Annotated in this window: 106 protein-coding genes and 1 tRNA gene (2 of these 107 cut by a window edge); 56 read left to right on the plus strand and 51 right to left on the minus strand. The window is 67.7% G+C overall.

Annotation, left to right across the window (positions count from 1 at the left end; genetic code table 11):
• The 4 genes in view from VQ067_RS08430 to VQ067_RS08445 are tightly spaced (at most 53 nt apart) and all read left to right on the plus strand, a layout consistent with a single transcriptional unit that may run on beyond the window.
• Positions 1 to 879, plus strand: the 3' portion of a protein-coding gene (locus VQ067_RS08430; RefSeq protein ID WP_003091837.1) for an HlyD family secretion protein. The gene continues 93 nt to the left of window position 1, outside the view; only the last 879 of its 972 coding nucleotides appear in the window; the start codon falls outside the window, past its left edge; the stop codon is at positions 877 to 879.
• Between the two features lie 3 nt (positions 880 to 882).
• Positions 883 to 2,055 (plus strand): ABC transporter permease, encoded by a 1,173-nt coding sequence (locus VQ067_RS08435; protein ID WP_003098671.1) that lies wholly within the window; start codon positions 883 to 885, stop codon positions 2,053 to 2,055.
• Positions 2,052 to 3,185, plus strand: coding sequence for an ABC transporter permease (locus VQ067_RS08440; RefSeq protein WP_003098675.1), 1,134 nt, complete (start codon positions 2,052 to 2,054; stop codon positions 3,183 to 3,185). The genes VQ067_RS08435 and VQ067_RS08440 overlap by 4 nt, the downstream gene beginning before the upstream one ends.
• Before the next feature lie 53 nt (positions 3,186 to 3,238).
• Positions 3,239 to 3,580 (plus strand): YceK/YidQ family lipoprotein, encoded by a 342-nt coding sequence (locus tag VQ067_RS08445; protein WP_003098676.1) that lies wholly within the window; start codon positions 3,239 to 3,241, stop codon positions 3,578 to 3,580.
• A 1-nt stretch (position 3,581) separates the two neighbouring features.
• Here the strand turns inward: VQ067_RS08445 and VQ067_RS08450 are convergent, their stop codons facing one another.
• On the minus strand, positions 3,582 to 4,508 hold the full coding sequence (locus VQ067_RS08450; RefSeq protein WP_003091833.1) for a LysR family transcriptional regulator: 927 nt from the start codon (positions 4,506 to 4,508) through the stop codon (positions 3,582 to 3,584).
• A gap of 273 nt (positions 4,509 to 4,781) precedes the next feature.
• Here VQ067_RS08450 and fpr point away from each other — a divergent pair, with 273 nt between their 5' ends.
• Complete coding sequence (gene fpr / locus VQ067_RS08455; protein ID WP_003091832.1) at positions 4,782 to 5,558, plus strand: ferredoxin-NADP reductase; 777 nt, start codon at positions 4,782 to 4,784, stop codon at positions 5,556 to 5,558.
• Between the two features lie 82 nt (positions 5,559 to 5,640).
• Here the strand turns inward: fpr and VQ067_RS08460 are convergent, their stop codons facing one another.
• The 7 genes from VQ067_RS08460 to VQ067_RS08490 all read right to left on the minus strand — a co-directional run bounded on the left by VQ067_RS08460 (position 5,641) and on the right by VQ067_RS08490 (position 13,948).
• Complete coding sequence (locus tag VQ067_RS08460; protein ID WP_003091829.1) at positions 5,641 to 6,177, minus strand: nitrous oxide reductase accessory protein NosL; 537 nt, start codon at positions 6,175 to 6,177, stop codon at positions 5,641 to 5,643.
• 16 nt (positions 6,178 to 6,193) lie between these two features.
• Positions 6,194 to 7,021, minus strand: a complete 828-nt coding sequence (locus tag VQ067_RS08465; RefSeq protein ID WP_031689162.1) for an ABC transporter permease — start codon at positions 7,019 to 7,021, stop codon at positions 6,194 to 6,196.
• Positions 7,012 to 7,926 (minus strand): ABC transporter ATP-binding protein, encoded by a 915-nt coding sequence (locus tag VQ067_RS08470; RefSeq protein WP_003098683.1) that lies wholly within the window; start codon positions 7,924 to 7,926, stop codon positions 7,012 to 7,014. Before VQ067_RS08470 ends, VQ067_RS08465 begins: the two co-directional genes overlap by 10 nt.
• Positions 7,923 to 9,209 carry a nitrous oxide reductase family maturation protein NosD gene (locus VQ067_RS08475; RefSeq protein ID WP_033990752.1) on the minus strand — a complete coding sequence of 429 codons (1,287 nt, stop codon included), beginning with the start codon at positions 9,207 to 9,209 and terminating at the stop codon, positions 7,923 to 7,925. The genes VQ067_RS08470 and VQ067_RS08475 overlap by 4 nt, the downstream gene beginning before the upstream one ends.
• On the minus strand, positions 9,206 to 11,116 hold the full coding sequence (gene nosZ / locus VQ067_RS08480; protein ID WP_003138228.1) for a TAT-dependent nitrous-oxide reductase: 1,911 nt from the start codon (positions 11,114 to 11,116) through the stop codon (positions 9,206 to 9,208). The genes VQ067_RS08475 and nosZ overlap by 4 nt, the downstream gene beginning before the upstream one ends.
• A gap of 42 nt (positions 11,117 to 11,158) precedes the next feature.
• On the minus strand, positions 11,159 to 13,306 hold the full coding sequence (nosR, locus tag VQ067_RS08485; RefSeq protein ID WP_034019767.1) for a transcriptional regulator NosR: 2,148 nt from the start codon (positions 13,304 to 13,306) through the stop codon (positions 11,159 to 11,161).
• Positions 13,307 to 13,534: 228 nt separating this feature from the next.
• A complete protein-coding gene (locus tag VQ067_RS08490) occupies positions 13,535 to 13,948 on the minus strand; it encodes a VOC family protein (protein ID WP_003098688.1) in 414 nt (137 codons plus the stop codon).
• 60 nt (positions 13,949 to 14,008) lie between these two features.
• Between VQ067_RS08490 and VQ067_RS08495 the strand changes: the two genes are divergently transcribed.
• Positions 14,009 to 14,311: a putative quinol monooxygenase gene (locus VQ067_RS08495; RefSeq protein WP_003130248.1), complete on the plus strand. Its 303-nt coding sequence runs from the start codon at positions 14,009 to 14,011 to the stop codon at positions 14,309 to 14,311.
• Positions 14,312 to 14,317: 6 nt separating this feature from the next.
• Here the strand turns inward: VQ067_RS08495 and tsaA are convergent, their stop codons facing one another.
• From tsaA to amrZ, 4 genes are all read right to left on the minus strand, one after another.
• Complete coding sequence (tsaA, locus tag VQ067_RS08500; RefSeq protein ID WP_003163385.1) at positions 14,318 to 15,013, minus strand: tRNA (N6-threonylcarbamoyladenosine(37)-N6)-methyltransferase TrmO; 696 nt, start codon at positions 15,011 to 15,013, stop codon at positions 14,318 to 14,320.
• Positions 15,014 to 15,065: 52 nt separating this feature from the next.
• Entirely contained in the window at positions 15,066 to 15,836 is a 771-nt protein-coding gene (rhlG, locus tag VQ067_RS08505; protein ID WP_033990749.1) for a 3-oxoacyl-ACP reductase RhlG, read from the minus strand.
• 97 nt (positions 15,837 to 15,933) lie between these two features.
• Positions 15,934 to 16,299 (minus strand): DUF2784 domain-containing protein, encoded by a 366-nt coding sequence (locus VQ067_RS08510; protein ID WP_003091804.1) that lies wholly within the window; start codon positions 16,297 to 16,299, stop codon positions 15,934 to 15,936.
• A 153-nt stretch (positions 16,300 to 16,452) separates the two neighbouring features.
• Positions 16,453 to 16,779 carry a transcriptional regulator AmrZ gene (gene amrZ, locus VQ067_RS08515; protein ID WP_003091802.1) on the minus strand — a complete coding sequence of 109 codons (327 nt, stop codon included), beginning with the start codon at positions 16,777 to 16,779 and terminating at the stop codon, positions 16,453 to 16,455.
• A 360-nt stretch (positions 16,780 to 17,139) separates the two neighbouring features.
• Between amrZ and phnC the strand changes: the two genes are divergently transcribed.
• From phnC to phnP, 13 genes are all read left to right on the plus strand, one after another.
• Positions 17,140 to 17,976, plus strand: coding sequence for a phosphonate ABC transporter ATP-binding protein (phnC, locus tag VQ067_RS08520; RefSeq protein WP_003109291.1), 837 nt, complete (start codon positions 17,140 to 17,142; stop codon positions 17,974 to 17,976).
• A gap of 52 nt (positions 17,977 to 18,028) precedes the next feature.
• Complete coding sequence (phnD, locus tag VQ067_RS08525; protein ID WP_003091795.1) at positions 18,029 to 19,033, plus strand: phosphonate ABC transporter substrate-binding protein; 1,005 nt, start codon at positions 18,029 to 18,031, stop codon at positions 19,031 to 19,033.
• A 67-nt stretch (positions 19,034 to 19,100) separates the two neighbouring features.
• Positions 19,101 to 19,895, plus strand: a complete 795-nt coding sequence (gene phnE, locus VQ067_RS08530) for a phosphonate ABC transporter, permease protein PhnE (protein WP_003091793.1) — start codon at positions 19,101 to 19,103, stop codon at positions 19,893 to 19,895.
• Between the two features lie 20 nt (positions 19,896 to 19,915).
• On the plus strand, positions 19,916 to 20,638 hold the full coding sequence (gene phnF / locus VQ067_RS08535; RefSeq protein WP_003091792.1) for a phosphonate metabolism transcriptional regulator PhnF: 723 nt from the start codon (positions 19,916 to 19,918) through the stop codon (positions 20,636 to 20,638).
• 9 nt (positions 20,639 to 20,647) lie between these two features.
• A complete protein-coding gene (gene phnG, locus VQ067_RS08540) occupies positions 20,648 to 21,106 on the plus strand; it encodes a phosphonate C-P lyase system protein PhnG (protein WP_003091790.1) in 459 nt (152 codons plus the stop codon).
• Positions 21,106 to 21,735: a phosphonate C-P lyase system protein PhnH gene (gene phnH, locus VQ067_RS08545; protein ID WP_003138236.1), complete on the plus strand. Its 630-nt coding sequence runs from the start codon at positions 21,106 to 21,108 to the stop codon at positions 21,733 to 21,735. The genes phnG and phnH overlap by 1 nt, the downstream gene beginning before the upstream one ends.
• A complete protein-coding gene (locus VQ067_RS08550) occupies positions 21,735 to 22,835 on the plus strand; it encodes a carbon-phosphorus lyase complex subunit PhnI (RefSeq protein ID WP_003091786.1) in 1,101 nt (366 codons plus the stop codon). Before phnH ends, VQ067_RS08550 begins: the two co-directional genes overlap by 1 nt.
• The gene (locus VQ067_RS08555) at positions 22,832 to 23,716 is read left to right on the plus strand and encodes an alpha-D-ribose 1-methylphosphonate 5-phosphate C-P-lyase PhnJ (protein WP_023517859.1); all 885 of its coding nucleotides are present in this window, start codon (positions 22,832 to 22,834) and stop codon (positions 23,714 to 23,716) included. The genes VQ067_RS08550 and VQ067_RS08555 overlap by 4 nt, the downstream gene beginning before the upstream one ends.
• Positions 23,713 to 24,528: a phosphonate C-P lyase system protein PhnK gene (gene phnK / locus VQ067_RS08560; protein ID WP_003091781.1), complete on the plus strand. Its 816-nt coding sequence runs from the start codon at positions 23,713 to 23,715 to the stop codon at positions 24,526 to 24,528. Before VQ067_RS08555 ends, phnK begins: the two co-directional genes overlap by 4 nt.
• 49 nt (positions 24,529 to 24,577) lie before the next feature.
• Complete coding sequence (phnL, locus tag VQ067_RS08565; protein WP_003098702.1) at positions 24,578 to 25,294, plus strand: phosphonate C-P lyase system protein PhnL; 717 nt, start codon at positions 24,578 to 24,580, stop codon at positions 25,292 to 25,294.
• Entirely contained in the window at positions 25,284 to 26,447 is a 1,164-nt protein-coding gene (locus tag VQ067_RS08570) for an alpha-D-ribose 1-methylphosphonate 5-triphosphate diphosphatase (protein ID WP_003091776.1), read from the plus strand. Before phnL ends, VQ067_RS08570 begins: the two co-directional genes overlap by 11 nt.
• Positions 26,447 to 27,004 (plus strand): phosphonate metabolism protein/1,5-bisphosphokinase (PRPP-forming) PhnN, encoded by a 558-nt coding sequence (gene phnN / locus VQ067_RS08575; protein WP_003098703.1) that lies wholly within the window; start codon positions 26,447 to 26,449, stop codon positions 27,002 to 27,004. The genes VQ067_RS08570 and phnN overlap by 1 nt, the downstream gene beginning before the upstream one ends.
• On the plus strand, positions 26,995 to 27,765 hold the full coding sequence (gene phnP / locus VQ067_RS08580) for a phosphonate metabolism protein PhnP (RefSeq protein ID WP_003109294.1): 771 nt from the start codon (positions 26,995 to 26,997) through the stop codon (positions 27,763 to 27,765). The genes phnN and phnP overlap by 10 nt, the downstream gene beginning before the upstream one ends.
• Positions 27,766 to 27,791: 26 nt before the next feature.
• Here the strand turns inward: phnP and VQ067_RS08585 are convergent, their stop codons facing one another.
• The 4 genes from VQ067_RS08585 to VQ067_RS08600 form a co-directional block, all read right to left on the minus strand.
• Entirely contained in the window at positions 27,792 to 27,977 is a 186-nt protein-coding gene (locus VQ067_RS08585) for a PA3371 family protein (protein WP_003091768.1), read from the minus strand.
• A 51-nt stretch (positions 27,978 to 28,028) separates the two neighbouring features.
• Positions 28,029 to 28,175, minus strand: coding sequence for a hypothetical protein (locus tag VQ067_RS08590; protein ID WP_003091766.1), 147 nt, complete (start codon positions 28,173 to 28,175; stop codon positions 28,029 to 28,031).
• A gap of 88 nt (positions 28,176 to 28,263) precedes the next feature.
• Positions 28,264 to 28,542, minus strand: a complete 279-nt coding sequence (locus tag VQ067_RS08595; protein ID WP_003109295.1) for a hypothetical protein — start codon at positions 28,540 to 28,542, stop codon at positions 28,264 to 28,266.
• A gap of 192 nt (positions 28,543 to 28,734) precedes the next feature.
• The gene (locus VQ067_RS08600) at positions 28,735 to 29,253 is read right to left on the minus strand and encodes a GNAT family N-acetyltransferase (RefSeq protein ID WP_033990747.1); all 519 of its coding nucleotides are present in this window, start codon (positions 29,251 to 29,253) and stop codon (positions 28,735 to 28,737) included.
• A gap of 119 nt (positions 29,254 to 29,372) precedes the next feature.
• On the opposite strand from VQ067_RS08600, the gene VQ067_RS08605 reads away from it, so the two are divergent.
• Positions 29,373 to 29,449, plus strand: a tRNA-Arg gene (locus VQ067_RS08605).
• A 50-nt stretch (positions 29,450 to 29,499) separates the two neighbouring features.
• Here VQ067_RS08605 and VQ067_RS08610 read toward each other — a convergent pair.
• Complete coding sequence (locus VQ067_RS08610) at positions 29,500 to 29,838, minus strand: YdcA family protein (protein WP_003109297.1); 339 nt, start codon at positions 29,836 to 29,838, stop codon at positions 29,500 to 29,502.
• A 266-nt stretch (positions 29,839 to 30,104) separates the two neighbouring features.
• Between VQ067_RS08610 and VQ067_RS08615 the strand changes: the two genes are divergently transcribed.
• The 5 genes from VQ067_RS08615 to VQ067_RS08635 all read left to right on the plus strand — a co-directional run bounded on the left by VQ067_RS08615 (position 30,105) and on the right by VQ067_RS08635 (position 35,309).
• Complete coding sequence (locus VQ067_RS08615; RefSeq protein ID WP_003091756.1) at positions 30,105 to 31,145, plus strand: aliphatic amidase; 1,041 nt, start codon at positions 30,105 to 30,107, stop codon at positions 31,143 to 31,145.
• Positions 31,146 to 31,228: 83 nt separating this feature from the next.
• A complete protein-coding gene (locus tag VQ067_RS08620; protein WP_033990745.1) occupies positions 31,229 to 32,344 on the plus strand; it encodes an AAA family ATPase in 1,116 nt (371 codons plus the stop codon).
• Positions 32,345 to 32,369: 25 nt separating this feature from the next.
• A complete protein-coding gene (gene amiC, locus VQ067_RS08625; protein ID WP_033990743.1) occupies positions 32,370 to 33,527 on the plus strand; it encodes an aliphatic amidase expression-regulating protein AmiC in 1,158 nt (385 codons plus the stop codon).
• Positions 33,524 to 34,114: a transcriptional antitermination factor AmiR gene (gene amiR, locus VQ067_RS08630; protein WP_003091749.1), complete on the plus strand. Its 591-nt coding sequence runs from the start codon at positions 33,524 to 33,526 to the stop codon at positions 34,112 to 34,114. The genes amiC and amiR overlap by 4 nt, the downstream gene beginning before the upstream one ends.
• A 520-nt stretch (positions 34,115 to 34,634) precedes the next feature.
• A complete protein-coding gene (locus tag VQ067_RS08635) occupies positions 34,635 to 35,309 on the plus strand; it encodes a DUF3313 domain-containing protein (RefSeq protein ID WP_003091746.1) in 675 nt (224 codons plus the stop codon).
• 46 nt (positions 35,310 to 35,355) lie between these two features.
• Here the strand turns inward: VQ067_RS08635 and VQ067_RS08640 are convergent, their stop codons facing one another.
• Positions 35,356 to 35,703 carry a fucose-binding lectin II gene (locus tag VQ067_RS08640; RefSeq protein WP_003091745.1) on the minus strand — a complete coding sequence of 116 codons (348 nt, stop codon included), beginning with the start codon at positions 35,701 to 35,703 and terminating at the stop codon, positions 35,356 to 35,358.
• A gap of 466 nt (positions 35,704 to 36,169) precedes the next feature.
• On the opposite strand from VQ067_RS08640, the gene VQ067_RS08645 reads away from it, so the two are divergent.
• Entirely contained in the window at positions 36,170 to 37,228 is a 1,059-nt protein-coding gene (locus VQ067_RS08645; protein ID WP_003091742.1) for an HlyD family secretion protein, read from the plus strand.
• Positions 37,229 to 37,250: 22 nt separating this feature from the next.
• Positions 37,251 to 38,261 carry a DUF2955 domain-containing protein gene (locus VQ067_RS08650; protein WP_003119630.1) on the plus strand — a complete coding sequence of 337 codons (1,011 nt, stop codon included), beginning with the start codon at positions 37,251 to 37,253 and terminating at the stop codon, positions 38,259 to 38,261.
• A 4-nt stretch (positions 38,262 to 38,265) separates the two neighbouring features.
• On the opposite strand, the gene VQ067_RS08655 is transcribed toward VQ067_RS08650, so the two are convergent.
• Positions 38,266 to 39,144 carry a DMT family transporter gene (locus VQ067_RS08655; protein WP_003098734.1) on the minus strand — a complete coding sequence of 293 codons (879 nt, stop codon included), beginning with the start codon at positions 39,142 to 39,144 and terminating at the stop codon, positions 38,266 to 38,268.
• A gap of 56 nt (positions 39,145 to 39,200) precedes the next feature.
• A complete protein-coding gene (dsdA, locus tag VQ067_RS08660; RefSeq protein ID WP_033990740.1) occupies positions 39,201 to 40,547 on the minus strand; it encodes a D-serine ammonia-lyase in 1,347 nt (448 codons plus the stop codon).
• 325 nt (positions 40,548 to 40,872) lie between these two features.
• Here dsdA and VQ067_RS08665 point away from each other — a divergent pair, with 325 nt between their 5' ends.
• From VQ067_RS08665 to VQ067_RS08675, 3 genes are all read left to right on the plus strand, one after another.
• Positions 40,873 to 42,114, plus strand: a complete 1,242-nt coding sequence (locus VQ067_RS08665; RefSeq protein ID WP_003119633.1) for a glutamine synthetase family protein — start codon at positions 40,873 to 40,875, stop codon at positions 42,112 to 42,114.
• A 183-nt stretch (positions 42,115 to 42,297) separates the two neighbouring features.
• The gene (locus VQ067_RS08670; RefSeq protein ID WP_009313683.1) at positions 42,298 to 43,602 is read left to right on the plus strand and encodes an MFS transporter; all 1,305 of its coding nucleotides are present in this window, start codon (positions 42,298 to 42,300) and stop codon (positions 43,600 to 43,602) included.
• 41 nt (positions 43,603 to 43,643) lie between these two features.
• Positions 43,644 to 44,255 carry a TIGR04282 family arsenosugar biosynthesis glycosyltransferase gene (locus VQ067_RS08675; protein ID WP_003130276.1) on the plus strand — a complete coding sequence of 204 codons (612 nt, stop codon included), beginning with the start codon at positions 43,644 to 43,646 and terminating at the stop codon, positions 44,253 to 44,255.
• Positions 44,256 to 44,258: 3 nt separating this feature from the next.
• Here the strand turns inward: VQ067_RS08675 and flgZ are convergent, their stop codons facing one another.
• From flgZ to flgA, 4 genes are all read right to left on the minus strand, one after another.
• Positions 44,259 to 45,050: a flagellar brake protein FlgZ gene (flgZ, locus tag VQ067_RS08680; protein ID WP_003119635.1), complete on the minus strand. Its 792-nt coding sequence runs from the start codon at positions 45,048 to 45,050 to the stop codon at positions 44,259 to 44,261.
• 28 nt (positions 45,051 to 45,078) lie between these two features.
• On the minus strand, positions 45,079 to 45,549 hold the full coding sequence (locus tag VQ067_RS08685) for a flagella synthesis protein FlgN (RefSeq protein WP_003091733.1): 471 nt from the start codon (positions 45,547 to 45,549) through the stop codon (positions 45,079 to 45,081).
• Between the two features lie 54 nt (positions 45,550 to 45,603).
• Positions 45,604 to 45,927 carry a flagellar biosynthesis anti-sigma factor FlgM gene (gene flgM / locus VQ067_RS08690; protein WP_340080820.1) on the minus strand — a complete coding sequence of 108 codons (324 nt, stop codon included), beginning with the start codon at positions 45,925 to 45,927 and terminating at the stop codon, positions 45,604 to 45,606.
• A 144-nt stretch (positions 45,928 to 46,071) separates the two neighbouring features.
• Positions 46,072 to 46,770 carry a flagellar basal body P-ring formation chaperone FlgA gene (gene flgA / locus VQ067_RS08695; protein ID WP_074241419.1) on the minus strand — a complete coding sequence of 233 codons (699 nt, stop codon included), beginning with the start codon at positions 46,768 to 46,770 and terminating at the stop codon, positions 46,072 to 46,074.
• Positions 46,771 to 46,901: 131 nt separating this feature from the next.
• Here flgA and VQ067_RS08700 point away from each other — a divergent pair, with 131 nt between their 5' ends.
• The 10 genes from VQ067_RS08700 to VQ067_RS08745 all read left to right on the plus strand — a co-directional run bounded on the left by VQ067_RS08700 (position 46,902) and on the right by VQ067_RS08745 (position 59,012).
• Positions 46,902 to 47,834 (plus strand): chemotaxis protein CheV, encoded by a 933-nt coding sequence (locus VQ067_RS08700; RefSeq protein ID WP_003091730.1) that lies wholly within the window; start codon positions 46,902 to 46,904, stop codon positions 47,832 to 47,834.
• 76 nt (positions 47,835 to 47,910) lie between these two features.
• Positions 47,911 to 48,735 carry a protein-glutamate O-methyltransferase CheR gene (gene cheR / locus VQ067_RS08705; protein WP_003091728.1) on the plus strand — a complete coding sequence of 275 codons (825 nt, stop codon included), beginning with the start codon at positions 47,911 to 47,913 and terminating at the stop codon, positions 48,733 to 48,735.
• Positions 48,736 to 49,049: 314 nt separating this feature from the next.
• The gene (gene hsbA / locus VQ067_RS08710) at positions 49,050 to 49,355 is read left to right on the plus strand and encodes an anti-anti sigma factor HsbA (RefSeq protein ID WP_003091727.1); all 306 of its coding nucleotides are present in this window, start codon (positions 49,050 to 49,052) and stop codon (positions 49,353 to 49,355) included.
• A gap of 1 nt (position 49,356) precedes the next feature.
• A complete protein-coding gene (gene hsbR / locus VQ067_RS08715) occupies positions 49,357 to 51,072 on the plus strand; it encodes a two-component system response regulator HsbR (protein ID WP_003109304.1) in 1,716 nt (571 codons plus the stop codon).
• Positions 51,073 to 51,137: 65 nt separating this feature from the next.
• On the plus strand, positions 51,138 to 51,488 hold the full coding sequence (gene htpB / locus VQ067_RS08720) for a two-component system sensor histidine kinase HtpB (protein ID WP_003091725.1): 351 nt from the start codon (positions 51,138 to 51,140) through the stop codon (positions 51,486 to 51,488).
• Between the two features lie 83 nt (positions 51,489 to 51,571).
• The gene (recQ, locus tag VQ067_RS08725) at positions 51,572 to 53,710 is read left to right on the plus strand and encodes a DNA helicase RecQ (protein ID WP_033990736.1); all 2,139 of its coding nucleotides are present in this window, start codon (positions 51,572 to 51,574) and stop codon (positions 53,708 to 53,710) included.
• Positions 53,711 to 53,798: 88 nt separating this feature from the next.
• The gene (locus VQ067_RS08730; protein ID WP_003119637.1) at positions 53,799 to 54,968 is read left to right on the plus strand and encodes a GGDEF domain-containing protein; all 1,170 of its coding nucleotides are present in this window, start codon (positions 53,799 to 53,801) and stop codon (positions 54,966 to 54,968) included.
• A 150-nt stretch (positions 54,969 to 55,118) separates the two neighbouring features.
• The gene (locus VQ067_RS08735) at positions 55,119 to 56,135 is read left to right on the plus strand and encodes a DUF2804 domain-containing protein (protein ID WP_003109306.1); all 1,017 of its coding nucleotides are present in this window, start codon (positions 55,119 to 55,121) and stop codon (positions 56,133 to 56,135) included.
• A 117-nt stretch (positions 56,136 to 56,252) separates the two neighbouring features.
• Entirely contained in the window at positions 56,253 to 56,687 is a 435-nt protein-coding gene (locus tag VQ067_RS08740; protein ID WP_003091721.1) for a MarR family transcriptional regulator, read from the plus strand.
• A 276-nt stretch (positions 56,688 to 56,963) separates the two neighbouring features.
• Positions 56,964 to 59,012 (plus strand): FimV/HubP family polar landmark protein, encoded by a 2,049-nt coding sequence (locus VQ067_RS08745; protein WP_033990733.1) that lies wholly within the window; start codon positions 56,964 to 56,966, stop codon positions 59,010 to 59,012.
• Positions 59,013 to 59,019: 7 nt separating this feature from the next.
• Here the strand turns inward: VQ067_RS08745 and plpD are convergent, their stop codons facing one another.
• Positions 59,020 to 61,206 (minus strand): patatin-like phospholipase PlpD, encoded by a 2,187-nt coding sequence (gene plpD, locus VQ067_RS08750; RefSeq protein ID WP_003091718.1) that lies wholly within the window; start codon positions 61,204 to 61,206, stop codon positions 59,020 to 59,022.
• Positions 61,207 to 61,274: 68 nt separating this feature from the next.
• On the opposite strand from plpD, the gene VQ067_RS08755 reads away from it, so the two are divergent.
• Positions 61,275 to 61,565: a SelT/SelW/SelH family protein gene (locus VQ067_RS08755; RefSeq protein ID WP_003091717.1), complete on the plus strand. Its 291-nt coding sequence runs from the start codon at positions 61,275 to 61,277 to the stop codon at positions 61,563 to 61,565.
• Between the two features lie 95 nt (positions 61,566 to 61,660).
• A complete protein-coding gene (gene rfaD / locus VQ067_RS08760) occupies positions 61,661 to 62,653 on the plus strand; it encodes an ADP-glyceromanno-heptose 6-epimerase (RefSeq protein WP_034019771.1) in 993 nt (330 codons plus the stop codon).
• A 10-nt stretch (positions 62,654 to 62,663) separates the two neighbouring features.
• Here rfaD and VQ067_RS08765 read toward each other — a convergent pair whose 3' ends face one another.
• The 10 genes from VQ067_RS08765 to VQ067_RS08810 form a co-directional block, all read right to left on the minus strand.
• On the minus strand, positions 62,664 to 63,830 hold the full coding sequence (locus tag VQ067_RS08765) for an MFS transporter (RefSeq protein ID WP_014603947.1): 1,167 nt from the start codon (positions 63,828 to 63,830) through the stop codon (positions 62,664 to 62,666).
• Between the two features lie 91 nt (positions 63,831 to 63,921).
• Positions 63,922 to 64,674, minus strand: coding sequence for an SAM-dependent methyltransferase (locus tag VQ067_RS08770; RefSeq protein ID WP_003130295.1), 753 nt, complete (start codon positions 64,672 to 64,674; stop codon positions 63,922 to 63,924).
• 117 nt (positions 64,675 to 64,791) lie between these two features.
• Positions 64,792 to 65,031, minus strand: a complete 240-nt coding sequence (locus VQ067_RS08775) for an acyl carrier protein (RefSeq protein ID WP_003106204.1) — start codon at positions 65,029 to 65,031, stop codon at positions 64,792 to 64,794.
• Between the two features lie 13 nt (positions 65,032 to 65,044).
• Positions 65,045 to 66,037 carry a beta-ketoacyl-ACP synthase III gene (locus VQ067_RS08780; RefSeq protein WP_003130297.1) on the minus strand — a complete coding sequence of 331 codons (993 nt, stop codon included), beginning with the start codon at positions 66,035 to 66,037 and terminating at the stop codon, positions 65,045 to 65,047.
• A 3-nt stretch (positions 66,038 to 66,040) separates the two neighbouring features.
• Positions 66,041 to 66,466 carry a nuclear transport factor 2 family protein gene (locus tag VQ067_RS08785; RefSeq protein WP_003091711.1) on the minus strand — a complete coding sequence of 142 codons (426 nt, stop codon included), beginning with the start codon at positions 66,464 to 66,466 and terminating at the stop codon, positions 66,041 to 66,043.
• A complete protein-coding gene (locus VQ067_RS08790; RefSeq protein WP_003091710.1) occupies positions 66,463 to 67,719 on the minus strand; it encodes a cytochrome P450 family protein in 1,257 nt (418 codons plus the stop codon). The genes VQ067_RS08785 and VQ067_RS08790 overlap by 4 nt, the downstream gene beginning before the upstream one ends.
• Positions 67,712 to 68,626 (minus strand): SDR family NAD(P)-dependent oxidoreductase, encoded by a 915-nt coding sequence (locus VQ067_RS08795; RefSeq protein ID WP_003106196.1) that lies wholly within the window; start codon positions 68,624 to 68,626, stop codon positions 67,712 to 67,714. Before VQ067_RS08795 ends, VQ067_RS08790 begins: the two co-directional genes overlap by 8 nt.
• A 1-nt stretch (position 68,627) precedes the next feature.
• Positions 68,628 to 69,956, minus strand: a complete 1,329-nt coding sequence (locus tag VQ067_RS08800) for a condensation domain-containing protein (RefSeq protein WP_023434528.1) — start codon at positions 69,954 to 69,956, stop codon at positions 68,628 to 68,630.
• Positions 69,953 to 71,119, minus strand: coding sequence for an FAD-dependent oxidoreductase (locus VQ067_RS08805; protein ID WP_003091709.1), 1,167 nt, complete (start codon positions 71,117 to 71,119; stop codon positions 69,953 to 69,955). The genes VQ067_RS08800 and VQ067_RS08805 overlap by 4 nt, the downstream gene beginning before the upstream one ends.
• A complete protein-coding gene (locus VQ067_RS08810) occupies positions 71,116 to 78,174 on the minus strand; it encodes an amino acid adenylation domain-containing protein (RefSeq protein WP_033990729.1) in 7,059 nt (2,352 codons plus the stop codon). Before VQ067_RS08810 ends, VQ067_RS08805 begins: the two co-directional genes overlap by 4 nt.
• Positions 78,175 to 78,655: 481 nt before the next feature.
• Between VQ067_RS08810 and VQ067_RS08815 the strand changes: the two genes are divergently transcribed.
• Positions 78,656 to 79,261 (plus strand): ATP-dependent Clp protease proteolytic subunit, encoded by a 606-nt coding sequence (locus tag VQ067_RS08815; protein ID WP_003091706.1) that lies wholly within the window; start codon positions 78,656 to 78,658, stop codon positions 79,259 to 79,261.
• Positions 79,262 to 79,602: 341 nt separating this feature from the next.
• On the opposite strand, the gene VQ067_RS08820 is transcribed toward VQ067_RS08815, so the two are convergent.
• Genes VQ067_RS08820 through VQ067_RS08830 form a run of 3 tightly spaced genes read right to left on the minus strand, consistent with a single transcriptional unit; the run spans position 79,603 to position 83,150 of the window.
• On the minus strand, positions 79,603 to 80,490 hold the full coding sequence (locus tag VQ067_RS08820; RefSeq protein WP_003091705.1) for a metal-dependent hydrolase: 888 nt from the start codon (positions 80,488 to 80,490) through the stop codon (positions 79,603 to 79,605).
• A gap of 9 nt (positions 80,491 to 80,499) precedes the next feature.
• Complete coding sequence (locus VQ067_RS08825) at positions 80,500 to 82,278, minus strand: SDR family oxidoreductase (RefSeq protein ID WP_009313698.1); 1,779 nt, start codon at positions 82,276 to 82,278, stop codon at positions 80,500 to 80,502.
• The gene (locus VQ067_RS08830) at positions 82,275 to 83,150 is read right to left on the minus strand and encodes a M24 family metallopeptidase (protein WP_003138275.1); all 876 of its coding nucleotides are present in this window, start codon (positions 83,148 to 83,150) and stop codon (positions 82,275 to 82,277) included. Before VQ067_RS08830 ends, VQ067_RS08825 begins: the two co-directional genes overlap by 4 nt.
• A 311-nt stretch (positions 83,151 to 83,461) precedes the next feature.
• Here VQ067_RS08830 and VQ067_RS08835 point away from each other — a divergent pair, with 311 nt between their 5' ends.
• Positions 83,462 to 84,274, plus strand: a complete 813-nt coding sequence (locus tag VQ067_RS08835; protein ID WP_009313699.1) for a MerR family transcriptional regulator — start codon at positions 83,462 to 83,464, stop codon at positions 84,272 to 84,274.
• A gap of 7 nt (positions 84,275 to 84,281) precedes the next feature.
• On the opposite strand, the gene VQ067_RS08840 is transcribed toward VQ067_RS08835, so the two are convergent.
• Complete coding sequence (locus VQ067_RS08840; RefSeq protein WP_003138279.1) at positions 84,282 to 85,196, minus strand: LysR substrate-binding domain-containing protein; 915 nt, start codon at positions 85,194 to 85,196, stop codon at positions 84,282 to 84,284.
• A gap of 88 nt (positions 85,197 to 85,284) precedes the next feature.
• Between VQ067_RS08840 and VQ067_RS08845 the strand changes: the two genes are divergently transcribed.
• Positions 85,285 to 85,740, plus strand: coding sequence for a DMT family transporter (locus tag VQ067_RS08845; RefSeq protein ID WP_023517851.1), 456 nt, complete (start codon positions 85,285 to 85,287; stop codon positions 85,738 to 85,740).
• A 230-nt stretch (positions 85,741 to 85,970) separates the two neighbouring features.
• Entirely contained in the window at positions 85,971 to 88,049 is a 2,079-nt protein-coding gene (locus VQ067_RS08850; RefSeq protein WP_019485692.1) for a phosphocholine-specific phospholipase C, read from the plus strand.
• A gap of 57 nt (positions 88,050 to 88,106) precedes the next feature.
• On the opposite strand, the gene VQ067_RS08855 is transcribed toward VQ067_RS08850, so the two are convergent.
• The 6 genes from VQ067_RS08855 to VQ067_RS08880 all read right to left on the minus strand — a co-directional run bounded on the left by VQ067_RS08855 (position 88,107) and on the right by VQ067_RS08880 (position 92,776).
• Positions 88,107 to 88,607, minus strand: a complete 501-nt coding sequence (locus VQ067_RS08855) for a hypothetical protein (protein ID WP_003091690.1) — start codon at positions 88,605 to 88,607, stop codon at positions 88,107 to 88,109.
• A gap of 65 nt (positions 88,608 to 88,672) precedes the next feature.
• Positions 88,673 to 89,401, minus strand: coding sequence for a hypothetical protein (locus VQ067_RS08860; protein WP_003130333.1), 729 nt, complete (start codon positions 89,399 to 89,401; stop codon positions 88,673 to 88,675).
• A 123-nt stretch (positions 89,402 to 89,524) separates the two neighbouring features.
• Complete coding sequence (gene phnE / locus VQ067_RS08865; protein WP_033954826.1) at positions 89,525 to 90,295, minus strand: phosphonate ABC transporter, permease protein PhnE; 771 nt, start codon at positions 90,293 to 90,295, stop codon at positions 89,525 to 89,527.
• The gene (locus VQ067_RS08870; RefSeq protein ID WP_003091683.1) at positions 90,292 to 91,125 is read right to left on the minus strand and encodes a PhnE/PtxC family ABC transporter permease; all 834 of its coding nucleotides are present in this window, start codon (positions 91,123 to 91,125) and stop codon (positions 90,292 to 90,294) included. Before VQ067_RS08870 ends, phnE (VQ067_RS08865) begins: the two co-directional genes overlap by 4 nt.
• A complete protein-coding gene (locus VQ067_RS08875) occupies positions 91,119 to 91,922 on the minus strand; it encodes a phosphonate ABC transporter ATP-binding protein (RefSeq protein ID WP_014603945.1) in 804 nt (267 codons plus the stop codon). Before VQ067_RS08875 ends, VQ067_RS08870 begins: the two co-directional genes overlap by 7 nt.
• Positions 91,919 to 92,776 carry a putative selenate ABC transporter substrate-binding protein gene (locus tag VQ067_RS08880; RefSeq protein ID WP_003111582.1) on the minus strand — a complete coding sequence of 286 codons (858 nt, stop codon included), beginning with the start codon at positions 92,774 to 92,776 and terminating at the stop codon, positions 91,919 to 91,921. The genes VQ067_RS08875 and VQ067_RS08880 overlap by 4 nt, the downstream gene beginning before the upstream one ends.
• Before the next feature lie 148 nt (positions 92,777 to 92,924).
• Here VQ067_RS08880 and VQ067_RS08885 point away from each other — a divergent pair, with 148 nt between their 5' ends.
• Positions 92,925 to 93,815 carry an NAD(P)-dependent oxidoreductase gene (locus VQ067_RS08885; protein WP_014603944.1) on the plus strand — a complete coding sequence of 297 codons (891 nt, stop codon included), beginning with the start codon at positions 92,925 to 92,927 and terminating at the stop codon, positions 93,813 to 93,815.
• 3 nt (positions 93,816 to 93,818) lie between these two features.
• Here the strand turns inward: VQ067_RS08885 and VQ067_RS08890 are convergent, their stop codons facing one another.
• Positions 93,819 to 95,999 carry a putative bifunctional diguanylate cyclase/phosphodiesterase gene (locus tag VQ067_RS08890; protein WP_340080821.1) on the minus strand — a complete coding sequence of 727 codons (2,181 nt, stop codon included), beginning with the start codon at positions 95,997 to 95,999 and terminating at the stop codon, positions 93,819 to 93,821.
• 331 nt (positions 96,000 to 96,330) lie between these two features.
• On the opposite strand from VQ067_RS08890, the gene VQ067_RS08895 reads away from it, so the two are divergent.
• The gene (locus VQ067_RS08895) at positions 96,331 to 97,986 is read left to right on the plus strand and encodes a phosphoethanolamine transferase (RefSeq protein WP_003091675.1); all 1,656 of its coding nucleotides are present in this window, start codon (positions 96,331 to 96,333) and stop codon (positions 97,984 to 97,986) included.
• Positions 97,987 to 98,054: 68 nt separating this feature from the next.
• Here the strand turns inward: VQ067_RS08895 and VQ067_RS08900 are convergent, their stop codons facing one another.
• Complete coding sequence (locus VQ067_RS08900) at positions 98,055 to 98,510, minus strand: universal stress protein (RefSeq protein WP_003091672.1); 456 nt, start codon at positions 98,508 to 98,510, stop codon at positions 98,055 to 98,057.
• Between the two features lie 282 nt (positions 98,511 to 98,792).
• A complete protein-coding gene (rapA, locus tag VQ067_RS08905; protein ID WP_369700334.1) occupies positions 98,793 to 101,645 on the minus strand; it encodes an RNA polymerase-associated protein RapA in 2,853 nt (950 codons plus the stop codon).
• 235 nt (positions 101,646 to 101,880) lie between these two features.
• On the opposite strand from rapA, the gene VQ067_RS08910 reads away from it, so the two are divergent.
• From VQ067_RS08910 to VQ067_RS08940, 7 genes are all read left to right on the plus strand, one after another.
• Positions 101,881 to 102,189: a hypothetical protein gene (locus VQ067_RS08910; RefSeq protein WP_003091664.1), complete on the plus strand. Its 309-nt coding sequence runs from the start codon at positions 101,881 to 101,883 to the stop codon at positions 102,187 to 102,189.
• Between the two features lie 53 nt (positions 102,190 to 102,242).
• Positions 102,243 to 102,845 (plus strand): alpha-ketoglutarate-dependent dioxygenase AlkB family protein, encoded by a 603-nt coding sequence (locus VQ067_RS08915; RefSeq protein ID WP_009313707.1) that lies wholly within the window; start codon positions 102,243 to 102,245, stop codon positions 102,843 to 102,845.
• Entirely contained in the window at positions 102,842 to 103,003 is a 162-nt protein-coding gene (locus tag VQ067_RS08920; RefSeq protein ID WP_003091659.1) for a hypothetical protein, read from the plus strand. Before VQ067_RS08915 ends, VQ067_RS08920 begins: the two co-directional genes overlap by 4 nt.
• Positions 103,004 to 103,251: 248 nt before the next feature.
• The gene (gene ccoM / locus VQ067_RS08925; RefSeq protein ID WP_003091657.1) at positions 103,252 to 103,365 is read left to right on the plus strand and encodes a cytochrome c oxidase subunit CcoM; all 114 of its coding nucleotides are present in this window, start codon (positions 103,252 to 103,254) and stop codon (positions 103,363 to 103,365) included.
• Between the two features lie 207 nt (positions 103,366 to 103,572).
• Positions 103,573 to 105,567, plus strand: coding sequence for an FUSC family protein (locus VQ067_RS08930; RefSeq protein WP_031635895.1), 1,995 nt, complete (start codon positions 103,573 to 103,575; stop codon positions 105,565 to 105,567).
• Positions 105,554 to 105,757 (plus strand): DUF1656 domain-containing protein, encoded by a 204-nt coding sequence (locus VQ067_RS08935; protein ID WP_003091655.1) that lies wholly within the window; start codon positions 105,554 to 105,556, stop codon positions 105,755 to 105,757. Before VQ067_RS08930 ends, VQ067_RS08935 begins: the two co-directional genes overlap by 14 nt.
• A gap of 27 nt (positions 105,758 to 105,784) precedes the next feature.
• Positions 105,785 to 106,642, plus strand: coding sequence for an efflux RND transporter periplasmic adaptor subunit (locus tag VQ067_RS08940; RefSeq protein WP_003091654.1), 858 nt, complete (start codon positions 105,785 to 105,787; stop codon positions 106,640 to 106,642).
• Here VQ067_RS08940 and VQ067_RS08945 read toward each other — a convergent pair.
• The 3 genes from VQ067_RS08945 to VQ067_RS08955 all read right to left on the minus strand — a co-directional run bounded on the left by VQ067_RS08945 (position 106,623) and on the right by VQ067_RS08955 (position 109,366).
• Entirely contained in the window at positions 106,623 to 107,798 is a 1,176-nt protein-coding gene (locus VQ067_RS08945; RefSeq protein WP_033990727.1) for an MFS transporter, read from the minus strand. The genes VQ067_RS08940 and VQ067_RS08945 overlap by 20 nt on opposite strands.
• Before the next feature lie 150 nt (positions 107,799 to 107,948).
• Complete coding sequence (locus VQ067_RS08950; protein WP_003091647.1) at positions 107,949 to 108,419, minus strand: MaoC family dehydratase; 471 nt, start codon at positions 108,417 to 108,419, stop codon at positions 107,949 to 107,951.
• Positions 108,416 to 109,366 carry an alpha/beta hydrolase gene (locus VQ067_RS08955; RefSeq protein ID WP_003138291.1) on the minus strand — a complete coding sequence of 317 codons (951 nt, stop codon included), beginning with the start codon at positions 109,364 to 109,366 and terminating at the stop codon, positions 108,416 to 108,418. The genes VQ067_RS08950 and VQ067_RS08955 overlap by 4 nt, the downstream gene beginning before the upstream one ends.
• A 246-nt stretch (positions 109,367 to 109,612) precedes the next feature.
• Between VQ067_RS08955 and fadD2 the strand changes: the two genes are divergently transcribed.
• On the plus strand, positions 109,613 to 110,807 hold the 5' portion of the coding sequence (fadD2, locus tag VQ067_RS08960; protein WP_033990726.1) for a long-chain-fatty-acid--CoA ligase FadD2. 494 nt of this gene lie beyond the right edge of the window; the window shows 1,195 of its 1,689 coding nt (coding positions 1-1,195); its start codon is at positions 109,613 to 109,615; its stop codon lies off the right edge, out of view.

Here is a 110,807-nt window from a genome sequence, read left to right on the forward strand (position 1 = left end):
CAGGGCGAGGCGGACGCCACCAACGTCATCGTTTCCTCCAAGGCCAAGGGCCGGGTCCAGGTGCTGCACGTGCGGCGCGGCGACGAGGTGAAGCAGGGCGACCTGCTGATCAGCCTCGACAGCCCCGAGCTGGAAGCCCAGCTCGATGCCCTGCACGCGGCGCGCAACCAGGCCCAGGCGCAGCTCGACGAGTCGCTCCACGGTACCCGCGAGGAGAGCATCCGCGCGCTCAAGGCCAGCCTGGCACAGGCCGAGGCCGAGTTGCGCAACGCCGAGTCGGATTTCCAGCGCAACCAGCAGATGGTCGAGCGCGGCTTCCTCTCGCGGACCCAGTTCGACCTCTCGCGGCGTGAGCGCGATGTCGCCCGCGACCGCGTCGCCGAGGCGCGGGCCAATCTCGACGAAGGTCTCAAGGGCGACCGCGAGGAGCGCCGCCAGGCGTTGCAGGCCGCGGTGCGCCGGGCCGACGCGCAGATCGCCGAGCTACAGGCGCAGATCGACGACCTGCAGGTGCGCGCGCCGGTCAACGGCGAGGTCGGGCCGATCCCCGCCGAACAGGGCGAACTGATCAACGCCTACAGTCCGCTGCTGACGCTGGTGCGGCTGGACGACAGCTACTTCGTCTTCAACCTGCGCGAGGACATCCTGGCCAAGGTGCGCAAGGGCGACCGCATCGTCATGCAGGTGCCCGGCCTGGGCGGCGCCGAGGTCGAGACCGAGCTGCGCTACATCGCCCCGCTGGGCGATTTCTCGACCAGGCGCGCGACCCGCGCCACCGGCGATTTCGACCTGAAGACCTTCGAGACCCGCTTCTACCCGTTGCAGCCGACACCCGGCCTGCGCCCGGGCATGAGCGCGCTGTGGCGCTGGACGAACTGAGCGATGGCGTGGGCCGCGCTGAAGCGCAACGCCAGCCGTTTCGTCCAGGCGTTCAACACCGAGACGCGGATCGCCTGCCGCAGCTGGACCATCCACTGGCTCGGCTGGTGCTGGCCGCTGCTGCTGTTCGGCGTGATCAGCGGCGTCTACCAGGCCGGTACCCTGCTGGACATGCCGCTGGCGGTGATCGACAAGGACCATAGCCAACTGTCGCGCAAGTTGATCCGCGAACTCGACGCGACCTCCCACGCCCAGGTGATCACCGTTCCCGCCGGCGTCCAGGAGGGGCTCGACGCGATCCGTCGGGCCGATGCCTACGCCTTGCTCTACATCCCGCCGGACTTCGAGGCCGACGTGCTCGGCGGGCGCGCGCCGAAGGCCGAGCTGTACTACAACGCGCTGCTGTATTCGGCCGGCTATGCCGCCACCCAGGACTTCTCGGCGCTGGTCGCCAGCCTCAACGGCGAATTGCGTCCGCGCCTGGCCGCCGGGATGCCGGCGGCGCTGCCGCACCTGGCGAGCATCAGCGTGTCCTACGACAGCCTGTTCAATGCCAGCGGCAACTACATCTATTACCAGCAGTTCGCCGCCATCGTGCACCTGCTACAGCTGTTCGTGATCGTCACCATGGTCCATGTGCTGGCCCGCGAGGCGCCGGAACTGCGCGCCTCCTCGCCGCACATCCTGCGGGCCAAGGCCCTCGGCGTACGCCTGGTGGGCAAACTGGCGCCCTACACGCTGCTGTTCACCGCGCTGCTGATGCTGGAAATCTTCCTGCTGGTGGCGTTCTCCGGCGCGCGCATCAACGGCAGCCCGCTGGCGATGCTGATGATCACGCTGTTCTACGTGATTGCCGCGCAGAGCGTCGGGTTGGTGCTGTTCGTCTTCACCGCCAACCGCTTCACTGCCTATTCGCTGGTGGGCATGCTGATCGGCGTCGCCCAGACCTACTCGGGAGTGCTGATCCCGGAACTGGCGATGCCGACCCTGGCGCGGGTGATCGCCGAGGCCGAGCCGCTGACCCACACCCTGCACGGCCTGTTCGACCAGTTCCTGCGCCAGGCGCCGCCCAGTTCGGCGCTCTACACCTGCGCCAAGCTGGCGCTGTACCCGCTGATCGCCTACATGATCGCCAAGATGCGCCTGCGCAGCCGCCTGGACCTGAGCCCGATATGAAGAACTACCTGCAGATCCTCCGGGAAACCCTGAAGGCCATGCTGTCCAAGCCGATGTGGCTGATGGTCGTGGCCTCGGTGTGCATCACCTCGCTGCCGTACATGAACCACACCGCCCTCGACCTGCCGGTGGCGGTGGTCGACGAGGACCACAGCGACGTGTCGCGCGAGCTGGTCCGGCTGCTCGATTCGGCGCCGAAGGTCGCCGTGGTCGGCTACGACAGCCTGCCGCAGGCCAAGCGCGACCTGGCCTGGCGCGAGCTGTACGCGATCATCGTGATCCCGCTGAACTTCGAGAAGCGCCTGCTGCGCGGCGAGGCGCTGGTGATCCCGTACTTCGGCGATGCCACCAACCGCATGGCCAACGGCCAGATCCAGCAGGACATCTCGGCGGTCTACAGCGCGCTGACCAACCGCTACAACGCTGCCCTGCTGGAACGCGAAGGCTTCACCGCGACCCAGGCGCAGGTGGTGCTGAGCCCGCTGGTAGGGCAATTGACCGACCTGTTCAACCCCGGCATCAGCTTCGCCGCCATCGTCCTTCCGGGGTTGCTGTCGCTGATCCTGCAACACAGCCTGCTGCTCGGCTGCACCCGCGGCAACATCATGCTGCGCGGCGGCACCCCGCGCTACATGCGCCAGCCGCTGTCGACCCGCTTCGGCCGCTACAGCGCGCAACTGCTGATCTGGACCGTGCTGGCGATGCTCTTCTACGTGATCTGGCCGCACCTGCTGGGCTATCGCCAGTCGGCCTCGTTCTTCATGCTGCTGGGGATCGTCCTGCCGTTCCTGATCGCGGTGATCGCCCTCAGCGAGTTCATCGCCGAGCTGCTGCCCACCGAGGAATCGGTGTACCTGACCATGACCTTCATCACCCTGCCGCTGTTCTACATGGCCGGCTACAGCTGGCCGGAACAGGCCATGCCGGACTGGGTACGCTGGCTGGCCGACGCGATCCCCTCGACCTGGGCGATTCGCGCCATCGCCGAGATGAACCAGATGGACCTGCCGCTGCGCGAAGTCAGCGACCATGCCCTGGTGCTGCTGGGCATGGCCGCCACCTATGCGTTGCTGGGTACGCTGCTGTACCAGTACCGCAACTGGCGCTGGGACAACGTCAAGGGTTGGTGAAGCGGCGCAAGGCCGGCCATACTCGGCTGGCGTTCGCACAGGGAGATGAAGGAATGTTTCGCTCGGGGCTTTCTTTGCTGGTGCTTCTGGGGCTCGCCACGCTCGGCGGGTGCGGTTCCGTCAACACGCTGGTGCGCGACGACGCCAGCGCCGCCCACGACCTGCGCCTGAAGGCGACCGCCTGCACCAGCCTGCCGCGGGTGTACAGCGGGGTCAGCTACACCTTCTGCCGGCTCAACGTGAAGACCGGGTCGCCGGTGGCGCCGGCGCAAGCCGACGGCATCCTCGAGGTGCTGGCCCTCGACTTCGCGCTGTCCGGGGTGATCGACACCCTCGCGCTGCCCTATACCTCGTACCGCCAGTACCGCGACGGCAACCTGTCCCTGGCCAACTGAGTCAGGGAATCAGCGGCAGCACGATCTCGTCGCTGCGGCTGATCCCGGCGGTCTCGCTGCGGCACAGGTCGAGGAACTCGCGCATGGTCGCGGTCTGGTACTTCTGCTTGTGCCAGATGAAGTAGAACTGCCGGCGCAGGTCCAGGCCGGGCGTTTCCACCGGCACCAGGCTGCCGCGGCGGAAAGCGTCGCGCAGGGCCAGGCGGGAAATGCAGCCGATGCCCAGGCCGGACTCCACGGCACGCTTGATCGCCTCGGTGTGCTCCAGCTCCAGGCGGATGTTCAGCGGCCGCGGGTGATGACGCATGGCCTGGTCGAAGGTCAGGCGGGTGCCGGAGCCCTGCTCGCGGAGGATCCAGGCCTCCCGCGTCAGCCGTTCCAGGTCGGCGCCGCCCCGCCGCGCCAGCGGATGCTGGGGGGCGCAGAACACCACCAGTTCGTCCTCCATCCAGGGTTGCACCTCGATGTCCGGATGCCGGCAGTCGCCCTCGATCAGGCCCAGGTCCAGCTCGTAGTGGGCGACCTGCTGCACCACCTGGGCGGTGTTGTGCACGTGCAGGCGCACCCGGCAGTCCGGCTGGCGCTGCATGAAGGCGCCGATCAGCAGCGTGGCCAGGTAGTTGCCGATGGTCAGGGTGGCACCGAGGTCGAGGGAGCCGAAGGCGGTCTTGCCGTTGAGCAGGTTCTCGATTTCCTCGCCGCGGTCGAGCAGCGCCACCGCCTGCGGCAGCAGTTGGCGGCCGAGGGCATTGAGGGTCAGGCGCTTGCCGGCGCGGTCGAACAGCTTGCAGTCGAACTGCCGCTCCAGCTCGCCGAGCGAGGTGCTGGTCGCCGACTGCGACAGCGACAGCCCCTCGGCGGCACGGGAGACGCTCTCCTGCTGGGCCACGGCGACGAACACCTCGAGCTGGCGGAGGGTGAATTTCATCCAGGCTTCCTCGTCTAGAGCGAAAGGCCCCGCGACATTTTGCCGTTCCGTCGGCGGGGTTGGCTCGGTTATCCTTGCGCCCCGTCCGCGGGAGCGATGGGAGCCCTCGGCGGCCGGCGGCTGACCGATATCGTGTTATCCCATATCCATATTCTGGATAAGCATTATCCAGACAATTCATTTTGCGGATATTTTGGCAACCGATAAAATGCCGCGCAACTGCGTCACGTCTGCTGCTGTTGGTGTGCGCCCGCGTTTTCCTAGGAGTCTTTGATGAGCAATCTGTACACCGAGCGCGTTCTCAGCGTGCACCACTGGAACGACACCCTGTTCAGCTTCAAGACCACCCGCAACCCGGGTCTGCGCTTCAAGACCGGCCAGTTCGTGATGATCGGCCTGGAAGTCGACGGTCGTCCGCTGATGCGCGCCTACAGCATTGCCAGCCCGAACTACGAAGAGCACCTGGAGTTCTTCAGCATCAAGGTCCCAGACGGCCCGCTGACCTCGCGCCTGCAGCACCTGAAGGAAGGCGACGAGCTGATGGTCAGCCGCAAGCCGACCGGCACCCTGGTGCACGACGACCTGCTGCCCGGCAAGCACCTCTACCTGCTCAGCACCGGCACCGGCATGGCGCCCTTCCTCAGCGTGATCCAGGACCCGGAAACCTACGAGCGCTACGAGAAGGTGATCCTGGTCCACGGCGTGCGCTGGGTCAGCGAACTGGCCTACGCCGACTTCATCACCAAGGTCCTGCCGGAACACGAGTACTTCGGCGACCAGGTGAAAGAGAAGCTGATCTACTACCCGCTGGTGACCCGCGAGCCGTTCCGCAACCAGGGCCGCCAGACCGACCTGATGCGCAGCGGCAAGCTGTTCGAGGACATCGGCCTGCCGCCGATGAATCCGCAGGACGACCGTGCGATGATCTGCGGCAGCCCGAGCATGCTGGAAGAGACCAGCGCCGTGCTCGATAGCTTCGGCCTGAAGATCTCGCCGCGCATGGGCGAGCCGGGCGACTACCTGATCGAGCGCGCCTTCGTCGAGAAGTAGGCCTCCGCCGCGCCTCGTCGCGCCAGGCGAAGAAAGCCCCTGCCGTATCCGCGGCAGGGGCTTTCTGCTTTCCGGCTCCCGCTCAGTGCGCCGGGTGCCGGTGCGGGTGGTCGCCGCCCACGCCTTGCAGTACCGCCTGGTCGATCTCGTCGAAGCGCAGTACCCGGCCGCCTTCCTCGGCCGCCAGGCGCGTCGCGGCCTCTTCGTCGGCGAACGAGGCGAGGGTGGCGCCCATGCCGCCCGGCCGCTGGATGCCGACCACGTAGTAGGCGCGGGTGGCGTCGATCAGGCGGGCATCGTCGGGGTGCCGCCAGTCGGCCTGGCTCATGTCGTGGACATACAGGCGCGCCTGGCCCTGGCGGTTTTCCGGTTGCAGCCACCAGCCGAACAGTTCGGCGGTGGAGCAGAACTTGCGCACCGCGCCGGGAAGCACCGCCTCGCCCTTGGGACCGGGCATTTCCTCGATGAGCATGCCGCAGACGTGGCATTCGTCGCCGCTGGCGATCGGCACCGGGCCGAGTGCCGTGGCGTCGTCCCGCGACGCATCGCAGCCGGCCAGCAGCAGGCCGAGCAGGAGCGTGCCGAGCAGAGGGCGCAGGGGGAGGGTATGACGTTGCATGGCGGAACCTCGTGAGTCAGATGGGGCGGCGGCGGAACAGGCCGTAGGCCAGCGCCAGGGCAGCGCAGGCCCAGAGGGCCAGGGCCAGCCAGAGGGCGCTGGCGGACACCGGCAGGTCGCTGGCCAGGGGAACCACCCCGCCGGCGGCGGCTGCGTCGAAGCCGGACAGGTTGATCAGCCGGTAGAGGTCGGTCGGGTTGAGCAGCAACAGCCAGGGCAGCAGCCGCGGGCTCAGGTGACCCTGGCTGAGGACCAGGATCGCCAGCAGGGCCAGGTCGAACAGCAGGACGAAGAAGAACCACAGGCCGAGCGCCTGCCCGGCGGCGCTGGATTTCTCGCTGGCGCGGCTGCTCAGGGCGTAGGCCAGGGCGAGGAACACGCAGCCGAGCAGCAGCGAGGAACCCATGAAGCGGCCGAAGGCGCCCAGCAGGATGGCCGCCTCGACCTCCGGCACCAGCGCGAGGATCGCCAGCGCCGCGCTGCCGAAGCCGATCAGGGTGGCCAGGGCGAGGATCAGGCCGTGACCGAGGAACTTGCCGAGCAGCAACTGGCCGCGCCCCAGCGGGTAGGTCAGGAGCAGCAGCAGGGTGCCGCCTTCCTCCTCGCCGACGATGGCGTCGTAGGCCAGCAGCAGGGCGATCAGCGGCATCAGGAAGGTGGCCAGGCTGGTCAGGCTGGCGACCGTCGCCGGCACCGAGGTGAAGCCGACCTGGCCGGCCGCGGCGGCGCCGAACCAGGCGATGCCCACCGAGAGCAGGGCGAACAGCAGGCTGATCGCCAGCAGCCAGCGATTGCGCAGGCCGTCGGCCAGTTCCTTGCGGGCGATGGTCCAGACTACGGGCATGGCGTGGCTCCGGCGGGGGCGGGGGACATGTGGTGGCGATAGAGGTCCTCCAGCGACGGCGGCAGGATCTCCAGGTCGAACTCGCGCGCGGCCAGCAGCGCTTCCAGTACGCCGTCGCGCTCGGCATCGTCCAGCAGTACCTCGATGCGCTGGCCGTCCAGTCTCCGCGCCGCCAGGCCGGCCCGGTGCCAGCGTTCGAGCCACTGCGGGTTATGCGGGCTGGCCAGGCGCACGCGGGTCGGCAGAGCCGCCTTGCGGCGCAGTTCGGCGAGGCTGCCGGCCACTTGCAGGCGGCCGCCGGCGAGAATCGCGGCGCGGTCGATATGCGTCTCGACGCCGGGCAGCACATGGGAGCAGAGGACGATCCCGGTGCCCTGGCCGCGCAGGCGGTCGAGCAATTGGTAAAGCTCGACGGTGGCCAGCGGGTCGAGGCCCACCGTCGGTTCGTCGAGCAGCAGCAGGCGCGGTTCGCCGAGCAGCGCCTGGGCCAGGCCGAGGCGCTGGCGCATGCCCTTCGAGTAGGTTTTCAGGCGCCGCCTGGCGGCATGGCCGAGGCCGACCTGTTCCAGCAGGCGCGCGGCTTCGGCCGGCGCCACGCCCTTGAGGCGGGCGAAGTGGCGCAGGGTTTCCGCGCCACTGAGCTGCGGGTAGAAGGTCACGTTCTCCGGCAGGTAGCCGAGCTGGCGGCGCGCCTCCAGGCTTCTTGCATCGTGGCCGAGGACCCGCACGCGGCCTTCGCTGGGGGCCAACAGGCCGAGGACCAGCTTGATGGTGGTGGTCTTGCCGGCGCCGTTGTGGCCGAGCAGGCCGAGCACCTCGCCGGGCTCCAGGCGCAGGTCGAGCCCGCTCAGGGCGGTGAGGGCGCCGTAGCGCAGGGTCGCGCCGTCGATCTCGACCAGGCTCATGGCCTCGGCTCCGCGGCGGGCATCCGCATCAGCGGATGGCTGTCGCGCACGCCGGGCGAGCGCACCACCGGGAAGGCGCGCTGGACCCAGCGCAACAACTCGATGCTCGGGCTGTTCAACAGCAGGCGTACCTGCGGGTACAGCCAGATCAGCCGGTCGACGTTGTCGTTGGGCTCGTAGGCGACGTCGCCGAGACCGTCGTCGTCGCGGTCCCAGCCCAGGTAGTCGCTCCAGTAGTTGCCGCGGCCGTCGGCGGACCACTCCTGCTCGCGGCTGGCGACGTACTTGACCTGCTGGCGGTTGCCTATGAAGGCGTTGCCGGCGATGCGATTGTCCTCCGAGCCGGCGGTGAGGTGGATGCCCAGGGCGCTGTCGGCGAAGCTGTTGCCTTCGATGCGGTTGAACAGCGAGTTGTAGATGAACAGCGCCTTGCCCTCGGCGCCGGAAATCATCGCGTCGCCGGTGCTGCCGCTGCGCACGCCCTCGACGCGGTTGCCGGCCAGGGTCGAGTAGGTGATGTAGTTCATCAGGATGCCGTAATTCTCGTCGTCGATGGAGCGGTTGCCGGTCACGGTCAGCTTGCGGCTCTGCATCAGCGCGTAGCCGGTGCGGGTGCGCCGGGTCAGGTTGTCGGTCACCCGGCTGTTGTGGGTGAACATGTAGTGCACGCCGTAGCGCAGGTCCTCGAAGCGGTTGGCTTCGATGCTGCTGTCGTTGGAGGTGTCGATGTAGACCCCGTCGCGGGTGTGGCTGACCCGGTTGCCGCGGACCAGGGCGTCCTTCACCGCATAGAGGTGGATGCCGTTGCCGCGATCCTGGGAGCGCACGCTTTCGTCGCCCTCGATGCGGTTGTCGAGCACCTGCGCGCCCGCCGTGGCGTCGAGCCAGACGCCGAAGCCCGCGCCGCGCAGGTCGTTGCCGCGGATCACGGCGCCGCTGGCGGCCTTGCCGACGAAGATCGCGGCGTCGAGTTCGGTCAGGTTGCGCCCCCAGTTGCGCAGCCGGCAGCCCTCGATGGTGATCCCGGGGCTGGTCAGGGTCAGCAGGCTGCCGTGGCCGCCGCCGTCCAGTTCGGCGCCGGCCTCGCAGCGCAGGTGCAGCGGTCGGTCGATGACGAAGTTGCCGGCGTAGCGGCCCGCCGCCAGGCTCCAGCGGCCATCGCCGTCGGCCCGCAGCGGCAGGCCGTCGACCGGCTCCGCGCGGGCCGTGGCGAGGCCGAGCAGGAGCAGGGCGAGGAGCGGCCCCGCCCGGCGCCCGGCCAGCGACCGCGCTGAGTGGATCAAGCCTTTTCCACCAGCATCCGCCCGCACATTTCCATGTGCAGGGCGTGGCAGAACCAGCTGCAGTAGTACCAGTGCACCCCGGGCTTATCGGCGACGAAGGTGATCGACGAGGTCTGTTGCGGGCTGATCTCCATGCAGACGCCGTGGTTGACCATGACGAAGCCGTGGGTCACGTCCTCGATCTCGTCGAGGTTGGTGATGGTCACGGTGACTTCGTCGCCCTGCTTCACCTTGAACTCGGTGAGGCCGAAGGAGGGCGCCATCGAGACCATGTAGACGCGGACCTTGTTGCCCTCGCGGATGACCTTGTTGTCCTTCATCAGGTCGATGCCGTCCTTTTCCGCGCGCTTGACCGTCTCGGCGAAGAACGGGTCCTTGCGGTCCCAGATCTTGCGGGTCTTGATCTGGTCGCGGCGGGCGAGGATGCAATCGTGCGGTTCGGCGAAGGTCGGGCCGTCGTGGACCAGCTTCATTTCCTCGCCGGAAATGTCGATCAACTGGTCGTTCTCCGGGTGCAGCGGACCGGTGGGCAGGAAGCGGTCCTTGGAGAACTTGCTGAGCACCACGATCCACTTGCCGTCGGCTTCGCTGGTCTCGCACAGGGTGGCGTGGTTGTGCCCCGGCTGGTACTGCACGTCGAGTTTCTGGCGGATGTAGTCGACCTTCTCGCCCTTGTAGGCGCGCACCGCGTCGGCCAGGTTCCACTTCACCAACTGGCTGTCGATGAACAGCGTGGTATAGGCGTTGCCTCGGCCATCGAAAGTGGTGTGCAGCGGGCCGAGGCCCAGTTCCGGCTCGCCCACCACCACGTCGCGCGGGTCGGCCAGCTTGCCGGCGAACAGGTCGCCGAGGCGCTCGATGGCGATCATGGTGCAGGTCGGCGAGAGCTTGCCGTTGGCGATGAAGTACTTGCCGTCCGGCGAGGTGTTCAGCCCGTGGGGGTTCTTCGGTACCGGGATGTAGCGGGTCACCGGGCTGTCCTTGCCGTCCTTGCGCCGGCCGTCGACCACCGGCACCTTCGAGTCGCCGAGGGTGACGAAGCGCTTCGCCTTGATCTCGGCCTCGATGCGCGGGATGTCGAACACCACCACCCAGTCGCGCTCGTTGCGCATCATGCCGCCGAGGTCGACGGCCTTCTCCGAGTTGTAGCAGGTGGAGGCGGCGAACCTGCCGCTGTAGTCCATGTCGGTGTTGTCGAGGTTGCCGTCGACGATCACCTGCCAGGCCACTTCCATGGTCTCGGCGTCGATGGCGTTGTACAGGGTGAAGGCGTTGTCGCCGGACAGGTCGAAGGTCGAGCCGTCGTTGGGATGGGGGATGATGAACTCGGCGTTGCAGAACACGTAGCGGGTATGCGGCACCTTTTGCAGGCGCAGGCCGTGGATCGCCTGGACGTTGGGAATGGTGACGATGCGGTCGCATTTCATGACGTCCAGGCGGATGCGCGCGACCCGGCTGTTGGCCTTGTCGTTGATGAACAGGTACTTGCCGTCGTACTTGCCGTCGGTCATCGAGATGTGCGGATGGTGGCAGTCGCCGTTGAGGAAGCGCGCGCCGTCGCCGAGGACCCGCTTGCTCTCGTTGGTCAGGCCCCAGCCGGTGGCCGAGTCGACGTTGAACACCGGTATGCGCATCAGCTCGCGCATCGACGGCACGCCGAGCACGCGTACTTCGCCGGAATGTCCGCCGCTCCAGAACCCGTAGTACTCATCCAGTTCGCCGGGGGCGACCTCGGCCTTGCTGCGCTCGCCCTTGCCCGCGGCCCGGGCCTCGCGGCCGACCACCGCGCTGCCCAGGGCGCTGGCGCCAACCAGGGCGGCGGCTCCGGTCAGCGCCGAGGCGCCGAGGAAGCCGCGGCGGTTCAGGCCGTGGGTTTCTTCGTGGGGGCTTTTCGTGTCGTCGCTCATCTTGTGTCGTCCTCAAGGGCAGTCAGGGGAAAGGGAGCCAGGTCAGAGGTTCTCCGCGGGTATCCGCGCGCTGTCCGCCGGCGCGCTTTTCGCGCGCTTCTTGCGCTTGTTCACCAGCGGCGGGCACTTGTCCTGGTCGTGGTAGGTCATCTGGCAGTCGAGGCAGTAGTGGCATTCGTTGGCCTCGATGCGGCCGTCCGGATGGATCGCCTGGATCTCGCATTCGCGGGCACAGAGCTGGCAGGGCCTGCCGCATTCCGCACGGCGCTTGAGCCAGTCGAACAGGCGCGCCTTGGCCGGGATCGCCAGGGCCGCGCCCAGCGGGCAGAGGTAGCGGCAATAGACCTTGCGGGTGAACAGGTTGACCACCAGCAGCGCGACGGCGTAGGCGACGAACCACCACTGGCGGTCGAAGCCGAGGGTGATGGCGGTCTTGAACGGCTCCACCTCCGCGGCCTGCTCGGCCAGCGCCAGGGATTCCAGGGAGAGACCGAAGAGCACCAGCAGGATGATGTACTTGATCGCCCAGAGCCGCTCGTGCCCGGCGAACGGCACCTGGAACTGCGGCACGCGGAGCTTGCGCGCGAGTTCGTTGAGCAGTTCCTGTAGCGCACCGAACGGGCACAGCCAGCCGCAGAACACGCCGCGGCCCCAGAGCAGCAGGCTGGCTGCGGTGAAGGTCCAGAGGATGAACAGCAGCGGGTCGCTGAGGAACAGCTCCCAGCGGAAGCCTTCGAACAGCGCGTGGACGAAGGTCAGCACGTTGACCACCGATAGCTGGCCGAGGCTGTACCAGCCCAGGTAGACCAGGGTGAACGCCAGGTAGCCGGTGCGCAGTCGCTGCATCAGGCGCGGCCGTCGCACCAGGCGGTCCTGGAGGAAGAGGATCGCCAGGAGCAGGACGAGGGCGGTACAGAGGACCCCGATCTGGAAACTCTTCTGGTACCAGACCCGCAGCCACAGCGGCCGGGCAGCCTCTTCCAGGGCGGCCAGTTCCTCGGCCGTTGGCTGCGGCCGCTCCAGGTATTCCTCGGGCGTCTGGCAGGCCAGCTCGAAGCTGGTGAATACCCCCGCCACCGGGCCAGTCTGGCGCCGCACGAGTAACTCCAGGGTCCAGGGCGAGCCCGGATCGAAACGCTGGCTGGCGCGGGCGACGAAGATCGCCATCTCGCGGAACTCCGGCATGCCTTCGGCGTAGACGTCCGACAGGCGCTGGTAGTCGAGGTCGCGGAAGCTGATGATGTCGCCGAACTGGCGCAGTTGGACCCGATCGAAGATGCCACCGCGCACGTAGCCGGAACCCTTGAAGGAATACTCGCCGTCGCCGAGCACGACGAAGGCGTATTCGCCTGGCTTCAGCGACGCCATCAGTTCGCGGTACTGGTTGTCGCCGAGCAGGCTGCGGCCCACCGCGGGAGGGTTGAGCAGGGCGCTGTAGAGATCGATGAACGGCTCGTCGCGGTGCGCCGCGTCGGCTTCGCCGATGCCTTCGGCCTCGCTGCCCTTGAAGGCGTCGTCGATCTGCCCGCGACTCAACTGCAGGCGGCGGATCGCGCCGTTGCCGAGCAATTCGCTCCAGCTCGCCGTCGCTGCCGGTTGCTGGCGCACCTGCGCCGGCTTGGGCCGCACATTGCCGCGGTCCTCGATCAGGCCGAGGGCAACCGCCACCGTATGCGCGGCGCGCATGACGATCTCGTTGACCACCATCACCGTCACCGTGGCGCCGCTCACCGCGTCGACGGTAACCGCCTGCGGGTCGCTGGAGCGGCCGACCACCACCCGCTGGTCGGCGCGTACGCCGTCGTACCTGGCGCTGAAGGCGTGCAGCTTCTCTTCCGGGATGCCGATCAGCAGGATCGGTTCGTGGTGTTCGAGGACGTAGGCGTCGCGGATAACCGCCTGCGGATCGAGGATCACCTGCAGGTTGATCGGCTTGCCGGAGTAGGCCGGGATGTCGGTGACGCTGAGGGTCTGGAAGGCGTAGCCGAGGGTTTCCTCGCCCTTGCTCAGGCGGCGTACGCCGTAGTCGCCTTCGGGGTCGCCGATCCGCTCGACCGCGGGGAATACCTGGGCGATGCGCAGACGCTCCAACTCGCTGAGTTCGGCACCCTGGGCGGCGAGGCCGACCAGCAGGAGCATCCAGGCGAAGACACACCGCCACGATCCGGCGGAAAAACGAAGGGCGCGCATAGGTTCCATCTACTACTGGCTACCGGCGAAAAAAGGGACGCCGCGCTGCGGTGGGGTCTGCGCCTGGCGGTGGAATCGCTTCCGTTGCCGGATGCTAGGAGGTGCGGGGGCGGAACGCGCTTGATGAAAGTCAAGAAGTGGAGATGAGGAGCCAGCGAGGTTGCTGGCACTGAGTGTACCGAGTCGCCCCTCTCCCTTCAGGGAGAGGGGGAGAGGGCTGCCCGAGGCTCAGGCCAGGCGCTGCCCGGATACCGCCGGATGGTACAGCGGCTGCACCTTGTTGCCCGCCGGGTCGAGCAGGTGGAAGCTGCGCGCGCCGTCGCCGTGGTCGAAGGGTTGGTCGAGCAGGGTCACGCCCAGCGCCTTCAGGTAACGGTACCAGGCTTCCAGTTCCTCCACGCTGTCGACGACGAAGCCGTAGTGATCCATGGTCTGCAGGCCGTTGCTGGCGGCGTGGGCGCGGCCGAGGGAAAGGTTGTCGTTGCCGCAGGTGAGATACACCAGGTCTTCGTTGGCGCGGTTCAGCACTTCCATGCCCAGCACGTCGACATAGAAGCGCTCGCATTCTTCCAGGTTGGGCACCAGCAGGGCGAGGTGACGCAGGCCGTTGAGGCGGGAGGGGCGGGCAGGGCGGTCGGACATGGGTTTGCTTCCTTTTTTGTATACAATAATTTTGTAAATCTAAAACAAAAGGAAGTTTCCGTGTACTGCATCTTTATCAAGACCCGCCTCAGGGCCGGCTGCGCCGAGGCTTTCATCGATGCCATCCAGGTCAACGCCGCCGCTTCCGTGTCCACCGAGCCCGGCTGCCTGGTGTTCGACGTTTCCCGCGACCGACAGGACCCTGACCTGGTCTATCTCTATGAGATCTATCGCGATGACGCGGCCTACGAGGCGCACACCCGCACCGCGCATTTCCGCGACAGCCGGCCGTTGGTCGAGCCGCTGATCCTCGAACAGGAAGTCTTCGAAAGCGACGCGCTGGCGCTCAATCCGCTGCGCTGAGAAGGCTCAATCGCCGCCGGCGACGTCCAGCACGCGGATCAGGTCCGGGCGCGGGTAGTGCCAATGCACGTCGAGGTCCCACAGGCGCACCCCGTAGCGGCGCCCGGGCTCCGGCTTCTGGTAGGCCGGACGCGGGTCCTGGGCCAGGCATTGCTCGATCAGCTCGGCCACCGGCTGCCGCAACCGCTGGCCGTGCTCATGGGCCTGGCGCCGCGCCTGCTCGCTCCACTCCACCGCGATGCCCGGCGGCGGCGCGTCGGCGATGCCGTTGCGGGCGTCGGCCACGGCGTCGGCGTAGGGTACGTAGGGCTTGATATCGAGTACCGGGGTGCCGTCGAGCAGGTCGATCCCGGACAGCCACAGGCGCCCCGCTTCGAAGCCCTCCAGGCGCACCACCGACTGGCCGATGCCGTTCGGCCGATGGGTGGCGCGGGTGGCGAAGACTCCCAGCGAGCGGTTGCCGCCCAGGCGCGGCGGGCGCACCTTCAGCCGCGGCTTGTCTTCCAGGGCCTGGTGGAAGAGGAACAGCAGCCAGACATGGCTGACCTGCTCCAGGCCTTCCAGCGCTTCCGCCTGGTCGAACGGCGGCAGCAGTTCCAGGGTCCCCCGCGCCGCCGGCGCGAGCAGAGGCTGGCGCGGGATGGCGAACTTCTCCATGAAGCAGGAGCGGATGTAGCCGATGGGAGAAACGCTGTGGGTCATGGCGGGACGAGGCGAGCGGTCGGGGGCGTCATGTTACCCGGATTGGCGGCGCTCAGAGATGAAAACCGCCGTCGATGGGGATCACGTTGCCGGTCATGTAGGCGCCGGCGGTGCCGGCCAGGCTGATCGCCAGCGCCGCCATCTCCTCCGGGCGACCCCAGCGGCCCATGGGAATCGACGCGCTGTCCGCCTCCAGTGCCTGCGGGTCATTGGCGATGTGACGGGTCATGCGGCTCGGGAAGCGTCCGGGAGCGATCACGTTGACATTGATGTGCTCGCCGACCAGTTCCTTCGCCAGCATCCGCGACAGTTGATGCAGCGCGGCCTTGCTCGGCCCGTAGGCATAGGCTTGTTCGCCCATGGCGCTGATGCCCGCCACTGAGCCGATGTTGATCACTCGCGCCGGATTTTCCGCGCTGGCCGAGCGGCGCTGCAGCGGCAGCAGTTGCTGGATGCAGGAAAACACCGAGGTGACATTGAGCTGCATGACCTTTTCCCAGCCGGACACCGGATAGCTTTCCAGCGCTGCGCCCCAACTGGTGCCGGCGTTGTTCACCAGGATATCCAGCCGCGCGCTGAGTTCGCCGAGCGCCTGCGCCAGGCGCCGGGCACCGGCTTCGCTGGAAAGGTCGGCAGGGATCGCCTGGCAATCGCCGTAGGCCGAGAGGTGTGTGGCGGTGTCGGCGCAGGCCTCTGCGTCACGTGCGCAGATGAAGACGCGGGCGCCGGCTTCGAGAAGACCCTGGGCGATCATCTGGCCGATGCCGCGGCTGCCGCCGGTGACCAGGGCGACGCGGCCGGCGAGGCTGAAATAGGGATGCATGGGAAACACTCCGGGCTGGGCAGGGGAGACCAGCCTACGATTCGCCTCGCTGCCGGCGCAGCACTATCCAGATACGGAATGACGTGGCATCCGTGGCTCAGCGGCTACTGCGGCGATGCCACAGATACAGGTAGGCGATCAGGTTGACCAGCAGAACGATGGCGCCAAGGATCCATTGCACCGCCGGGGTCAGGCCGGCGGGATAGATCAGCGGCAACAGGTAGTGCTCGACGAAGCCGCCGCTGTAGCCGGCGTCCCCGGCGGCCCGGCGCAGACGATTCTCCAGCGGGGTCAGCGGACAGGGCAGGCCGAGGAACTCAACGGCGCAGCCCCAGGCCACCGCCGGCAGGTGCAGCCAGGCCAGGCGTGGCCAACGCAACGGCAGCAGGCCGCCGAACAGGACGAACAGGATGAAGCCCAGGTGCAGCCAGACCAGGGCATCGGCGGCCAGGCGATAGCTCATTCGGCTCTCCCTCGTGGCGTTGGAGGGATAACGCCACCGCTACAGGGGCCGGCGGATAACCGCCTTGCGGTTACTCGCCCATGGTTGGGCCACCCATAAAGAAAAAGCCGGCGAATGCCGGCCATTTCAAGCGCTACGCGTGGGCTTCGGCGCTCAGGCCTGGGCCAGCTCCGCATCGTGTGCGATCAGGGCGACCAGCGCGTTCTGCTGACGGTGGGTCAGCTGGCGGAAACGCTGCAGCAGCTCGCGCTCGTGCAGGCTGAGTTCCGGGCTGTCCAGGCGAACACCGAGATTGTCTTGCAGCGCCCCTTCCTGGAGCAGGCTCTGCTCGAGTCGGGCGATGATCTCGGAGTTCATGCTGCGGTGATGGCTGCGAGCGACTTCTGCGATCTGCTCACGCATGCCCTCGGGCAGACGAACGACGAATTTGTCAGCGGTACGGCTGGAGTAGGTAGGAGTTGCCTGTTTCAGTGGGCGCATACATTGAACCTGTAGAGTCAGGGAAAAGCGGTGCCGAGGAAGCGTTCATTGTTCTCGGGCCTATGACCACGATTTCCGCCAGCCGTTCAGTCTGTTATTTCGGAAACAACAATTAGTTGACGTCAATTGTGCGTTGCGTGACGGCGTTTTGCCAGTACCAGCTATCTGAAATGCGAGCGATTCAACAAAAGCCTAGTTTTTTACTGGGGTTAGATGATGGCCTTCTGACCACCGGTCGTTCAATGGATTGTCACTCGACTGTCATCGTCACTTCACCGGTCTGACACAGTCTCCTCCTATCTTGGTCTACACCAGATGGCGCCGCTGGCGTCTTCGTGCAACCGATTGGAGGGGAGAACGATGAGCGCGGTGATCCGTGTCGACAGCCTGAACAAGACCTTTGCCCGCAAGCAGGCGCTTTTCAACCTGAAGCTGGAGATCCAGGCGGGCGAGATGGTGGCGTTGATCGGTGCATCCGGCTCCGGCAAATCCACGCTCCTGCGTCACGTCGCCGGGCTCGCCCGCTGCGACCGCGACAACGGCGGTAGCATCGACGTGCTGGGTCGCCGCCTGCAGGCGTCCGGTCGCCTGAGCGGCGAAGTGCGCCGCCTGCGCGCCGACATCGGCTACATCTTCCAGCAGTTCAACCTGGTCAACCGCCTCAGCGTGCTGGACAACGTCCTGCTCGGCTTCCTCGGTCGCATGCCGCGCTGGCGCGGTTCGCTGGGGCTGTTCAGCGCCGAGCAGAAGCGCCAGGCCCTGGAAGCTCTGGCGCGGGTCGGCCTGGCCGATCTCGCCGGGCAGCGCGCCTCGACCCTCTCCGGCGGCCAGCAGCAGCGCGTAGCCATCGCCCGCGCCCTGACCCAGAAGGCCGAGGTGATTCTCGCCGACGAACCGATCGCCTCGCTCGACCCGGAGTCGGCGCGCAAGGTGATGGACATCCTCGCCGACATCAACCGCCACGACGGCAAGACCGTGGTGGTGACCCTGCATCAGGTCGACTACGCGTTGCGCTATTGCCCGCGCGCGGTGGCCCTGAAGGGCGGCCGGATCCTCTTCGACGGCAGCAGCGAGCACCTTTCCGAAGGCTTCCTCAACGAACTCTACGGCGCCGAAGGGGATACCCCGCTGCTGTTTTCCGACCGTGCCCGGCGCGGGGCGGAGAGCCAGCCGGAACTGACCCTCGCGCGCGCCTGACGTCATTCGAACCGCATAAAAACCCGCCAAACCCTGCCCAGGAGTTCTCTCCATGTTGAAACGCTTCAGTCGTGTGCTCGCGGCTTCCGCCCTGCTCGCCGGCTCCCTTGCCGGGATGGCGCACGCCGACCAGCCGGTGATCAATTTCGGGATCATCTCCACCGAGTCGTCGCAGAACCTCAAGAGCATCTGGGAACCCTTCCTCAAGGACATGAGCCAGCAGACCGGCTACCAGGTGAAGGCCTTCTTCGCCCCCGACTACGCCGGGATCATCCAGGGCATGCGTTTCGACAAGGTCGACATCGCCTGGTACGGCAACAAGGCCGCCATGGAAGCGGTGGATCGCGCCCACGGCGAGATCTTCGCCCAGACCGTCGCCGCCAGCGGCGCGCCGGGCTACTGGAGCCTGCTGATCGCCAACAAGGACAGCAAGATCGACAGCGTCGAGGACATGCTGGCGAACGCCAAGAGCCTGACCTTCGGCAACGGCGATCCGAACTCCACGTCCGGCTACCTGGTGCCCGGCTACTACGTGTTCGCCAAGAACAACGTCGATCCGGTCAAGGCCTTCAAGCGCACCCTCAACTCCAGCCATGAGGTCAACGCCCTGGCGGTGGCCAACAAGCAGGTCGACGTCGCCACCTTCAATACCGAGGGCATGGAGCGCCTGGAACTGACCCAGCCGGAGAAGGCCAGGCAGCTCAAGGTGATCTGGAAGTCGCCGCTGATCCCGGGCGACCCGCTGGTGTGGCGCAACAACCTGAGCGACGAGCAGAAGAACAAGCTGCGCGACTTCTTCTTCAAGTACGGCGCCAACGCCGAGCAGAAGAAGGTCCTCGCCGACCTGCAATGGTCGAAGTTCCAGCCCTCCGACGACGACCAGTTGCTGCCGATCCGCCAGCTCGAGCTGTTCAAGCAGCGCACCGACGTGGCGAACAACGCCAACCTCGGCGCCGAGGAGAAGGCCGCCAAGCTGAAGGCCCTCGACGAGGAGCTGGCCAAGCTGGAGAAACGCATGGCCGAGCGCGAGCAGAAGACCGCCGCCAACGCCGGCTGATCCACCCCGGGCGCGACCGGCGCCGCGCCCCACCCGATTCGCCAATACCGCTGTCGAGATTCCCGATATGAGCACTCTGAGCACCACCGCCGCGGCGGCCGCCACTGGCAAGCCATCCTGGGGACGCCTGGTCGGCTGGGGCCTGTTCCTCGCCATCCTCGCCTGGTCCTGGAAGGGCGCGGAAATGAACCCGGCCGTGCTGTTCCGCGACGCCGGCAACATGGCGACCTTCGCCGCCGACTTCTTCCCGCCGGACTTCGGCAACTGGAAGCTCTACCTCAGCGAGATGCTGGTCACCGTGCAGATCGCCCTCTGGGGCACGGTGCTGGCCATCGTCTGCGCCATCCCGCTGTCGATCCTGGCCTCCGAGAACATCGTGCCCTGGTGGGTCTACCAGCCGGTGCGGCGGGTGATGGATGCCTGCCGTTCGATCAACGAGATGGTCTTCGCCATGCTCTTCGTGGTCGCCGTCGGCCTGGGCCCGTTCGCCGGCGTGCTGGCGCTGTTCATCAGCACCACCGGGGTGCTCGCCAAGCTCTTCGCCGAGGCGGTCGAGGCGATCGACCCCGGTCCGGTCGAAGGCGTCCGCGCCACCGGTGCCAGCGCCCTGCAGGAGGTCATCTTCGGGGTCATCCCGCAGGTCCTGCCGCTGTGGATCTCCTATTCGCTGTACCGCTTCGAGTCCAACGTGCGTTCCGCCACCGTGGTCGGGATGGTCGGCGCCGGCGGCATCGGCGTGATCCTCTGGGAGGCCATCCGCGGCTTCCAGTTCGGCCAGACCTGCGCCGTGCTGATCGTGATCATCGTGGTGGTGAGCCTGATCGACGTTCTGTCACAACGCCTGCGCAAGCTGTTCATCTGACGACGCGAGGAGGGCGCCTGGTGCGCCCTTTCCAAACCATGCACTTGTCTAGACAAAGCGAACCGCTGTACCGCGAACTGGCCGAACGGCTGCGCCAGGAACTGCTGGCCTACCGCCCCGGCGACTACCTGCCCGGCGAGATCCAGCTGGCCCAGCGCTTCGCGGTGAACCGCCATACCCTGCGCCGGGCGCTCGACGAACTGGTGCTCGAAGGCCGCGTGCTGCGGCGCCAGGGCAAGGGCACCCAGGTCCTGGAGGCGCCGACGATCTACCCGATGGGCGCCGCCAACGCCTACACCGAGTCGCTCTCGGCCCAGGGCCACCGGGTCGAGGCTCGGCTGCTGGAGGCGCGCCAGCGTCCGGCCGGCGCCGCCGAGGCCACCCACCTGGGGATCGGCGAGGGCGGGCGGGTGCTGGAACTGACCACCCTGCGTTACCTCGACGGCCAGCCGGTGAGCCTGATCCGCCACTGCTACGCCGTTTCCCGCAGCGAGCTGCTCGCCGACTACCAGGGCGGTTCGCTGCGTCGCTACCTGGCCGACAAAGGCCTGCCGCTGACCCGCACCTACAGCCTGATCGGTGCGCGCCTACCCAACCGCGAGGAGGCGGCGCGCCTGCTGATGCCCCGGCACGCGCCGTTGCTCACCGTCCTCACCCTGTCCCGCGACCGTACCGGCCAACCGGTGGAACTGGCCCAGTCGATCAGCCGCGCCGATCGCTTCCAGTACCAGGTTGCCCCCTAGGAGAAGCCCATGACCGCCTTGCATTCCGATCCCACCATCGCCGCACGACAGCGCTGGATGGGCGTGCTCGCCCGCGCCCGTCGCGAGGAGCTGGACGCCCATGCGGACGCCCTGCGCGATGCCGACTATCACCTGCTGCGCGCCGCCGAGACCGGCATGACCCTGGTGCGCGGACGCATGGGTGGCACCGGCAGCCCGTTCAACCTCGGTGAGATGACCGTGACCCGCTGCGTGGTCCGCCTCGCTGACGGACGTACCGGCTACAGCTATGTCGCCGGGCGCGACAAGCGCCACGCCGAACTGGCCGCCCTGGCCGACGCGCACCTGCAGGGCGCCGATGCGGCGGCCTGGCAGGCGCGCCTGATCGAACCGCTGGCCCGTACCCAGGCCGAGCGCCGTGCCGCCCAGGAGGCGGAAATCGCCACTACCAAGGTGGAGTTCTTCACCCTGGTCCGAGGAGAAGATTGATGACCAGCGCTTCGCTTCCCAGCCCGGCGGATACCGCCGCGCTATTGCAACCGGCGTTCCAGGACCCGGTCCTGGACGCCCAGCGGAGTTTCCGCGCGGCGCTCAAGGCCCTCGCCGAACCGGGGCTGGTACGCAACCTCGACCGCGCACCGGCGCTGGCCGCGTTGCAACCGGCCAGCTACGCGCTGTGCCTGAGCTTCCTCGACTCCGACACCCCGCTGTGGCTGGCGCCGGGTCTCGACAGCCCGACGTTGCGCGCCAACCTGGCCTTCCATTGCGGCTGCCCGATCGTCGCCGAGCGCGAGCAGGCGCTGTTCGCCTTGCTCGACGAAGGCGAGCTGGACGACCTGAGCGGCTTCGACAGCGGCAGCGACCGTTATCCGGACCAGTCCTGCACCCTGCTGATCCAGCTCGCCGGCCTCGATGGTGGCGACTCGCTGGAGTGGCGCGGACCGGGTATCGCCGAGGTGCGCCAGGTGGCGTTGCCGGTGAGCGCCGGGTTCTGGGCGCAGCGCGCCGCACGCACCGAATTCCCCAGGGGCCTGGATGCCTTCTTCGCCGCCGGCGAGCGCATCCTCGGCCTGCCACGCAGTACCCGGGTCAGCGAACCCGTCGAGGAGGTGGCCTGATGTACGTAGCCGTCAAGGGTGGCGAGAAGGCCATCGACAACGCCCATCGCCTGCTGGCGCGCAAGCGCCGCGGCGATACCGCGCTGCCGGAGCTGTCGGTGGAGCAGATCCGCCAGCAGATGCCGCTGGCCGTGTCGCGGGTGATGACCGAGGGTTCGCTGTACGACGAGCAACTGGCGGCACTGGCGATCAAGCAGGCGGCCGGCGACCTGATGGAAGCGATCTTCCTTCTCCGCGCCTACCGCACCACGCTGCCGCGCTTCGCCGCCAGCCTGCCGCTGGATACCGCCGGGATGCGCCTGCAACGACGGATCTCGGCGACCTACAAGGACCTGCCGGGCGGGCAACTGCTCGGTCCGACCTTCGACTATACCCATCGCCTGCTCGACTTCAGCCTGCTCGCCGAGGGCGACTACCCCGGCCCCGAAGTGGAGCGGGGCGCGTCCCTGGAGCCTTGTCCGCGCGTGCTCGGCCTGCTCGACCGGGAAGGCCTGATGACGCCGGAGTACGAACTGCCCGGCGCGGTGCCGGATATCACCCGCGAGCCGCTCGACTTCCCCACCGGCCGCGCCCAGCGCCTGCAGGCCCTGGCCCGCGGCGACGAGGGCTTCCTTCTCGCCCTGGGCTATTCGACCCAGCGCGGCTACGGCCGCAACCATCCGTTTGCCGGGGAGATCCGCATCGGCGCCTGCGAGGTCTGGCTGGAGCCCGAGGAACTCGGCTTCGCGGTGCCGGTGGGCGAGATCGAGGTCACCGAGTGCGAGATGGTCAACCAGTTCGTCGGTTCCCGCGAGGAGCTGCCGCAATTCACCCGTGGCTACGGCCTGGCCTTCGGCTACGCCGAGCGCAAGGCGATGGGCATGGCCCTGGTCGACCGCGCCCTGCGCGCCGAGGAATACGGCGAGGAGGTGGTGTCGCCGGCGCAGCAGGAAGAGTTCGTCCTGATGCACTGCGACAACGTCGAGGCCGGTGGCTTCGTCTCGCACCTGAAGCTGCCGCACTACGTCGATTTCCAGTCCGAGCTGGAGCTGATTCGCAAGCTGCGTCGTCCCGGCGTCGCCGAATCCGCGCAACCCACTGTCCAGGAGAAGCGCGCATGAGCCTTTCCCCGCAAGCCAGCGCCGCGCCGGAGCAGGGCTACAACTTCGCCTACCTCGACGAGCAGACCAAGCGCATGATCCGCCGCGGCCTGCTCAAGGCGGTGGCGATCCCCGGCTACCAGGTGCCCTTCGGCGGCCGCGAGATGCCGCTGCCCTACGGCTGGGGCACCGGCGGCATGCAGGTGACCGCGGCCATCCTCGGTGCCGACGACGTGCTCAAGGTGATCGACCAGGGCGCCGACGACACCACCAACGCGGTATCCATCCGGCGTTTCTTCGCCCGCACCGCCGGGGTCGCCACCACCGAACGGACCCCGGAGGCGACGGTGATCCAGACCCGCCACCGGATACCGGAAACCGCCCTGAGCGGCGAGCAGATCATGGTCTACCAGGTGCCGATCCCCGAGCCGCTGCGCTTCATCGAGCCTTCCGAGGCGGAGACCCGGACCATGCATGCGCTCAACGACTATGGGGTGATGCACGTGAAGCTCTACGAGGACATCGCCACCTTCGGCCACATCGCCACCAGCTATGCCTACCCGGTGACGGTGGACGAGCGCTACGTGATGGATCCCTCGCCGATTCCCAAGTTCGACAACCCCAAGCTGGACATGAGCCCGGCGCTGATGCTGTTCGGCGCCGGTCGCGAGAAGCGCCTGTACGCGGTGCCGCCGTTCACCCGGGTGGCGAGCCTGGATTTCGAGGACCACCCCTTCGAGGTCCAGCGCTGGGAGGAAAGCTGCGCCTTCTGCGGCAGCCACGAGTCCTACCTGGACGAACTGATCGTCGACGACCGTGGCGGCAAGCGCTTCGTCTGTTCCGACACCGATTACTGCACGCAGCGGCGTGCCCGCCAGGAAGAAGGGGAGGACGCGCAATGAACGCGGTCTGCGAATCCATCGATGCGAGCCTCGACGCGCGCGACCGGCCGCTGCTCTCGGTGCGCGGCCTGACCCGCCTGTACGGGCCGGAAAAGGGCTGCCAGGAGGTCGACTTCGATCTCTACCCCGGCGAAGTGCTGGGCATCGTCGGCGAGTCCGGCTCGGGCAAGTCGACCCTGCTCTCACTGCTCTCCGGGCGCTGCCCGCCGGACGCCGGCACGGTCGCCTACCGCGACGACGGCGACCGCTGGCTGGACCTCTACGCCGCCAGCGAAGCCGAGCGGCGCACCCTGCTGCGCACCGAGTGGGGCTTCGTCGAGCAGAACCCGCGCGACGGCCTGCGTATGGGCGTGTCCGCCGGCGCCAACATCGGCGAACGGCTGATGGCCCAGGGCGTGCGCCACTACGGTCGGCTGCGCCAGGCCGGGCTGGACTGGCTGGAACAGGTGGAGATCGATCCGCTGCGCATCGACGACCTGCCGCGAACCTTTTCCGGCGGCATGCAGCAGCGCCTGCAGATCGCCCGCAACCTGGTCTCGGCGCCACGCCTGGTGTTCATGGACGAACCCACCGGCGGCCTCGACGTGTCGGTGCAGGCGCGCCTGCTCGACCTACTGCGCGGCCTGGTGCGCGAGCTGGACCTGGCGGTGGTGATCGTCACCCACGACCTGGCGGTGGCGCGCCTGCTCGCCGACCGCCTGATGGTCATGCGCCGTTCGCGGGTGGTGGAAGCCGGTCTCACCGACCAGATTCTCGACGACCCGCAGCATCCGTACACGCAATTGCTGGTGTCGTCGGTCCTGCAACCCTGAGCCGAAGCGTCGGCGCCGGTCCGCGCGACGGGCGCCCGGAGAAGTAGCGATGAACAACCTGATCGAGGTCCGCGACCTCAGCAAGACCTTCACCCTGCACCAGCAACAGGGCGTAGTGCTCAATGTGCTGCGCGGGCTCAACTTCAATGTCGCCGGCGGCGAATGCCTGGTGCTCCACGGACGCTCCGGCGCCGGCAAGAGCACCCTGCTGCGCACGCTCTACGGCAACTACCTGCCGGCCGGCGGCAGCATCCGCCTGCGCCACGCCGGCGACTGGCTGGAACTGGTCGGCGCCGAGCCTCGCGAGGTGCTCGCCGTGCGCCGCCAGACCCTCGGCTACGTCAGCCAGTTCCTGCGGGTGATCCCGCGGGTGGCGACCCTCGACGTGGTCATGGAGCCGGCCCTGGCCCGTGGCTGGAGCCGCGACAGCGCCGAACTGCGGGCGCGCAGCCTGCTGGCCCGGCTGAACATCCCGGAACGCCTCTGGCAACTGGCGCCGGGCACCTTTTCCGGCGGCGAGCAGCAACGCGTCAACATTGCCCGCGGCTTCATGGTCGAGTGGCCGATCCTGCTGCTCGACGAGCCGACCGCGTCCCTCGACGAAGCCAACCGCCAGGTAGTGCTGGAACTGATCGGCGAAGCCAAGGCCGCCGGCGCCGCGTTGATCGGCATCTTCCACGACCGCGCCGCCCGCGAGGCGGTGGCCAGCCGCTACCTGGACATGAGCCAGGAGCTTTCACGCCAGGAGCAAGCCCATGTCGTCTGAACGCGTTCTCAGCAATGCCCGGGTAGTCAGCGCCGAGCGGGTCTTCGTCGGCAGCGTGCTGCTGCGCGACGGCCTGATCGCCGCGGTCGACGAAGGCCGCAGCCACCTGGCCGGGGCCGAGGACCTGGGGGGCGACTACCTGCTGCCCGGTCTGGTCGAGCTGCACACCGACAACCTGGAGAAGCACATGACCCCGCGTCCCGGCGTCGACTGGCCATCGGCCTCGGCGGTGCTGGCGCACGACGCGCAGATCGTCGCCGCGGGAATCACCACGGTGTTCGACGCGCTGTCCATCGGCGACGTCAACCCCAAGGGCAAGCGCATGCAGCAGTTGCCGAAGATGCTCGAGGCCATCGGCGAGGCCGCCGCCAGCGGCGACGCGCGCGCCGACCATCGCCTGCACCTGCGTTGCGAGGTCAGCCATCCGCAGACGCTGGAGGTGTTCCGCGAACTGGTCGAGCATCCGCTGGTGCAACTGGTCTCGGTGATGGACCACGCCCCCGGCCAGCGCCAGTTCGCCAGGCTGGAGAAGTACCGCGAGTACTACCAGGGCAAGTACCACCTGAGCGATGCCGAGATGGACGCCTTCATCGTCGAGCAGGTAGCCAACTCCGAGCGCTACAGCGACGCCGCCCGTGCGGCCATCGTCGATGTCTGCCAGGGACGCGGCCTGTCGGTGGCCAGCCATGACGACGCGACCCTCGCGCATGTCCGCGAGTCGGCCGGCTACGGCATGGCCATCGCCGAGTTCCCGACCACCGTGGAGGCCGCCAGGGCCAGCCACGAGCACGGCCTGCAGGTGCTGATGGGCGCGCCCAACGTGGTCCGCGGCGGTTCCCACTCGGGCAACGTGGCGGCGGCGCAACTGGCGGGAATCGGCGTGCTGGATATCCTTTCCAGCGACTACTATCCGGCCAGCCTGCTGCATGCGGCCTTGCTGCTCGCCGGCGAGCACAGCGAGTATGATGCGATCCGCTACGACCTGCCGCGCGCGGTGGCGATGGTCAGCCGTACCCCGGCGCTGGCCGCCGGGCTGACCGATCGTGGCGAAATCCGCGTCGGCCTGCGCGCCGATCTGCTGCAGGCGCGGGCGCTCGGCAACAACCAGCCGGTGGTGCGCCAGGTCTGGCGCGGCGGGCAGAGAGTGTTCTGATGACAGGCAGACTGATTTATCTGATGGGGCCTTCCGGCTCGGGCAAGGACAGCCTGTTGCAGGCCGCGCGCGAGCCCCTGGCGCTGCGCGGCTGCCGTATCGTGCGGCGGGTGATCACGCGCTCCGCGGAAGCGGTGGGGGAGGACGCCCAGGCGGTGACTCCGGCGCAGTTCGACACCCTCGAGCGGGCCTCGGCGTTCGCCATGAGCTGGCGCGCCAACGGCCTTTGCTATGGCATCCCAGTGCAGATCGACGAGTGGCTGGCGCAGGGCTACGACGTGCTGGTGAACGGCTCGCGCGGCTACCTGGCGCAGGCCCGCCGGCGCTATCCGGATCTGCTCGCGGTCCTGCTCGGGGTGAAACCCGAGGTGCTGCGCCAGCGCCTGCTGGCGCGCGGCCGGGAAAGCCCCGAGGAAATCGAGGCGCGCCTGGCGCGCAACGCCGAGTTCGCCGCCGGCCTGGAGGGCCCGCTATTCCAACTGGACAACTCCGGTGACCTCGACGACACGCTACGCACCCTCCTGGCCCGTCTCGGCAGCGACCGCGCATGCGCCTGACCCTGCTCGGCACCGGCGACGCCCGCCAGGTGCCGGTCTACGGTTGCGATTGCCCGGCCTGTCGCAACGCCCGCGCCGACGCCGGCCTGCGTCGCCGTCCCTGTAGCGCGCTGCTGGAGTGCGCCGGCCAGCGCTGGCTGATCGACAGCGGCCTGGTCGATCTCTGCGAGCGCTTCCCGCCCCATAGCCTCGACGGCATCCTCCAGACCCATTACCACGCCGACCACGCCCAGGGCCTGCTGCACCTGCGCTGGGGCCAGGGTCTGGTGATCCCGGTGCACGGCCCGGCCGACCCGGAGGGCCTCGCCGACCTCTACAAGCATCCGGGCATCCTCGATTTCAGCCAGCCCTTCGGCGCCTTCGAGCGGCGCCAGTGGGGCGCGCTGGCGGCGACCGCGCTACCGCTGGTCCACTCGAAGCCGACCTTCGGCTACTTGCTGGAGGGGGCTTCCGAGGAGGGAACGATACGGCGTCTGGCCTACCTCACCGATACCGTCGGGCTGCCGGCGGACAGCGCCTCGCGATTGCTCGCGGCGCCGCTGGACCTGCTGGTGCTGGACTGCTCGATGCCGCCGCAGGAGCGGCCGCCGCGCAACCACAACGACCTGACGCGGGCACTGGAGTGCATCGAATCGCTGCGTCCCCGGCGGGCCGTGTTGACTCACGTCGGGCATGCGCTGGACGCCTGGCTGCTGGACCACCCCGCTGCGTTGCCCGAGGGGGTGGAACTGGCACACGACGGCATGTGCCTGCCGCTGTAGCGCCCGGCAAGGCGTTGTGGGCGAAATCAGTCCAGGCTGGGATCGAAGCGGATTCGCCGACCTACCACCAGCGCAAACAGCAGCCAGGCGCCGGATATGCCCAGCAGTCCCCAGGCGCACCAGGCGAGGAGGGTGGCATCGGGCGGCAGGCTCAGCGCCAGGATCGCGCTGGCGATCACCACGAACAGAAGAATGACGGCGGATCGTGACATGGTTTCACTCCCGGAGCCCTCTCCGTCGGGCTCGCTGTTCCTTGTGCCGGCTCAGTGGCGCCGAGGTTCCGTGGCGCCCTTGTCGCTCAGCGGAAGCTTCGCTGGATATTCGTCTCCTCCGCGCTCTATCAGCCAGAGCAGCCCGTAGACGCCGACCGAAAGGGCCAGGGCGGTCAGCGGCAAAGCCAGGATCCACATGTTCTTTCTCCCTTCCGCCCGCCAGCATCCCGGGGACCTGTGCGGCGGTGTAGCGTCGTTGGATGCCGGTCTCCCGGCGCTTGCTTCGTCAGAATGTCCAGGCCTGTTCGTCGGCCGCGGTCACCAGCGCCGTGCCGCGCTCGTCCTCGCCTACGGTGACGATGCGCGGGGATTCTTCGGGCGCCTGGATCACCAGTCGCTGCGCAGCGGGTGCCCACTGCGGTGTTGCGTTGCTGTCCAGCACTACCGGCTTTTCGCCGTTGCGTTCCTGCGTCCTGTCCTCGTCGCCCAGTGCGCTGTTCTGGAAGACTACGAGAGCCAGCAGGGAAAGAAGTCCGGTGCCGACCAGGTTGCGTGAGCTGCTCATGTTCACCTCCATTTCGTAGCTTTGCCAGGCAGATGGCCAAGGTTTGATCCTGAGGGTCTTGTAGCAGCGGTTGTGCCAACTTTTTTCTATAAAAAATCCTTTTAAATCAATGAATTATATATGTGTCCGAGACTCTCTCGCATGCACTTTGCACGGATTGGCATTTTGCCGGTTGCAAAATGCATGATGCTGTCAGCCCAGATGCAGCGCCAGGCTTACGCCGTGGCTGGTGAACCCTAGCGCGGCATAGAAGCGCTGCGCGGTTTCCCGGTCCTGGTGACTGGAAAGCGCCAGTTTGTAGCAGCCCCAACTGCGCGCGCGCTCCACGGCCCGGCCGATCAGCTCGCGGCCTACGCCCTGGCCGCGGGCGTGGCGGTCGACCACCATGTCTTCGAGAATCGCCGAGCGGGCGAAATCGTGCGCCAGGTGTTCGATCAGATGCAGGGTGCAGGTGCCGAGCAGGCGCTCGCCGCGCTCGGCCACCAGGGTGACCCGGTCGCCGCGCGGTCGTTGCAGTTGGATGGCCAGCAACGCCGGGTCCGGGCGCGGATCGGCGCTACCGAGTTGCTGTAGCAGCAACGACAGGCGCGGCGCGTCGTGCTCGCTGGCGATCCGCACGTCGAAGCTGGCGAAGGGGGAGTCCGGTATCCGCGGCTGGCGCGGGGCCTCCGGCAGGTCCTGTGCGGCGGGAATGGTGACGGTCTGGTTCATGCTGCACCTCCAGGGTTGCGGAAAATTATGCGCAGCCTTGGTGGCAGTGGCATGACAAACGCTTTCTCTGCCGTTAACATGCCGCCCGGACGCGGCGCACCGCTCGCCATGTCCGGCGTGTCCCGGTAGCTCAATTGGATAGAGCATCCCCCTCCTAAGGGGAAGGTTGGAGGTTCGACCCCTCTCCGGGACGCCATTTCATGCTCTGCTCCAGCTTCCCTCGCCGCTTCGACAGTCCGCTTGCCGTCACTTTCTCCGATAGCTTTTCTTGCCGCCCGGCGTCAGGCAGTACACCCCTCCGCGCGGGCCCGTGCAGAACGAGCCGCTGCCACAGGCACAGCCCTGCGTCGTGCCTTGCAGACGCTGTACGGCGGGTTGTCCGGTACGTCCGCCGGCGTTGCCGAAGTAGGCCGCGCAACTGCGCTTCGAGGCGCTGATGGAGCCGTCGTTGCAGAGGAAGATATCGCCGTCGCAACCGGCGATACCGCCTTTCTTTCCCGAGCAGGGGCTATTGGCGGCCAGCGCCGGAAGTGCGCAGACCGACAGGAGGAAGAGGGCGATCGAGGCGAAGAGTCCGAATTTCATTGGCGAAGCTTCTGTGCGAATGATGGCTGCATGCTATCTCAGGCGCGCGCCGTGCGCTTTCGCGAGCGCGCCGATTACATGGTCTTACCCGAGCCTTGACAGGTCTTTTCAACGGGGCTTATAAGTGGCGCCATCAGGTCATGCGCATCAGCGTCGATGTCGCGGGACCTAACCTAACGCATACGTACAGAGCAAATGGGCTCTCCCGGGGTTACCCGGGAGGGCCTTTTTTCGTCCCGAAAAAATAACAACAAGAGGTGATATCCATGCGTCACGGCGATATTTCCAGCAGCAACGACACCGTCGGAGTAGCGGTGGTCAACTACAAGATGCCGCGCCTGCACACCGCGGCGGAGGTCCTGGACAACGCCCGGAAGATCGCCGACATGATCGTCGGCATGAAGCAGGGCCTACCCGGCATGGACCTGGTGGTGTTCCCCGAGTACAGCCTGCAGGGCATCATGTACGATCCGGCGGAGATGATGGAAACCGCGGTGGCGATCCCCGGCGAGGAAACCGAGATATTCTCCCGCGCCTGCCGCAAGGCCAACGTCTGGGGCGTATTCTCCCTCACCGGCGAACGGCACGAGGAGCATCCGCGCAAGGCGCCGTACAACACCCTGGTGCTGATCGACAACAACGGCGAGATCGTCCAGAAGTACCGCAAGATCATTCCCTGGTGCCCCATCGAGGGCTGGTATCCCGGTGGCCAGACCTACGTCAGCGAAGGGCCGAAGGGCATGAAGATCAGCCTGATCATCTGCGACGACGGCAACTACCCGGAAATCTGGCGCGACTGCGCGATGAAGGGCGCCGAGCTGATCGTGCGCTGCCAGGGCTACATGTACCCGGCCAAGGACCAGCAGGTGATGATGGCCAAGGCCATGGCCTGGGCCAACAACTGCTATGTGGCGGTGGCCAACGCCGCCGGCTTCGACGGCGTGTATTCCTACTTCGGCCACTCGGCGATCATCGGCTTCGACGGTCGTACCCTCGGTGAGTGCGGCGAGGAGGAAATGGGTATCCAGTACGCCCAGCTGTCGCTCTCGCAGATCCGCGATGCGCGCGCCAACGATCAGTCGCAGAACCACCTGTTCAAGATCCTCCACCGTGGCTACAGCGGCTTGCAGGCATCCGGCGATGGCGACCGGGGCCTGGCGGAATGTCCGTTCGAGTTCTACCGCACCTGGGTCACCGACGCCGAGAAGGCGCGCGAGAATGTCGAGCGTCTGACCCGCTCGACTACCGGCGTGGCGCAATGCCCGGTCGGCCGGCTGCCCTACGAGGGACTGGAGAAGGAGGCCTGACGGCAGACGCCGCCAGCCCGGCGTGCCGTCGCGCGGCACGCCGTCTCCGCCATTTCCCCCCTGTGGCAGAAGGAGTTTCATCCATGCCTTTTCTGAGCGACATGCTCGACCAGTCCCGCCGGCAGCAGGACGAGGAACAGGCCCTGGCGCGGGAGAATCTCGCCGAGGCGAGTCTGCTCCAGGCCCACCTGAGCCACCGCAGCGCCCTGCACAGCCGCTTCCGTTTCGACCCGGCGGCGGTGATGGACTGCCTGCGCGCCGAGGTGCTCGGCCAGGAACCGGCGCTACAGGCCGTCGAGGACATGCTCAAGGTGGTTCGCGCGGACATCGCCGACCCGCGCCGTCCGCTGTTCAGCGCGCTGTTCCTCGGCCCCACTGGGGTCGGCAAGACCGAGATCGTGCGCGCCCTGGCCAGGGCCCTGCACGGCGACGCCGAGGGGTTCTGCCGGGTGGACATGAACACCCTGTCCCAGGAGCACTATGCCGCCGCCCTCACCGGTGCGCCGCCGGGCTACGTCGGGGCGAAGGAGGGCACCACGCTGTTGGAGCAGGACAAGCTGGACGGCAGTCCCGGGCGCCCCGGCATCGTTCTCTTCGACGAACTGGAGAAGGCCAGCCCGGAAGTGGTCCATGCGCTGCTCAACGTGCTCGACAACGGCCTGCTGCGGGTCGCTTCCGGCGAACGCACCTACCATTTCCGCAACACCCTGGTGTTCATGACCAGCAATCTCTGCGCCCATGAGATCCAGCGCTACGACGAGCGTCGCCAACGCGTGCCCTGGCGCCTGCTGCCGGTCGGCGGCGAACGCCGGCGGCGGGACATCGACGGGATGGTCCGGGCCCGGCTGCTGAAGACCTTCTCGCCGGAGTTCGTCAATCGTCTCGATAGCGTGGTCACCTTCAACTGGATCGAACGCAACGTCGTCGCGCGCCTGGTCGAGTTGGAGGTGCAGCGGCTCAACCGGCGCCTGGAGAAGCATCGCTGCCGCCTGGAGGCGACCCCGGAGGTGCTGGCGAAGATCGCCCGCGCCGGCTTCGACCGGCAGTTCGGCGCCCGTGCGTTGCGCCGCAGCGTCCGTCATCATCTCGAGGTACCGCTGGCCGAGCATCTGCTCGACCACCACCAGCCGGGCGACGGGAACTGCACGACCTACCTGGCGAGCCTGGAGCACGAGCGGGTTCGCTTCGTGCGGCGCTGAGCGACAGTCACAGGAGAGGAAACGGATGGGATCGCACCAGGAGCGGCCGCTGATCGGCCTGCTGTTCTCCGAAACCGGTGTCACCGCCGATATCGAGCGCTCGCAGCGCTATGGCGCATTGCTCGCGGTCGAGCAACTGAATCGCGAGGGCGGCGTCGGCGGTCGCCCGATCGATACGCTGTCCCAGGACCCCGGCGGCGATCCGGACCGCTATCGGCTGTGCGCCGAGGACTTCATTCGCAACCGGGGGGTACGGTTCCTCGTGGGCTGCTACATGTCGCACACGCGCAAGGCGGTGATGCCGGTGGTCGAGCGCGCCGACGCGCTGCTCTGCTACCCGACTCCCTACGAGGGCTTCGAGTATTCGCCGAACATCGTCTACGGCGGTCCGGCGCCGAACCAGAACAGTGCGCCGCTGGCGGCGTACCTGATTCGCCACTACGGCGAGCGGGTGGTGTTCATCGGCTCGGACTACATCTATCCGCGGGAAAGCAACCATGTGATGCGCCACCTGTACCGCCAGCACGGCGGCACGGTGCTCGAGGAAATCTACATTCCGCTGTATCCCTCCGACGACGACGTGCAGCGCGCCGTCGAGCGCATCTACCAGGCGCGCGCCGACGTGGTCTTCTCCACCGTGGTGGGCACCGGCACCGCCGAGCTGTATCGCGCCATCGCCCGTCGCTACGGCGATGGCAGGCGGCCGCCGATCGCCAGCCTGACCACCAGCGAGGCGGAGGTGGCGAAGATGGAGAGCGACGTGGCGGAGGGGCAGGTGGTGGTCGCGCCGTACTTCTCCAGCATCGATACGGCCGCCAGCCGCGCCTTCGTCCAGGCCTGCCATGGCTTCTTCCCGGAAAACGCGACCATCACCGCCTGGGCCGAGGCGGCCTACTGGCAGACCTTGCTGCTTGGCCGCGCCGCGCAGGCCGCAGGCAACTGGCGAGTGGAAGACGTGCAGCGGCACCTGTACGACATTTGCATCGACGCGCCGCAGGGGCCGGTCCGGGTGGAGCGCCAGAACAACCACAGCCGCCTGTCTTCGCGCATCGCGGAAATCGATGCGCGCGGCGTGTTCCAGGTCCGCTGGCAGTCGCCCGAACCGATTCGCCCCGATCCTTATGTCGTCGTGCATAACCTCGACGACTGGTCCGCCAGCATGGGCGGGGGAGCGCTCCCATGAGCGCCAACTCGCTGCTTGGCAGCCTGCGCGAGTTGCAGGTGCTGGTACTCAACCCGCCGGGAGAGGTCAGCGACGCCCTGGTCTTGCAGCTGATCCGCATCGGTTGTTCGGTGCGCCAGTGCTGGCCGCCGCCGGAAGCTTTCGACGTGCCGGTGGACGTGGTCTTCACCAGCATTTTCCAGAATCGCCACCACGACGAGATCGCTGCGCTGCTCGCCGCCGGAACTCCGCGCACTACCCTGGTGGCGCTGGTGGAGTACGAAAGCCCCGCGGTGCTCTCGCAGATCATCGAACTGGAGTGCCACGGCGTGATCACCCAGCCGCTCGACGCCCACCGGGTGCTGCCTGTGCTGGTATCGGCGCGGCGCATCAGCGAGGAAATGGCGAAGCTGAAGCAGAAGACCGAGCAGCTCCAGGAACGCATTGCCGGCCAGGCCCGGATCAACCAGGCCAAGGCGTTGCTGATGCAGCGCCATGGCTGGGACGAGCGCGAGGCGCACCAGTACCTGTCACGGGAGGCGATGAAGCGACGCGAGCCGATCCTGAAGATCGCCCGGGAGTTGCTGGGAGACGAGCCGTCCGCCTGAGCGATACCGGCCTGTTTTCTGGCAACAGGCTGGGGCATGCCGATGTCGGAACGTTCGTCGAAGCATCTTCCTTGGGTTGCGGCGATTCTCTCCAAGTTCTTCGATTCTGTTTGGGAGTGGATCGTCTTCCGCAGGCGCTCGGGTAGAATTCGAAGCCGCTGTCCAGTGCGACTTTAATATGCCCGGAAGTTCGGTAGCGTTCGGGCGGGAAAGCGCAGGCTTGCCCTGGACAGACGGGGGGCGGCGCGCCTGCGGGCCGTCGCTGTGCGAAGAGGCGCAGATGAACTGCGGCTCCCGCGGTTAGGGCTTCTCAATATTCCGGAGCTGGGTTTTCCTGCGCATTCATAACAGTTCTGAAATGAAAAGGAATTCGCTCTTCGAGAGTTGCGGAGCAATTCCGAATATAGCGTCGGCAAGCGATTTCCGTTTTTGCAACTTCTGCCTATATTCTGAGCGACTCGCTCTCGACTGAGCGTTTTCCATTGTTCGGCGACATTCCTTTCCCTGTTCGAGGCTCTTAATGAAACGACTTCGAGTTGCCGTTTCCTGCGCGCTGCTGGCGGCGCTGGTGGGTTGTTCCAATGGTCAGGTCAAGCCGGAAAACTACTCGGGCTTCATCGGTGACTATTCGACGCTGGCGCCTGCCACCGCGCCTTCCGGAGCGCCGCTCCTGCGCTGGGTAGACCCGCAGGCGGACGTGCGGCGCTACCAGCGGATCTACATCGAGCCCAGCAGGTTCTATCCGGTCCCGAAACCGAACGACAAGGTTTCCGCGAAGACGCTTGCGGACATCACGACCTACTACGATCAGGCATTGCGCCGTGAGCTGGGCAAGAGCCTGCCGCTGGCCAGCGCCCCCGGCCCGGGGATCCTGGTGCTGAAACCGGCGATCACCGCAGTTTCCAGCCATACCCAGGGTCTACGGCCATACGAGGTCATCCCCATCGCGCTGATCGCTGCTGGGATGAGCACGGCGGTCGGGATTCGCGACCAGGATACCCAGATCGCCACCGAGGCCATGCTGCTCGACGGTGGGGACAACAAGGTATTGGCGAAGATGGTGCGCCAGGGCACCGGCAAGGCGCTGGACGATTCCGATCAGCCGATCACGGGAGACGATGTCAAGGCGGTGCTGGACGGTTGGGCGGCCGACATGCGCATGTCGTACGAGAAGACTCTCGGTTCTCGTCGATGACGGTCGGCGGGGAACTGGCTAAGCGTCCCCGCCGCCTTTTCCTACGCTAGCCGAGCGGCCAGTTGATCACCACGACGGCGTCGTTGTAGTCGTTGTCGGTGCTGTCTTCAGAGCCGACCAGGGCGAAGTTCAGCTCATTGGCCAGGATCACCTGCGCCGAAACCAGATCCGAAGAGCGGCCATTGACGCTGACCAGGATCTGCACCTTGCCGCCGCCGCCCGAGTTGAGCACCTTGCTGCCGATGATGCCGTTGTTGGTGCTTTGCCCGGTGAAGGTCGCGACGGTTTCGTTGTTGACCTGCACGTTCACCGTCTGGGTTCCGGCCGAGTTGGCGAAGGCGGTGACGCCGAACTGGGTGTTGGCGGGAAGGGTGAACACTCCTTGTGTTGCCATGATGTATCTCCACTGAATACCTGGCCTGCCTTTTCAGGCAGCCGTCTGGCGCGCGGTATGGCGTGTCGGGAGAGATCCGCAGTCCTTGGCGGCAGGCGATGCGCAGGCAGGAAGGACGCATCGTTCAGCCAATCTACGCCGTCGACCGGGCGCGACCACTGCTAGAGTTCGCAGGAGGGCTACAGGGGTGTCCGGGCACTGGCGATGCATGGCCCGGTGCCGGTCTATGGCAGCCGCCTGCCGGCCCGCTCGTTCGATTGTTACGCTGTCTGTAATGATCTATTGCCGATGCCGGCAGGCCAGGGGCGATTGTCTCGAAATATACTGCGTCACCTGGTCGCCGCAGCGGCGACGGCTACCCACTGGCCGTCGTCCGGGTCGCCGGTTCCATCCCGGCCGCGCCAACCCCCGCATTCAGGCCCCGCTGCGGCGACTGCATTCCCGCTGGATTCGAGGCTCGTACCCTATGACTCCCGATCAACGATTTGCCCGTTGGGTTCAAGTCGCTATCGCGGTATTCGTGTTGCTGTTCGTCTACTTCCTGGTCGCCGACCTGTGGATGCCGCTCACCCCGCAGGCCCAGTTGACCCGGCCGGTGGTGCGCGTCGCGCCGCGTGTCAGCGGTCAGGTCGCCGAGGTGCTGGTGTCCAACAACGGCCACGTGCAGCCCGGCGAAGTGTTGTTCCGCCTCGATCCCGAGCCGTTCCAACTGGCCGTGCGCCAGGCCGAACTGGCACTGGAGGAAGCCGAGCGCACCAACCGCGAGCTGGATGCCGCCATCGCCTCGGCCAAGGCCGACCTCCTGGCCGCGCGCAGCAGCGCCGGCGAGCTGGACAGCGAGGCGCGCCGCACCGCCCAACTGGTGCAGCGCCACCATGTGTCGCAGCAGATGCACGAGCAGGTCAGCGCCCAGGCCCAGGCCGCCCGTGCCCGGGTCGCCGCGGCCCAGGCGCGGATCGGCGAGCTGACCGCGCGACGCGGCACGGCCGGCGAGGACAACCTGCGCCTGCGCCAGGCGCGTAACGCCCTGGCCCAGGCCCGTCTGCAACTGCAATACAGCAGCGTCCGGGCCGACCGCGCCGGGACCCTGAGCAACCTGCAACTGACCCCGGGCACCTACGTTCCGGCCGGTACGCCGGTGGCGGCGCTGGTGGACGACCGCATCGACATCGTCGCCGACTTCCGCGAGAAATCGCTGCGCTACGTGCGCCCTGGCGACCGTGCGGCGGTGGTGTTCGACGCGCGTCCCGGCGAAGTGTTCGGCGCGCGGGTGGCGGCCATCGACGCCGGGGTCAAGGAGGGCCAGCTGGACGCCAACGGCGACCTCGCCGCGCCGGTCACCTCCGACCGCTGGGTCCGCGACGCTCAGCGCCAGCGCCTGCACGTGGTGCTCGACGAACTTCCCGAAGGCTTGCTGCCCACCGGTGCCAAGGCCACCGTGCAGCTGTATCCCGGCGACGGCCTGAGCCACCTGCTCGGTCGCGCGCAGATCGTCGCCATCAGCCTGCTGCACTACGTCTACTGACGCCATGCCGGCCAAGCTCGCGATGTCCGCCAACGACCTGCGTCAGTGCCTGCGCATCGCCGGCGGCGGCACCCTGGGGTTCTTCGTCTGCAAGCTGATGAACTGGGACTACGGCTCGTTCTTCGGCGTCTACCCGATGCTGCTGCTCGGCCTGACGCCGGTGATCAACCTGCACATCGTCCGCCAGTTCCTCGCCAACTCGGTGGTGATCAGCGTCGAGGTACTGGTGCTGTACGGGTTGTTCGGCGACCGGCCGCTGCTGATGACGCCTATCGTCTTCGGCCTCTTCGTCTACCGCTTCGCCCTGATGGCGCGCGGCCCGCTGTTCTTCTTCGGCGCACTGAGTTCGGTGTTCCTCTCGATGCTGCTGCACTTTGCCAGCTATCCGGACGTCGATCTGTTCGACATGCTCGCCAGCAACATGGTCGCCACCTGGCTGACGGTGGCCATCGCCGTGCTGATGTTCTACCTGTTCCCCGACGTCGAACCGCGGCCGCCGCGCCAGGCGCCGGCCAAGGACGCCCCCAGCCGGCGCCACGAGACGCTGCTCGGGGCCACGGTGGCGACCCTGTCCTTCGTGGTCTTCCAGACCTTCGACCTGAAGGACTCGCTGTCGGCGCAGATCGCCTCGATCCTGGTGTTGTTCCCCATGCACTGGAAGGGCGTGCACTTCGCCGGGCGCATCCGCGCCCTCGGTACGCTGCTCGGCTGTGCGCTGGCGGTGGGCTTGCAGGTGCTGCTCTACGATCACTACGACATCCTGCCCTTCGTCGCCCTGTTGCTGTGGATCTCGGCGATGTTCTGCGCGCGCATCCACATGCTGGAGAACGGCGTACCGGGGATCGGTTTCGGCGCGCTGACCACCCTGGCGATCGTCCTCGGCCAGTACCTGACGCCGACCCACGACATGATGTACAGCGTGCTCTACCGATTTACCTCGGTGTGCTTCGCGGTGCTGATCACGCTGATGACGGTGCTGGTGATCCACCTGTTCCTCAACCGCTTCGCCGCCACCCGGCACTACAGCCACTGAGGCCTCAGGCGCGTCGGCCCGGCCAGTTGACCAGCGCGACGCCGAGCATCACCAGCAGCATGCCGCCGATCGCCGCCGGCGCCAGGCGCTCGTCGAACAGCAGCCAGGAGGCCAGCGCGGTCACTGGCGGCACCAGGTAGAACAGGCTCGCCACCTTCGATGCGGCGCCGTGCCGGATCAGCGTGTAGAGCAGGCCGACGGCGCCGAACGAGAGTCCCAGCACCAGCCAGCCGAGGGTCAGCACGAACGGCGTGCTCCACTGCACCTCGCGGCTTTCGAAAAGCAGCGCGGCGAGGCCGAGCAGGGCGCCGCTGGCCAGGTACTGGACGACGCCGCCGGTGCGCAGGTCCATGCCGCCGCAGAAGCGCTTCTGGTACAGCGTGCCGCAGGTGATCGCCGCCAGCGCCACCAGCACCGCGGCCCAGGCCAGGCCGTCGGCGCCACCGTGGATGCGGCCGAGCACCACCAGGGCTACGCCAGCCAGGCCGAGCGCCAGGCCCAGCCATTGCCGGCGGCTGACCTGCTCGCCGAGCCAGATGCCGGCCAGGGCCGCGGTAGCCAGCGGTTGCAGGCCGACCAACAGGGAGGTCAGGCCGGCCGACATGCCGTGCTCGATGGCGAGGAACACCCCGCCCAGGTACAGGCCATGGACCAGCAGGCCGGCGACCGCGACATGCCCGGCCAGCCGTGCCGAGCCCGGCCAGGGCGCACCGCTGAGCAGGGCGAAGGCGGCCAGCAGGGCGGCCGCGAGGAGCAGGCGGATGGCCAGGAAGGTGAAGGGCTCGGCGTACGGCAGGCCGAACTTGGCGCCGAGGAATCCAGTGCTCCAGAGCAGCACGAAGAGCAGCGGCATGCCGCTGCCGAGCCAGGCGGGTGTGCGCATGCAAGGTCCTCGTCGGGAGGTGGCGGGACGGTCGTGGCGCCCCGCGCGTGTCGGTGTCAGTCCAGCAGCGAGCGGCCTCGCTCCAGGTAGGCGCGCATTTCCGTCTCGGGCACCATGCCGCCGCCGGTGGCCCAGACCAGGTGGGTGGCATTGGCCAGGCGCGCCGAGGTCAGCCCCATGCGTTCGCGATAGCCCTGCGGCTCACGGGTGACCCGGGCGATGCCCGGCGCGCCGGCCAGGGCCGAGGGTTCCAGGCGGATGCCCTGGCTGCGCTCGAGCAACGCGAGCAGGCGGAACAACTCGTCGTCGTCCACCGTGTAGTAGCCGTCGAGCAGGCGCTGCATGGCGCGGCCGACGAAGCCCGACGGACGCCCCACCGCCAGGCCATCGGCGGCGGTGTGGTTGTCGATGCCGAAGTCCTGCACCGAAACCTGCTCGTGGCGGCCGGTATAGACGCCGAGGAACATGCAGGGCGAATGGGTCGGCTCGGCGAACAGGCAGTGCACCGCGTCGCCGAACGCCAGCTTGAGGCCGAAGGCCACCCCGCCGGGACCGCCGCCGACCCCGCAGGGCAGGTGGACGAACAGCGGGTGCTCGCTGTCGACGCGGATGCCGGCGGCGTCCAGCTGGCCGCGCAGTCGCTCGGCGGCGACGGCGTAGCCGAGGAACAGGTCGCGGGAGTTTTCGTCGTCGACGAAATGGGTGTAGGGCTCGCCGGCCGCTTCGCGGCGGCCCTGTTCCACCGCGACACTGTAGTCGGAGGCGTACTCCACCACCGTCACGCCGTGGGCGCGCAGCTTGTCCTTCTTCCACTGGCGGGCGTCGGCGGACATGTGCACGCTGGCCTGGAAGCCCAGCGCGGCGCCGATGATGCCGATGGAAAGGCCCAGGTTGCCGGTGGAGCCCACGGCTATCCGGTGGCGGGCGAAGAATGCCCGGCAATCCGCCTCGGCCAGCCGCGAGTAGTCGTCGTCGAGGCCGACCAGGCCGTGCTCCAGGGCCAGGCGCTCGGCATGGGCGAGCACTTCATAGATGCCGCCGCGGGCCTTGATCGAGCCGGAGATCGGCAGGTGGCTATCGCGTTTCAGCCAGAGCCGGCCGGGCAGTTCGGCGGCGTAATGCTGGCGCAGGGCATCGTGGAAGGCGGCGACCTCGACCAGGTCGGACTCGATGATGCCGCCGCTGGCGGCGGTTTCCGGAAACAGCCGGGCGATCAGCGGGGCGAAGCGCTGCAGGCGGGCGCTGGCGTCGGCCACGTCGGCGGCGCCGAGGCCGACGTCGGCCAGGGCTTCGGCGCTCGGCGCGATGGCCGGGTTGAACCACTCGCTCGGGCGCAGGGCGATCAGGTCGGCCAGGCGCGGGAATTCGGCGAGCCAGTCGGCCTTGGGTGTTCCGAGAATCAACGGCAGTACTCCTGTGGCGGGTAGGGCGGCGAAGGCACAGAGGATATACGCCTGGCCGGCGTTTTTCCTCGTACCCGGCAGGCAAGGCAGAACGCCTCTGCGGCGAAAGGCTTTGCACACGCGAGAATGTGCCGCATGCTTGATATCTTGAACAAGCGATGCGTATTTTGTACGCGGCCGCCGCCCGGTGCGGCATCCGCGATACCAACAAGGATAAGAAGTCATGACTATCGAAGGCCAAGGCTCACTCGCCGAACGGCTGGCTGGAGTTGAAGAAATCGAATGCGTCACCCCCGACCTCAACGGGGTGCCGCGCGGCAAGGTGATGACCGGCGAGGGCTTCCTCAGCGGCCGGCGCCTGCAGCTCGCCCGTGGCGTGCTGCTGCAATGCATCATGGGCGGCTACCCGCCGGCGCGCTTCTATGGCAGCGACGATGGCGACCTGGCGCTGGTCGCCGAGCCGACCCAGGTCCATCGCCTGCCCTGGAGCAACACTCCGCGCGCCTTCGCCATCTGCGACGCGCAGGAACTGGATGGCACGCCGTCCGGGTTGTCCACCCGCGGCCTGCTCAAGCAGGTGGTGGCGCGCTACGCCGCCCACGGCTGGCAACCGGTGGTGGCCACCGAACTGGAATTCTTCGTCTTCGCCCCGAACACCGATCCCAACGAGCCGTTCCAGGCCCCGCTGGGGCCGGATGGCCGGCGCGAGCTGGGCTATTCGGCCTTCAGCGTGTCTTCCAACAACGGCCTGCGGCCGTTCTTCGAGGACGTCTACCGCTGCATGGATGCGCTGGGCCTGGTGCGCGACACCTTCATGCACGAGATGGGCACCAGCCAGTTCGAGATCAACTTCCTGCATGGCGACCCGGTCCTGCTGGCCGACCAGACCTTCCTGTTCAAGCACCTGCTCAAGGAGGTCGCGCTCAAGCACGGCCTGATCGTGGTGTGCATGGCCAAGCCGCTGGCGAAGACGCCGGGCAGCTCGATGCACATCCACCAGAGCATCGTCGAACTGGACGGCGGGCGAAACATCTTCAGCGAAGCCGATGGCGAGCCTTCCGCCGCGTTCCGCCACTTCATCGGCGGCCAGCAGGCCTGCCTGGCGGACTTCACGCCCTTCTTCGCGCCGCACGTGAACTCCTTCCAGCGCCTCTGCCATCCCTACGCATCGCCGAACAACGCCTGCTGGTCCCACGACAACCGCGCCGCCGGCCTGCGCATCCCGGCCAGCGGAGCCTCCGCGCGGCGCGTCGAGAATCGCCTGCCGGGCGCCGACGCCAACCCTTACCTGGCCATCGCCGCCAGCCTGGCCGCCGGTCTCTACGGTCTGGAGCACGAACTGGAGCCGAGCCCGGCGATCCAGGGCGAGTTCGAGGTACCGGAGGAGCTGACCCTGCCCTGCACCATGTACGATGCCCTGCGGCGCCTGAAAGGCAGCGCGCTGGCGCGCGAACTGTTCGGCAGCGAGTTCGTCGAAGGCTACGTGGCGACCAAGAGCATGGAGCTGACCAGCTTCTTCGACGAGATCAGCCCCTGGGAGCGTCGCGTCCTGGCAGCCCAGGCCTGATCCACCGTGGTACTTTCCTAGCCCTGTGTCACCCCCTGCCGCCTCGCGGCGGCAGGGTCGTGGTGTCGGGTGCCGGCTTCGGCATCCCGCGTCCTGTCCCGGGGCCTCCCCGGGACTCCAACGCTGTGCGAGCCGGGCAGTCCGCGAGCGGCGCCGGCTCCCTTGTACGGGACCGGAGGTCCGATGCGGCGGATTTTCTTCTCTTTTCGCGCTCTCTATTTCGCTACCCTGCTGATGCTCACCGGCTCCGGCCTGCTCAGCACCTACCTGGCGCTGCGCCTGGCGGCGGACAAGGTCGACGGCCTGTGGGTCGGCGCGCTGATGGCAGCCAACTACTTCGGCCTGGTGCTGGGCGGCAAGGTCGGTCACCGGCTGATCGCCCGGGTCGGCCACATCCGCGCCTACGTCGCCTGCGCCGGGGTGGTCACCGCCGCGGTCCTCGGCCATGGCCTGCTGCCCTGGCTGCCGGCGTGGATCGCCTTGCGCATGGTGATGGGCCTGGGCCTGATGTGCCAGTACATGGTGATCGAGAGCTGGCTCAACGAGCAGGCCGATGCCAGCCAGCGCGGCGCGGTGTTCGGCGGCTACATGGCGGCTTCCTACCTGGGCCTGGTGCTCGGCCAGATGATCCTGGTGGCGCATCCGCAACTGGGGCCGGAATTGCTGATGCTGGTGGCCTTCTGTTTCGCCCTGTGCCTGGTGCCGCTGGCCCTGACCCACAAGATCCACCCCGCGGCGCTGCGCCCGGCGCCGCTCGAACCACGTTTCTTCATCCGCCGGGTGCCGCAGTCGCTGACCACCGTATTGGTCTCGGGGCTGGTGGTCGGCTCCTTCTATGGCCTGGCGCCGCTGTACGCCAACCAGTTGGGGTTGCCCAACGAGGAGGTCGGCCTGTACATGGGCGCCTGCATCTTCGCCGGGCTGCTGGTGCAGTGGCCGCTCGGCTGGCTGTCCGACCGTCGCGACCGCGCCTGGCTGATCCGCGCCTGCGCCATCCTGCTGTGCCTGTTCGCCTTGCCGCTGGCATTGTTGCAACAGATGCCACTGGCGTTGCTGCTGGCCCTGGGAATCGCCGCGAGCATGTTGCAGTTCACCCTCTATCCGCTGGCAGTGGCCTTTTCCAACGACCACGTGGAGACCGAGCGACGGGTTTCGCTAACGGCCATGCTGCTGGTGACCTTCGGCGTCGGCGCCTGCATCGGGCCGCTGGCGGCCGGCGCGCTGATGCGGCTGTTTGGCGCTAACATGCTATATGCGTTCGTCAGCGCCTGCGCGCTGATCCTGGTATGGCGGGTCCATCCGGAGAAGGTCAGCGGCCTGCACCGGGTCGACGACGCGCCGCTGCACCACGTGCCGACCCCGGACAACATGACCAGCTCCCCGCTGGTCGCGGCGCTCGATCCGCGGGTAGACGAACAGGCGGTGCAGGAACAGATGGTCGATGGCGAGCCCGACGCGCCGCAGGCCGACGGCGCGATGCAGAACTGAATTCCGCTCGCCGCGGGAGCCGATAGGCAGGAGAGGTTGCGATGAGTCCGACGCTTTCCCTTCACCTGATGGTGCGCAACCTGCCGCCAGGGCAGCGGCGGCCGAAGATCGCCCAGGCCATCGGCGAGGAGAGCGCGGGACGCTTGCAGCGGGTATTGCTGGAACGCGCCCTGCGCCTGCCCGATCGCGGTTTCAGTGCCCGCATCCTCTGGTTCGACGACGATCTGGACAGCGATCTGCAGACGCTGGCTATGGCATTGGGCTGGAGCCTGATGAGCCAGCCGGCCGGCGATCCCGGCGAGCGCATGCGGCGTATCGCGGCGCTGGGGTTGGCGGAAAGCGAGGCGGTACTGCTGATTCGCCACGACTGCCCGGTGCTGGACGGCGACTACCTGGAAGCGGCCTGCACCGCCCTGGGCCGCCACCAGGCGGTGCTGGGGCCGGTGGAGCGGGGCGGCTACGCGCTGCTCGGCCTGACCCGGGTCGACCCGCTGTTGTTCGAGTCGATGCCCTGGGGCGGAGACCGCCTGCTGGCGCTGACCTGCGAGCGTCTCCGGCAACTGGGCTGGGAGCATCACCTGTTGCCGGCGCTCTGGGACGTCGACCGTCCCGAGGACCTGCCGCGCCTGGCGGCGCTGGGAGTGGTCCTGTGAGACTCAGAACAGTTCGTCTTTCTCGAAGCGCCGGGCTTCGCGTTGCAACTGGTAGACGAAGCGATCCACCTGGCGCTGGGCGAGGCCGCTCATCTCGCTGAAGCGGACGCCGGCGAAGGTCGCGTCGAGCTTTTCGTCGAAGCGCACGTGACGCAGTTCGATCGCGCTGCTGATCGCGCCCTGTGGCAACTGGGCGCTGAAGTCTTCGTAGATCTCGCCGGGATGCAGGCGTTCGGCGACATTGCCGGCGAAGCGTAGCTTGGCGCCGGTGGCGGAGATATCCAGCAGTTGTCCGCTCAGCGGCGCGCGGAGTTTTTCCCCGGCGATTTCCGCGGCGATCGGCTGGCTCTGCTTGATGCTGGCGCGGTAGGCGTTGCGGCGCTGGTGGTAGAGCACTTCGGCGGGAAGGGCGGCCCAGTAGCAGGGAACGCCGTCGTGTTCGCCGAACTGCACCGGGCGCTCGCATTCCCAGGCGATACGCACGCCTTCGTGGAAGGCTTCGACGCGAAACGCCTCGCCATTCTGCAGGAAACGTTCGCCGGTGTTGGGGATGAGTTCGTCCAGCGCGACCATCCCGCGGTCGCGGTCGATGTCTACCAGGAAGCTCTGGAAGCGCTGGTTGCGATCGGCAAAGGTGATCAGCAGGGAGTCGCGGCTATCCTGCAGCAGGCGCAGGTTGGCCTGGATTTCCACGGGGGCCTTGAGCACCTTCGGGGGTTGCGGCCCCGCTTCTTCGACGAACGGGTTGGGCACCTTCAATGCTCTCCTGGGGCACGAATGCCTCAATGATAGCACTGTGCCTTGATACGTGTGCTGGTCGGGTTCAGGCCTGGCTGAGCGGGCGTTGCCGGCTGCTCGAGGCGGTGCCGCCGCGGCTGTCGTACAGGCTCGGGGCGTCCTGGCCGCGGAGGATGTTCAGCAGGCTGCCGGTGGAAGCCTGGTTGGCGCGGATGATCCGCCCGTTGCGCAGATTGGCCTGCTGGCAACGCTCCAGCAGTTCGCCCAGTTCGTCGCCGCGCGCCAGCAGCTCGGCGCCATCCGCGCGCTCGCGGGCGTAGCGGGCAAGGCCTTCGCGGTCGAGGGAAACGCCGGCTTCGCGGAGGATTTCCGCGCGGGCCCGGCCATTTCGCTCCAGTTGCTGCATCAGTGGCTGCTTGGCCCCGAGAAGCTGTTGCAGGACCGGCAGCTCGCGCCGTTCCAGGGCCTGGAATTCTTCGTCGACCAACTGCAGGAGTTGGCTGGCGTGGCCGATATCCTCGGCGAACAGATCGAGCAGGGTAGGGGAGTCAGGCATCTCGGGCTCGGGAGTTCATTCGGCGTCCAATGTCCTCCAGCGCGTCCTTCGAGGTCAGCGCTGGGATTCGAAGTCGAGCAGCTTGATGGCAACACGCTCGCTGTCGACCTGATAAGTGCCATCGGCGATCGCTTGCTTGATCCGGGCAACCTTATCGTTGTCGACCACCGGCAGGGTCTGCAGCTGGTCCGTGACTTTCTGCATGTTCTGGGCGGTTTCGCTGATCTGCACCGACTCGCCGCTCTTCGGAGCGGAAGTCGCGGCCTGGCCTGCCTTGTCGGCGCCAGTGGCGTCGGGACGCCCCGCGGCGGTGCTGCCGGTACGGCCGGTGGTGGCTGGCGTGCTGCCGGGATTCAGCCGGTTGAAGTCGATGACCATGGTTGTAAACCTCGAAGGTATTGGACGCTTGCCTAGCTTTTCGGCGAAGGCTTGAAAAACTTTAGGACTTATTTTCGTGCGTCGTTTCCCAGTTTAGAGAAACCCGCCGGGGTAGCGCCAGCGCTACCGGCCACGGCTTTCCCTCTACATATTCACCTCGACCGTGCCGGGCTCTATCACGCGGGCCTTGATCACCCGCTGCGAGCGCAGGTTGCGCACGCGGATCTGCTGGCCCGGGGCGCCATCGGACAGCGCCTCGCCGGGGATCTTGACGTTGATGGTGGCGGTGCGCGCGAGAATCACCACCTGATCGCCCTTGCGCACGGCTTCGGCCTGCTCGAGGAAGACCGGCGCCAGCACCTGGTCGTTGACCACCGGTCGGCGCAGTTTCTGCCCGACGACGCGGGCCGGATCGGTCAGGTAGCCCTGGGTCAGCAGGCCGACGTCGCGCTCGACCAGGGCGATGTCGGCATCCTCCAGCACGTGCGCGCGCTTGAGCGGCTGCACTGCGACCACCACCTGGCGGAACAGTTTCACCTGCGCCGGCATGAAGATGGTCCAGGGCGCACTGCCTTCGCAACCGATGCGCACGGTGACCCTGCCGATCGGTTGTGCCGGACTTTCCTGGGTGAGCGTCAAGTCCCTGTCGCATTCGGCCAGGCGCAAGCGCGGGTCGACGCGATTGACCTGAATCTGGTAGCGCCCGTCGAGTCCGCTATTCTGCAGATATTCTTCTACCTTGAATTCAAGAAACCCCTGGGTGGAGCCGATAAGTACCTCGGGAGCGGTAAAACCCTGGGCCTGGCTGTTGTTAGCCGCGCACAGGTAGCCGAGCCCGAGCAAAACGGGTAAAAACCGTAGAGAAATATGGCTACGGGCCATTATTCGTCGAAAAACTGTCGTTGTCTGTTTCATGCAACGGGTTAAGCAATGGTCGTGCCGGAGTCCGGTACGACCGTCTGAGGGGAGCGCCAATGGCCGGTGTTTTGGATTCAGTCAACCAGCGCACGCAGTTGGTCGGACAGAACCGTCTGGAGCTGCTTCTGTTCCGTCTGGACGGTAACCAGCTCTACGGCATCAACGTGTTCAAGGTGAAAGAGGTGTTGCAATGCCCGCGCCTGACGGTGATGCCCAAGTCCAGCCCGGTGGTGCGCGGGGTGGCGAACATCCGCGGAGGCACCATTCCGATCCTCGACCTGGCGCTGGCCACCGGCCGCCGCGGGTTGCAGGACCTGACCAACAGCTTCGCGATCATCACCGAGTACAACACCAAGGTGCAGGGCTTCCTGGTGCGCTCGGTGGAGCGCATCGTCAACATGAACTGGGAAGAGATCCATCCGCCACCCAAGGGCGCCGGCCGCGAGCATTACCTGACCGCGGTGACCCGGGTGGACAAGCAGTTGGTGGAAATCATCGACGTGGAAAAAGTGCTCGCGGAGGTCGCACCGACGTCCGAGGAAGTGTCCCACGGAGTGGTGGACGCCGAGACCCAGAGCCGCGCGGTGACCAAGCGGGTGCTGGTGGTGGACGATTCGTCGGTGGCGCGCAAGCAGGTGACCCGTTGCCTGGAGGCGGTCGGCGTGGAAATGACCGCGCTCAACGACGGGCGCCAGGCCCTGGAGTACCTGCAGAACATGCTCGCCGAGGGACGGCGTCCGGAAGACGAGCTGCTGATGCTGATCTCCGACATCGAAATGCCGGAAATGGACGGTTATACCCTGACGGCGGAAATCCGTAGCGATCCCCGCCTGCAGAAACTGCACATTCTCTTGCATACTTCGTTGTCCGGGGTCTTCAACCAGGCGATGGTGAAGAAGGTCGGTGCGGACGACTTCCTCGCCAAGTTCCGTCCGGACGATCTGGCGGCGCGGGTGGTGGAGCGGATCAAGGCGGTGGACGCGGGCTGAGCGATCGGCCCTCGACAACAATGTGAATACGGGCGACCGGCTGCGTTCCGGTCGCCCAGGGCGAAGAGGCTTATGCGTGTCGGCAGCTAATGCGGATTTCGAGTTGTTCAGGGTCTTCCTCGAGAAGACCTGCGGCATTGTGCTGGGCAGCAACAAGCAGTACCTGGTCTCGAGCCGGCTGAACAAGCTGATGGAGCAGCAGGGCATCAAGAGCCTGGGAGAGCTGGTGCAGCGCATCCAGACCCAGCGCGGCGGCCTGCGCGAGATGGTGGTGGACGCGATGACCACCAACGAGACCCTGTGGTTTCGCGATACCTACCCGTTCGAGGTGCTCAAGCAGCGGGTTCTTCCCGAACTGATCAAGGCCAACGGCGGGCAGCGCCTGCGGATCTGGTCGGCGGCCTGTTCGTCCGGCCAGGAGCCGTACTCGCTATCGATGGCCATCGACGAGTTCGAGAAGACCAACCTGGGGCAGTTGAAGGCGGGCGTGCAGATCGTCGCCACCGACCTGTCGGGGTCGATGCTCACCGCCGCCAAGGCCGGTGAATACGACACCCTGGCGATGGGCCGCGGCCTGTCCCCGGAGCGTCTGCAACGCTATTTCGACGCCAAGGGACCGGGGCGCTGGGCGGTCAAGCCGGCGATCCGCAGCCGCGTCGAGTTCCGCGCCCTGAACCTGCTGGACAGCTACGCCAGCCTCGGCAAGTTCGACATGGTGTTCTGCCGCAACGTGCTGATCTATTTCTCCGCCGAGGTGAAGCGCGACATCCTGCTGCGCATCCATGGCACGCTCAAGCCTGGCGGCTACCTGTTCCTCGGCGCCTCCGAGGCGTTGAACAACCTGCCCGACCACTACCAGATGGTGCAGTGCAGCCCGGGCATCATCTACCGGGCCAAGTAGCGCAAGGAAGCGGACCCGCGCCAGGTTGCGCCGGGGGTGACCTGGCAGCCTGGCGCGGGTCCGCTTGGGACGGGCAGGTGGGACGAGACTTTCGCCCACTGCCCAGGCTCCGAGCGCCACGCGCGGCGGCGCCGTCGCAGCCCGCTCGGTACAGGACGGCTGGCTCGGAGCGGGGCAGTTTAGGACTGCGCGATCTAGTTGTATTGACAGATATTTCTGATAGTCAGGTGATCTGGCAAGTTGCCGCTTTGCCGGGGAACTGCTTACATGATTCAAGCGTTCCCTCGATCCGCCACGCCTACCAGGAGACTTCCATGGCCATCACTGCGCTGCCCTCGGCCGATGGGCAAGAGTTGACCATCCAGATCCAGGGGCGCTTCGACTTCGGGGCCCATCAGGACTTCCGCGACGCCTACGAGCGCGTCGCGATCACTCCGCGACGCTATGTCGTCGACCTGCGCAACGCCACCTACCTGGACAGCTCGGCCCTCGGCATGCTCCTGCTGCTGCGCGACCACGCCGGCGGCGAGAACGCGCAGATCAGCCTGGCGAACTGCAGCCCGGAAGTGCGCAAGATCCTCGCCATCTCCAACTTCGAGCAGTTGTTCAAGATCAGCTGAGATGAATCCCCCGGCGGCGCGGATCGAGAGCCTGACGATTCTCATCGCCGAGGACAACGCGGCCGACCGCCTGCTGCTGTCGACCATCGTCAGCCGCCAGGGGCATCGCGTGCTGACCGCCGGCAACGGCCTGGAGGCGGTGGCGCTGTTCGAGACCGAGCGGCCGCAACTGGTCCTGATGGACGTGATGATGCCGGTGATGGATGGCTTCGAGGCTGCCCGGCGGATCAAGCAGCAGGCTGGCGAAGAGCTGGTGCCGATCATCTTCCTCACCTCCCTCAGCGAAACCGAGGCGCTGGTGCAGAGCCTGGAGGCGGGCGGCGACGACTTCCTCTCCAAGCCGTACAACCGGGTGATCCTCGAAGCCAAGATCAACGCCATGGGACGCCTGCACCTGCTGCAACGAACGGTGCTGGAGCAGCGCGACCTGATCGTCCGGCACAACGAGCACCTGCTCAACGAACAGCGGGTGGCCAAGGCGGTGTTCGACAAGGTGGCCCATTCCGGCTGCCTGAACGCCAGCAACGTGCGCTACCTGCAATCGCCCCTCGCGCTGTTCAACGGCGACCTGCTGCTGGCCGCCTACAAGCCGTCCGGCGGCATGCACGTGCTGCTCGGCGACTTCACCGGCCACGGCCTGCCGGCGGCGATCGGCGCGATGCCGCTGGCCGAGGTGTTCTACGGGATGACCGCCAAGGGCTATCCGATGGCCGACATCCTCCGCGAGATGAACGCCAAGCTGAAGCGCATCCTGCCGGTCGGCGTGTTCTGCTGCGCCACCTTGCTCAACCTGAGCTTCCAGCGCGAACTGGTGGAGGTCTGGAACGGCGGCTTGCCGGACGGCTACCTGCTGCGCGCCGCCAGCGGCGAGCGGGTCGCCCTGGTGTCCCGCCACCTGCCGCTGGGAATCCTCGAGCCGGCGGCGTTCAGCGACCGTTGCGAAACCTATCCGCTGGATATCGAAGATCGGATATTCCTGTTTTCCGACGGTGTCCTCGAGGCCAGCAACAAGGCTGGCGAGATGTTCGGCGAGGCGCGGCTGCTCCGGCTGTTCGAGCACAATCGCCAGCCGTCCGCGCTGTTCGACGAGATCCAGCGCAGCCTGGCGCAGTTCCGCGGCTCGGTGCAGGACGACGTGAGCATGCTCGAGGTGCGGCTGCAGCCGGATAGCGGCCTGCAATGTCCGCCGCTGGCGTTTTCCGATAGCGGTGTGAGCAGTCCGCTGGACTGGTCGGTGAGCTTCGAATTCCGCGCCGAAACCCTCAAGCATTTCAACCCGCTGCCCCATGTGCTGCAACTGCTGCTCGAGGTCCACGACCTGCGCGCGCGCGGCGGTGCGCTATATACGGTACTCGCCGAACTCTATTCGAACGCCCTGGAACATGGCGTCATCGGCCTCGATTCGACGATGAAGAGCGACGCGGCGGGATTCGCCCGCTATTACCAGGAGCGGGTCAGCCGCCTGCAGGCCTTGCGCGACGGCTACGTGCGGCTGCACCTGGACCTGGCGCCGCATGGCGCGGGGGGGCGTCTGCTGGTGCGGGTCGAGGACAGCGGCGAAGGTTTCGACGTGGAGCGCGCGCTGAATGCCGTGGAGCGTCAGGAACGCCTCTGCGGCAGGGGTTTGCGCCTGATCCGCGAATTGTCCGATCGTTGCCAGTGGTCGGCCGACGGAAAGGTGGTGTCCGTGGAGTTTTTCTGGTCGCCTCAGGCATAATCGCGCTTTCGTCGCGGTGCTCCTAATGGGTAGGGCATCGGAAGTCGACTTCAGGGAGCGATCGAATGTCCGCGCCGCATCTCGATGATCGTGTTCTGGCTTCGTTGCAGGAGGTCATGGAGGACGAATATCCGGTCCTGCTGGATACCTTCGTGCTCGACTCCGAGGAGCGCCTGCGCAGCCTGCATGCCGCCCTCCAGGCCGGCGATGCCCAGGCTTTGCGGCATACCGCACACAGCTTCAAGGGAGGCAGCAGCAACATGGGCGCGGTACTCCTCGCCGGCTACTGCAAGGAGCTGGAAGAAAGCGCCAGGCGCGGCGACCTGCAACGGGCGCCGGCGCTGATCGAACAGATGGAGCGCGAATTCGCCATCGTCCGCATCCTTTTCAAACAGGAACGTCAGCGCTATCGCTGAGGTTTTCGTCCTTTCCGGCGACAAGGTACCGGCCCGATCGAGCCTCCCTGGCGTATAATGCGCCGCTCGATTTGGAGTCCTTCATGCGCGAGCAAGCCCTACGCATCCTCAAAGACGTTTTCGGTTACGACGCCTTCCGTGGCAACCAGGCACGGATCATCGAGCGGGTGGCCGAGGGTGGCGATGCGCTGGTACTGATGCCCACCGGCGGTGGCAAGTCCCTGTGTTTCCAGGTCCCGGCGCTGCTGCGCGAAGGCCTGACGGTGGTGGTGTCGCCGCTGATCGCGCTGATGGAGGACCAGGTCGCCACCCTGGACGAACTCGGCGTGCCGGCGGTGGCGCTGAACTCCACCCTCAACCCCGAGCAGCAGCGGGACATCGCCGAGCGCCTGCAGCGCGGCGAGATCAAGCTGCTCTACCTGGCACCGGAACGGTTGGTCCAGCCGCGCATGCTGGCCTTCCTGCAACGACTGCCGGTCGGCCTGTTCGCCATCGACGAAGCGCACTGCGTGTCGCAATGGGGCCATGACTTCCGTCCCGAATACCTGCAGCTCGGCCAGCTTGCCGAGCTGTTCCCGCAGGTGCCGCGGATCGCCCTGACCGCCACCGCGGACATGCGTACCCGCGAGGAGATGATCCAGCGCCTGCACCTGCAGAACGCCGAGCAGTTCCTCTCCAGCTTCGACCGGCCGAACATCTTCTACCGCATCGTGCCCAAGGAGCAGCCGCGCAAGCAGTTGCTCGGCTTCCTCTCCGAGCGGCGCGGCGATGCCGGCATCGTCTACTGCCTGTCGCGGAAGAAGGTCGAGGAGGTCGCGGAATTCCTCGGCAACCAGAGCTTCCCCGCGCTGCCGTATCACGCCGGACTGTCCAACGAACTGCGTGCCCACCACCAGAAGCGCTTCCTCAACGAGGAAGGCTTGATCATGGTGGCGACCATCGCCTTCGGCATGGGCATCGACAAGCCCAACGTGCGTTTTGTCGCCCACCTCGACCTGCCCAAGAGCCTCGAGGCCTATTACCAGGAAACCGGCCGCGCCGGCCGCGACGGCCTGCCGGCCGACGCCTGGATGGCCTACGGCCTGCAGGACGTCCTGCTGCTGCGGCAGATGATGCAGAGTTCCGAGGGCGACGAGCGGCACAAGCGCGTCGAGCGGCACAAGCTGGAAGCCATGCTGGCGCTCTGCGAGGAAACCCGCTGCCGGCGCCAGGCGCTGCTGGCCTATTTCGACGAGGAGATGCCGCAGCCCTGCGGGCATTGCGACAACTGCGTGGACGGCGTGGAAACCTGGGATGCCACCGAATCCGCGCGCCAGGCGCTGTCGGCGATCTACCGCAGCGGCCAGCGCTACGGCGTCGGCCATCTGGTGGATATCCTGCTCGGCCGCGAGACCGAGAAGATCCGCAGTCTCGGCCACCAGCACCTGGCGGTGTTCGGGATCGGCAAGGGGCGCGGCGAAGACGAGTGGCGGACCCTGTTTCGCCAGTTGGTCGCGCGCGGCCTGGCCGACGTCGACCTGGACGGCTTCGGCGGCCTGCGCCTGACCGAGGCCTGTCGTCCGCTGTTGCGTGGCGAGGTGCGGCTGGAGCTGCGCCGCGACCTCAAGCCACAGCGCGCCAAGGGCTCCTCCAGCGGCGGCGCCAGCGCCGCCAGCCAATTGGTGCGCAGCGAAGAGCGGGAAATGTGGGAGGCCCTGCGCGCGCTGCGGCGCAAGCTGGCCGAAGAGCATTCGGTGCCGCCCTATGTGATCTTCCCCGACGCGACCCTGCTGGAAATGCTCCGCAGCCAGCCGCGCTCGCTATCCGACATGGCCCAGGTCAGCGGGGTCGGCGCGCGCAAGCTGGAGCGCTACGGCCAGGCCTTCCTCGATGTCCTCACCGACTCGCCGGCGGCGCCCGCCGCGCCGCCGCAGGACCTGCGCCACGAATTGGCCAGCCTGGCCTGTGCGGGGATGACCCCGGCGCAGATAGCCCGCCAGCTCAATTGCAGCGAGAAGAACGTCTACGCGATGCTCGCCGAGGCCATCGCCGGTCAGCAGGTGAGCCTGGAGCAGGCGCTGGATCTGCCCGAGGAACTCCTCGGCGAAATCCAGGACGCCTTCCTCGAGGAAGACGGCGAACTGCCGCCGGTGGCGGCGCTGGAGGAGCGTTTCGGCAAGCGGGTGCCGAGTGGCGTGCTGCACTGCGTGCGCGCCGCCCTGCAGGTGGAACTGGAGTCGTGATATGGCCATTTGCCGGTATTTTCTGACGCCAATCTTGTGACGTCCTTCGCAAGCGTCTACTGTGACGCCAAGCCCTCCAAGAGAAGAGGTGTGCGTGACACAGAAGGACCGGTTGGACGACTCCCGTTCCAACCTCTATGCCGACCAATTGAACCGCGGTTTCCGCGGTCTGCGTTTCCTTCCCGAACTGGAGCGTGACTACCGGCGCTACATGCTGGAGGACAGCTTCGCGCTGAAACGCATCGCCCTCAGCGTCGGCATGCTCGTCTGGCTGGCGTTCATCGGCATCGACCTGCTGATCCTCGCTGGTCCCCCGCTGTGGGGCGTACTGGCGGTGCGCCTTGGCGTGCTGGTCCTGCTACTGGTCTGCGGCTGCCTGATCATGCTGCGCCGGCACATCCAGCTGATGGTGCCGCTGAGCATCGCCTGCGTCCTCGCCCTTGGCGTCGGTGCGGCGGCGGTGGTCGGCCTGGCGCACCGGGCGGATCCAGGTTATCCCTACGAAGGCCTGCTGCTGGTCAGTTTCGCCGCCTATTTCCTCGCCGGCCTGCGGTTGTCGCAGGCATTGAGCTGTGCGTTGGTGGTGCTGCTCGCCTACCTGGGTTTCGAGTGGTGGGCGGGTACCCAGGAGCCGCTGGGCAACAACCTGCTGTTCCTGCTGTTCGGTAACCTGATCGGCGCGGTCGGCTGCTACCTGCTGGAGTTCAAGTCGCGCGAGCATTTCCTCATCAGCCGCCTGTTGCGGGTGATGGCCGACCACGACAGCCTGACCGGCCTGCACAACCGGCGCAGCTTCAACCAGCACCTCGACCGCCTCTGGCGCCAGGCCCAGCGCGAACAGAAGACCCTGGCGCTGCTGCTTTGCGACGTCGACCATTTCAAGGCCTATAACGACCGCTACGGACACCAGGCTGGCGATGCGGTCCTGCAGCGCATCGGCGCGGTGTTCGAGGCGAATGCCAGGCGTCCGCTGGACATGGCGGTGCGCCTGGGCGGCGAGGAGTTCGCCCTGTTGCTGTACGGCGCCAACGAGCATGAGGCGAGGCTGCGCGCGGAAGCGCTGCGCGCGCAGGTGCAGGCGCTGCGCATGGAGCACGAGGCGTCGGACACGGCGCGCGAAGTGACCCTGTCGGTCGGCGTGTCCTGCCTGTGGCCGACCCCGGGCAACGACCTGAAGCGCCTCTACGATCTCTACGAGCATGCCGATCGCGCGCTTTACGAAGCCAAGGCATTCGGCCGCAATCAGGTGGTGGCCTGAGTCCATGGCCGATTTTGTCCCTGTGGCTGGCGCCGCCGGTGACTGCGGGACGAAGCGGCGAATGCTAGGTTCGACAGGAAAAAATGGCAGGCACGGCCGCTCTTCGCAGAGCTGCCGGCCCCGCCGCGAGACGACTTCCGGACGGACCCCATGCAGCGCTTGATCCAGGCCAACGGCCAACCGCACTACGGCATCTTCCCGAGTGCCCCGCAGCACATCAATTACCGCGATTTCGACTTCCGTTCGCCGATGGGCCGGCGCGTGGGGGCCCTGGGCAAATGGCGACGCTTCCATCAGTTCCAGTACTTCGGCCTGATCAGCCCGGAGCTGATCGGCGGCTGCGCCCTGGCCCAGCTGAGCTTGCTTGGCGTCGGCTTCGTCTACCTCTACCAGCCTTCCAGCGGACGCATGCTGGAGCGGCGCTTCAAGCTGCCGCTGGGGTTCGGAACCCGGTTTTCCCAGACCCCGGACGACGGCGTCTGCGAACTGCGCCAGGGGCGCAACCTGCTACGCCTGGAGAACCGTACGGCTCCCCGGGAGAAACGCCTGCTGGTGGAACTCGACGATGGCACCCGCATCGACGCCTGCTTCAGCGAGGAGGCGCCGAGCTTCCAGCCTATGTGCCTGTGTACGCCGACCGCGGTGAACGGCTGGGTCTATGCGCAGAAGGTGGCCGGCGTGCGCTGTCGCGGCGACGTGCGCAGCGCCCTCGGCGACCACGACCTGCAGGCGCTGGACGCCTTCGCCCATCACGACTGGTCGGCGGGCTACATGCGCCCGGAAACCTTCTGGAACTGGGCTTGCCTGTCCGGCGAGGCGGACGGCTTGCGGGTCGGCCTGAACCTGTCGTGCGGGGTCAACGAGACCAGCTTCACCGAGAACTGCTACTGGCTGGACGGCGAACTGCTGAAGGTCGACAGCGTGCGCTTCGACTTCGACCGCGACCAGCCGCTGCGGCCCTGGACCATCCGTTCATACGATGGCCAGGTAGAGCTGCGCTTCGAGGCCCACGGCATGCACCAGGAGCGGCTGAACCTCGGTCTGCTGGCGAGCAACTTCAAGCAGATCTTCGGTTGTTTCAGCGGTGTGCTGCGCCCGCGAGGTCGTGCCGAGGTGAGGATCGAGCGGCTCTGGGGCTTCGTCGAGGACCAGTACGCCAAGTGGTAGACGGGGCCTGGCCTGGGCATATCGTGCGACAATTTGTCATTGTACGAGGGAAAATTGGACGGGCATTATTAGCCGACTAATAATTAGTCAAATGAAATATCGGACCTCTTTTTTCCTATGGCTCAGACAGACAAGCACTATTTCGGCACCTTGCTAGCCCAGACTTCCCGTGCTTGGCGCGCTGAACTCGACCGCCGCCTCAGTCACCTCGGCCTGTCCCAGGCGCGCTGGTTGGTGTTGTTGCATCTGGCGCGCCATCGCGATTCGCCCACCCAGCGCGAGTTGGCCCAATCGGTCGGGGTCGAAGGCCCGACCCTGGCGCGACTGCTCGACGGCCTCGAGTCCCAGGGCCTGGTACGACGCCTGGCGGTGGCGGAGGACCGGCGGGCCAAGCACATCGTGCTGACGCCCAAGGCCGATGTGCTGATCGCCGATATCGAGGCCATCGCCGCCAGCGTTCGCAACGACGTACTGACCGGCATCGACGAGTCCGAGCAGGCGCTATGCCAGCAGGTGCTCTTGCGAATCCTGGCGAACCTGGAAAAGCGCTGAGCACTGCGTCACAAAATTCCGCTAGAATCGCCATTTTTATGGCATCACCTCCAGGGCTTTCGTTCGAAAGCCCTCTACAGAGGTTTTCGTCGGTTTTCTGACGAAAAATCTTGACCGTTTCTACGGCATTCCTCTATTCAGTGATGGCAAAAAGCCATGTCTCGCGCCATGTGGTGCGTTCAGCCCTGTACGGGGCGAAATTCGGGCTAACGTGAAATAGATGTAGCAGTCGACCGCTGGCCGGCTGCGTGCTCGAAGTGCGGAGAAAAGAACGGAATGCCCGGTAAAGCCTTGCGTGTCATGCTGTGTGCCTGGTCGTGCCTGTTGGCCGGCCAGGCGAGCGCCCTGGGAGTGGGGGACATCACCCTGCATTCGGCGCTCAACCAGCCGCTGGATGCGGATATCGAACTGTTCGACGTCGGCGATCTCGGCGCGGACGAGATCGAGGTCCGCCTGGCGGGCGCCGACGTCTTCGCCGCGGCCGGGGTGGAACGCTTGCAGTTCCTCAACGAGCTGCGTTTCAGTCCGGTGCTCCAGGGGCGCGGTGGCAATCGCATCCATGTGTCCTCGAGCCGACCGGTGCAGGAGCCCTACCTGAATTTCCTGGTGGAGGTGGCCCGCCCCAACGGCCGCATCGTCCGCGAATTCACCGTACTGCTCGATCCGCTCGGTTATACGCCGCGTATGCTTCCGGCCGCGCGCAGCGGGATCGAGCCGCAGCGGCAATCCTCGACGCCGGCGCCTGCGCCGCGTAGTGCCGCGGTCGTCGTAGACCCGGCACTGCTGGAGCCGGGCGACGAATACCTGGCTCGCCCCAGCGACAACCTCTGGGCCATCAGCGGACGCCTGCGTGGTGCCGGCAACGCCGATCGCGCGCAACTCATGGAGGCCCTGTACCAGCTCAATCCGCAGGCCTTCGTCAATGCCGACCGGCACCGGCTCAAGGCCGGCGCGCGCCTGCGCCTGCCGGCCGGCTACCAGCCGGAGCGAGGCGCGCCCGGCGCCGTGAAGGAGGCGGCCGTGGAAGTCCTGCCGCCAGCCGATGCCGCCGTGGTGGAAAACGCTCCGGCGGCTCTCGTCGAGGCGCAGCGCCAGGCGGATGCCGAGGCCGAGGCGCTGGCCCGGCAACGGGAGGAACTGAGCCAGCGGATGGACGATCTGCAACGCCAGTTGCAGGCCTTGCAGGAACAACTGCAGCAGCGCGATCGCCAGGTCGCCGAACTGCAACAGCAACTGGCCCGGCGCCAGGCGGTGCGGCCCGCGGCGCCGCCGCCCGCCGCGGCCGCGCCTTCGGTTGCGCAACCGGTTGAAACGCCGACGGACTCGCAGCACTGGCGCTGGATGATCGTCCTGCTGCTGGTCCTCGCCCTGCTCGGCGTATTGCTGTTGCGTCGCCGCCGCGAAGAGACTCCTGTCCCAGCGGTCGAACCGAAGCGCCGGGTTGCCCTGAACCTGCCGCTGCGCCGTGCGCCGCGCCCCCCGGCGGCCGCACCGGCGCCGGCAAAGGTCGAGGAACAGGCCAGGCCGCCGGTCGCCGTTCCCTCCAGCCCGCCGCCGTCTCCTCCGCCTGCTCCGGCCGCCGCTCCGCGCGCCGCCATGGCTGCGGCGGACAAGCTGGACGGCGCCGACATCTATATCGCCTACGGTCGCTACGGACAGGCCCGCGACCTGCTGCGTCAGGTCCTCGCCGAGCAGCCGCAGCGCCTGAGCGCGCGGATGAAGCTGTTGCTGGTGCTGGCTGAGCTGGGCGATGCGGCCGGCTTCGACGCGCTGGCCGAGGAAACCCTGGCCACTGGCGGCAACCCGGAGGCCATCGACGAGTTGCGCGGACGCTACCCGGCGCTGCTACAGATGCCGGCGACCGAGACGCCGGCGGCAACCAAGGACGACGACTGGAGCGACCTGCCGCTGGCCGAGCCGCCCGCCGCGCAGCAGCCGGATGCGACCTCGGGCGCCGACGGCTTCGGCGACCTCAACCTCGATCTCGATCTCGACTGGGGCGCCCTGGAGAATCCCCTGGACAACCCCGACCTGCCGCGCCGCGCCGCTGCCGGCAAGGCGGAACCGGCGGAGGAGGAGCCCCTGGCGTTCGAGAGCAATCTCCATGAACTGCCGGATGTCGCCGAGTACGAACACCTCGAACTCGACCAGCCGGAGCCGGCCACGGTGCCGCCGGAGGAGGCCTCGGCCAGCCTGGACCGGGCCCGCGCCTGCATCGACAGCGGCGATCTCGACCAGGCCAGCCGCATCCTGCGCCTGGTGGTGGCGCACGGCGACCCGTGGCAGAAGGCCGAGGCGCGCGAGTTGCTGGCGCTGATCGCCTGAACTCCGCTCAGAAGTTCTGTCCGAGGTTCAGGTAGAACGCCTTGAAGTTCTCGTCGTTGATCCCGTAGCTGAAGGTCAGCGGCCCCAGCGGCGTATCGAAGCCGATCATCAGGCTGGCGGCGTTGATGTAGCCGCTGTCGTATTCGTTGTCGTTGTTCCAGATGCGTCCGCGCTCGATGCTGCCGCCCAGGTACAGCGGGAAGTCCAGCGGCAGGAAGGAACGTTCGGTGAGGCGCCGGTAATAGACGATCCGTCCCAGGCTGTAGTTCTGCCCGGACAGCGCGTCGCGGCGGAAGCCCGACAGCTCGCGGGCGCCGCCGAGGGTGAAGCTGGAGGTGACCACCTCGGCGTCGTCCAGGGTGCGCCCGTAGCCGCCGCCGAACACCCAGGTGTCGGCGCCGAAGCTGAGCGCCTTGTTCAGCCGCAGGTCCCACTGCCGGTAGCTGTCGTCCGAGCCGAGGGACTTGTCGTAGCGGCGCATGGTCAGGCCGATCTCCTCGCCCTCGTGGGGGAAATTGACGTCGTCGACGGTGTCGAACGAGTACTTCAGTTCGTAGTAGCCCTCGGTGAAGTCGATGTCCGGCAGGCTCGGGTCGCCGATGCGTACGTCGGCCTTGCCGTAGGCCTGCACCGCGCCCAGGCGGATTTCGCCGTTGTTGGCGATCTGCCGGCCGACGTTGAGGCCGTAGCCGTAGCGCTCCAGGCGATAGCGCAGCAGCGGGTCGTTGTTCTCGGTGACGTCGACGTTCTGTGCCTCGTGGAACAGGAAGGGCGCGACGAAGTAGCGCGAGCCGACGTCGAGCGGCTGGTAGAACTCGCTGTAGAGTTCCTGGCGGTCGCCGAGCTGGACCCGGGTCAGCCACTCGGCGCCGAGCCGGTTGAGGCCGTTCATGCGGTAGCTGCCGCCGAGGTTGAAGGTGCTTTCGCCGCGCATGTCGTCTGACAGGTTGAGGCCCAGGCGAAGGAAGTCGGTGCCGCCTTTCTTGCCGGTGGCGTGGATCACCAGGGTGTTGAGCTTCTTCTCCTTGACCACCCGGTACTGCACCTGGTCGAAGTAGTCGAGGCCGTAGAGGGTGCTCATGTCGTCCTGCAGGCGGCCGAGGTCGAGGCGCGTGCCGAGCGGCTGGCGGATGTAGTGGCGGATCACCTCGTCGCTGACCTTCGAGTTGTTCTCCACGCGGATCGCGTCGATCACCGGCTTGCGCTGGTTCGGCGTGCGCGCCACGTCGAGCGCTTCGCTGTTGAGGTCCTTCGGCTTGCGCAACTCGGCGAGGCGCGCGGCGAGCACCGTGGTGGCGCGGTAGCCGGCGTCGATCAGTTGCGGCACGCGGCCGAAGTCGGTGGTGCCGTAGCCGGACAGCGGCGGCTGGATCAGCACGTCGCCGGGCTTGAGCGTGGCCAGCTGGGCTTCGGAGTTCTTCCGGGTCATCAGGGTGATCGACTGGTTCATCACGTCGAGCACGGTGCTCAGGTCCTTGCGGTCGCGCAGCGGGTTGCCGATGTCGACCACGATCACCACGTCCACGCCCATGTCGCGCGCCACGTCCACCGGGATGTTGTCGACCATGCCGCCATCCACCAGCAGCCTGCCGTCGATCTCCACCGGGGCGAACACGGCGGGGATCGACATGCTGGCGCGGATCGCCTGGGGCAGGTGGCCCTTGCGGAACACCACTTTCTCGCCGGTTGCGATATCGGTGGAGACGGCGCGGAAGGGGATCGCCAGCTTGTCGAAGTCGCGGTTGTCGCTGGTGTGCACCAGCAGGCTTTCCAGCACCATCGCCAGGTTCTGGCCCTGGATCACCCCCAGCGGCAGGCCGAGGGTGCCGTCGTCGCGGAAGCTGATCTTCTGCTTGACCAGGAAGTCGCGGTCGTCCTGCTTGCGGCGGAACGGCACGTCCTTGCGCGGCGGCGCGTCGGACAGCGCCTGCTGCCAGTCCATCTCCAGGGCGATGCGCTCCAGTTCGGCGGGGGTGTAGCCGGAGGCGTACAGGCCGCCGACCACCGCGCCCATGCTGGTGCCTGCGATGGCGTCGATCTGGATGCCCTGTTCGTCGAGGGCCTTGAGCACGCCGATATGGGCCAGGCCACGGGCGGCACCTCCGGAGAGGACCAGGCCGATCTTCGGCCGGGCCTCCGTGGCGAGGGCGGACAGGGGAAGCAGGAGCAGCAGTACGAGCAGCAGGCGGCGCATGAGAACGATCCGGAGCCGGGTGAAAAGGCGGCTATTATAGGCGCGACCGTTTCCCCTGAGCCGCCGACATGCCCACCGCCAAGCCCGAAATCGTCATCACCTATTGCACCCAGTGCCAGTGGCTGCTGCGTGCCGCCTGGCTGGCCCAGGAACTGCTCAGCACCTTCGCCGACGATCTCGGAAAAGTCTGCCTGGAGCCCGGAACCGGGGGCGTCTTCCGTATCACCTGCGACGGCGTGCAGGTCTGGGAGCGCAAGGCCGACGGCGGCTTCCCCGAGGCCAAGGCGCTCAAGCAGCGGGTTCGCGACCGCATCGACCCGCAACGCGACCTCGGGCACAACGATCGTCCTTCCCGCTGAACCGCTGCCGTCCGCCCATGGCTTGTTGCAGGTCAACGGGCGGCGCGGCGCATAGGCATAGCCTGGGGGCATTCATCCTGTCGAAGGGAGTGCCCATGAGCATCATCGTCACCGGCGCCGCCGGCTTCATCGGCAGCAATCTGCTGCAGGCGCTGAACCGGCGCGGCGAGACCGACATCATCGCGGTGGACGATCTCACCGACGGCGAGCAGTTCCGCAACCTGGCGGACGCCGATATCGCCGACTACCTGGACCAGAACGACTTCCTCGAGCGCTACGCCCGCGGCGACTTCGGCACGGTCCGCGCGCTGTTCCACCAGGGCGCCTGCGCCAGCACCCTGGAAAGCAATGGCCGCTACATGATGGAGAACAACTACCGCTACAGTTGCCGCCTGCTGGAAAGCAGCCTGGAACTCGGCGTGCCGTTCCTCTACGCCTCGTCGGCGGCGGTCTACGGCGTCGGCCGGACCTTCCGCGAGGCGCGCCAGTACGAGCGGCCGCTGAACGTCTACGGCTATTCCAAGTTCCTCTTCGACCAGCGTGTGCGGCGGGCGCTGCCGCAGGCGCGCAGCCAGGTGGTCGGCCTGCGTTACTTCAACGTCTACGGGCCGCGCGAGGAACACAAGGGGCGGATGGCCTCGGTGGCCTACCACTGCTACCAGCAATTGCGCCGCGACGGGCGGGTCGAACTGTTCGGCGAACACGGCGGCTTCCCGCCCGGCGGCCACCTGCGCGACTTCGTCGCGGTGGAGGACGTGGCGCGGGTCAACCTGCATTTCTTCGACCATCCGCAGCGTTCGGGAATCTTCAACCTCGGCAGCGGCCAGGCACGGACCTTCAACGAGGTCGCCCTGGCGGTGATCAATAGCGTCCGCGCCAACGCCGACCAGCCGCCCCTGTCGCTGCAACAGGCGGTGGAAAGCGGCCTGCTCGGCTACCGCGAGTTCCCCGAGTCGCTGCGGGCGCGCTACCAGAGCCATACCTGCGCCGACCTGGAGCTGCTGCGCGAGGCGGGCTACCGCGACGATTTCCAGAGCCTGGAAGAGGGCGTCTCCGGCTACTGCCGCTGGCTGGCGCGCAGTGCCTGAGGGATCCTGCTCAGCGGCCCAGCGCCCCGCCTACCGGGGTGCGGGCGAAGCGCAGCTCCGGCAGCAGGGTCAGCAGCGCCAGCACCCCGAGGGCCGCGCCGACCCAGAGCGCGCCCTGCAGGCCGAATCCGCCGGCGATGCCCAGGCCGCCGATCCAGGAACCGGCCATCACGCCGAGCATGATGCAGGCGGTGTGCACCGAGTTGACCAGCATGTTGTTATGGCCGACCCGTGCGCCGCGGGTCACCAGCGCCGGGTTCATCGACACCCCGGTCAGGCCGATCACCACCAGCGCCGCCACCGCCACCGCCGGAACCTGTCCGAACAGGGCGAAGGCCACCATCGCGGCGATGGCCGCCAGCAGGCCGAAGGCCAGGACCGCGATGGTATGGCGGTCGGCCAGGCGGCCGACGATGTTGTTGCCCACCAGCGTCGCCAGGCCGTAGACCACCAGCAGCAGCGGTACGGTCGAGGCGGAGAAGCCGCTGACCTCGGTGAGGATCGGCACGAAATAGGTGAAGCCGGCGAAGGTGGCGCCGATCAGCAGCAGGCTGGTGGCGTAGACCCACCATAGATGGGCGTTCCTGAACACCTTCAGTTCCTCGCGCAGCGAACCGCTGCCCGCCGACCCCGGGATCGCCGGCATCAGCTGCAACACCAGCAGGCCGACCAGCACCGCCACCAGCGCCACCGCGAAGAAGCTCGCGCGCCAGCCGTACCATTCGCCCAGCCAGGTGGCGACGGGCAGGCCGAGCACGGTGCCGACCATCAGGCCACCGAGCACCAGCGACGACGCGCGGCCGAACTGGTTGCCTTCGACCAGTTCGGCGCAGGCGGTCAGCGCCACGCCGAAGAAGGCCGCGGCGGCGACCGCGGTGACCAGTCGCGCCGCGACCATCACCGCATAGCCCGGCGCCAGGGCGCCGATGACCTGGCCGACCACGAACAGCGCGATCAGGCCGAGCAGGGCGTTCTTGCGCGGCACCCGGAGCAGGGCGGTGGTCAACAACGGGCCGCCGACGGCCATCGCGCCGGCGTAGAAGGTGACCAGGTAGCCGATCGCGGCGAAGGACACGCCGAATTCGGCGGCCAGCGCCGGCATCAGCCCGGCGACCATGTATTCGCTGGTGGTCAGGGCGAAGATCGCGGCACCGAGCACGTAGACAATCAAAGGCATGTTTCCAGCTCCCGAGCGGTTCAGACGACGATGAAGCGAGCCACGGCGAGCTGCCCGTGCCGTGGCCGCGCGATGAATGCACGACGGCGACTCATGCCGCCGACGAACCGAAGCCCTGGTCGGCGCCTTCGGGCAGCACCGTCACGCAGTGGGCGAACAGGTTCGAAGCGCTGCGCACCACGGTCAGCCCGCACTCGGCGAGCAGGGCGTGGAGGCAGGCGCGCGAATACGAGCGCGAGTAGAAGCCGTCGCTGCCGGTGAACACGGTGCCGTCGTCCCGCGCGTGCAGCTCCAGGCCCTGCACCCCGCAACGGCGGTAGTAGCTCTGGCGGACGCGGGTGGCCTCGGCGCTGTCGCCGAACACCGAAACCACCGCCGCCACGCTGCGCTCGGCGAGGGAGTCGAGCAGCCGTTTCGGCTCGCGGAAGTTGCCCAGCAGGTTGAACGGCAGCAGGTAGAGTGCGCGCGAGCCGACCGAGGCACCGCGCCTGGTGTGGTTGAGGATGTCGTCGACCACCGTGTCCGCGCGATCGCTCATGCCCTCGCGCTCGATCCGCGTGCGCAGCGTCTCGATCGCCCGCTGGTCGAGGTCGACGCCGAGATAGCGGGCATTGAGCAGGCGCGCGATTTCCAGCGCCCGGCCGTCGTAGCAGCCTAGCTCGACCAGTGCGTCGCAGCGCAGGTAGGCCATCGCCTCGAAGGTCATCAGGCTTTCCATTTGCAACAACGGCAGCACGTCGTCCGGAAAGTTGGCCAGGGTCATTATCGTCCTCGGTCCGAACTCCAGCTCGTAGAAAGCCGACTCCCGATGCGTCCCGATCGTGAGATCCATGTTCTGACTCACCTCTTCCTCCAGCGAATCTCGCTCTGGTGTTGGTTGATCGAAGGCGATGCGCGTTCCCATGTCCCGGCACCGCCTTCGCCTGGCAGAGAAGCGACGGAACGCCGGCGTTCGCTGGCCTCAGGCGGCGCGGTGCTTCTCGACCAGTTGGAACAGTTCGTCCACCGTTTCCAGCAGGTCGAGTTCGTCGTCGACCCCGGTGACGCCGAACTCCTTGCGCAGCTTCAGCGACAGCTCGCTGACCACCAGCGAATCGAAAGCCAGGTCTTCCATCCTGCTGTCCCGGCTGATTTCCTCCTTCGGCACGCCGCTGGCGACGCTGAGCACGGTGAGGAGATGGTCTTCCATGTCGTTGGGCATTGTTCTTCCCTCTTCAGTCCATTGTCGGAACGATCTTCGGCCAGCGCAGGGCGACCGAACCCCAGGTCAGTCCGGCACCGAAACCGGTGAGGACCATGTTGCCGCCGTCGTGCAGGATGCCTTGGCGCAGGCCGTGGGCCAGGGCCAGGGGAATCGAGGCGGCGACGGTATTGCCCACCTCGGCGATGTTGCTCACCACCCGCTCGACGGGAAGGTCGAGCTGGTCGGCGACCGCCGCGAGGATGCGTGTGTTGGCCTGGTGCGGGACCAGGTGATGGAGGTCCGAAGCTTGCCAGCCGACCCGGTCGAGCACCCGCCGCACCGAGTCGCTCATCTGCGTCACCGCCTGGCCGAACACTGCCTTGCCGTCCATCCGGAAGTAGTTGGAGGCCTGTCCGGAACTGCGTTCGGCGCGACTGACGGCGGGGGTCATCAGCAGGTCGAACTGGTGGCCGTCGCTGCCGAGGTCGAAGGCCAGCAGCGCGCCTTCTTCCTCGGCATCGCCGGCACGCAGCACCACCGCTCCGGCGCCGTCGCCGAACAGTGCGCGGGTCGAGCGATCGGCGGGGTCGAGGGTATGGCTGAAAGTGTCCACCCCGACCAGCAGCGCGCTGTCCGCCAGCCCGGCGCTGATCAGCGAGCCGACGCTGGCCAGGCCGTAGACGAAGCCGGTGCAGGCGGCGGACAGGTCGAACGCGAGCGCGCCGACCAACCCCAGGCGCGCTGCGACCCTGGGCGCGGTGGCCGGGCAGCAGAAGTCGCCGGTGCTGGTTGCCAGCACCACCGCGTCGACTCGCTCCAGCCCCGCCGAGGCGAGCGCGGCGGAGGCCGCCCGCAGGGCCAGGTCGCCGCTGCCGAGGTCGCCGGCGATATGCCGCTGGCGCACGCCGGTGCGGCTGCTGATCCAGGCGTCGGAAGTGTCCAGCTCGGCGGCGAGCATGTCGTTGCTGAGCACGGCCTCGGGCAGGTAGCTGCCCAGGCCGCAGACCACGGCGGCGCGCGGCATGGCTCAGGCTCCCTGGACGATCTTGGCGGCGGCCTCGACCCCGCCCAGGGCCTCGAGGTGCCGCAGCGGATTCCAGAAGTCGCGGTAGAGCAGGATCTGTCCGTCGCGGGTGCGCAGCACCGAGATGTAGTCCTGCGCCAGCTTGCCGCCGGAAACGGTGGCCACGCCGTCGCCATGGAATTCGCCGATGGCCAGGTCGGGGTCGGCGGTCTCGTAGAACTGCACGTCGGTGAAGCGCACGGTCAGGTGCTCGGGAAACAGGCGCATGTGCGCCCAGATGGTTTCGCGGCCCTCGAAGCGGGTCTTCCAGCCCGGCGGGGCGTAGGGGAATTCGAGTACGCCTTCCGGATGGAACAGGTCGCACCAGCCACGGGCATCGCCGTTTTCCAGGAGGCGCAGGCTGTGGACGAGAATTTCCTTGGCATTCATTGGGCGATCCTCTCGATCGGGTTGGCGTGGGAGGCGGTGTTCGCCGGGGCGCTGCATCCGGTGCGCACCGGCACGCTGATCAGGGCGCGGAGGAAGGTGATCGGCAGCCACTGCAGCTCCGCGTGGGGCACCGCCAACTGGAGGTCGGGGAAGCGCGCGAGCAGGCGCTGGATGGCGATCCGCCCCTCCAGCCGGGCCAGCGAGGCGCCGACGCAGTAGTGCACGCCGAAGCCGTAGCCGAGATGGCCATCGGTGTTGCGGGTAAGGTCGAGGCGGTCGGGATCGTCGAAGCGCTCGGCGTCGTGGTTGGCGGTCAGGTTGGAGACCAGGATGTATTCGCCGGCGGGAATGGTGACCCCGTCCAGTTCTACGTCTTCCACGGTGAAGCGCAACATCGAGGCGCGCACCGGGCTGTCGTGGCGGACCAGTTCTTCCATGGCGTTGGGCAGGAGTTCCGGCTGCGCCCGCAGCAACGCCAGTTGCTCCGGGTTGACCAGCAGGGTGACCAGCGCGTTGCCGATCATGTTCATGGTGGTCTCGAAGCCGCTCATCATCAGCAGGTGGGCCATGGAGACGAGTTCCGCCTCGCTCAGCTGGCCGCTCTCGTCGGCGGCCTGCACCAGCCCGCTGTAGACGTCGTCGGCCGGCTGCCGGCGCTTGGCCTCGAGCAGCACGCGCAGGTAGTCGACCTGCGCATCGGCCAGGGCCTGGGCCTCCTCCGGCGACAGCAGTTCCGCCTGGCGCTCCCAGGACTGGCGGGCGTGTTCGCGCTCGGCCTCGGGAATGCCCAGTAGCTCGAAGATCACCGCGATGGTCAGCGGGATCGCGAAGTCGGCCATCAGGTCGGCCTGTTCGCGGCCGGCCATGGCGTCCAGCAATTCCTCGGTGATCCGTTCTATATGCGGTTGCAGGCGCTCCACCTGGCGCGGGGTGAACGCGCGGCCGACCAGCGAGCGCAGGCGGGTATGGTCCGGCGGGTCGAGGTTGAGCATGTGGTGGCTGAGTCCCTCGCCGATCCCCGCGCGCGGGCTGCCGGTACGCTTCGCGTAGAGTTCGGCGGCCTGCCGGGCGTCGCGGCGGACGCCCGGATGGTTGAGGACCTTGCGCGCGTCGCGGTAGCGCGTCACCACCCACACCGGATGCTCGGCGGCGCGATGCGCGGGACGCGGCGCGCCGTCCACCTGCAGGCCGTCGTAGAGCGCGTGCAGTGGCGAGATCAGTTCCTCGCCCAGTCTCAGTTTGCGATCAGGCACGTTGCTCCTCCTTCGCCGCCGGGGCGGCGGTGACGATGGGGCGGAACATCCCGTCGATCACGCTATCGGGCAGCAGCCGCGCCAGCAGGGTGCCGCGGCGCACGTCGGCGCCCACCCGGTAGCGGGTCCGCGGCTTGGCCGCGGTGAGCGCGGCATGCACCGCGGCGGCGACGTCGGCGGGCTTGGTCGCGCTGTTGCGCGCGCCGTCCTCGTTGGCCTGGAGGAAGCGCAGGTAGGTATCGCGATAGAGGTCGGCGACGGCGTCGGGGGCGTCGGCCAGGGCGCGCTCGCCCTCGCTGGCGATCTTGCCCCAGATCGGCGTCCAGATCGCCCCGGGGCTGACCACCGAGACCTGGATGCCCATGGGCGCCAGCTCGCGGCGCAGGGCGTCGCTCACTCCCTCCTTGGCGAACTGCGCGGCGGAGTAGGCGCCCAGGTAGGGAATGGCGACCGAGCCGAGGCCCGAGGTGACGTTCACCAGGCGCGCCGCGCCGCCACGGCGCAGCAGCGGCAGGATTGCCCGGGTCACCGCGAGCTGGCCGATCAGGTTGACTTCCAGCTGGCGCCGCAGCAGGTCGCTGGAGACGCATTCCAGCGGCGCGGAAATGCAGATCCCGGCGTTGTTCACCAGGCCCCAGAGCCCGGTATCGCCGACTTTCTCCGCCACCTGCGCGGCGGCCCGGCCAATGGATTCCTCGTCGGTGACATCGATCAGCAGCGTGCTGATCCGGCCGGACGGGCAGGCGTTCGCCAGGCGCTCGCCATCCTCCTGGCGGCGCACCCCGGCGATCACCTGGAAACCCTGTTCGGCCAGGTGCAGCGCGGTTTCCCGGCCGAGGCCGCTGGAGGCGCCGGTGATCAGTACGTGGCGGCCCTGGGGCGAGAGAGGTTTGCTGGTGAATAACATGTCATTGCTCCTCGAGGGCGGATCGTTGGGGGGCGTGGATCGCCGACAGCAGGGTGCCCAGGCAATCTTCGGCCAGGCGTTCGGCGCGTTCGCCGGGGACCGCTTCGTCGATATAGGTGAAGTTCCAGAACAGCCGGCCATGGCTGGAGTTGATGGCGGCCACGAAGTAGCCGTTCACCGAGATGCCGGTGAGGAACTGCGCGTCGGAGAGGCGCAAGGCGCCGATCCGCTCGGGGAACGGATAGCGACCGATGTTGGAGGAGCACAGGTTGATCGGCCCTTCGGCTTCCATGAAGGCCATGAATGGCCGCGCGTCGGCCATGCAGCGCGGCGCAGCGCTGGCGACCAGGGTGACCAGGTTGAAATGATGGCCCTGGCGACGGCGTTCGCCGAGGTCGTCGGTGAGCGCGCGGGCGACCTCCCAGAACGGTCGGGCGATGTCCAGCACCACCGGTACCGTGGCGACGTAGGTGCCTACTTCGTCGGGGCGCACCGGCGGCTCCAGTTCGTCGCGGAAGTCGATCGGCGAGCCGATGGCGATGTGGCTCGGGCGGCGCTGGTGGTCGTGGCCGGCGGCGATGGCCAGCGCCGCGGTCAGCGCGCCGTGTACCGTGGTGCCGTGTTCGCGGGCGCGTCGTTGCAGCTGTTCCAGCTGCGCGCCGTCCAGCTCCCGGTGCAGCAGGCGGGTACGCCGCGCTTCCAGCGGCACCGGGTTGCTCGGCTCGATCCGGCCCGGGCGGTGGCGGCCGACCAGCGCTTCGTCCCGGGCGGTCTGCTCGGCCAGGCGCGCCGCGCCTTCGTCGCCGGTGAAGCGGCGCGGACGCAGATCCTCCGCCGGCGGCAGGGCGCTGGCGGTCCAGGGTTGCGCGGCGGGGTCGGCGGCCAGGGTCAGCCATTGTTCGGCGAGGGTCAGCACGGTAGTGCCGTCGGCGATGATGTGCGGTACCACGACCAGCAGGTCGTGGGCGCCGGCGTCGGTGGCGATCGCCACGGTACGGATCAGTGGCCCGCTGTCCGGATCGATGCGTTCCGGCAATTCGCGCTCGTTGATTTCCCGCAGCCATTGCTCCTCGCCACCACCGCGCACCTCGCGCAGCGGGATGGGCCGCTCGCAGGGCACCCAGCGCGGGTCGAGCCCGGCATCGTGCTCGATCCGCGCGCGCAGCAGCGGATGCCGCGCCTGCAGCGCGTCGAGGCCGCGGCGCAGGTCGTCGATGGACAACTGGCCATGGACCCGCACCCGGGAAATCACGTTCAGCGCGGAGAACTGGTCGCTGAGCCAGTACCAGCGTTCCACCGCGGACAGCGGGCGTCGTATCTCGGCCATCATTCGACTCCTGGGAAGGTCAGTGCCAGTTCGTTCTGCCGGGCGAAGGTTCGCTCCGGAGCGAAGCGGAAGTAGAGATCGCGGGCGACGGTGCGCAGCGGATGCTCCAACTGCTCGATGCGGCTCAGCGCCCGCGAGGTCTCGACCATCGCCCTGGCGCGGTCGCGACGGCGGTTCTCGTAGGCGCGCAGGGCGGCTTGCGGGTCGTCGATGGTGGCCAGGCAGTGGGCCAGCACCGCGGCGTCTTCGATGGCGATGGCGGCGCCCTGGCCGAGGCTGGTCAGCATCGGATGCGCGGCATCGCCGAGCAGGGTCACCGGGCCGTCGCCCCAGCGCTCCAGGAACGGTCGGTCCTGGGCCGGCAGGCTGCTGATGTCGGCCTCCGGGGTCGCCTCGATGACCGCCTGCACTTCGTCGGCCCAGCCGGCGTAGAGGCGCTGGATGCCCGCCTTGCCGCCGCGCCAGTCCTTCGCCTGTTCGGCCGGCATGTTGCGGGTGCCCCACCAATAGACGTTGCCTTCGCCGATGTCGGCGAGACCGAAGCGCTGCCCACGGCCCCAGTAATGGGCGACGTAGCCCGGCGTCACCTTCGGATGGCGGAACGCCGGCGTGGCGCGCCAGATCACGTAGTGCCAGTCGGTGGGACGCTCCGGGCCGGTCATGGTGGCGCGGATCGCCGAGTTGAAGCCGTCCGCGCCGATCAGCACGTCGGCGTGCACTTCGCGGCCGTCGCTGCAGAGCACGGTGACGCCTTCGCCGTCGGCGTGGCGCAGGTAGCCGGTGGCGCTCACGCCCAGTTCGATGCGGCAGTCGCGGGCCTGTTCCAGCAGCGCCTGCTGCAGGCTTGCGCGGTGGATCGCCAGGCTCGGCTGGCCGAGCTGACGGGCCAGGCCGCCGAAGTCGATGGCGCGGATCGGTCGCCCGCGCCGGGTGAGGAACCGTAGCGAGTCGAAGGCCTGGGCGCGGGTAAGGTCAGGGCGCACGCCGACCCTCTCCAGGGCGGTCAGCGCGTTGGGCATCAGCGACAGCGCCGAGCCGACCGCGCGCAGTTCCCTGGCCCGCTCGTAGAGTTCGACCTCGAAGCCGGCGGCCTTCAGGCAGGCGGCCGCGGCGAGCCCGCCGATGCCGGCGCCGGCGATGACGATCTTCAGGGGGTGTCTGCTCATGGGCGGGTCCGTTCGCTGGAGGTGGAGGGTTCGAGCAACGCGGCGATCTCTGCCGCGACCGTCTCGACATAGGGTTCTTTCATCAGCACCAGGTGGTCGCCGGGTACGTCGATCACATCGAGGCGGCCGCTGGTCCAGTGCTGCCAGCCGTTCTTCGGGTCGCCGTAGTGGGTGCCGGCGGCGTCGTGCATCGGCTTCAGCGCCAGCGGCAGCGGGCCGTCCGCGCGCAGCAGGGTCATGTCCTGGTCGCTGACTTCCGGGCGATAGCCGATGAGTGCCTGCCAGCTCGCCCGGAACAGCTCGTAGAGCCGCTGCACGGTGGCGCGCGGGGTGCCGGCGGGAAGTACGCCGGCCTCGATGGCGCGTTCGACGATGTGGTCGAGTTTCTGCTCCAGGCTCGCGCCTTCAGGCAGCGGCTCGACCTCCTCGTCGCTGCGCTCGAACCAGACCAGTTCCCAGTAGAAGAACAGCAGCAGGGCTTCGTCGCTGGCGCTGCCGGCGTGGTTGCGGTCGACGGTGATGGAGTCGAGCACGATCAGTTGGGCGACCGCCTGCGGGTCGAGCGCGCGCAGTTGCCGGGCCATCTCGTAGGCGACGAAGCCGCCGAACGACCAGCCGCCGAGGTAATAGGGGCCTTCCGGCTGCACCCGGCGGATCGCCGCGAGGTAACTGGCGGCGATGTCCTCGAGGACCGCCAGCGGCGTACTGCCCTGGCCGGTGCCGGCCGCCTGCAGGGCATATACCGGCTGGTCCGGCGGCAGTGCGCGGACCAGCGGCAGGTAGCAGAGTACGTGGCCGCCGAGCGGGTGGACGAGGAACAGCGGCGGGCGGCTGCCGCCGGCACGGATCGGTACCAGCGGGTCGAAGGCGCGCACCGCCGAGCGTTCCCGCAGGCGTTCGGCCAGGCCCTCCACGGTCGGCGTCTCGATCAGCGCGGCCATCGGCAGGTCGACGCCATAGCGCTTCTCGATCAGCAGCATGAAGCGCATCGCGCTGAGCGAGGTGCCGCCGAGGTCGAAGAAGCTGTCGCGGATGCCTACCCGGGGACGATCCAGCAACTCGCCGAGGAGTCCGGCCAGGGTGCGCTCGTAGTCGTCGCGCGGGGCCAGGTACTCGATGTTCGACCCGTGCTCCAGCGGCAGCGCGCGCAGGGCGGCGTCGTCGCGCTTGCCGCTGGGAGTGAGGGCGAAGCCGTCGACCCAGGCGAAGTGCGCCGGCACCATGTGTTCCGGCAGTTCGCTGCGCAGCGCTTGCTTCAGTTCGGCGAGATCCACCGCCTCGGGCTCGCCGAGCAGGAAGGCAGCGAGGAATGCATCGTTGCCCTGGCGCTCGCGAGCCACCACCGCCGCGCCGCGCAGGCCCGGCTGGCGCTCGGCCTGGCGCATGATCGCCAGCTCGACCTCGGCCGGCTCGATGCGGAAGCCGCGGACCTTGACCTGGGTATCGGCGCGGCCGAGCCAGACGATCTCGCCGTTGCCGAGGATGCGACCGAGGTCGCCGGTGCGGTAGAGCCTGGCGCCGGGGCGCCAGGGATGTTCGACGAAGCGCTCGGCGGTGAGTTCGGGGGCGCGGTGGTAGCCGCGCGCGAGGCAGTCGCCGCCGAAGTACAGCTCGCCGGTAACGCCGACCGGTACCGGGCGCAGCGCGGCGTCGAGCACCTGCACCTCGACCCCGTCCAGCGGCCGGCCGATCGGCGGCAGGTCCGGGTAGTGCGCCGGATCGCCGCTCAGCGAGTGGTAGGTGACCTGGTGCGTCTCGGTGGGACCGTACTGGTTCTCCAGCAGCAGCCCGGGCATCGCCGCGCAGAACGTGCGGACGTCTTCGGTGATGCGCAACTGCTCGCCGGAGGACACCACCACGCGCAGGGCGCTGGGGCGTACGCCCAGGGTGTTGGAGGCCTCGGCGAGGCGTTGCAGGGCGACGAAGGGCAACAGCACGCGCTGGACCTGGCGGCGTTCGAGAACATGCAGCAGCGCGGAGGGGTCCATCCGCTCGCGGTTGGAGATGAGTTGCAGCTCGCCGCCGCCGCACAGCGTGGAGAAGATCTCCTGGAAGGCCATGTCGAAGCTCAGCGGCGCGAACTGCAGGGTGCGCAGCCCCGGTACGCCGCTGGCGACGCGCAATTGCCACTGGGTGTAGTTGGCCCACATCCGGTGGCTAAGCTCGACGCCCTTCGGCCGCCCGGTGGAACCGGAGGTGAACAGCAGCATGGCCAGCTCGTCGAGCTGCGGCGCGGCGAAGGTCTCGGGCTCGATGTCGGCGACCAGTTCCTCTACCGGCAGCACCCGTTCCGCCGCGGCGACATGGGCGTGCTCGGGATGCGCGACCACCCGGAACGGCTGTGCGGTCTCCAGGATCAGCGCCAGGCGCTGCGCGGGATAGCTGACGTCCAGCGGCACGCAGACCAGGCCGGCGCGCAGGATGCCCCAGATCGTCGCGATCATCTCCGGCGAACGGTTCAGCGCCACTCCGATCGCATCGCCGCGGCGCGCGCCGGCGCGGACCAGGCGGGTGGCCACGCAGCGCGCCACATGGTCGAGGTCGCGATAGGTCCAGCGTTGCTCCTCGAAGGCCAGCGCGGCGCTGCCCGGCAGCGCCTCGACCTGGCGTTCGAACAGGCTGACGACGTCGACCAGCGGCTCGGGCTGGGAAGCGGCGTCGCGGCGAGGGGCGAGGAAGGCGAAGTCGGCGGCTTCGTCGGGATGCTCGGCGAGGCGCCACAGGAGCTCGACGAAGGTCGCGCCGATCAGCGCGGCCTGGCTGCGGCTGATGCCGCGGCCGTCGCTGTCGATGCGCAGGTACATGCCGTCGCTGGGCGTGGCGATCACGTTGACCAGCAGGGCGAAGTTGGTTTCTTCCCAGACGCGGAAGTCGCGCAATTGCCACAGCGGTTCGAGGACATGCAGGTTGACGTAGTTGAAGGCGCTGCTCAGTTCGTCGCCGACGATCTGCTGGATGGCGCTGAGCGGATAGCGGCGGTGGGCGTGTCCGTCGCGCTCCTGGCGGAACAGCGCATCGGCTACCTCGATCCAGCTACACCCGGCAATCTCCGAGCGGACCGGCACGGTATTCAGGAACAGGCCGACCATGCGGTCGGCGTCGGGCAGTTCGGGGCGGCCGTTGCTGATCGCGCCGGTGACCACGCTGTCGCTGCGGGAGAACAGATGCAGGGTCAGGCAATGGGCGGCGAGCAGCAGCGACTTCAACGGCAGTCCGCGTTGCGCCGCAGTGGCCTTGAGTCGTTCGAGCAGCCCGTCCGGCAGCGCTTCGCGATGGCTGGCCGGACCTTGCGCGGCTTGCGGCTCGTGGGCGCCGAAGCCGTCGAGGCGGGTCATCCTCGCGCCCTCCAGCAGCCCGGTCCAGTACCCCACGGCGGCCGGCGAAGCCAGCGCGGCCAGCTCCTCGCGGACATGGCAGGCCAGCGCCGGCGCGGGGCCCGGCAGCGGCTCGCCACGGTAGGCGGCGACCAGCGCGACGATCAGGTTGGCCACGCTCCAGCCGTCGAGGATCGCATGGTGGAAGCTGAACACCAGGTCCAGGCCGTCCTCGCGGACGAACGCGGCGAACAGGAACAGCCCGGGCTGTTGCAGCGAATAGCGATGGAAGCGGCGTTGGCGGATGTGCTCGTCGAGCACCGTCCCGGCCTCCGGGTTGCCGCGCAGGTCCAGGAGCAGCGGTTCGCTGCGCGCCTGGGCATGCACCAGTTGCAGCGGTTCGGATGCGCCGCTGAGGTCGAACGACGAACGCAGCGCGGGATAGGCGGCGACCACCCGGTCCAGCGCGTGGCGGAACGCGGCTTCGTCCCAGGCCAGGTCGAAGCGGTAGTGGAACACGTCGTGGTAGACCGACGAGTCGGGGCGCTGGCGGCTATGGAAGAGCAGGCCGAGACTCAGCCGGCTGGTCGGGAAGGCGTCCTCCAGCCCTTCCAGGCGCGGCTTGTCGACTTCGGAAACCAGTTCGAACGGCTGGTAGCTTCGCTCCGCGAGCGGACGCACCAGGCGCTCGGCAAGACCCGCCACCGTCGGGTTGCGCATCAGGTCGGCGAGTTCGAAGCCCAGGCCGCGCCGCTGTGCGGCGGCGCGGATGCGCAGCATCAGGATCGAGTCGCCGCCGAGGGCGTAGAAGTCGTCGTGCACGCCGACCTCCGCCACGCCGAGGATATCGGCCCACACCGCCGCCAGTTCGGCCTCGGTCGCCGTGCGCGGCGCAACCGCCGCCACCTGTTCCGGCGGTGCCGGCAGTTGCCGGCGGTCGAGCTTGCCGTTGGCGCTGAGCGGGAGGCTGTCGATGCGCACGAAGAAGGCCGGCAGCATGAAGTCCGGCAGCGTCGCCGAAAGTCCGGCGCGCAATTGACCGGGGTCGAGTTCCGCCGCAGCCACGTAGTAGCCGACCAGGTGCGTGCCGCGTACCGCCGAATCGCGTGCCACGACCGCGGCGTCGCGTACGCCGGGAAGCGCGGCGAGGCGGTCGCGTACTTCGTCGGGTTCGACCCGGTTGCCGCGGATCTTCACCTGGTCGTCGGCGCGGCCGAGGTATTCGAGGTTGCCGTCGGCCAGCCAGCGGGCCAGGTCGCCGGTACGGTAGAGACGGCCGCCGGCGACGAAGGGGTCGGCGAGGAAGCGGTCGGCGTTCAGCTCCGGCCGGTTCAGGTAGCCGCGGGCGACGCCGACGCCTCCTATATATAGCTCGCCGACGGCGCCGAGGGGCTGCGGCCTGAGCGCGCGGTCGAGGACGTACAGGCGCAGGTTGTCGATCGGCCGGCCGATCGGGACCCGCGTGGGGTTGTCGCTGGCGCATTCATGGTCGGACACGTCGACGGTGGCCTCGGTCGGTCCGTACAGGTTGACCAGTCGCACGGCGTCGCCGAACAGCCGGCGGAAGCGCGCGACCTGCAACGGCGCGAGGGCTTCGCCGCTGCAGAACACCAGGCGCAGCGAGCTTGCCGCCGCGCGGGCGGTCGGGTCGCCGTCGAGCAGGTCGAGGAACGGCGTCAGCATCGACGGCACGAAGTGGATGACCGTGACCGCGTCGCGCTGGATGCTCCGCAGCATTTCCCGCGGGTCCTTCTCGGCGCCGGGCGGCAACAGCGACAGGCGGGCGCCGGTGAAGCTCCACCAGAACAGTTCCCAGACGGATACGTCGAACGTCACCGGAGTCTTTTGCAGAAGCACGTCGCGTTCGCCGATCGGATAACGACGCTGCATCCAGTTCAGGCGGTTGACCACCGAGCGGTGTTCGACCATCACGCCCTTGGGCACGCCGGTCGAACCGGAGGTATAGATGACATAGGCCAGGTCGCTGGGCGCCACGTTGGCCGCCGGCAGGTCGCCGGTGCTCTGCGGCAGGCGTTCGAGGTGCAGCACGCGCGTCTCGCCGAGGCTCTCGCCGAGTGTCGCCGCGCGTTCGTCCACCAGCACCACGCGGGCGCCGCAGTCTTCCAGCAGCAGGCGGACGCGCTCCAGGGGATGGTCGGGATTGATCGGCACATAGGCGCCGCCGGCGCGCTGCACGCCGAGGATCGCCGGCAGCAGGTGGGGACCGCGGGCGACCAGTAGTGCTACCCGCTCGTCGGCGCTAACACCCGCTGCGCGCAAGGCGTCGGCCACGGCCTGGACCTTGGCGTCCAGCTCGGCATAGCTGAGCGTGCCGCCGTCGGCTTCCAGCAGCGCGGTGCGTTGCGGGGTGCGTGCCACCTGCTCGGCGAACAGCGTGGGCAGGGTAGCCTGCTCGGGGAATGCCTGGTCGGTGGCGTTGCGGGTGTGGATCAGTTCCTCGCGCTCGGCGGCCGACAGCGGATCGAGTTCGCCGAGGCGGCGCTCGCCGCCCTCCACCAGGGCGCGCAGGAAGGTTTCGATATGCCGCGCCGCGGCGTCCATGGGGAAGTCGGCGTCGAACACATCGCAGGCGTATTCGAAATCCACCTGCGCGTCGCTGTGCCCGTCGAACTCGGAGACCCAGATGGCCAACGCGTCCGGGTCATGGGCGTGGGTCTGCGCCACGGTCTCGACGCTGGCGTTCGGGATCGCCTGGGCGGCGGGCCAGCGCATGTAGGAAAGGGTGGTGTCGAACAGTGGCGAGGCGCCGCGCAACAGGTCGCCGAGGGGCATCTTCTGGTGGCGCAGCAGCGTCCGGGTCGCCTCGCGCAACTGCGCCAGGAATTCGTCGACGGTCTGTTCCGGCGCGGTGCGGATGCGTAGCGGCAGGGTATTGGCGAAGTGCCCGACCACTTGCTTGGCCGCGCGGTCGGCGCGGTTCAGCACCGGTACGCCGAGGACCACGTCGTCGTTCTGGTGGATCCGCGCCAGGTACAGCGCCACGGCGGCGGAGAGGAACAGGAAGGGCGATTCGCCGCGATCGCGGATCGCGTCGAGCAGCGCGCGTTCCAGCGTCAGCCTGTGGCGCGCGGTGCGGCGCAGCCCGGCCGGGCGGCTGCGGGTGAAGAGGGCCGGCTCCAGGCCCTCCAGGGCCTCGGCGAAATAGGCGCGGTCGCCGCGGTACTGTTCCGAACCGGAGTAGTCGTCGGTCTCGAGCTGCGCCAGGAGGGAAGCCGTCGGCATCTGCGCCTGCGGCTCGCCTAGCTCGCCCAGGTAGCCGGCGCGCACCCGGCTGAGGAATAGCTGCAGGCCCCAGGCGTCGCTGACGATATGGTGGGTGCGCACGTAGACGTAGAGCGCCTGGTCGCTATGCAGCAGGGCCAGGTCCACCAGGCTGCGGCCGTCCAGCGGGTAGGCGTGACGGAAGGCGTCGCGCAGCCAGGATCGCACGGCGGCCTCGGGGTCGCGGTCGGCGCGCAGGTCGACGTGGCGCGCCTCGAACTCGGCATCCGCGTCCAGCCACTGGTACGGCGTACCGTCCGTCTCGCTGAGGCGCAGGCGGAACGCCTCGGTGTCTCGCGCCGCCTGCAGCAGCGCCCGTTCCAGGGCCTGGGTATCGACCTCGCCGGTGAAGCGGTCGTAGCTGAAGATGGTGTACTGGTCGAGTTCCGGAAACTGCGCGGCGGCGACCCAGATGTCCCGTTGGTAGGGTGATAGCGGCAAGCGAGCGAAACGAACCATCCCTGCGTCCTCTTCAACAATCCATCGATTCGGCGAACACGGGCACCGCACGCCTCGCCGGACAGGTTCCACCCGTCGACGGTTCAGCGCGCCGTAGCCAGCGTGGTTGGCAGGGAAGCGGCGGCACCCGAAGCAAGAGCGGGGTGTACTATTACTTTTGGCAGGCTCGAAGAAATAGCTGTTAATTCTTGCAGGGTAATCGCGTTGTTAACTGTTAATTCTGGTAGGTATTTACGAGGCAACTTACAAATCTGTTAGGTTCCGGGAAACGTGCGTCGCGGCCCTGCATGGCTATGCTTCACGAGATTACCTTCGCCGGTCTTTTCGAAGTTGAAGCAAGCCTTTCGAAAGTGTCTGGCTGATGCATAATGGGCCGCTCGGAAGAGGCGCATTAACGGATATATATCCGCGCCCTGGCGAACAACGAACGCATGCCCTGAAAGGTTTGCCGGATGGATTACCAACAGTTCCAGGAGGTTGCATGAAAACCGATGACAAGGACCGCGAAGGCGGCGACTCCCACGGCGCTATCGGCGCCAAGCTGATGGAGTACGCGCTCAAGGTCAGGAAGGTGTTCGTCACCGGCGGGGTCGACGAGAAGATGGCCAAGGACGTTGTCCAGCAGCTGCATATCCTCGCCTCGATCAGCGACGATCCGATCTACATGTTCGTCAATTCCCCGGGTGGCCACGTCGAGTCCGGCGACATGATCTTCGACGCGATCCGCTTCATCACACCGAAGGTCATCATGATCGGTTCCGGCAGCGTAGCCAGCGCCGGCGCGCTGATCTACGCCGCGGCGGACAAGGAAAACCGCTATTCGCTGCCCAATACCCGCTTCCTTCTGCACCAGCCGTCGGGCGGCATCCAGGGGCCGGCGAGCAACATCGAGATCTACCGCCGCGAGATCGTGCGGATGAAGGAACGCCTCGACCGGATCTTCGCCGAAGCCACCGGGCAGACGCCGGAGAAGATCAGCGCCGACACCGAGCGCGACTTCTGGCTGAACGCGGAAGAAGCCGTGCAGTACGGCCTGGTCAACAAGATCATCGTTTCGGAACGGGAGATCACGCTGCCTGGCCAGTGAGTTTCCGCAGGCCGGATAAATACGAAGGCGGGCGCGAAGAGCGTATTTCTCGATTCTCTTCTCGCTCGCTTTTCTTTCTTTAATTTCCGATCGATAGGGTAACTTTTCTTACTTTTATTTTGCTTGCTTTCAAAGTGCCATCGGCAAGAGTGGCTGGCTTTTGCAAAGTCTCACGTCGCGCGCCCGTTATTTTCAATCATTCTATCGAGCGCCATTTTTCAGGCTTATGGAAATTACCTTCCGTCTGCCGGCTTGTTTGACTCGACCTGACGTAACAATGGACAAGCGCCGGGAAAGTTCCAGCTTCCGCGGCGCTTGCCGGTATTTCCAGTGAATTGTTTTCAGGCGTTCGCCGCGCGCCGGGCCGCCGGCGAGTTGGCCAGGTATTCCAGGGCTTCCTGGGTATTCGCCTCGTGCTCGGGGTGGTACCAGGGATTGAAGTAGCGGGCGACGTCGCGGAAGGTGTGAGCGAGGTTCGGCAGCAGGCCCTGCTTGCCGAGCCGCCACCAGGTTCGTAGGAATCCCTGGCGCTTGGCGCCGCGCAGGCTCGGGTCCTGGTCGAGGAGGGTGCGGGTGCCGTCGGCGAGCAGGTAGACCAGTATCGCGATGACCAACAGCATGGTCAGTTGCCGGGTGACGAAGCTGCCGCCCAGATGCACGTGCAGGTCGTGGGCGACGCTGCGGTGCTCGACTTCCTCGGCGCCATGCCAGCGCAGCAGGTCGAGCATCACCGGGTCGCTGCCGCGGCGATCCAGCTCCCGGGCCTCCAGCACCCACTTGCCGAGCACGCAGGTGAAATGCTCCACCGCGGCGATGATCGCGCAGCGCTGGCGCAGCCACCAGCCGTCGAGGGCGCGGGTCAGGCGGTTCTGCCCCAGCGGGTAGTCGCAGAGCAGGCGTTCGAAAAGGAAATCCATCTTGTCGGTGAACGGCTTGGAGTCGATGTCGAACCTGCTCAGGTAGCGCTGGATCGCGCCGTCGTGGGCCCGCGAATGCATCGCTTCCTGGCGGATGAAACCCTGCACGTCGTCGCGCAGGCGGGCGTCGCTAACCAACGGCAGGGCCTTGTTGTAGAGGCGGCAGAACCACAGTTCGCCCGAAGGCAGGAGCATGTGCAGGACGTTCATCACCTGGGACGCTTCCGCTTCGCCGGGAACCCAGTGCAGGGGGGTATCGCTGAAGTCGAAGCGGACCTTGCGCTGGACCAGCTTGTGGTGGAATTCGCTCATGGCAGGCTCTCAGGAAGTCAGGTCGAAGCGCGCGAGAAACCGCGTGGCCCAGGGCGCGAAGCGCCATTGCAGGGCGCCGAGGTGCACCTCGCTGCCCACCGAGACCACCGCCTTGTTGCGCTCCACGGCGCGCACCAGCTTTTCCCCAACGGTGTCCGGGCTGAGCCGGCGTCGTTTGTAGAAGCGCTGGATCTTCGCCTGGCGCCGCGCCTGGCGTTCGGCGTCCATGCCGACGAAGCGGGTGGCCTGGACGATGCCGGTATCGACGAAGCCTGGGCACACCGCGGTGACTCCGATCGAACGTCCGGCCAGTTCCGCCCGCAGGCATTCGCTGAGCATCAGTACCGCGGCCTTGCTGGTGGCGTAGGCGGGGTAGTTGCGCGACGGCGCGAAGGCCACGCCGGAGGCGACATTGACCAGGTGCCCCGGCTTGTTCGCCGCGACCATCTGCCGGCCGAACAGGCGGCAGCCATCGATCACGCTCCACAGGTTGACCCGCAGCAGGCGCTCCCATTCCGCAGGCGAGGTGTCGAGCATCGGTCCGGCCATGCCGATGCCGGCATTGCTGACCACCACATCCGGGACTCCGAGGGTGTCGCGGACCCACTCGGCGAAGCGCTCCATGGCCTGGGTATCGCCGACGTCGACCTGGTAGGCATGGGCCGTGGCGCCAAGGGCGCGGGCCAGTTCGGCGCTGCGTTCGGCGGCTTCCAGGTCGAGATCGGCGGCGAGCAGGCTGGCGCCGCGCTCGGCGAAGCTGAGCAGGGTCGAACGGCCGATGCCGCCGCCGGCGCCGGTGACCACCACCAGCTTGCCGCTCATCGAGCGCGCGTCGGGGCGGACCTGGGCGCGTTGCAGGGCCGGCGGCGACTCGCCGGTTTCCTGGGCGTCGATGAACTCGCCGAGCCAGCCGGCCAGTTGCTCCGGCTCGGCCAGCAGTTGCCAATGGCCGACGCTCGCCTCGCGCCGCCACAGGCGTGGCGCCCACAGGCTGAGGTGCTGAAACAGCTGGGCGCCGACGTAACGGTCGCGGGTCGGTACGATCAGTTGCACCGGCACTTCGGTGTGGCGCTTGCGCGGACGGAACAGGCTGCGGATGAAGTTGCCGCGGTACAGCTTGACCCCGTGCCGGCCGTCGCTGGCCTGGGTCGGGTTGACCTGCGGATGGCGGACGCCTTCGGCGCGCTTCAGGAACTGCGGCCAGAGCCGGGCCAGGCCGGCGCTCCAGAGCAGCTCGGGTACGACGGGGGTATGGAAGAAGGCGATGTACCAGGAGTGGAGCAACTGGCCGAATACCGCTTTCAGGGCCTTCGGACTGCGCTGCCTGAGGTGTTCGCGCATCCAGAAACCGACATGGTCCAGGCAGGGCCCGGAGATCGAGGTATAGGACGCGATCAGCGGTCGGCACTGCGGATCGGTGACGCTTTCCCAGGTCTGGATCGAGCCCCAGTCATGGGCCAGCAGGTGCACCGGGCGATCCGGGCTGGTGGCGCGAATCACCGCCTGCAGGTCTTCGCTGAGCCGTTGCAGGTGGTAGTCGCGGCTCCAGCGTGGCTTGTCCGAAGCGCCGGCGCCACGCACGTCGTAGGCGACGATGCGGTAGCGCCCAGCCAGTTGGCGGATCAGCGGCAGCCAGGTCTCGTGGTTGTCCGGGTAGCCATGCACCATCAGCAGCGTCGGCTTGTCGTTGTCCGGCGCGCCCCAGCAATGAACCGCCAGGCGCACGTCGCCGGACTGCACGAACAGCCGTTCCGGCTGCAGGTCGGGGAGGGCGAGGAGCGCGTTCATGCGGCCTCCCGTGCTTGCGGCAGCAGGCCGCGCGCCTGCCAGCGGCGGACGTGCGGCAGGTCGTCATCGAGCCAGTAGGCGTCGTCTTCGGTGACCACCAGCAGTTCTTCGAACTTGGCGCCCACCCCGCGTAGCCCCAGGTGCGGCTCCACCGCCCAGAGACCGGGCGTCGGCGGGTGCTCGGAGCGCTTGCCGCTGGACCACAGCGGCGACCAGCCTTCGCGCTTGCCGGTGACCAGCGCGTTGCGCGTCAGGGTGTACAGGTTGCGCACGCCGAAGCGCGCCACCGAGGGACCGCGGCGGTTGCCGAGCTTTTCCACGCGATGGGCGAGCACTTCGAAGGGATAGGCCTTGTGCCGTGGCAGGGTGCCCTGGATCACGCAGAGCCGGTCGACCGCCTGGCTGACTTCGGCCAGGGGGCGCCGTTCGCGGACCAGGTCGAGGATGGTGCGTCGGTGTATCAGCAGGTCGTCCATCAGCCGCTCCTGCAACAGGTTGTGGCCGAGCGCGCCGGAGTAGCCGACATCGGCGGTATAGGCGCCGAGGGTCGGCGCGCAGTCGAGGATGAACGGCATGCCTTCCTCCAGGCGCTGCTTGCCGGGGTAGAAGGCCAGGTTGAAGCCACCGAGATGACGCAGGCCGTCGAAGCCCTTGAACGAGGTGCGGCTGCCGAACCAGGCGAAGGGCTGGTGGAACCAGTCGTCGACGCCGTGATCCTGCAGCCAGGTCTTCATCAGCGCCGCGGCTTCCCTCTCGCTGATGCCGGGGCGCAGTTCGCCGTGGATGGTTTCGCAGCAGGTATAGGCCAGTCGCTGGACCTGGCGGAAGTGATCGAGATCGTCGGGAGTGGGTACCCAGGCGCCTTGGGACATGGCTCTCTCCAGGCTGGCTTGTCGTTATTGTGACATTGATTGATGTCATGGTTGATGCTGGCCCATAAGCAGGCGTTGCGCCAGCCCTGGGAAGTCTCTTCACGCCGGTGTTACGGCACTTGCTACCGGCGCCGGAAGGCCCGGGGCAGAAGGCTCGGGACGTTTCCCCCGGGTTGTGGCGGCGGTGCCGGAGGAGCGGCTGACCGACGAGTCCAGTCTTTGGTTGGCGCCCGCGCATCCGGACGCCGGCAAAGAGCGTTGCACCCCCGGAGGTTGTGGCCGTTCGGCGGGCCTCGTTATGATCCGCCTCCATGAGCACACCCCTGACCCTCCTGCAGCGCCTGCTGCAACGTGGCGAGCAGCCGTCCGCCGAGGATGCCCGCGAATACAGTGTCGACGAACTGGCGCGCGCGGCCGGCAGCAGCGTGCGCAACGTGCGTGCCTACCAGGACCGCGGCCTGCTGCCGCCGCCGGAGCGGCGCGGCCGGGTCGGCGTGTATTTCGACAGCCATCTCAAGCGCCTGCGGCTGATCAACCAGTTGCTCGAACGCGGCTATTCCAGCGCCAACATCAAGGAATTGCTGGAGGCCTGGGAACAGGGCCGCGACCTCGACCACGTGCTCGGCCTGGACCAGGCGATCATCGGCGAGTGGAACCTGGAGACGCCCGGCAGCATCGGCTTCGACGAACTCCAGGCGATCTTCGGCGACGAACTGAACGACCGGGTGATCGACAAGGCCCAGGCGCTGGGCCTGCTGCTGTTCGACGGCGAGTGCATGAAGATCCCCAGTCCGCGGCTGTTCCAGGCCGGGCTGGAGCTGTACCGCAGCGGCATCCCGCTGGAGGCGTTGCTCGATCACCTCGGCGAGTTGCGTAGCGACACCGAGCACCTGGCGGCGGGGATCGTCCGCCTGATCGTCACCCACCTGGTGGACGGCCGCGGCACCGACCTGCTGCCCGGGGCGCCGGACCTGCAGGAGCTGGCCAAGGTGTTCCTGCGCCTGCGCCCGCTGGCGGAACACGTGGTCCAGGTGGAACTGGCGCGCGGCCTCAAGCTGTCGGCCAACGAAATGCTCGGCGAGCGTGTCGGCGAGATGCTGCGCAAGCTGGAAAAGCCTTCCTGACTCTTCTTCAGATCTTCCGCGCCGCCGCCTGGATCTGTTCCCGCAGCCAGGCGCCGGCCGCTTCGCGCTCGGCGTCGCCGCGCCAGATCTGCACGTAGTCGAAGCGCGGGATCGCCAGCGGCGGCTCGCAGACCGCCAGTTCCTCGGGTAGCCGCAGGCGTTCGAGGATGCGCTCGGCGATGGTCAGTACCAGGTCGGTGCCGGCCAGCAGCGCCGGGGCCACGGTGAAGTGCGGCAGGGTCAGCGCTACCTGTCGGCGCAGGCCGCGTTTTTCCAGGGCGCTGTCGACTTCCTCGGCCGGGTTGTCCTGTAGCGAGACGCGCACGTGGCGGGCCGCCAGGTAGCGGTCGAGGGACAGGCCGTCGGGGCGGTCGAACAGGCTGCGCCGACAGACGCAGACGAAACGCTCCTCGAACAGGCGCCTGGCGCGCACGCCCTCCGGAAGCAGGGGGAATACCCCCAGCGCGCAGTCCAGTTGTCCTTCGGCGACCTGCCGGGCGGTTTCCAGGCGCGGTTCCTGGACTATCCCGAAGCTCACCCCGGGCGCCAGCGCCTGTTGCTGGCGCAGCAGCGCCGGCAGCACCACCCAGGCGCCGTAGTCGGACATGCCCAGGCGGAAGTGGCGCCGGCTGCGCACCGGCTCGAAGGCCGGCCCGCCGATCACCCCGCGCACCTGGTCGAGGCTGGCCTGGAGCTTCGGCGCCAGCTCCAGCGCCAGGCTGGTCAACTGCATGCGGCTTTTCACCCGCACCAGCAGCGGATCGCCGAACAGTTCGCGGAGACGCCCGAGGGCGTGGCTGACCGCCGGCTGCGACATGGCCAGGCGCTGCGCCGCGCGGGACACGTGGCGCTCGCTGAGGAGCGCGTCGAGCACCACCAGCAGGTTGAGGTCGATACGGCGTAGGTCATGAATCTGCTGCATGGAGGATGTACCAACTATCGATTTCCATTCGCGAAGTGGATAGCAAAAACTCCGCTCCAGAGGCAATGGCCGGAGGAGGAGAATCAGCATGCCCAATTATCTGATGGTACTGATGGCAGTTTCGGTGGGCGGCATGGTGGTGCTGCAGGCCGGCAGCAACGCCTTGCTCGGGCGCCTGCTCGGCCATCCGCTGAGCGCCAGCCTGACTTCGCTGGGCGTCAGCCTCGGGGTGGTCAGCCTGGGCCTGCTGCTGGTGCGGGTGCCGCTGCCGGCTACCGCCAGCCTCGGCGGCGCGCCCTGGTGGAGCTGGCTCGGCGGGCTGTTCGGCGCGGCCTACCTGACGGTGGCGATCCTGGTCGCGCCGCGCCTGGGCGCCGCCACTTTCATCGCGTGCGTGGTGGCCGGGCAGATGCTGGTCTCGGCGCTCTGCGACCAGTTCGGCTGGGCCGGTTTCCCGGTGCGCCGTTTGTCCTGGGAGGGCTATCTCGGCCTGGCGCTGGTGGTGGCGGGGGTATTGCTCCTGCAATGGCGGGGAAGAGTGTGAGGAGAGTGCCGGCGAAGGCTGTCAAGTGGAATCTGGCCTAGACCAAAATCTTGATCTGAAATTGTGATGAAGTTGGCATGAATAGTTGTTGCAAAGCGTGTTGAAACCAAAGCGTCTTTTTCCCTCACTAGCGTCGTCGGGGTTCGAACAGCTTGCTGCCGAGTGAGCCTGCGGGCGTCATGGATGCGCTCGGCAGCCCTGTGCCACACCCTGACCTGGTGAGTCCCCCGATGATTTCGAAAAGCAGAAGAAGCTTCATCCGCCTGGCCGCCGGTACGGTCGGCGCCACCGTCGCCACCAGCATGCTGCCGTCGAGCATCCAGGCGGCCCTGGCGATTCCCGCGCACCGCCGGCATGGCAACCTCAAGGACGTCGAGCACGTGGTGATCCTGATGCAGGAGAACCGCTCCTTCGACCACTATTTCGGCACCCTCAAGGGCGTCCGCGGCTTCGGCGACCGCATGGCGATCCCGCTGCCCGATGGCCAGCGGGTCTGGCACCAGAAGGGCAGCAAGGGCGAGATCCTGCCCTACCACTTCGACACCAGCACCACCAGCGCCCAGCGCGTCGACGGTACCCCGCACACCTGGCCGGACGCCCAGCAGGCCTGGAACGAAGGGCGCATGGACAAGTGGCTGCCGGCCAAGACCGAGCGTTCCCTGGGCTACTACAAGGAGCAGGACATCGCCTTCCAGTTCGCGATGGCCAACGCCTTCACCATCTGCGACGCCTATCACTGCTCGTTCCAGGGCGGCACCAACCCCAACCGGCTGTTCCTCTGGACCGGCACCAACGACCCGCTCGGCCAGCATGGCGGCCCGGTAACCACCAACGACCACGACAGCAACGGCCCGGTGGAGCAGGGCTACACCTGGACCACCTATCCCGAGCGCCTGCAGGCCGCCGGCATCACCTGGCGGGTCTACCAGGACATGGCCGACAACTTCTCCGACAACCCGCTGATCGGCTTCCGCCAGTACCGCGCCGCGGCGCCTGATTCGCCGCTGATCGTCAACGGCCTGAGCACCTGGAAGCTCGATGCGCTGAAGCGCGACGTGCTGGCCAACAGCCTGCCGCAGGTGTCCTGGATCGTCGCCCCGGCCAAGTACTCCGAACACCCCGGCCCGTCCAGCCCGATCTGGGGGGCCGAGTACACTTCCTGGGTACTCGACGCGCTGACCGCCAACCCGGAGGTCTGGAGCAAGACCGCGCTGCTGGTGATGTTCGACGAGAACGACGGCTTCTTCGACCACGTCGCCCCGCCGGCCGCGCCGAGCCTGAACAAGGACGGCACGCTGCGCGGCAAGACCACCGCCGACGCCACCCTCGAATGGCACACCAAGGGCGATATCCGTTATCGCAACCAGCCCTACGGCCTCGGCCCGCGGGTGCCGATGTACGTGATCTCGCCGTGGAGCAAGGGCGGCTGGGTCAACTCCCAGGTGTTCGACCACACCTCGGTGATCCGCTTCCTGGAGCAGCGCTTCGGGGTCATGGAGCCGAATATCAGTCCCTGGCGTCGTGCCGTCTGCGGCGACCTGACCTCGGCGTTCAACTTCGCCAACCCGAACAACGAGCCGTTCCCCGAACTGCCCGACACCAGCCAGGCCGACGCCATCGTCGCCAGCCAGATCAAGCTGCCGAAGCCGAAGCCGCCGGCGGTGGCCGCCATGCCCAAGCAGGAAATGGGCATCCGTCCGGCCCGCGCCTTGCCCTACGAGTTGGGCGTGCATGCGCGCTACCGCAGCGGCGGAGACGCGCTGAGCCTGACCTTCGCCAACACCGGCAAGGCCGGCGCGGTGTTCCAGGTGTTCGACCTGCTCGACAGCGAGAACCCGCCGAAACGCTACACCGTTGGCGCGCGCAAGCGCCTGCACGACAGCTTCCAGGGCGACGCCAGCGGCGACTACCACCTGGAAGTGCACGGTCCGAACGGTTTCCTCCGGGTCTTTCGCGGCAACCTGCGGCGCGACCTGGCGGAGCGCAAGGCGCCGCTGCCGGAAGTGCGGATCGACTACGAGCCGCTGTTCGGCAACCTGCGCGTGCAACTGATCAACCGTGGCCGCCATCCGGTCAAGCTGACGGTCAAGGACAACGTCTATCGCCAGGGCGAGCGGCGTACCGTCAACGTGCCGCCGGGACAGCGTCGGGAAGTCCGCTATTCGCTGCGCAGCAGCGGCAACTGGTACGACTTCAGCGTCAGCGCGCAGGGGTCGGACAGCTTCCTGCGGCGTTTCAGCGGTCGCATGGAAGATGGTCGCTCCGGCTTCAGCGACCCGGGCATGGGCCTGGGCACGCTGACCTTCTGACCCGGACGGCCGCGCCGGCTCCCTGCAATGGGGCGGCCGGCGCGGACGGCCTGCGCCCTAGTCGAGGGGAACCGGGTAGAGGGTATTGAGGATCCACTTGCCGTCTTTCAGGACGAAACCGTACGAAATCTCCTTGGCCATGTACGTATCCCAGCGCGTGCAGACGCCCTGGCCGTCGGCCTGCTTGCAGGAGTAGGCATCGATCTTGCCCATGTGCAGCTTCTCCAGGGAAACCACCTGGAACTTGCTGTTGCCGCTGCAGGCCACCGGATTGTCGATGTATCCGTACTGGCGCCAGGCCGCGTCGTAGTTGCCTCTCGACTTGAACAGGGTCTTGTCTTTCTGCGACGAGCCGGACGGCGGCGTCATCCCGTAGATGTGCTGGGTCACGTGGCCGCCCATCGAGGTATTGCGCGTGGCGTCGGCGCTTTGCTGCACGCTGGTGATGTCGCGGCAGGCGGCGGCGTTGGCCGAGGAGGCCAGCAGCAGAAGGGCGGAGAAACCCAGGCCGGCGACGCACTGGCGTGCGTCGGGGCGGGGCAGTGAAAAGCGGTTCATCGGCGGCTCCTGTGAGATGGATTGCTTATGGAGGAACGCCGCCGCGCAGTTTTCGTGAAGATGCCTCAGTCGCGATAGCGTGGCGGCGGCGCGTAGCCGCCGCCGTTCCGGGCGTCGGCGGGAAATGCCTGCGGTCCGTCGGCCGGCGCCTCGCGACCGCTGGCCGGAGCGTCCAGCTCGAACAGGGCCACGCCGATCACGCCGAGGTTGCGGCTGTCGCCGGCCGCGCTGTTGCTGGCGTAGGCATCGTCGGGACTGGCGAAGCGGAATGCCGCGACTTCCCGTTCGCTCTTGCGGAAGCCCTCGATCACCAGGTTCTCGCCCGGTTCCAGCACATAGCCGCGGTTCTTCAGGCTGCCCGGCTGGCCGTTGAGCACGTCCAGGCCGTCTACCGTGGCGACCACCTCGTAGGTCGCGCTGCCGAGGTTGTTCAGCCACAGGCGGTAGCGCTGGCCTTCACGACCCTGGAGTTGCAGGGTGCTGCGGTGCTGCACCAGGTCGAACTTGCCGCCATCCTCGTCGAGTACGGCGAAGCCGACCCGGCCCTTGGCCAGGGGCAGTTCCTTGATGGCACGTCCATCGAAGCGGCTCGCGCTGTAGAACACCTGGCGGCGATCGACCGGTTGCTCCGATAGACGTCGCAGGGCCACCGAGGTGACCGGCGAGGCGACGCCTTCGCCCCATTGGGTGCCGAGCCGCTGCTCGGTCGGCGCGCCGGCCTGCTGTTGGGGCAGGCTGCAGCCGCCGAGGGCCAGCAGGCCCAGCAGTAGCGCGGATAGCAGTGGTGTACGCATGATTTTCCTCTCCCTGGATGAGCGGAGGCGCAAGCCGCCTCCCCGATGTCTCTGACCGTCGATGATGCCCGATCTTCGGCGGGCTTCGTAAATTTCCTCGAACGGGCGCGGCGGCGCGTTTTCCTATTGGCTGACCCAGCGCTGCCGCGCCCAGGCGCTCAGGCTGTCGACCCCGAGCACCAGGACCAGCATGGCCAGGATCACGGTGGCGGCCTGGGCCTGCTGGAACAGGCTCAGGCTGAAATAGAGCATCTGCCCGAGCCCGCCGGCACCGACGAAGCCCAGCACGCTGGCCATGCGGATATTGTTCTCCCAGCGGTACAGGGTATAGGCCACCAGTTGCGGCCAGACCCCCGGCAGGGTGCCATAGGCGAATGCCACGAGGCGTCCGCTGCCGGCCAGGCGCAAGGCCTCGGCGGGCTGCGCCGGGGTGTTCTCCAGGGCTTCGGCGAACAGCCGGCCGAGCACGCCGCCGGTGTGCAGCGCCAGGGCGAGGGTCCCGGCGTTCGGCCCGAGCCCGGCCGCCAGCACCATCAGCGCACCCCAGACCAGCTCCGGCACGGCGCGCAGCGCATTGAGCAGGAGTCGCGCCAGGCTCTGCGCCGGCACGCCGAAGCGACCCGCCGCTGGCAGCGCGAAGAGCAGGCCGAGCAGTGCCGCCAGCAGGGTGCCGATGGCCGACATGGCCAGGGTTTCCAGCAGCCCCCGGCCAATCGCCCGCAGGTGCGGGGCGGACAGGTCGGGCGGGAAGAACTCGCTGGCGTAGGCGGCCATCTGGCCCAGTCCCTTGCCGCTGAAAAGACCTGCGGTGTCCATGTCCAGGTAGGCGAACGAGGCGCCCACCGCGGCCACCACCAGCAGCGGCCAGAGCAGCAGGCGCCAGGTCCGGCTCATGCCAGCCTCCCGCGCAGGAAGCGGCTCAGCAGGTCGGCGAGGAGGACCAGCAGGAGGAAGGTCAGCAGGATGCTGGCAACCTCGCCGCCGGCGAACATCCGCAGCGACAGGTCGATCTGCTGGCCGAGGCCGCCGGCGCCGACGAAGCCCATCACCACCGAAGCGCGGATCGCGCACTCCCAGCGATAGACGGTGTAGGAAATCATTTCCCCGGCGGCGTTCGGCAGCACCCCGTAGGCGAACGCCGCCAGCCGCGATCCGCCGCCCAGCAGCAGGGCGCGGGTGGGGCGCGGATCCACCGACTCGAAGATTTCCGCGTAGACCTTGCCGAGCATGCCGGCATAGGTAATGGCGATGGCCAGCACCCCGGCGGTGGGCCCCAGGCCCACGGCGCGGACGAACAGCAGCGCCCAGACGATTTCCGGCACGCTGCGCAGGAGGATCAGCAGGCCGCGCACCGGCCAGCGCAGTGCCCGTGCCCACCAGGCCGGCAGGCCGCCGCGCGGCAGTGCCGAGAGCGACAGGGCGCGGGTCGCCAGCAGTGCGGCGGGAAACGCCAGGAGCCAGGCCAGGGCCATGCCGGCGGTGGCGATGGCGAGGGTTTCCAGGGTCGCGCGGCCGAGCAGGGCGAGGAACTCGGGATCGTGCGCCAGCGGCCAGAAGCCGGCGAGGAAACCGCCCATGGTGCGCGCGTTGTCGCCGCTGAACAGGCCGGGGATATCCAGTTCGCTGAGGCGCAGCCCCGGCCAGAGCAGCAGTAACGCGGCCAGGGTCAGCAGCAGGCGCGGCAGGGCGGCGGGGTCGCGCGGCGGAGAAGCGGCGTTCAGCATCGTGGGATGTGCACCACGGTGGGTTCGCCGGCCGGGCTGGCGCGCTCGGCCTGCAGTTGTTCGTTGGCGTAGAGGGCGTCCAGCGCGGCGCGGTCGACTTCGCCGGCGGGCAGGTCGAAGGCGATGCGTCCGGCGCGCAGCCCGATCACCCGGGGGAAGTGTTGCAGCGCCAGGTCCACCGCGTGCAGGCTGGCCAGCAGGGTGCTGCCGCGCGCGGCGGCCTCGCGGTTGAGCAGGGCCAGGGTATGGCCGGCGAGCACCGGGTCCATGGCCGAGACCGGTTCGTCGGCGAGGATCAGCTCGGCGCGCTGGTAGAGCACCCGGGCGATGCCGACCCGCTGCAACTGGCCGCCGGAAAGCTGGTCGCAGCGCTGGAACAGCTTGTCGCCGAGATCCAGGCGTTGCAGCGCGTCGTGGGCGCCGGCGCGGTCCAGCGGATAGACCAGGCTGGCCAGGCTCTTCCACAGCGGCCACTGGCCGAGGCGTCCGGCCAGTACCGCGCTGGCCACCCGCTGCCGTGGCGGCAGCGGCGGCGCCTGGTGGACCAGGCCGATGCGCGCGCGCAGGCGTTGGCGGGCGGCGGCGGATAGCGCCCAGGGTTCCTCGCCGAGCAGTTCGACACGGCCGGCGCTGGGCTGCCATTGGCTGGCGAGCACCCGCAGCAGGCTGGTCTTGCCGGCGCCGGAAGGTCCGATCAGGGCCACCCGTTCGCCGGCGGCCAGGCGCAGGCGGATGTCGGCGAGGGCGCGTTGGCCGTCGGCGTGGACCAGGTCCACGCCGTCGAGGCTCAGGCTCACTTCAGCAGGCCGGCGGCGCGTGCGGACTCCTCGATGCCCTTGTAGTTGTCCGGATTGGTCTCGATGAAGCGGCTGGCGGCCTGCAGGTCGAGGATCTCCTTGTCGGCCGGTTTCGCCGGGTCGAGGGCGAGGAAGGCCTGCTTGATCTTCTCGGCCAGGGCCGGGTCGAGGTTGCCGCGCACGGTCCAGTTGTAGTCGTAGTAGGTCGGCGTGGTGGCGAAGACCTTGACCTTGGCGGTATCGACCTTGCCGCTGTCCACCAGCTTCTGCCAGACCGAGGCGTTCAGCACGCCGGCGTCGACCTTGCCGGCCTGGACCCAGGCCGCGGTGGCGTCGTGGGCGCCGGAGTAGGCGACGCGGGAGAAGAACTGCTCGGGGACGATGCCGTCCTTCTGCATGAAGTAGCGCGGCATCAGGCTGCCCGAGGTGGAGGAGACCGAGCCGAAGGCGAAGGTCTTGCCCTTCAGGTCCTGCAGGGATTTCACCTGGGGATCGGCCGTGATGAATTTGCTGGTGAACTGCTGGTCCTGCTCGCGCTGCACCAGGGGGATGGCGTTGCCGGTCTTCAGCCGCGCCTGGACGAAGGTGAAGCCACCCAGCCAGGCCATGTCCAGGCGGTCGGCGGCCAGCGCCTCGACCACCCCGGCGTAGTCGGCCACTGGGACGAACTTCACCGGCATGCCGAGTTGCTTCTCCAGATAGGCGCCGAGCGGTTTGAACTTGCGCAGCAGTTCGGTGGGCGCTTCGTCGGGGATCGCCGAGACCTTGAGTTCTTTCAGGGCTTCGGCGTGGGCGAGCGCGGCGGACAGGGACAGGGCGATGCCGGCGGCGAGCGCCAGGGAGCGTTTCAACATGGGAGAGTTCTCCGGTTCAATGGCGGAAAAAACCCGGGGAGTATAGTGGTGCGCGGCCCGCTTGGGCAGCCGTCGCGGCGTTGCTCGCCGGCGCCTCGCGGGTAATATGGCGCTCCCCGTGCCCATTCGTTGCGTATTGGAGTCCGCCATGTCCGCTTCCCTGCCTTCCCTTGCCTTCGCCGGTCTCGGCCTGATGGGCGTGCCCATGTGCCGCCGGCTGCTGGCCGCCGGCTATCCGCTGGCGGTGTGGAACCGTTCGCCGGGCAAACGCGAGTTGCTCGCGGCCGAGGGCGCGAAAGCCGTCGAGGTCCCGGCCGAACTGGCCGCCGACGCGGAAATCCTGATGCTTTGCCTGGCCGATACCGCGGCGGTGCGCGAAGTGGTGTTCGGCGCCGGCGGCATCGTCGAGAACGCCAGGCCCGGGCAGTTGCTGGTGGATTTCTCCAGCGCCGAGCCGGCCGCCACCCGCGAGATGGCCGCCGAGCTGGAGGCGCGCTGCGGCGTGCGCTGGGTCGACGCGCCGGTCTCCGGCGGCACGCCGGGCGCGGAAAGCGGCAGCCTGGCGATCATGGCCGGCGGACGCGCAGCGGATATCGAGCGCCTGCGGCCGGTCCTCTCCCAGCTCGGCCAGCGCCTGACGCGCATGGGCGAGGTGGGCGCCGGGCAGGTGACCAAGGTCTGCAACCAGATGATCGTTGCCTGCAACGCCCTGGTGATCGCCGAAGTGGTGGCGCTGGCGGAGCGGGCCGGGGTCGACGCCAGCCTGGTCGCTCCGGCGCTGGCGGGCGGCTTCGCCGACTCGAAGCCGTTGCAGATCCTCGCCCCGCAAATGGCCGAGAGCCGTTACGAGCCGGTCAAGTGGCACGTACGGACCCTGCTCAAGGATCTCGATACCGCGGTGAAGCTGTCCCGCGAGCAAGGCGCGGCCACCCCGATGAGCGGGTTGGCCGCGCAGTTGATGCGTCTGCACGGCAGCCAGGGCAATCTCGAACGCGATCCGGCGACCCTGGTGGAGCAATACCGGACCGCCGTCGAGTGAACCTCAGGCCTGGTTCAGGCTGCGCAGCGGCGGCGCGGCGTCGAAGCGGTAGGCGCGGAGGAACTCTTCCAGGGCCGCCAGCGGCAGTGGCCGGCTGAACAGGTAGCCCTGTACCAGCTCGCAATGGTTCTCCCGCAGGAACGCCAGTTGCTGCGGGGTTTCCACGCCCTCGGCGACGACTTTCAGATGGAGCTTCTGGGCCATCGCGATGATCGCCTGGGCGATTTCCATGTCCCGCTGCGAGGCGGGGATGTCCATGATGAACGAGCGATCCACCTTCAGCGCGTCCAGCGGCAGGCGCCGCAGGTAGGCGAGCGACGAATAGCCGGTGCCGAAGTCGTCGATCGACAGGCTGACGCCCAGCTCGCGGAGGCGTTCGAGCAGCGGGATGGTCTGGTCGATGTTGTACATCAGCGCGTCCTCGGTCACCTCCAGTTCGAGGAAGCGCGCCGCCAGCCCGGCCTGCTCCAGCGCATGACGGACTTCGTCGACCAGGCTGGCCCGGCCGAGATTGCTGGCGCAGCAGTTGACCGCCACCCGCAGCCGTTCGTGGCCGGCCAGGTGCAGGCTGCGCAGGTCGCGGCAGGCGCGTCGCAGCACCCAGTCGTCGAGCTGGTCGATCATGCCGTTGGCTTCGGCCAGGCCGATGAAGCGGTCCGGACCGAGCAGGCCCTGGGTCGGATGGCGCCAGCGCACCAATGCCTCCAACTGGTGTACCTCGCCGTCGGCGAGGGCGAGGATCGGCTGGTAGTGCAGCTCCAGTTGGTCGTCGCGCAGGGCCTGGCGCAGTTCCTCCTCCATCTGCAGTTCCTGGGTCGCCCGCACCAGCAGTTGCCGGCTGAAGAACTGCGCGTTGTTGCGCCCGCAGGCCTTGGACTGGTGCAGGGCCAGGCCGGCGTTCTTCAGCAGCTCCTCGCACTGCTCGCCGTCGTTCGGGTAGAGGCTGACGCCGACGCTGGCGGTCATCACCAGGGTGCGCCCGTCCAGGGCGATGGGTTCCTTCATCTTCTGCATCAGGCGTTGCGAGAGGATGTGCGCCTCGTGGTCCTGGGTGAGGTCGGCGAGCACGCAGAACTCGTCGCCGGCGAAGCGCGCCACCACGTCGCTATCGCGCAACACGCTGCGGATGCGTTCGGAGACGATCTTCAGCAGCTCGTCGCCGGAGTCGTGGCCGAGGGAATCGTTGATCCGCTTGAAGTGATCGAGGTCGAGGAACATCACCGCCAGGCCCTTGCCTCTCAGGCGACAGTTCTCCAGGTGCTGGACGAACACTTCGTTGAATGCCGTGCGGTTCTGCAGGCCGGTCAGGCTGTCGTAGCGAGCCATCTGGCGCAGCGAGGCGTGGGCGTGGTCGAGCTGGTTGAGCAGGGCGTTGACCCGGCTGTTTTCGCTGAGCCGGCGCTCCCGTTGTTTCTCCGACCATGCGGCCCAGATGCCGCAGGCGGCGATGGCGCTGGCGAGCACTCCGGTGAGCCAGCCCAGGCGCAGCGAGTCGGCGCTGGCTTGCAGTTCCAGCGGCGTGCCGGCGGGTACGCTGAGCACCAGCGCGGCCATCCCGGTGAAATTCATGGCGGCGATGGCGCCGGCCAGCAGCAGGCTGGCGATCAGTTTCATGTAGCGGTAGCGCGCGCTGCGCCGGCCGCGCAGGTAGGGGACCGCGGCGAGGGCGGTGAAGGCGGCGGCGATGGCGATCAGTACCGAAAGGGCGAACAGCGATGGCTGGTAGTACTGGGTGGCCACCGAGCGCATCGCCGCCATCCCGGTGTAGTGCATGGCGGCGATGCCCAGGCCGATGCAGCAGGCGGCGAGCAGGCAGGGCAGCAGGCCGAAGCGCGGGCGGGCGGTCATGTACATCGCCAGGTACGAGGCGGCGACGGCGATCAGCAGCGACAGGCCGGTGATCGGCAGGTCGTAGCGCAGGGCGATCGGCGCGTGGAACGCGAGCATGGCGACGAAATGCGTGGCCCAGATGCCGCTGCCCAGGCAGAACGCCCCGACCCATTGCCAGCGGCGCGGGTGGCTCAGGCTGTTGCCGACCCGCTCGACCATGTCCAGCGCCGTGTACCCGGCGAGGCAGGCGACGAGGAAGGCGAGCGCCACCAGCGACGGAGAATAGGTGCAGTTCTGCAGCACGTAGCCGTCGACGGGAGACTCTCCGAGGAAGCGCAGGCCTTGCCAATCCATAGCGGTGTCTCCCTGGACACGGAAAACCCGCGGACGGCGCGGGCGCGGGCTGGGGATGGGGGTGGCATTGTGCTTCCAGTATAGATAGCGGGAGCCACCTGCAAGGTCGGCATGGAAGGAAGTCGCTGGCCGCCGACATACGGCCGGTTTCGGCATCTTCCCGGGGAGAAAAGGCATAGCTGAGCTTGTTCCGGCTCCATCGCCACGGGCATGATCGCTGCGCCCGCGAGGGCTCGCGAGGCTTCACGAAATTTTGACCAGGCGCCCGATAGAGTTCGGGCGCCCCGCCACGGGGGTGGCGGCGGTCCGTTACGTTTCAGGAGTTGCTTCAATGGGTGGGGGTATCAAGCGTTTCTTGCCGGCTATCGGTTCGACCCGGCTGGTGATGCTGTTCGCGCTGGTTCTGGTGGTGTTCTACAACGCGGCGACCTGGAAGGCCCTGCATGGCCTGGTGCCGCTGCAAGGCTTGAAGGGCTTCGCGTTCTTCGCTTCGTTCGCGGCGTTCCTGTGGGCCGCCTTCACGCTCCTGCTGACCCTGGTTTCCTTCCGCCCGCTGCTCAAGCCGGCCTTGACCCTGGTCGCCCTGTGCTCGGCCGGCGCGACCTACTTCATGGGTAGCTACGGCATCAGCATCGACACGGTGATGGTGCAGAACGTCTTCGAGACCAACGCCACCGAGGCCGGCGACCTGGTCAACCCGACCCTGCTCGGCTACCTGCTGCTGCTCGGTGTCCTGCCTTCGCTGCTGATCTGGCTCTGGCCGGTACGCTACCGGCCGTTCTTCCGCGGCCTGCTGAACAAGATCCTGACGCTGCTCGGCTGCCTGCTGATCGTCGCGGTAATGGTAGGCAGCTTCTATTCCACCTACGCGCCGATCTTCCGCGAGGAAGACAAGCTGACCCACTTCATCAACCCGACCAACTACATCTACGCGGTGGGCAAGTACGCCAAGCAGCGCCTGGTGATCAAGGAGCACCTGGTGGTCGAGCCGATCGGCCTGGACGCCCGCCAGGCGCCGGCTGCGCTGCAGCGACAGAAGAAATCGCTGCTGGTGTTCGTGGTCGGCGAGACCGCCCGTGCCGACCATTTCTCGCTGAACGGCTACGCCCGCGAGACCAACCCGGAGCTGAGCAAGCAGGACATCGTCAACTTCACCCAGGTCCGTTCCTGCGGCACTTCCACCGCGGTCTCGGTGCCCTGCATGTTCTCCCAGTACCCGCGCGAGGACTACAGCGACAAGAAGGCCAAGACCCACGAAGGCCTGCTGGACATTCTCCAGCGTGCCGGCGTGCAGGTGTTGTGGCTGGAGAACAACAGCGACTGCAAGGGCACCTGCCTGCGGGTGCCCAACCGGGACATCCCGAAGACCCAGCCGAGTCCGTTCTGCGACGGCAAGAACTGCCTGGACGAGTCGCTGCTGGTAGGCCTGCAGGAGTACATCGACGGGTTGCAGGACGACGCCATCATCGTCCTGCACTCCGATGGCAGCCACGGTCCCGAGTACTACGAGCGCTACCCGAAGGAGATGGAACGCTTCCAGCCGGTATGCCGGACCAACCAGCTCGGAAGTTGCAGCAAGGAAGAGCTGGTGAACGTCTACGACAACACCATCCTCTATACCGACCACTTCCTGACGAAGGTGATCGAATTGCTCAAGCGGAATGCCGACAAGCGCGATACGGCGATGATCTACGTGTCCGACCACGGCGAGTCGCTGGGCGAGAATGGCGTCTACCTGCACGCGGCGCCTTATTCGATCGCGCCCCAGGCGCAGATCCACGTGCCGATGGTCATGTGGTTCGCCCCGCAGGCGCTGGGCAACTGGGGCATCCAGCGCAGTTGCCTGGACGGCAAGCGCGACGACAAGGACCTGAGCCACGACAACCTGTTCCACTCGGTGCTCGGCCTGCTGGACGTACAGACTTCGCTGTACCAGCCGGCGCTGGACATCTTCGCCAGTTGCCGCGCGCCCAGGGCAGCCCAGTGAGCGACGGGGGCTGAAAGAAAAAAGGCCGTGGAGGATTCCCCCCACGGCCTTTTTCGTCGGCTTTCGCCTTATTTGTCGCGGACCAGCAGGACCGGACGCGAAGCCACGCGGATCAGGCCTTCCGCCACGCTGCCGAGCATCAGGCGGCGCATGCCGCGACGACCATGGGTGCCCATGACCACCACGTCGGCATCGCTGGCCTGGGCCTCGAGTTCGATGCGCTCGGCGATTTCCTCGCTGGCGCGCTCCTGGCAGACGCGATCGAAGGTGGCGCCTTCGACGTTGCTCGCCTCGACCTTCTCGCGGGCCTTGGCCAGGACGTCATCGGCGGCTTTCAGCGCGGCTTCGCGCAGCGGCTCGGGGTTGTAGTACACCGCGTAGTCGGGAAGGTGGCGCAGCGGGCTGTCGACGATGGTGATGACGCGCAGCTTGCCGCCGCTGAGGCCGGCCAGCTTGATGGCCTCTTCCAGGGCGCGGTCGGAGACCGGGCTGCCGTCCACGGCTACCAGAATGCGATCGTACATAAGGTGTCCCTCCAGAGTGAGTGTCCGCCCGCCGGGCGTTCTTGAAACTTCAAGGACACTGTAGACCCTCGCGGGCGGCGGACCTTTGCCGGAGGTCAATAAGTCGCAGGGCGACCGTCGCGATTCCGCTGCGACGCCCGGCTCGCGGCCCGGCGGGGGCCAGGGAACGGGGCGAACGGTCGCCGCGTGGCCATCCGCCGTTGCGGCCTTCGCTGGAAATGAAATGAAAGAAGCCATGGGGGAGGCCCATGGCTTCTCGTTTCGCGCAGCCGTTGCCGGGCGTCAGCCGGCGACCAGGATGCGGATCGCCTCGAGGCGCAGGGAGGCCTTGTCGAGCAGGGCCAGGCCTTCCTCGCGCTGGGTGCGCAGGCTGTCCAGCTCGCTGTCGCGGACGCTCGGGTTGACCGCCTTGAGCGCGGTCAGGCGCGCCAGTTCCTCGTCCATGGCGGCGGCGAACTGCTGCTTGGCCCTGGCCACGCGTTCCTCGTGGCGCGGGACGATCTTGCCCTCGGCCACGTCGAACTGCTTGGCCAGCACATCGCGCTGGGCCTGGACGAACTTGTTGGCGCTGACCCGTGGCACGCTTTCCAACTGGTCGTTGAGGGTTTCCAGGGACACCCGGCCGGCCAGGTCGTTGCCGTTGGCGTCGAGCAGGCAGCGCAGGGCCTGCGGCGGTAGCCAGCGGCCGAGCTGGAGGGCGCGCGGAGCCACGGCCTCGCTGACGAACAGGAGTTCGAGCAGCACGGTGCCGGGCTTCAGCGCCTTGTTCTTGATCAGCGCCACCGAGGTGTTGCCCATCGAGCCGGACAGCACCAGGTCCATGCCGCCCTGAACCATCGGATGTTCCCAGGTGAGGAACTGCATGTCCTCGCGGGCCAGCGCCTGGGCACGGTCGTAGGTGATCGTCACGCCTTCGTCGTCGCCGAGGGGGAAGCCGGCGTCGAGCATCTTCTCGCTCGGCTTGAGGATCAGGGCATTTTCCGAATGGTCTTCGCTGTGGATGCCGTAGGCGTCGAACAGGCGCTCCATGTAGATCGGCAGGGCGAAGTCGTCGTCCTGCTCCTCGATGGCCTCCACCAGCGCCTCGCCTTCGCCGGCGCCGCCGGAGTTCAGCTCCAGCAGGCGGTCGCGACCGCTGTGCAGTTCCGCTTCGAGGGCTTCGCGACGGGCGCGGCCTTCGGCGAGCAGCGCGTCCCAGGCCTTGTCCTCGCCGCCGTCGAGCAGCGGCAGCAGGCGCGGGCCGAACTCGTGTTGCAGGGCGTTGCCGGTGGGACAGGTATTGAGGAAGGCGTTCAGCGCCTGGTGGTACCACTGGAACAGACGCTGCTGGGCGCTGTTCTCCAGGTGCGGTACGTGCAACTGGATGGTGTGTCGCTGGCCGATCCGGTCGAGGCGGCCGATGCGCTGCTCGAGCAGGTCCGGGTGGGCCGGCAGGTCGAACAGCACCAGGTGGTGGGCGAACTGGAAGTTGCGGCCTTCGCTGCCGATTTCCGAGCAGATCAGCACCTGGGCGCCGAACTCTTCGTCGGCGAAGTAGGCGGCGGCGCGGTCGCGCTCGAGAATGCTCATGCCTTCGTGGAACACCGTGGCGGAGATGCCCGAACGCAGGCGCAGGGCGTCTTCCAGGTCGAGGGCGGTCTCGGCGTGGGCACAGATGACCAGGACCTTGAACTGCTTGAGCATCTTCAGGGTATCGATCAGCCACTCGACGCGCGGGTCGAAGCGCCACCAGCGATTGTTGTCGTCGCCGTCTTCCCACTGTTGCTGGAAATTCACTTCCGGATACAGGTCCGGGTGTTCGCCGGCCGGCAGTTCCTGGTACTGGCTCGGCATCGGCAACGGATAGGCGTGCAGCTCGCGCTGGGGGAAGCCCTGCACGGCGGCGCGGGTGTTGCGGAACAGCACGCGGCCGGTGCCGTGGCGGTCGAGCAGTTCGCGGACCAGGCGCGAGCGGGCGTCTTCATCGCCGCCCTCGACGCTGGCCAGCAGCTCGTCGCCCTCGCTGCCGAGGAAGCCGTGGATGGCCGTGCGCGCGCCGGCGGAAAGATTGCCGTGGTCGAGCAGTTCCTGCACCGCTTCGGCGACCGGGCGGTATTGCTCGCTCTCCCGGCGGAACGCTTCGAGGTCGTGGAAGCGGTTCGGATCGAGCAGGCGCAGGCGCGCGAAGTGGCTGTCCTGGCCGAGTTGCTCCGGGGTCGCGGTGAGCAACAGGACGCCTGGAATGATCTCCGCCAGTTGCTCGACCAGCGCGTATTCGGCGCTGACCTGGTCCTGGTGCCAGACCAGATGGTGGGCTTCGTCGACTACCAGCAGGTCCCAGCCGGCGGCGAACAGGGCGTCCTGGGCGCGTTCGTCTTCCTTCAGCCACTCCAGGGCGACCAGGGCCAACTGGGTGTCCTCGAAGGGATTGCTGGCATCGCTTTCGGCGAAGCGCTCCTTGTCGAACAGGGCCACCTGCAGGTTGAAGCGCCGGCGCATCTCCACCAGCCACTGGTGCTGGAGGTTTTCCGGAACCAGGATCAGCACCCGCCCGGCGCGGCCGGAGAGCAACTGGCGATGGATGATCAGGCCGGCCTCGATGGTCTTGCCCAGGCCCACTTCGTCGGCCAGCAGGACGCGCGGCGCCATGCGGTCGGCGACTTCGCGGGCGATGTGCAACTGGTGGGCGATCGGCTGGGCGCGGGCGCCGCCGAGGCCCCAGAGCGAGGACTGGAGCAGTTGGCTGCGGCGTTCGAGAGTGTGGTAGCGCAGGGAGAACCAGGGCAGGGGATCGATCTGTCCGGCGAACAGACGGTCGCTGGCGAGGCGGAACTGGATGAAGTTGGAGAGCTGGGTTTCCGGCAGGGTGCGCTGCTCGTTCTGCGCGGTGAGGCCGTGGTAGACCAATAGGCCCTCGCTTTCCTCGACCTCGCGGACGGTCATCTTCCAGCCTTCGAAGTGCGTCACTTCATCGCCGGGGGCGAAGCGCACGCGGGTCAGCGGCGCATTGCGCAAGGCGTACTGGCGGGTATCGCCGGTCGCCGGATAGAGCACGGTGAGCAGGCGGCCATCCTGGGCCAGGATGGTCCCCAGGCCCAATTCCGCTTCACTGTCGCTGATCCAGCGTTGCCCCGGTTGATACTGCGCCATGTCCACCTCCCAAAAAAGCCGGGTATGGTACCGCAACGCGTGGCGTTGAGCGACGCTTGGCGATGGATTGCGTGTTGCGCCAGGGCTTCGTCGGAGAGCCGTCCGTCGGTACGGGAGCGACCGCCTGGCGGCTGGTTCTCAAGTCGAGCGGCGGGTCGACCGATAACCCTTGTAGAAGAACGCCGCAAACCGGCACGCTGCGAGAACCCATGACGCGGCACTACCCAGAGAGGTTGCCTGCATGCTTCCGCCGATCCCCCAGGGCCTGATCCCGGTCACCGTCCAGCAGGACCCGCCCAAGCCCCGTCCGGCCACGCCGCCGGTCGCGCCGACCCAGGCTGGCGCGGGCAGCGATGGCGTCGCCTTGCGCCAGGAGCGCGACGAGGAAAGCTGGCTGGAAGAGGAATACCGCCGTCGCCAGCGCCGCCAGGGCGGCGAGGCGCACGCGCGGAGCGACGAGGGGGACGAGGCGCCGGCTGACGAGGCGGGGGAGAGCGCCCAGGCGGACGAGCTGCCGCGCAAGGGACAATTGATCGACATCGAAGTGTAACCCTGGTTTTCCAGGCTTCAGCAGCGGCCTTGCGGCGTAGTAACCTGCGGCCCATGGACCTGTTCGCCGACGCACCCCTGACCCTGCCGGACGCCGACCTGCGCTATCTCCCGCATTGGCTGGATGCGCCGCTGGCGAGCGCCTGGCTGTTGCGCCTGGAACAGGAAACGCCCTGGGAACAGCCGATCCTGCGCATCCATGGCGAGGAGCGCCCGACCCCGCGCCTGGTGGCCTGGTACGGCGACCCGGAAGCCGCCTACCGTTATTCCGGCCAGGTCCACCGGCCGCTGCCATGGACCGCGTTGCTCGGCGAGATCCGTGAGCGCGTGGAGCGCGAGGTCGGCCAGCGGGTCAACGGCGTGCTGCTGAACTACTACCGCGACGGCCAGGACTCCATGGGCTGGCACAGCGACGACGAGCCAGAGCTGCGCCGCGATCCGCTGGTCGCCTCGCTCAGTCTCGGCGGCAGCCGCCGCTTCGACCTGCGGCGCAAGGGCCAGACCCGCATCGCCCATTCCCTGGAACTGACCCATGGCAGCCTGCTGGTCATGCGCGGCGCAACCCAGCATCATTGGCAACATCAGGTGGCGAAGACCCGCCGCTCCTGCATGCCCCGTTTGAACCTGACCTTCCGCCTGGTGTACCCCCAGCCATGAACGACGACGACAAGGTGATCGACCTCAGCGCCGAGCGCGACAAGCGCATCCACGACGTGCACGAGAAGCGCCTGCAGGAGGTCCGCAAGGCCTTCGAACAGGTGTTGCCGCTGGGCAAGCCGCGGAAGAAGCCGAAAGGCAAGCCGAAGAAGCGCTGAAGCCTCCGCCGCCGCGTTCGCCGGCGGCGCATTCCTGCGGGCAACATGCGGCGATCGGGCAGGTTTCTCCCAGTTATCTGCGGCGTCCGACCGCATTCTCCCTCCTGCGAAACTTGACCTGGGTCAGTGTCATGCACCTGGCCGAAAAAGCCCGTCCGGGCGATTGATCCAGGTCAATATTGCGCCGCCGCGCCTCGCTAATCTGAGCCCATCGAGCAACACCCAACCGGCAACTGGAGGCCATCAACATGTTCATCGACGAAGTGGTTCTCGCAGGGATTCTTACGGTAGGCCTCATGGTCGCTTTCTTCGGTGGGGTCGGTTACTTCATCTGGAAGGATTCCCATAGCCGCAAAGGCTGATCCTCCCGGATACACAGAGCACGCAAGGCACTTAGGGCGACTTCGGTCGCCCGTTTTTTTGCGCCTGGAAAAACACCGGCGCAGCGATCGGGATACTACGAATGTCGCTGGACGATATTGTTAGCAACCTAATAATATAGGCTGCACATATCGCCTCGGCGTTCGCCGGCTATCTATGCTGATGTAGACCCCGTTTCGGAAGACCCTGTGCCCATTCACTGGAAGCCGTTCCTGGCACCCTCGACGCTGGCGCTCAAGTTCGCCATCAAGACGCTCCTGGCCGGCGGCCTGGCGTTGTGGTGCGCCTTTCGCTTCGACCTGGAGCAGCCGCAATGGGCGCTGATGACCGTGCTGATCGTGTCCCAGCCGTTGTCCGGCATGGTGGTGGCGAAGGGCTTGTTCCGCCTGCTCGGCACCCTGGTCGGCACCGCGATGTCGGTGCTGATGATCGCGCTGTTCGCCCAGGCGCCCTGGTTGTTCCTGCTGGCCATCTCGCTCTGGCTGGGGCTCTGCACGGCGGCCTCGACCTCCCTGCGCAACCACGTTTCCTATGCCTTCGTACTTTCCGGCTATACGGTGGCGATCATTGGCCTGCCGGCGGTGGACCAGCCGCTGCTGGTCTTCGAGCAGGCGGTGGCGCGTTGTACCGAGATCTGCCTGGGGATCATCTGCGCCTCGGCGGTCAGTGCGATCCTCTGGCCGCAGCGGGTCGAGCAGAACCTCGACAAGCAGGCCCACGCCACCTGGCTGCTGGGCATGCAGGCCGCGCGCGGCGAGATCGACCCGCGCCAGCGGCAGCCGCAGGGGCTGCTCAACGCGCTGAGCAAGATCGTCGAGGTCGATGCGCAGCGCGACCATGCCTGGTTCGAGGGCGAGCGCGGGCGGCGCCGGGCCGGCGCCCTGGCGTTGCTCTCGCGCGACCTGCTCAGCCTGTTGCGCACCGCGCGCGGCGTGGCCCGGCAACGGGCGCGGCTGAACGACGAGGAAGAGCGCCAGGTGGAGCGCTGGCTGGCTGCGCTGGCCAGCGCCCTGGAAGGGGCCGATCCGGCGTCGATGCAGGCGCTGCGCGAGGAGTTGGCGCAGGTCGCGGTCGAGCCGCAGTGGAGCAACGACCAGCGTTACCTGCTGACCCGTTGCTCGGTGCTGCTGCTCAAGGCGGTGAATGCCGAGAAGGGCATGCGCGCGGTGGCCAGCGGCGAGGTCGAGGGGCGGGTGGGCAGCGCCGGCACCCTGTCCTGGCACCGCGACCTGCAGATGGCGCTGTTCTACGGCGCGCGTAGCGCCCTGGCGTTGCTCGGGCTGTCGGTCTACTGGATCTATACCGCGTGGCCGGCGGCGTCCGGCGCGATGCTGCTGGCGGCGGTGGTGTGCAGCCTGTTCGCCAACCGCGACAACGCGGTGGCCATCGGCCTGAGCTTCCTGCGCGGCATCGTCTACGCGATCCCGGCGGCGATGCTGGTCAGCCAGTGGCTGCTGCCGCAGTGGAATGGCTTCCCGCTGCTCTGCCTGGCGATGGGCGTGCCGCTGTTCTTCGCCACCCTGGGCATGGCCGTACCGGTCACCGCCGGCACCGCCACCTCGTTCGCGATCCACTTCATCGTCCTGGTCGCGCCGCGCAACCAGATGGACTACGACCTCGCGACCCTGCTGAATTCCGCCCAGGGCGTGCTGATCGGAGTCGGCTTCGCGGTGGTGATCTTCCGCTTGCTGACCTTGCGTCCGGGCTGGCTGACCCGACGCCTGCTGGACGCCACCTGCGTCGATCTCGGCCGCCTCACCCGGCGCCCGCTGGCGCAGGCGGAGAACTGGTTCGGCGGGCGCATGGCCGACCGCCTGTTGCGCCTGGCGCGGCACGCCAACCTGTTGCCGGAACAGGAACGGCGGCGTTGGGACGATGGTCTCCTGGCGCTCGACCTGGGTAACGAACTGATCCACCTGCGGGCCTGCCTGGAAGGCGCCCGTGGCGTCCTGCGCAAGGCGCGCGACCGCTTCCTCGGGGAACTGGGCGAGCTGCTTGAGGCCGGTCCCGCGGGGCCGCGCAGCGACCGCCTGGAACGGATCAGCCTGCCGTTGCGCGAAGCCCTGGAGCGCGACGCTCGCCACGACGACGAAGCCAGCCGCCTGGCGCGCGCGGCCCTGGCGCAACTGCTGTTCACCTGGCAGCAGTGGTGCCATCAGGAGGAAAGCCATGAGTCTGCATGAGTCGGCCTGGGGCGGCGTCTACCTCAGCCCGCTGTTCGTCTATGCCCTGCTGGCGCTGGCGGCCACCGCCGCGCTGCGGGTGCTGATCCAGAAAACGCCGTTGCGTCGCTGGGTCTGGCACGAGGCGCTGTTCGACTGCGCCCTGTTCATTTTGATGTTGAGTGGCATTACCTGGGCGGCCACGACCTGAATCCGTCGCCCCGAGAAGGAGATTCGCATGCGTGCATCGCTTCGCGTCGTCGTCACCCTGCTGGTGGTCGCTGCCGCTGTTCTCGCCGGCATCTGGCTCTGGCGCTACTACATGCTCTCGCCCTGGACCCGCGATGCCCGGGTGCGGGCCGACGTGGTGGTGGTGGCGCCGGACGTGTCCGGCTGGGTGACCGACCTGGAGGTCAAGGACAACCAGGTGGTCAAGGTCGGCGACGTGCTGATGCGCATCGACCAGGAACGCTACCAGGCCAACCTGGAGCAGGCCCGCGCCGTCGCCGAGACCCGTCACCAGCAATACCTGTTGCGCCAGAACGAGGCGGCCCGGCGCAGCCGCCTGGGCATCGGCGCGATCAGCGCCGAGGACAAGGAAAACGCCCAGATCAATGCCGCCATCGCTCGCAGCGAGTACCAGGAAGCGCTGGCCCAGGTGAAGATCGCCGAACTCAACCTCAAGCGCAGCGAACTGCGCGCCGCGCGCAACGGCCAGGTGACCAACCTGCGCCTGGCCCAGGGCAACTACGCCACGGCGGGCCAGGCGGTGATGGCGTTGGTCGACCAGCAGTCCTTCTATGTGGTCGCCTACTTCGAGGAAACCAAGCTGCCCGGCATCCGCGTCGGCATGCGCGCCCAGGTCCGCCTGATGAGCGGCGATCAGCCGATCGACGGCACGGTGGAGAGCATCAGCAGCGGTATCACCGACCGCAACTCGACGCCGGACGGCCAGTTGCTGGCCAATGTCGAGCCGACCTTCAACTGGGTGCGCCTGGCGCAGCGCATTCCGGTGCGCATCCGCCTCGACCAGGTGCCGGCGGATGTCCACCTGAGCGCCGGGATGACCGCCAGCGTCACCGTGCAGGGGGACTGAGCGGCAGCGCTTGCGTGGCGCCATCCAGCGTGCTGGCGCCAAGCGCGCAGGCCAGCGCCGCCAGCACCAGGGCGAGGCCGACCCAGGGCGTCGCGGCGACTCCCAGTGCCGCCACCACCAGGCCGCCCAGCGCCGCGCCGAGGCCCACGCCCAGGTGCATGGCCGAGGTGTTCAGGGCGACGCCGGCGGAACCGCTGGCCGGATCGCTGCGCAGCAGGAAGCTCTGCACCACCGGCGAGATCATCCAGCTGATCGCGCTCCAGACCATCAGTACCGGCAGGAACCCGATACTGCCCAGGCTCAGCGGCACCGCCGCCAGCGCCAGGGCGAAGGCCGCCGGCACCAGACGCAGGGCGCGCCGGTGGCCGAGGCGGTCGGCCAGCCAGCCGCCGATATAGCCGCCGCTCAGCGCTGCCAGGCCGATCAGCAGGAGGATCAGGCTGATCTCGCCGGGCGAGCGAATACCGGCCATGCTCGCCAGGTACGGGGTGAAATAGGCGAACAGGGTGAAGTGCCCGCCGAGCAACAGGATCGATACCAGTTGCGCGAGCCACAGCGCGGGCTGGCGCAACTGCCGCAGGTAGCCTTCGCGGCCGGGCAGGTCGCCGGCCTGGCGTTGCGGCAGGTAGCGCCAGAGCAGCAGGCACAAGGGCAGCGAATAGACCGCGATGCCGGCGAAGATCCAGCGCCAGCCGAACCAGTCGCTGATCTGTACGCCCAGTGGCACGCCGAACACCAGCGAACCGCTGATGCCCATGAAGATCAGGCCGATCGCCCGGCCGCGCTGGGCCGGGGCGGCCAGCTCGGCGGCGAGCAGGCTGGCGAGGACGATCAGCAGCCCGCAACAGGCCGACATTCCCAGGCGAGCCAGGAGCAGGCCGAGATAGCCCGGAGCGAGGGCGGCGAGCGCGTTGCTGAGGGCGAACAGCAGCAGGGTCGCCAGCAGCAGGCGGCGGCGTTCGATGCGCCGGGTCAGCCAGCCGAGCAGCGGTGCGGCGAGGGCGAAGCCGAGGGAGAACAGGGTGGTGAGCTGGCCGGCCAGGCTGATGGAGACCCGCAGGTCTTCGGCCAGGGGCGCCAGGATGCCGATCAGGATGCTTTCCGCCAGGCCGGCGGCGAAGGTGGTCAGGGATAGCAACAGCAAGCGAAGGTCCATGGCGGCTCCGATTCCCGGTAAGGGGTTTCGGGCGGTGGAATGCCTTCGGTTATCCCTGGTGATTGAGGTAAGACAGCGGACAGGGTAGAGCAGCGCGCGGCGGCCCGGCAAGTCCGCCGGGCCGGATGGCCCGACGGCAGGGAAGGCTGCTCAGCCGATGCTGATCGGCGGCAGTTCGGCCAGCTCGACGCTGAGCTTCTCTTCCGGCGCCATGATCTCCGCTTCGCCGTCGACCACCTGCTTGCCTGCCTGGTTGAACACCCGCGTGGCCATGCGCACGCGGTTCTTCGGCAGCTTCTCGAGGACTTCCAGTTCGACCTTCAGGTCGTCGCCGAGCTTGACCGGACGGGTGAAGCGCAGGGTCTGGCCGAGATAGATGGTGCCTGGACCGGGCAGCACGGTGGCGATCGCCGCGCTGATCAGGGCGCCGCTGAGCATGCCGTGGGCGATGCGTTCCTTGAACTGGGTGGTGGCCGCGTAGGCGGCGTCCAGATGCACCGGGTTGCGGTCGCCGGAGACTGCGGCGAACAACTGCAGGTCGCGCTCGGCGATGCTGCTGGTGTACTCGGCCTTTTGCCCGACCTCTAGCTCGGCGTAGGGAATGTTCTGGACCTGGCTCATGTTCTCTCCTTTGTCGAATGATCCCGGCGGTGGCGCAGGGCCTGTTCCAGCCAGTCGATCAGGTCTTGGGTGACCGCGTCGCGGTTGCTCTCGTTGAACAGCTCGTGACGGGCCTCGGGATAGGTCTTCAGGGTCACCTGGCGCAGCCCGGCGCCGCGCAGGGCGTCGGCCAGGTCGCCCAGGCGCCTGCCCTGGCTGACCGGGTCGCGTTCGCCGCCGATGACCAGCAGCGGCAGGCCGGCATCGATCTGCCGCAGGTGGGTGGGCGGGGTGATATCGGCCAGGCCGCCGAGCAGGTCCACCCACAACTGGTTGCTGCAGCGGAAGCCGCACAGCGGGTCGGCCACGTACCTGTCGACTTCCTGCGGATCGCGACTGAGCCAGTCGAAGGCCGTGCGATTGGGCTTGAACGCCTTGTTGAACGAGCCGAACGAGAGGAAGTCGATCAGCGCGCTCTTGCCCAGCGGCCCCTGGCGCCAGCGCTCGAAGCGGGCGATCAGGCGGGCGACCCGGTAGAGCGCTTGCGGCTGGTAGTTGGAGCCGGAAAGGATCGCCCCTTGCAGGCTGCAGCTGTGGTGCAGCAGGTAGGCCATGGAGATGTAGCTGCCCATGCTGTGGCCCAGCAGGAAGATCGGCAGTTCCGGGTGCTGCTGGCGGATATGGTGGTTCAGGCTGGCCAGGTCGCCGACCACCTTGCCCCAGCCGCCCTGGTCGGCGAAGTGGCCCAGCTCGTCGGCTTCGGCGGTCCGGCCGTGGCCGCGCTGGTCGATCGCATAGAAGTGGTAGCCGGCAGCGTTCAGCGCGGCGGCGAGACGCTCGTAGCGACCGGCGTGCTCGGCCATGCCGTGGGACAGCATCACCGCGCCGACGGCCGTTGCGCTCGGCCAGTGGCGGGTGTACAGCGGGGTTTCGTCGCTGGCGGGGAGCCAGTAGGCAGCGGCGGGCATGTTCGTTCCTTGTGCCGGGCGGACGCGTTCCGGCGCATTCTAGCAGCGTGCGCGGTTTCGTCCCGGAAAAGCGCCACCCTTGGGCACGGGCCGCTCTGGAATGGCGGGCGGCGAAGAGCGACAGGCTGGAGATTCACACTATCAATAAGGGCAGGAGGAGTATTTGCGCTGTCCGATGCAACTGCTAAGTTGCCCGATACCCCGCACACGCGGGCCAGACCCGCTCAGGTAAGAGGACAAGAATAAATGCAACCTGAATTCTGGAACGACAAACGCCCGGCCGGCGTACCCGACAGTCTCGACTTCGCCGCCTACCGTTCCGTGGTCGAGGTCTTCGAGCGCTCCTGCAAGAAATTCGCCGACCGCCCGGCCTTCAGCAATCTCGGCGTGACGCTCAGCTACGCCGAACTCGATCGTCTGTCCGCCGCCTTCGCCGCCTACCTGCAGAAACAGACCGATCTCCAGCCCGGCGACCGCATCGCGGTGCAGATGCCCAATGTCCTGCAATATCCCATCGCGGTGTTCGGCGCCTTGCGCGCGGGGCTGGTGGTGGTCAACACCAATCCGCTGTACACCGCCCGCGAAATGCGCCACCAGTTCAAGGACGCCGGCGTGCGTGCGCTGGTCTACCTGAACGTGTTCGGCAAGCTGGTCGAGGAAGTGCTCCCGGATACGCGGATCGAGTACCTGATCGAGGCGCGCATGGGCGACCTGTTGCCGGCGCTGAAGGGTTGGCTGGTGAACAGCGTGGTGAAGTCGGTGAAGAAGATGGTCCCCGATTATCGCTTGCCCCAGGCGCTGCCGTTCAGGCAGGCCTTGAAGCAAGGCCAGGGCCATGCCCTGCAGCCGGTCAGGGTCGGCCTGGAGGATGTCGCCGTGTTGCAGTACACCGGCGGCACCACCGGGGTCTCGAAGGGGGCGATGCTCACCCACGGCAACCTGGTGGCGAACATGCTGCAGGTCCACGCCCAGCTTTCCCAGCTCGGCAAGGATGGCCTGCCGCTGATGAAGGAGGCGCAGGAGGTGATGATCGCGCCGCTGCCGCTCTACCACATCTATGCCTTCACCGCGAACTGCATGTGCATGATGGTCAGCGGCAACCATAACGTGCTGATCACCAACCCGCGCGACATCCCCGCTTTCGTCAAGGAACTGAAGAAGTGGCGTTTCTCCGCGCTGCTCGGCCTCAACACCCTGTTCGTCGCGCTGATGGAGCACCCCGGGTTCAAGGACGTCGATTTCTCCAACCTGAAGCTCACCAACTCCGGTGGCACTGCACTGGTCAGCGCCACCGCCGAGCGCTGGAAGGGCGTCACCGGCTGCACCGTGGTGGAAGGCTATGGCCTCACCGAATGCTCGCCGGTGGTGACCACCAACCCCTACGGCGAGCAGGCGCGCCTGGGCACGGTGGGGATTCCGGTCGTGGGCACGGCGCTCAAGG

The organism is Pseudomonas sp. KBN12P06040 (genome assembly GCF_037574965.1).
Lineage (GTDB): Bacteria > Pseudomonadota > Gammaproteobacteria > Pseudomonadales > Pseudomonadaceae > Pseudomonas > Pseudomonas aeruginosa.

Coding starts and splice junctions, on each gene's coding strand:
- VQ067_RS08435 (WP_003098671.1), top strand. CDS start 883: ATGGCGTGGGCCGCGCTGAAGCGCAACGCCAGCCGTTTCGTCCAGGCG.
- VQ067_RS08440 (WP_003098675.1), top strand. CDS start 2,052: ATGAAGAACTACCTGCAGATCCTCCGGGAAACCCTGAAGGCCATGCTG.
- VQ067_RS08445 (WP_003098676.1), top strand. CDS start 3,239: ATGTTTCGCTCGGGGCTTTCTTTGCTGGTGCTTCTGGGGCTCGCCACG.
- VQ067_RS08450 (WP_003091833.1), bottom strand. CDS start 4,508: ATGAAATTCACCCTCCGCCAGCTCGAGGTGTTCGTCGCCGTGGCCCAG.
- fpr (WP_003091832.1), top strand. CDS start 4,782: ATGAGCAATCTGTACACCGAGCGCGTTCTCAGCGTGCACCACTGGAAC.
- VQ067_RS08460 (WP_003091829.1), bottom strand. CDS start 6,177: ATGCAACGTCATACCCTCCCCCTGCGCCCTCTGCTCGGCACGCTCCTG.
- VQ067_RS08465 (WP_031689162.1), bottom strand. CDS start 7,021: ATGCCCGTAGTCTGGACCATCGCCCGCAAGGAACTGGCCGACGGCCTG.
- VQ067_RS08470 (WP_003098683.1), bottom strand. CDS start 7,926: ATGAGCCTGGTCGAGATCGACGGCGCGACCCTGCGCTACGGCGCCCTC.
- nosZ (WP_003138228.1), bottom strand. CDS start 11,116: ATGAGCGACGACACGAAAAGCCCCCACGAAGAAACCCACGGCCTGAAC.
- nosR (WP_034019767.1), bottom strand. CDS start 13,306: ATGCGCGCCCTTCGTTTTTCCGCCGGATCGTGGCGGTGTGTCTTCGCC.
- VQ067_RS08490 (WP_003098688.1), bottom strand. CDS start 13,948: ATGTCCGACCGCCCTGCCCGCCCCTCCCGCCTCAACGGCCTGCGTCAC.
- tsaA (WP_003163385.1), bottom strand. CDS start 15,013: ATGACCCACAGCGTTTCTCCCATCGGCTACATCCGCTCCTGCTTCATG.
- rhlG (WP_033990749.1), bottom strand. CDS start 15,836: ATGCATCCCTATTTCAGCCTCGCCGGCCGCGTCGCCCTGGTCACCGGC.
- VQ067_RS08510 (WP_003091804.1), bottom strand. CDS start 16,299: ATGAGCTATCGCCTGGCCGCCGATGCCCTGGTCTGGCTGCACCTGGGC.
- amrZ (WP_003091802.1), bottom strand. CDS start 16,779: ATGCGCCCACTGAAACAGGCAACTCCTACCTACTCCAGCCGTACCGCT.
- phnC (WP_003109291.1), top strand. CDS start 17,140: ATGAGCGCGGTGATCCGTGTCGACAGCCTGAACAAGACCTTTGCCCGC.
- phnD (WP_003091795.1), top strand. CDS start 18,029: ATGTTGAAACGCTTCAGTCGTGTGCTCGCGGCTTCCGCCCTGCTCGCC.
- phnE (WP_003091793.1), top strand. CDS start 19,101: ATGAGCACTCTGAGCACCACCGCCGCGGCGGCCGCCACTGGCAAGCCA.
- phnG (WP_003091790.1), top strand. CDS start 20,648: ATGACCGCCTTGCATTCCGATCCCACCATCGCCGCACGACAGCGCTGG.
- phnH (WP_003138236.1), top strand. CDS start 21,106: ATGACCAGCGCTTCGCTTCCCAGCCCGGCGGATACCGCCGCGCTATTG.
- VQ067_RS08550 (WP_003091786.1), top strand. CDS start 21,735: ATGTACGTAGCCGTCAAGGGTGGCGAGAAGGCCATCGACAACGCCCAT.
- VQ067_RS08555 (WP_023517859.1), top strand. CDS start 22,832: ATGAGCCTTTCCCCGCAAGCCAGCGCCGCGCCGGAGCAGGGCTACAAC.
- phnK (WP_003091781.1), top strand. CDS start 23,713: ATGAACGCGGTCTGCGAATCCATCGATGCGAGCCTCGACGCGCGCGAC.
- phnL (WP_003098702.1), top strand. CDS start 24,578: ATGAACAACCTGATCGAGGTCCGCGACCTCAGCAAGACCTTCACCCTG.
- VQ067_RS08570 (WP_003091776.1), top strand. CDS start 25,284: ATGTCGTCTGAACGCGTTCTCAGCAATGCCCGGGTAGTCAGCGCCGAG.
- phnN (WP_003098703.1), top strand. CDS start 26,447: ATGACAGGCAGACTGATTTATCTGATGGGGCCTTCCGGCTCGGGCAAG.
- phnP (WP_003109294.1), top strand. CDS start 26,995: ATGCGCCTGACCCTGCTCGGCACCGGCGACGCCCGCCAGGTGCCGGTC.
- VQ067_RS08585 (WP_003091768.1), bottom strand. CDS start 27,977: ATGTCACGATCCGCCGTCATTCTTCTGTTCGTGGTGATCGCCAGCGCG.
- VQ067_RS08590 (WP_003091766.1), bottom strand. CDS start 28,175: ATGTGGATCCTGGCTTTGCCGCTGACCGCCCTGGCCCTTTCGGTCGGC.
- VQ067_RS08595 (WP_003109295.1), bottom strand. CDS start 28,542: ATGAGCAGCTCACGCAACCTGGTCGGCACCGGACTTCTTTCCCTGCTG.
- VQ067_RS08600 (WP_033990747.1), bottom strand. CDS start 29,253: ATGAACCAGACCGTCACCATTCCCGCCGCACAGGACCTGCCGGAGGCC.
- VQ067_RS08610 (WP_003109297.1), bottom strand. CDS start 29,838: ATGAAATTCGGACTCTTCGCCTCGATCGCCCTCTTCCTCCTGTCGGTC.
- VQ067_RS08615 (WP_003091756.1), top strand. CDS start 30,105: ATGCGTCACGGCGATATTTCCAGCAGCAACGACACCGTCGGAGTAGCG.
- VQ067_RS08620 (WP_033990745.1), top strand. CDS start 31,229: ATGCCTTTTCTGAGCGACATGCTCGACCAGTCCCGCCGGCAGCAGGAC.
- amiC (WP_033990743.1), top strand. CDS start 32,370: ATGGGATCGCACCAGGAGCGGCCGCTGATCGGCCTGCTGTTCTCCGAA.
- amiR (WP_003091749.1), top strand. CDS start 33,524: ATGAGCGCCAACTCGCTGCTTGGCAGCCTGCGCGAGTTGCAGGTGCTG.
- VQ067_RS08635 (WP_003091746.1), top strand. CDS start 34,635: ATGAAACGACTTCGAGTTGCCGTTTCCTGCGCGCTGCTGGCGGCGCTG.
- VQ067_RS08640 (WP_003091745.1), bottom strand. CDS start 35,703: ATGGCAACACAAGGAGTGTTCACCCTTCCCGCCAACACCCAGTTCGGC.
- VQ067_RS08645 (WP_003091742.1), top strand. CDS start 36,170: ATGACTCCCGATCAACGATTTGCCCGTTGGGTTCAAGTCGCTATCGCG.
- VQ067_RS08650 (WP_003119630.1), top strand. CDS start 37,251: ATGTCCGCCAACGACCTGCGTCAGTGCCTGCGCATCGCCGGCGGCGGC.
- VQ067_RS08655 (WP_003098734.1), bottom strand. CDS start 39,144: ATGCGCACACCCGCCTGGCTCGGCAGCGGCATGCCGCTGCTCTTCGTG.
- VQ067_RS08665 (WP_003119633.1), top strand. CDS start 40,873: ATGACCGGCGAGGGCTTCCTCAGCGGCCGGCGCCTGCAGCTCGCCCGT.
- VQ067_RS08670 (WP_009313683.1), top strand. CDS start 42,298: ATGCGGCGGATTTTCTTCTCTTTTCGCGCTCTCTATTTCGCTACCCTG.
- VQ067_RS08675 (WP_003130276.1), top strand. CDS start 43,644: ATGAGTCCGACGCTTTCCCTTCACCTGATGGTGCGCAACCTGCCGCCA.
- VQ067_RS08685 (WP_003091733.1), bottom strand. CDS start 45,549: ATGCCTGACTCCCCTACCCTGCTCGATCTGTTCGCCGAGGATATCGGC.
- flgM (WP_340080820.1), bottom strand. CDS start 45,927: ATGGTCATCGACTTCAACCGGCTGAATCCCGGCAGCACGCCAGCCACC.
- VQ067_RS08700 (WP_003091730.1), top strand. CDS start 46,902: ATGGCCGGTGTTTTGGATTCAGTCAACCAGCGCACGCAGTTGGTCGGA.
- hsbA (WP_003091727.1), top strand. CDS start 49,050: ATGGCCATCACTGCGCTGCCCTCGGCCGATGGGCAAGAGTTGACCATC.
- hsbR (WP_003109304.1), top strand. CDS start 49,357: ATGAATCCCCCGGCGGCGCGGATCGAGAGCCTGACGATTCTCATCGCC.
- htpB (WP_003091725.1), top strand. CDS start 51,138: ATGTCCGCGCCGCATCTCGATGATCGTGTTCTGGCTTCGTTGCAGGAG.
- recQ (WP_033990736.1), top strand. CDS start 51,572: ATGCGCGAGCAAGCCCTACGCATCCTCAAAGACGTTTTCGGTTACGAC.
- VQ067_RS08735 (WP_003109306.1), top strand. CDS start 55,119: ATGCAGCGCTTGATCCAGGCCAACGGCCAACCGCACTACGGCATCTTC.
- VQ067_RS08740 (WP_003091721.1), top strand. CDS start 56,253: ATGGCTCAGACAGACAAGCACTATTTCGGCACCTTGCTAGCCCAGACT.
- VQ067_RS08745 (WP_033990733.1), top strand. CDS start 56,964: ATGCCCGGTAAAGCCTTGCGTGTCATGCTGTGTGCCTGGTCGTGCCTG.
- plpD (WP_003091718.1), bottom strand. CDS start 61,206: ATGCGCCGCCTGCTGCTCGTACTGCTGCTCCTGCTTCCCCTGTCCGCC.
- VQ067_RS08755 (WP_003091717.1), top strand. CDS start 61,275: ATGCCCACCGCCAAGCCCGAAATCGTCATCACCTATTGCACCCAGTGC.
- rfaD (WP_034019771.1), top strand. CDS start 61,661: ATGAGCATCATCGTCACCGGCGCCGCCGGCTTCATCGGCAGCAATCTG.
- VQ067_RS08765 (WP_014603947.1), bottom strand. CDS start 63,830: ATGCCTTTGATTGTCTACGTGCTCGGTGCCGCGATCTTCGCCCTGACC.
- VQ067_RS08775 (WP_003106204.1), bottom strand. CDS start 65,031: ATGCCCAACGACATGGAAGACCATCTCCTCACCGTGCTCAGCGTCGCC.
- VQ067_RS08780 (WP_003130297.1), bottom strand. CDS start 66,037: ATGCCGCGCGCCGCCGTGGTCTGCGGCCTGGGCAGCTACCTGCCCGAG.
- VQ067_RS08785 (WP_003091711.1), bottom strand. CDS start 66,466: ATGAATGCCAAGGAAATTCTCGTCCACAGCCTGCGCCTCCTGGAAAAC.
- VQ067_RS08795 (WP_003106196.1), bottom strand. CDS start 68,626: ATGTTATTCACCAGCAAACCTCTCTCGCCCCAGGGCCGCCACGTACTG.
- VQ067_RS08800 (WP_023434528.1), bottom strand. CDS start 69,956: ATGATGGCCGAGATACGACGCCCGCTGTCCGCGGTGGAACGCTGGTAC.
- VQ067_RS08805 (WP_003091709.1), bottom strand. CDS start 71,119: ATGAGCAGACACCCCCTGAAGATCGTCATCGCCGGCGCCGGCATCGGC.
- VQ067_RS08810 (WP_033990729.1), bottom strand. CDS start 78,174: ATGGTTCGTTTCGCTCGCTTGCCGCTATCACCCTACCAACGGGACATC.
- VQ067_RS08815 (WP_003091706.1), top strand. CDS start 78,656: ATGAAAACCGATGACAAGGACCGCGAAGGCGGCGACTCCCACGGCGCT.
- VQ067_RS08820 (WP_003091705.1), bottom strand. CDS start 80,490: ATGAGCGAATTCCACCACAAGCTGGTCCAGCGCAAGGTCCGCTTCGAC.
- VQ067_RS08825 (WP_009313698.1), bottom strand. CDS start 82,278: ATGAACGCGCTCCTCGCCCTCCCCGACCTGCAGCCGGAACGGCTGTTC.
- VQ067_RS08830 (WP_003138275.1), bottom strand. CDS start 83,150: ATGTCCCAAGGCGCCTGGGTACCCACTCCCGACGATCTCGATCACTTC.
- VQ067_RS08835 (WP_009313699.1), top strand. CDS start 83,462: ATGAGCACACCCCTGACCCTCCTGCAGCGCCTGCTGCAACGTGGCGAG.
- VQ067_RS08840 (WP_003138279.1), bottom strand. CDS start 85,196: ATGCAGCAGATTCATGACCTACGCCGTATCGACCTCAACCTGCTGGTG.
- VQ067_RS08845 (WP_023517851.1), top strand. CDS start 85,285: ATGCCCAATTATCTGATGGTACTGATGGCAGTTTCGGTGGGCGGCATG.
- VQ067_RS08850 (WP_019485692.1), top strand. CDS start 85,971: ATGATTTCGAAAAGCAGAAGAAGCTTCATCCGCCTGGCCGCCGGTACG.
- VQ067_RS08855 (WP_003091690.1), bottom strand. CDS start 88,607: ATGAACCGCTTTTCACTGCCCCGCCCCGACGCACGCCAGTGCGTCGCC.
- VQ067_RS08860 (WP_003130333.1), bottom strand. CDS start 89,401: ATGCGTACACCACTGCTATCCGCGCTACTGCTGGGCCTGCTGGCCCTC.
- phnE (WP_033954826.1), bottom strand. CDS start 90,295: ATGAGCCGGACCTGGCGCCTGCTGCTCTGGCCGCTGCTGGTGGTGGCC.
- VQ067_RS08870 (WP_003091683.1), bottom strand. CDS start 91,125: ATGCTGAACGCCGCTTCTCCGCCGCGCGACCCCGCCGCCCTGCCGCGC.
- VQ067_RS08880 (WP_003111582.1), bottom strand. CDS start 92,776: ATGTTGAAACGCTCCCTGGCGCTCGCCGCCGGCATCGCCCTGTCCCTG.
- VQ067_RS08885 (WP_014603944.1), top strand. CDS start 92,925: ATGTCCGCTTCCCTGCCTTCCCTTGCCTTCGCCGGTCTCGGCCTGATG.
- VQ067_RS08890 (WP_340080821.1), bottom strand. CDS start 95,999: ATGGATTGGCAAGGCCTGCGCTTCCTCGGAGAGTCTCCCGTCGACGGC.
- VQ067_RS08895 (WP_003091675.1), top strand. CDS start 96,331: ATGGGTGGGGGTATCAAGCGTTTCTTGCCGGCTATCGGTTCGACCCGG.
- VQ067_RS08900 (WP_003091672.1), bottom strand. CDS start 98,510: ATGTACGATCGCATTCTGGTAGCCGTGGACGGCAGCCCGGTCTCCGAC.
- VQ067_RS08910 (WP_003091664.1), top strand. CDS start 101,881: ATGCTTCCGCCGATCCCCCAGGGCCTGATCCCGGTCACCGTCCAGCAG.
- VQ067_RS08915 (WP_009313707.1), top strand. CDS start 102,243: ATGGACCTGTTCGCCGACGCACCCCTGACCCTGCCGGACGCCGACCTG.
- VQ067_RS08920 (WP_003091659.1), top strand. CDS start 102,842: ATGAACGACGACGACAAGGTGATCGACCTCAGCGCCGAGCGCGACAAG.
- ccoM (WP_003091657.1), top strand. CDS start 103,252: ATGTTCATCGACGAAGTGGTTCTCGCAGGGATTCTTACGGTAGGCCTC.
- VQ067_RS08935 (WP_003091655.1), top strand. CDS start 105,554: ATGAGTCTGCATGAGTCGGCCTGGGGCGGCGTCTACCTCAGCCCGCTG.
- VQ067_RS08940 (WP_003091654.1), top strand. CDS start 105,785: ATGCGTGCATCGCTTCGCGTCGTCGTCACCCTGCTGGTGGTCGCTGCC.
- VQ067_RS08945 (WP_033990727.1), bottom strand. CDS start 107,798: ATGGACCTTCGCTTGCTGTTGCTATCCCTGACCACCTTCGCCGCCGGC.
- VQ067_RS08950 (WP_003091647.1), bottom strand. CDS start 108,419: ATGAGCCAGGTCCAGAACATTCCCTACGCCGAGCTAGAGGTCGGGCAA.
- VQ067_RS08955 (WP_003138291.1), bottom strand. CDS start 109,366: ATGCCCGCCGCTGCCTACTGGCTCCCCGCCAGCGACGAAACCCCGCTG.